The sequence below is a fragment of the Alteromonas sp. AWJ4_197 genome (assembly GCF_056160285.1).
The window spans coordinates 173,015-288,357 of the sequence record NZ_JBSWWW010000007.1 but is presented as its reverse complement, the minus strand read 5'-3'; the positions used below and the strand labels follow the sequence as shown (position 1 = coordinate 288,357).

General features: G+C 49.0%; 94 protein-coding genes, 2 tRNA genes and 1 other RNA gene (2 of these 97 running past the window's edge). 43 read left to right on the top strand and 54 right to left on the bottom strand.

Annotated features, from left to right (window positions below):
- Positions 1-911, bottom strand: partial view of a 4-alpha-glucanotransferase gene (gene malQ, locus ACXAGC_RS17195; RefSeq protein WP_474845744.1) — the start only. Its footprint begins 1,294 nt before the window's first position; only the first 911 of its 2,205 coding nucleotides appear in the window; the start codon lies at positions 909-911; its stop codon lies off the left edge, out of view.
- 240 nt (positions 912-1,151) lie between these two features.
- On the opposite strand from malQ, the gene gap reads away from it, so the two are divergent.
- Together gap and ACXAGC_RS17185 are read left to right on the top strand one after the other, a co-directional pair.
- Complete coding sequence (gene gap, locus ACXAGC_RS17190) at positions 1,152-2,147, top strand: type I glyceraldehyde-3-phosphate dehydrogenase (RefSeq protein WP_119501094.1); 996 nt, start codon at positions 1,152-1,154, stop codon at positions 2,145-2,147.
- A gap of 127 nt (positions 2,148-2,274) precedes the next feature.
- Positions 2,275-3,126 carry a D-hexose-6-phosphate mutarotase gene (locus ACXAGC_RS17185; protein ID WP_474845741.1) on the top strand — a complete coding sequence of 284 codons (852 nt, stop codon included), beginning with the start codon at positions 2,275-2,277 and terminating at the stop codon, positions 3,124-3,126.
- 115 nt (positions 3,127-3,241) lie between these two features.
- Here the strand turns inward: ACXAGC_RS17185 and ACXAGC_RS17180 are convergent, their stop codons facing one another.
- The 5 genes from ACXAGC_RS17180 to zwf are packed head-to-tail and all read right to left on the bottom strand — an operon-like array spanning position 3,242 to position 8,868.
- Positions 3,242-3,886 carry a bifunctional 4-hydroxy-2-oxoglutarate aldolase/2-dehydro-3-deoxy-phosphogluconate aldolase gene (locus ACXAGC_RS17180; RefSeq protein WP_474845739.1) on the bottom strand — a complete coding sequence of 215 codons (645 nt, stop codon included), beginning with the start codon at positions 3,884-3,886 and terminating at the stop codon, positions 3,242-3,244.
- Positions 3,883-4,842, bottom strand: coding sequence for a glucokinase (locus ACXAGC_RS17175; RefSeq protein ID WP_474845737.1), 960 nt, complete (start codon positions 4,840-4,842; stop codon positions 3,883-3,885). Before ACXAGC_RS17175 ends, ACXAGC_RS17180 begins: the two co-directional genes overlap by 4 nt.
- A complete protein-coding gene (gene edd, locus ACXAGC_RS17170) occupies positions 4,839-6,668 on the bottom strand; it encodes a phosphogluconate dehydratase (RefSeq protein WP_474845735.1) in 1,830 nt (609 codons plus the stop codon). The genes ACXAGC_RS17175 and edd overlap by 4 nt, the downstream gene beginning before the upstream one ends.
- 9 nt (positions 6,669-6,677) lie before the next feature.
- Positions 6,678-7,370 (bottom strand): 6-phosphogluconolactonase, encoded by a 693-nt coding sequence (gene pgl / locus ACXAGC_RS17165; RefSeq protein WP_474845733.1) that lies wholly within the window; start codon positions 7,368-7,370, stop codon positions 6,678-6,680.
- A 1-nt stretch (position 7,371) separates the two neighbouring features.
- Positions 7,372-8,868 (bottom strand): glucose-6-phosphate dehydrogenase, encoded by a 1,497-nt coding sequence (gene zwf / locus ACXAGC_RS17160; RefSeq protein WP_474845731.1) that lies wholly within the window; start codon positions 8,866-8,868, stop codon positions 7,372-7,374.
- Between the two features lie 282 nt (positions 8,869-9,150).
- Here zwf and ACXAGC_RS17155 point away from each other — a divergent pair, with 282 nt between their 5' ends.
- Together ACXAGC_RS17155 and pyk are read left to right on the top strand one after the other, a co-directional pair.
- Positions 9,151-10,002, top strand: coding sequence for a MurR/RpiR family transcriptional regulator (locus tag ACXAGC_RS17155; protein WP_119501085.1), 852 nt, complete (start codon positions 9,151-9,153; stop codon positions 10,000-10,002).
- Between the two features lie 285 nt (positions 10,003-10,287).
- The gene (gene pyk / locus ACXAGC_RS17150; protein ID WP_119501084.1) at positions 10,288-11,724 is read left to right on the top strand and encodes a pyruvate kinase; all 1,437 of its coding nucleotides are present in this window, start codon (positions 10,288-10,290) and stop codon (positions 11,722-11,724) included.
- A 112-nt stretch (positions 11,725-11,836) separates the two neighbouring features.
- On the opposite strand, the gene ACXAGC_RS17145 is transcribed toward pyk, so the two are convergent.
- A complete protein-coding gene (locus ACXAGC_RS17145) occupies positions 11,837-12,388 on the bottom strand; it encodes an NAD(P)H nitroreductase (protein WP_474845728.1) in 552 nt (183 codons plus the stop codon).
- A gap of 232 nt (positions 12,389-12,620) precedes the next feature.
- On the opposite strand from ACXAGC_RS17145, the gene sppA reads away from it, so the two are divergent.
- Together sppA and ACXAGC_RS17135 are read left to right on the top strand one after the other, a co-directional pair.
- Positions 12,621-14,480: a signal peptide peptidase SppA gene (sppA, locus tag ACXAGC_RS17140; protein ID WP_474845726.1), complete on the top strand. Its 1,860-nt coding sequence runs from the start codon at positions 12,621-12,623 to the stop codon at positions 14,478-14,480.
- Between the two features lie 6 nt (positions 14,481-14,486).
- Positions 14,487-14,999 (top strand): SprT family zinc-dependent metalloprotease, encoded by a 513-nt coding sequence (locus ACXAGC_RS17135; RefSeq protein WP_474845724.1) that lies wholly within the window; start codon positions 14,487-14,489, stop codon positions 14,997-14,999.
- A gap of 91 nt (positions 15,000-15,090) precedes the next feature.
- Here the strand turns inward: ACXAGC_RS17135 and yfbV are convergent, their stop codons facing one another.
- Positions 15,091-15,540: a terminus macrodomain insulation protein YfbV gene (gene yfbV, locus ACXAGC_RS17130; protein ID WP_119501081.1), complete on the bottom strand. Its 450-nt coding sequence runs from the start codon at positions 15,538-15,540 to the stop codon at positions 15,091-15,093.
- Between the two features lie 273 nt (positions 15,541-15,813).
- Between yfbV and trxB the strand changes: the two genes are divergently transcribed.
- The 4 genes from trxB to infA all read left to right on the top strand — a co-directional run bounded on the left by trxB (position 15,814) and on the right by infA (position 18,571).
- The gene (gene trxB, locus ACXAGC_RS17125) at positions 15,814-16,779 is read left to right on the top strand and encodes a thioredoxin-disulfide reductase (protein WP_303574283.1); all 966 of its coding nucleotides are present in this window, start codon (positions 15,814-15,816) and stop codon (positions 16,777-16,779) included.
- 39 nt (positions 16,780-16,818) lie between these two features.
- Entirely contained in the window at positions 16,819-17,568 is a 750-nt protein-coding gene (aat, locus tag ACXAGC_RS17120) for a leucyl/phenylalanyl-tRNA--protein transferase (RefSeq protein ID WP_474845721.1), read from the top strand.
- A complete protein-coding gene (locus ACXAGC_RS17115; RefSeq protein WP_474845719.1) occupies positions 17,565-18,278 on the top strand; it encodes an arginyltransferase in 714 nt (237 codons plus the stop codon). Before aat ends, ACXAGC_RS17115 begins: the two co-directional genes overlap by 4 nt.
- A gap of 74 nt (positions 18,279-18,352) precedes the next feature.
- Positions 18,353-18,571: a translation initiation factor IF-1 gene (infA, locus tag ACXAGC_RS17110; protein ID WP_070124261.1), complete on the top strand. Its 219-nt coding sequence runs from the start codon at positions 18,353-18,355 to the stop codon at positions 18,569-18,571.
- Between the two features lie 84 nt (positions 18,572-18,655).
- Here the strand turns inward: infA and clpA are convergent, their stop codons facing one another.
- Positions 18,656-20,932 carry an ATP-dependent Clp protease ATP-binding subunit ClpA gene (gene clpA / locus ACXAGC_RS17105; RefSeq protein WP_119501078.1) on the bottom strand — a complete coding sequence of 759 codons (2,277 nt, stop codon included), beginning with the start codon at positions 20,930-20,932 and terminating at the stop codon, positions 18,656-18,658.
- Between the two features lie 24 nt (positions 20,933-20,956).
- On the bottom strand, positions 20,957-21,277 hold the full coding sequence (gene clpS / locus ACXAGC_RS17100) for an ATP-dependent Clp protease adapter ClpS (protein ID WP_119501077.1): 321 nt from the start codon (positions 21,275-21,277) through the stop codon (positions 20,957-20,959).
- A 202-nt stretch (positions 21,278-21,479) separates the two neighbouring features.
- Here clpS and cspD point away from each other — a divergent pair, with 202 nt between their 5' ends.
- Positions 21,480-21,698, top strand: a complete 219-nt coding sequence (cspD, locus tag ACXAGC_RS17095; RefSeq protein ID WP_119501076.1) for a cold shock domain-containing protein CspD — start codon at positions 21,480-21,482, stop codon at positions 21,696-21,698.
- A gap of 153 nt (positions 21,699-21,851) precedes the next feature.
- Here the strand turns inward: cspD and ACXAGC_RS17090 are convergent, their stop codons facing one another.
- The gene (locus tag ACXAGC_RS17090; protein WP_474845716.1) at positions 21,852-24,077 is read right to left on the bottom strand and encodes an NADP-dependent isocitrate dehydrogenase; all 2,226 of its coding nucleotides are present in this window, start codon (positions 24,075-24,077) and stop codon (positions 21,852-21,854) included.
- A 459-nt stretch (positions 24,078-24,536) separates the two neighbouring features.
- Between ACXAGC_RS17090 and ACXAGC_RS17085 the strand changes: the two genes are divergently transcribed.
- The 7 genes from ACXAGC_RS17085 (at position 24,537) to ACXAGC_RS17055 (ending at position 31,368) form a co-directional block, all read left to right on the top strand.
- Entirely contained in the window at positions 24,537-25,079 is a 543-nt protein-coding gene (locus tag ACXAGC_RS17085) for an rRNA large subunit pseudouridine synthase E (RefSeq protein WP_119501074.1), read from the top strand.
- Positions 25,080-25,271: 192 nt separating this feature from the next.
- Positions 25,272-26,387, top strand: coding sequence for a tRNA 2-thiouridine(34) synthase MnmA (mnmA, locus tag ACXAGC_RS17080; RefSeq protein WP_303574287.1), 1,116 nt, complete (start codon positions 25,272-25,274; stop codon positions 26,385-26,387).
- A complete protein-coding gene (gene hflD / locus ACXAGC_RS17075) occupies positions 26,387-27,013 on the top strand; it encodes a high frequency lysogenization protein HflD (RefSeq protein WP_119501072.1) in 627 nt (208 codons plus the stop codon). The genes mnmA and hflD overlap by 1 nt, the downstream gene beginning before the upstream one ends.
- A 14-nt stretch (positions 27,014-27,027) precedes the next feature.
- A complete protein-coding gene (purB, locus tag ACXAGC_RS17070) occupies positions 27,028-28,401 on the top strand; it encodes an adenylosuccinate lyase (RefSeq protein ID WP_474845713.1) in 1,374 nt (457 codons plus the stop codon).
- Positions 28,402-28,477: 76 nt separating this feature from the next.
- Positions 28,478-29,683, top strand: coding sequence for an adenylate/guanylate cyclase domain-containing protein (locus tag ACXAGC_RS17065; protein WP_474845711.1), 1,206 nt, complete (start codon positions 28,478-28,480; stop codon positions 29,681-29,683).
- Positions 29,684-29,689: 6 nt separating this feature from the next.
- Positions 29,690-30,841, top strand: a complete 1,152-nt coding sequence (locus ACXAGC_RS17060; RefSeq protein WP_474845709.1) for a JmjC domain-containing protein — start codon at positions 29,690-29,692, stop codon at positions 30,839-30,841.
- 68 nt (positions 30,842-30,909) lie between these two features.
- Positions 30,910-31,368 (top strand): GNAT family N-acetyltransferase, encoded by a 459-nt coding sequence (locus ACXAGC_RS17055; RefSeq protein WP_119501068.1) that lies wholly within the window; start codon positions 30,910-30,912, stop codon positions 31,366-31,368.
- A gap of 50 nt (positions 31,369-31,418) precedes the next feature.
- Here ACXAGC_RS17055 and ACXAGC_RS17050 read toward each other — a convergent pair whose 3' ends face one another.
- On the bottom strand, positions 31,419-31,838 hold the full coding sequence (locus ACXAGC_RS17050; RefSeq protein ID WP_474845707.1) for a DUF4826 family protein: 420 nt from the start codon (positions 31,836-31,838) through the stop codon (positions 31,419-31,421).
- Between the two features lie 198 nt (positions 31,839-32,036).
- On the opposite strand from ACXAGC_RS17050, the gene ACXAGC_RS17045 reads away from it, so the two are divergent.
- Positions 32,037-32,270 carry a PGPGW domain-containing protein gene (locus ACXAGC_RS17045; protein ID WP_442858445.1) on the top strand — a complete coding sequence of 78 codons (234 nt, stop codon included), beginning with the start codon at positions 32,037-32,039 and terminating at the stop codon, positions 32,268-32,270.
- A 97-nt stretch (positions 32,271-32,367) separates the two neighbouring features.
- Here the strand turns inward: ACXAGC_RS17045 and ppsA are convergent, their stop codons facing one another.
- Positions 32,368-34,740 (bottom strand): phosphoenolpyruvate synthase, encoded by a 2,373-nt coding sequence (gene ppsA / locus ACXAGC_RS17040; protein ID WP_474845705.1) that lies wholly within the window; start codon positions 34,738-34,740, stop codon positions 32,368-32,370.
- Positions 34,741-34,961: 221 nt separating this feature from the next.
- Here ppsA and ppsR point away from each other — a divergent pair, with 221 nt between their 5' ends.
- Positions 34,962-35,774, top strand: coding sequence for a posphoenolpyruvate synthetase regulatory kinase/phosphorylase PpsR (gene ppsR / locus ACXAGC_RS17035; RefSeq protein ID WP_119501065.1), 813 nt, complete (start codon positions 34,962-34,964; stop codon positions 35,772-35,774).
- Here ppsR and ACXAGC_RS17030 read toward each other — a convergent pair.
- The gene (locus ACXAGC_RS17030) at positions 35,771-37,738 is read right to left on the bottom strand and encodes a tetratricopeptide repeat-containing sulfotransferase family protein (protein WP_474845703.1); all 1,968 of its coding nucleotides are present in this window, start codon (positions 37,736-37,738) and stop codon (positions 35,771-35,773) included. The genes ppsR and ACXAGC_RS17030 overlap by 4 nt on opposite strands.
- Positions 37,739-37,827: 89 nt before the next feature.
- Positions 37,828-40,515, bottom strand: coding sequence for a TonB-dependent receptor (locus ACXAGC_RS17025; protein WP_474845701.1), 2,688 nt, complete (start codon positions 40,513-40,515; stop codon positions 37,828-37,830).
- A gap of 351 nt (positions 40,516-40,866) precedes the next feature.
- Between ACXAGC_RS17025 and ACXAGC_RS17020 the strand changes: the two genes are divergently transcribed.
- Both ACXAGC_RS17020 and ACXAGC_RS17015 read left to right on the top strand, forming a co-directional pair.
- On the top strand, positions 40,867-42,801 hold the full coding sequence (locus ACXAGC_RS17020; protein WP_474845969.1) for a BCCT family transporter: 1,935 nt from the start codon (positions 40,867-40,869) through the stop codon (positions 42,799-42,801).
- A gap of 29 nt (positions 42,802-42,830) precedes the next feature.
- Positions 42,831-43,304 (top strand): MarR family winged helix-turn-helix transcriptional regulator, encoded by a 474-nt coding sequence (locus ACXAGC_RS17015; protein ID WP_119501061.1) that lies wholly within the window; start codon positions 42,831-42,833, stop codon positions 43,302-43,304.
- Between the two features lie 85 nt (positions 43,305-43,389).
- Here the strand turns inward: ACXAGC_RS17015 and ACXAGC_RS17010 are convergent, their stop codons facing one another.
- Positions 43,390-43,734 carry an RnfH family protein gene (locus ACXAGC_RS17010; protein WP_119501060.1) on the bottom strand — a complete coding sequence of 115 codons (345 nt, stop codon included), beginning with the start codon at positions 43,732-43,734 and terminating at the stop codon, positions 43,390-43,392.
- Positions 43,734-44,162 (bottom strand): type II toxin-antitoxin system RatA family toxin, encoded by a 429-nt coding sequence (locus ACXAGC_RS17005; protein WP_119501059.1) that lies wholly within the window; start codon positions 44,160-44,162, stop codon positions 43,734-43,736. Before ACXAGC_RS17005 ends, ACXAGC_RS17010 begins: the two co-directional genes overlap by 1 nt.
- A 139-nt stretch (positions 44,163-44,301) precedes the next feature.
- On the opposite strand from ACXAGC_RS17005, the gene smpB reads away from it, so the two are divergent.
- Complete coding sequence (gene smpB, locus ACXAGC_RS17000; protein ID WP_303574297.1) at positions 44,302-44,781, top strand: SsrA-binding protein SmpB; 480 nt, start codon at positions 44,302-44,304, stop codon at positions 44,779-44,781.
- Here smpB and ACXAGC_RS16995 read toward each other — a convergent pair.
- Positions 44,726-46,057 (bottom strand): NADH:flavin oxidoreductase/NADH oxidase family protein, encoded by a 1,332-nt coding sequence (locus ACXAGC_RS16995; protein WP_474845697.1) that lies wholly within the window; start codon positions 46,055-46,057, stop codon positions 44,726-44,728. The two genes, smpB and ACXAGC_RS16995, sit on opposite strands and share 56 nt — an antisense overlap.
- Before the next feature lie 181 nt (positions 46,058-46,238).
- On the opposite strand from ACXAGC_RS16995, the gene ACXAGC_RS16990 reads away from it, so the two are divergent.
- From ACXAGC_RS16990 to ssrA, 5 genes are all read left to right on the top strand, one after another.
- Positions 46,239-46,460 (top strand): VF530 family protein, encoded by a 222-nt coding sequence (locus tag ACXAGC_RS16990; RefSeq protein ID WP_474845695.1) that lies wholly within the window; start codon positions 46,239-46,241, stop codon positions 46,458-46,460.
- A gap of 334 nt (positions 46,461-46,794) precedes the next feature.
- Positions 46,795-47,328, top strand: a complete 534-nt coding sequence (locus ACXAGC_RS16985; protein ID WP_119501056.1) for an RNA polymerase sigma factor — start codon at positions 46,795-46,797, stop codon at positions 47,326-47,328.
- A complete protein-coding gene (locus tag ACXAGC_RS16980) occupies positions 47,325-48,026 on the top strand; it encodes an anti-sigma factor (protein ID WP_474845693.1) in 702 nt (233 codons plus the stop codon). Before ACXAGC_RS16985 ends, ACXAGC_RS16980 begins: the two co-directional genes overlap by 4 nt.
- A 215-nt stretch (positions 48,027-48,241) precedes the next feature.
- The gene (locus tag ACXAGC_RS16975) at positions 48,242-50,302 is read left to right on the top strand and encodes a hypothetical protein (RefSeq protein ID WP_474845691.1); all 2,061 of its coding nucleotides are present in this window, start codon (positions 48,242-48,244) and stop codon (positions 50,300-50,302) included.
- A 195-nt stretch (positions 50,303-50,497) separates the two neighbouring features.
- Positions 50,498-50,855: a transfer-messenger RNA gene (gene ssrA, locus ACXAGC_RS16970) on the top strand.
- 66 nt (positions 50,856-50,921) lie between these two features.
- Here the strand turns inward: ssrA and rluF are convergent.
- The 3 genes from rluF to ACXAGC_RS16955 all read right to left on the bottom strand — a co-directional run bounded on the left by rluF (position 50,922) and on the right by ACXAGC_RS16955 (position 53,289).
- Positions 50,922-51,677, bottom strand: a complete 756-nt coding sequence (gene rluF / locus ACXAGC_RS16965) for a 23S rRNA pseudouridine(2604) synthase RluF (RefSeq protein ID WP_474845689.1) — start codon at positions 51,675-51,677, stop codon at positions 50,922-50,924.
- 146 nt (positions 51,678-51,823) lie between these two features.
- Positions 51,824-52,045, bottom strand: a complete 222-nt coding sequence (locus ACXAGC_RS16960; RefSeq protein ID WP_474845687.1) for a hypothetical protein — start codon at positions 52,043-52,045, stop codon at positions 51,824-51,826.
- A 98-nt stretch (positions 52,046-52,143) separates the two neighbouring features.
- The gene (locus ACXAGC_RS16955; RefSeq protein ID WP_474845685.1) at positions 52,144-53,289 is read right to left on the bottom strand and encodes a sensor domain-containing diguanylate cyclase; all 1,146 of its coding nucleotides are present in this window, start codon (positions 53,287-53,289) and stop codon (positions 52,144-52,146) included.
- Between the two features lie 218 nt (positions 53,290-53,507).
- On the opposite strand from ACXAGC_RS16955, the gene ACXAGC_RS16950 reads away from it, so the two are divergent.
- On the top strand, positions 53,508-55,256 hold the full coding sequence (locus ACXAGC_RS16950; RefSeq protein WP_474845683.1) for an amidohydrolase family protein: 1,749 nt from the start codon (positions 53,508-53,510) through the stop codon (positions 55,254-55,256).
- Positions 55,257-55,325: 69 nt separating this feature from the next.
- Here the strand turns inward: ACXAGC_RS16950 and ACXAGC_RS16945 are convergent, their stop codons facing one another.
- On the bottom strand, positions 55,326-55,799 hold the full coding sequence (locus ACXAGC_RS16945) for an EVE domain-containing protein (protein WP_474845681.1): 474 nt from the start codon (positions 55,797-55,799) through the stop codon (positions 55,326-55,328).
- Positions 55,800-55,964: 165 nt separating this feature from the next.
- On the opposite strand from ACXAGC_RS16945, the gene ACXAGC_RS16940 reads away from it, so the two are divergent.
- Positions 55,965-56,426: a hypothetical protein gene (locus tag ACXAGC_RS16940; RefSeq protein ID WP_474845679.1), complete on the top strand. Its 462-nt coding sequence runs from the start codon at positions 55,965-55,967 to the stop codon at positions 56,424-56,426.
- 160 nt (positions 56,427-56,586) lie between these two features.
- Entirely contained in the window at positions 56,587-58,788 is a 2,202-nt protein-coding gene (locus ACXAGC_RS16935; RefSeq protein ID WP_474845677.1) for a YgiQ family radical SAM protein, read from the top strand.
- 35 nt (positions 58,789-58,823) lie between these two features.
- Here the strand turns inward: ACXAGC_RS16935 and ACXAGC_RS16930 are convergent, their stop codons facing one another.
- From ACXAGC_RS16930 to ACXAGC_RS16910, 5 genes are all read right to left on the bottom strand, one after another.
- Entirely contained in the window at positions 58,824-60,233 is a 1,410-nt protein-coding gene (locus ACXAGC_RS16930) for a PepSY-associated TM helix domain-containing protein (protein ID WP_474845675.1), read from the bottom strand.
- Positions 60,230-60,787: a hypothetical protein gene (locus ACXAGC_RS16925; protein WP_474845673.1), complete on the bottom strand. Its 558-nt coding sequence runs from the start codon at positions 60,785-60,787 to the stop codon at positions 60,230-60,232. Before ACXAGC_RS16925 ends, ACXAGC_RS16930 begins: the two co-directional genes overlap by 4 nt.
- A 227-nt stretch (positions 60,788-61,014) precedes the next feature.
- Complete coding sequence (locus ACXAGC_RS16920) at positions 61,015-64,059, bottom strand: efflux RND transporter permease subunit (protein ID WP_474845671.1); 3,045 nt, start codon at positions 64,057-64,059, stop codon at positions 61,015-61,017.
- Complete coding sequence (locus ACXAGC_RS16915; RefSeq protein WP_474845669.1) at positions 64,056-65,156, bottom strand: efflux RND transporter periplasmic adaptor subunit; 1,101 nt, start codon at positions 65,154-65,156, stop codon at positions 64,056-64,058. The genes ACXAGC_RS16920 and ACXAGC_RS16915 overlap by 4 nt, the downstream gene beginning before the upstream one ends.
- The gene (locus ACXAGC_RS16910) at positions 65,140-65,709 is read right to left on the bottom strand and encodes a TetR/AcrR family transcriptional regulator (protein ID WP_474845667.1); all 570 of its coding nucleotides are present in this window, start codon (positions 65,707-65,709) and stop codon (positions 65,140-65,142) included. The genes ACXAGC_RS16915 and ACXAGC_RS16910 overlap by 17 nt, the downstream gene beginning before the upstream one ends.
- Before the next feature lie 169 nt (positions 65,710-65,878).
- Here ACXAGC_RS16910 and ACXAGC_RS16905 point away from each other — a divergent pair, with 169 nt between their 5' ends.
- Positions 65,879-66,352, top strand: coding sequence for a hypothetical protein (locus tag ACXAGC_RS16905; RefSeq protein WP_474845665.1), 474 nt, complete (start codon positions 65,879-65,881; stop codon positions 66,350-66,352).
- 69 nt (positions 66,353-66,421) lie between these two features.
- Here ACXAGC_RS16905 and ahpF read toward each other — a convergent pair whose 3' ends face one another.
- The 4 genes from ahpF to ACXAGC_RS16885 all read right to left on the bottom strand — a co-directional run bounded on the left by ahpF (position 66,422) and on the right by ACXAGC_RS16885 (position 71,856).
- Positions 66,422-68,005 carry an alkyl hydroperoxide reductase subunit F gene (gene ahpF, locus ACXAGC_RS16900; protein ID WP_474845663.1) on the bottom strand — a complete coding sequence of 528 codons (1,584 nt, stop codon included), beginning with the start codon at positions 68,003-68,005 and terminating at the stop codon, positions 66,422-66,424.
- Between the two features lie 82 nt (positions 68,006-68,087).
- Complete coding sequence (gene ahpC, locus ACXAGC_RS16895) at positions 68,088-68,651, bottom strand: alkyl hydroperoxide reductase subunit C (RefSeq protein ID WP_119501027.1); 564 nt, start codon at positions 68,649-68,651, stop codon at positions 68,088-68,090.
- 382 nt (positions 68,652-69,033) lie between these two features.
- On the bottom strand, positions 69,034-70,710 hold the full coding sequence (locus ACXAGC_RS16890; protein WP_474845661.1) for a response regulator: 1,677 nt from the start codon (positions 70,708-70,710) through the stop codon (positions 69,034-69,036).
- A gap of 198 nt (positions 70,711-70,908) precedes the next feature.
- Positions 70,909-71,856, bottom strand: coding sequence for a diguanylate cyclase domain-containing protein (locus tag ACXAGC_RS16885; RefSeq protein ID WP_474845659.1), 948 nt, complete (start codon positions 71,854-71,856; stop codon positions 70,909-70,911).
- A 92-nt stretch (positions 71,857-71,948) separates the two neighbouring features.
- On the opposite strand from ACXAGC_RS16885, the gene ACXAGC_RS16880 reads away from it, so the two are divergent.
- Positions 71,949-75,695 (top strand): ATP-binding protein, encoded by a 3,747-nt coding sequence (locus ACXAGC_RS16880; protein ID WP_474845657.1) that lies wholly within the window; start codon positions 71,949-71,951, stop codon positions 75,693-75,695.
- Here the strand turns inward: ACXAGC_RS16880 and ACXAGC_RS16875 are convergent.
- Positions 75,676-76,335, bottom strand: coding sequence for a 2OG-Fe(II) oxygenase (locus ACXAGC_RS16875; RefSeq protein WP_474845655.1), 660 nt, complete (start codon positions 76,333-76,335; stop codon positions 75,676-75,678). The two genes, ACXAGC_RS16880 and ACXAGC_RS16875, sit on opposite strands and share 20 nt — an antisense overlap.
- 162 nt (positions 76,336-76,497) lie before the next feature.
- Between ACXAGC_RS16875 and ACXAGC_RS16870 the strand changes: the two genes are divergently transcribed.
- Both ACXAGC_RS16870 and ACXAGC_RS16865 read left to right on the top strand, forming a co-directional pair.
- Positions 76,498-78,051 (top strand): bifunctional GNAT family N-acetyltransferase/carbon-nitrogen hydrolase family protein, encoded by a 1,554-nt coding sequence (locus ACXAGC_RS16870; RefSeq protein ID WP_303574325.1) that lies wholly within the window; start codon positions 76,498-76,500, stop codon positions 78,049-78,051.
- Between the two features lie 196 nt (positions 78,052-78,247).
- On the top strand, positions 78,248-79,039 hold the full coding sequence (locus tag ACXAGC_RS16865; RefSeq protein WP_474845653.1) for a hypothetical protein: 792 nt from the start codon (positions 78,248-78,250) through the stop codon (positions 79,037-79,039).
- Between the two features lie 159 nt (positions 79,040-79,198).
- Here ACXAGC_RS16865 and rpsO read toward each other — a convergent pair whose 3' ends face one another.
- The 11 genes from rpsO to ACXAGC_RS16810 all read right to left on the bottom strand — a co-directional run bounded on the left by rpsO (position 79,199) and on the right by ACXAGC_RS16810 (position 91,121).
- A complete protein-coding gene (rpsO, locus tag ACXAGC_RS16860; protein ID WP_070125244.1) occupies positions 79,199-79,468 on the bottom strand; it encodes a 30S ribosomal protein S15 in 270 nt (89 codons plus the stop codon).
- A gap of 97 nt (positions 79,469-79,565) precedes the next feature.
- A complete protein-coding gene (truB, locus tag ACXAGC_RS16855; RefSeq protein WP_474845651.1) occupies positions 79,566-80,543 on the bottom strand; it encodes a tRNA pseudouridine(55) synthase TruB in 978 nt (325 codons plus the stop codon).
- The gene (rbfA, locus tag ACXAGC_RS16850; RefSeq protein ID WP_303574328.1) at positions 80,543-80,941 is read right to left on the bottom strand and encodes a 30S ribosome-binding factor RbfA; all 399 of its coding nucleotides are present in this window, start codon (positions 80,939-80,941) and stop codon (positions 80,543-80,545) included. The genes truB and rbfA overlap by 1 nt, the downstream gene beginning before the upstream one ends.
- Positions 80,942-81,024: 83 nt before the next feature.
- The gene (gene infB / locus ACXAGC_RS16845; RefSeq protein ID WP_474845649.1) at positions 81,025-83,634 is read right to left on the bottom strand and encodes a translation initiation factor IF-2; all 2,610 of its coding nucleotides are present in this window, start codon (positions 83,632-83,634) and stop codon (positions 81,025-81,027) included.
- Between the two features lie 16 nt (positions 83,635-83,650).
- A complete protein-coding gene (nusA, locus tag ACXAGC_RS16840) occupies positions 83,651-85,153 on the bottom strand; it encodes a transcription termination factor NusA (RefSeq protein ID WP_303574330.1) in 1,503 nt (500 codons plus the stop codon).
- Positions 85,154-85,198: 45 nt separating this feature from the next.
- Positions 85,199-85,657, bottom strand: a complete 459-nt coding sequence (rimP, locus tag ACXAGC_RS16835; protein WP_119501016.1) for a ribosome maturation factor RimP — start codon at positions 85,655-85,657, stop codon at positions 85,199-85,201.
- 285 nt (positions 85,658-85,942) lie between these two features.
- Entirely contained in the window at positions 85,943-86,956 is a 1,014-nt protein-coding gene (locus ACXAGC_RS16830) for a response regulator (RefSeq protein ID WP_474845646.1), read from the bottom strand.
- Positions 86,957-86,958: 2 nt separating this feature from the next.
- Positions 86,959-90,279 (bottom strand): MHYT domain-containing protein, encoded by a 3,321-nt coding sequence (locus ACXAGC_RS16825; protein WP_474845644.1) that lies wholly within the window; start codon positions 90,277-90,279, stop codon positions 86,959-86,961.
- A gap of 184 nt (positions 90,280-90,463) precedes the next feature.
- Positions 90,464-90,540, bottom strand: a tRNA-Met gene (locus tag ACXAGC_RS16820).
- A 37-nt stretch (positions 90,541-90,577) separates the two neighbouring features.
- A tRNA-Met gene (locus tag ACXAGC_RS16815) sits at positions 90,578-90,654 on the bottom strand.
- A 161-nt stretch (positions 90,655-90,815) separates the two neighbouring features.
- Positions 90,816-91,121: a 4a-hydroxytetrahydrobiopterin dehydratase gene (locus ACXAGC_RS16810; protein ID WP_474845642.1), complete on the bottom strand. Its 306-nt coding sequence runs from the start codon at positions 91,119-91,121 to the stop codon at positions 90,816-90,818.
- Between the two features lie 270 nt (positions 91,122-91,391).
- On the opposite strand from ACXAGC_RS16810, the gene ACXAGC_RS16805 reads away from it, so the two are divergent.
- The 5 genes from ACXAGC_RS16805 (at position 91,392) to hemN (ending at position 97,528) form a co-directional block, all read left to right on the top strand.
- The gene (locus ACXAGC_RS16805) at positions 91,392-91,787 is read left to right on the top strand and encodes a DUF3718 domain-containing protein (RefSeq protein ID WP_119501013.1); all 396 of its coding nucleotides are present in this window, start codon (positions 91,392-91,394) and stop codon (positions 91,785-91,787) included.
- Positions 91,788-92,116: 329 nt separating this feature from the next.
- Entirely contained in the window at positions 92,117-92,512 is a 396-nt protein-coding gene (locus tag ACXAGC_RS16800) for a DUF3718 domain-containing protein (protein WP_474845640.1), read from the top strand.
- 390 nt (positions 92,513-92,902) lie between these two features.
- On the top strand, positions 92,903-93,202 hold the full coding sequence (locus ACXAGC_RS16795) for a hypothetical protein (RefSeq protein WP_474845638.1): 300 nt from the start codon (positions 92,903-92,905) through the stop codon (positions 93,200-93,202).
- Positions 93,203-93,465: 263 nt separating this feature from the next.
- The gene (locus ACXAGC_RS16790) at positions 93,466-96,021 is read left to right on the top strand and encodes a TonB-dependent receptor (RefSeq protein WP_474845636.1); all 2,556 of its coding nucleotides are present in this window, start codon (positions 93,466-93,468) and stop codon (positions 96,019-96,021) included.
- Between the two features lie 133 nt (positions 96,022-96,154).
- On the top strand, positions 96,155-97,528 hold the full coding sequence (gene hemN / locus ACXAGC_RS16785; RefSeq protein ID WP_474845634.1) for an oxygen-independent coproporphyrinogen III oxidase: 1,374 nt from the start codon (positions 96,155-96,157) through the stop codon (positions 97,526-97,528).
- On the opposite strand, the gene ACXAGC_RS16780 is transcribed toward hemN, so the two are convergent.
- Genes ACXAGC_RS16780 through moaB form a run of 7 tightly spaced genes read right to left on the bottom strand, consistent with a single transcriptional unit; the run spans position 97,521 to position 101,696 of the window.
- The gene (locus ACXAGC_RS16780) at positions 97,521-98,534 is read right to left on the bottom strand and encodes an ATP-binding cassette domain-containing protein (RefSeq protein ID WP_474845632.1); all 1,014 of its coding nucleotides are present in this window, start codon (positions 98,532-98,534) and stop codon (positions 97,521-97,523) included. The two genes, hemN and ACXAGC_RS16780, sit on opposite strands and share 8 nt — an antisense overlap.
- A complete protein-coding gene (modB, locus tag ACXAGC_RS16775; protein ID WP_119503374.1) occupies positions 98,522-99,187 on the bottom strand; it encodes a molybdate ABC transporter permease subunit in 666 nt (221 codons plus the stop codon). The genes ACXAGC_RS16780 and modB overlap by 13 nt, the downstream gene beginning before the upstream one ends.
- A 1-nt stretch (position 99,188) precedes the next feature.
- Positions 99,189-99,941 carry a molybdate ABC transporter substrate-binding protein gene (modA, locus tag ACXAGC_RS16770; protein WP_474845630.1) on the bottom strand — a complete coding sequence of 251 codons (753 nt, stop codon included), beginning with the start codon at positions 99,939-99,941 and terminating at the stop codon, positions 99,189-99,191.
- A 41-nt stretch (positions 99,942-99,982) separates the two neighbouring features.
- Entirely contained in the window at positions 99,983-100,459 is a 477-nt protein-coding gene (locus ACXAGC_RS16765; protein WP_474845628.1) for a molybdenum cofactor biosynthesis protein MoaE, read from the bottom strand.
- A complete protein-coding gene (gene moaD, locus ACXAGC_RS16760; RefSeq protein ID WP_474845626.1) occupies positions 100,460-100,708 on the bottom strand; it encodes a molybdopterin converting factor subunit 1 in 249 nt (82 codons plus the stop codon).
- Positions 100,705-101,190, bottom strand: a complete 486-nt coding sequence (moaC, locus tag ACXAGC_RS16755) for a cyclic pyranopterin monophosphate synthase MoaC (protein WP_474845624.1) — start codon at positions 101,188-101,190, stop codon at positions 100,705-100,707. The genes moaD and moaC overlap by 4 nt, the downstream gene beginning before the upstream one ends.
- On the bottom strand, positions 101,190-101,696 hold the full coding sequence (moaB, locus tag ACXAGC_RS16750) for a molybdenum cofactor biosynthesis protein B (protein WP_119501003.1): 507 nt from the start codon (positions 101,694-101,696) through the stop codon (positions 101,190-101,192). Before moaB ends, moaC begins: the two co-directional genes overlap by 1 nt.
- Positions 101,697-101,778: 82 nt before the next feature.
- Here moaB and ACXAGC_RS16745 point away from each other — a divergent pair, with 82 nt between their 5' ends.
- On the top strand, positions 101,779-102,534 hold the full coding sequence (locus ACXAGC_RS16745) for a HesA/MoeB/ThiF family protein (protein WP_474845621.1): 756 nt from the start codon (positions 101,779-101,781) through the stop codon (positions 102,532-102,534).
- 10 nt (positions 102,535-102,544) lie between these two features.
- Positions 102,545-103,669 carry a M14 family metallopeptidase gene (locus ACXAGC_RS16740; RefSeq protein ID WP_474845619.1) on the top strand — a complete coding sequence of 375 codons (1,125 nt, stop codon included), beginning with the start codon at positions 102,545-102,547 and terminating at the stop codon, positions 103,667-103,669.
- A 98-nt stretch (positions 103,670-103,767) separates the two neighbouring features.
- On the opposite strand, the gene ACXAGC_RS16735 is transcribed toward ACXAGC_RS16740, so the two are convergent.
- Entirely contained in the window at positions 103,768-106,131 is a 2,364-nt protein-coding gene (locus tag ACXAGC_RS16735; RefSeq protein WP_474845967.1) for a zinc-dependent metalloprotease, read from the bottom strand.
- A gap of 357 nt (positions 106,132-106,488) precedes the next feature.
- Between ACXAGC_RS16735 and ACXAGC_RS16730 the strand changes: the two genes are divergently transcribed.
- Positions 106,489-107,529, top strand: coding sequence for a M14 family metallopeptidase (locus ACXAGC_RS16730; protein ID WP_474845617.1), 1,041 nt, complete (start codon positions 106,489-106,491; stop codon positions 107,527-107,529).
- A gap of 3 nt (positions 107,530-107,532) precedes the next feature.
- On the opposite strand, the gene recD is transcribed toward ACXAGC_RS16730, so the two are convergent.
- The 3 genes in view from recD to recC are tightly spaced (each overlapping or abutting the next) and all read right to left on the bottom strand, a layout consistent with a single transcriptional unit that may run on beyond the window.
- The gene (gene recD, locus ACXAGC_RS16725) at positions 107,533-109,386 is read right to left on the bottom strand and encodes an exodeoxyribonuclease V subunit alpha (RefSeq protein ID WP_474845615.1); all 1,854 of its coding nucleotides are present in this window, start codon (positions 109,384-109,386) and stop codon (positions 107,533-107,535) included.
- Entirely contained in the window at positions 109,383-112,979 is a 3,597-nt protein-coding gene (gene recB, locus ACXAGC_RS16720) for an exodeoxyribonuclease V subunit beta (RefSeq protein ID WP_474845613.1), read from the bottom strand. Before recB ends, recD begins: the two co-directional genes overlap by 4 nt.
- Positions 112,976-115,343 carry the 3' portion of an exodeoxyribonuclease V subunit gamma gene (gene recC / locus ACXAGC_RS16715; RefSeq protein ID WP_474845611.1) on the bottom strand. The gene runs 968 nt beyond the window's last position, so only the last 2,368 of its 3,336 coding nucleotides appear in the window; its start codon lies beyond the right edge, outside the window; the stop codon is at positions 112,976-112,978. The genes recB and recC overlap by 4 nt, the downstream gene beginning before the upstream one ends.

Here is a 115,343-nt window from a genome sequence, read left to right as displayed (position 1 = left end):
AACAATGCGGAGAGTGCAGGCAGTTTAAGTGACGCAACGGCAGCATAGTCAACCAGGTCAGCCGCTCTTGCTGCTGCAAGTTTTTCCTGAAAAGCCGCATCATTCACAATGGTCTGCACACTGGCGTCGTCAAAACAGGGCATGGCTGTCACATCGAGGTATAAATAATTCAGCCAGCGACGTGAAGACGGTCCGTAAGGGCTGCAGGCATCAGGGTTCGCCGGATACAGCGCATGAATAGGGTTCAACCCGATAAACTCTGCTCCGGTGGCAGCGGCCTTTTCGGTTAATAAAGCCAGATCTGAGAAGTCGCCCATACCCCAGTTTTTCTGACTGCGTACACAGTAAAGTTGCACACTCAGGCCCCAAATCTTTTTACCGGCAGCAATGGATTCAGGGATGAAGCAGGCTGAAGGTGCAATAATAACCCGCATACTGCAAAGCGGTTCATCGTCCCCTTCCACCGATAAGCTCAGTGTATGATACCCCGTGGGCGCCTGAACCGGCAGTGTGACAGCGTATTCGTGATATTCCACGTCTTCCAGCTGGGCGACATTTACCAGTGTTTCGTCAACCGGTGCAAAAGTGTGGACGAATGTCTGTCCATCTTCAAAAGAGAGCGCTACAGTATACTCATCGGTTACCAGCTCTATCGGTAACCGTACAGAAAACGGAACGGTGTCTGATTGGCGTAAAACCTGTACCGGGTTGAGCGGAGTCTGCCAGATTTTTCTGGCTTCTTCTGAAAGCTGTTGTTCTATAGCAGCTTCATTGCTGGTGTCGTAACCCAGTGCATTAAGTAATTTGGTCTGGCTTGATTCTGAAATCGTGGCAGGTTTGCCCCACGCATCAACATAGTGGGTCTCTATGCCGCGCATCTCAACCAGCTGTTGTAAAACGGGATTTGTCATTTTATCTATTCCTGTTTCCCGTGTTGATAATGTTAAGGCAACGGCCGCGCATTCTCATCAACACATAATTTTGAGCATTATCAGTTAAAGACCCGATACGACGAAACTGAATACGTTTGCATAGCTCATAGTTGTAATTTTGCAACATTTTTTGCTTTTTACTTTGCCAATTATGCCATTTTGATCCATACTTTACGTAATTTTTTTTCACTTGTACCAAAATACAATTAGAGGTATGACATGACTATTCGCATCGGTATCAATGGTTTTGGACGCATTGGTCGTTTGGTAATGCGCGCTGCACAAAAGCGTGACGACATCGAAGTTGTTGCTATCAACGATCTGCTGGACACAGATTACATCGCTTACATGCTGAAATATGATTCAACCCATGGCGTTTTTGATGGTGAAATAAAGGTAGACAATAACCAGCTGATAGTAAATGGTAAAACTATCCGTGTTACATCAGAAAGAAACCCTGCTGACCTGGCATGGAACGATGTAAACGTTGACGTTGTTGTTGAATCTACAGGTTTGTTCCTGACAAAAGATACTGCTTCAGCTCACCTTGAAGCCGGCGCAAAGAAAGTGGTGATGTCTGCACCATCTAAAGACGACACGCCTATGTTCGTTATGGGTGTTAACCACGGTGAATACGATGGCCAGACTATCGTTTCTAATGCGTCGTGCACCACAAACTGTCTTGCGCCTCTGGCGAAAGTACTGAACGACAAATTCGGTATTGTTGACGGTCTGATGACGACTGTTCACGCGACGACAGCAACACAGAAAACTGTTGACGGTCCTTCTCACAAAGACTGGCGCGGTGGTCGTGGTGCGAGCCAGAACATCATTCCATCTTCTACCGGTGCTGCGAAAGCCGTTGGTAAAGTTATCCCTGCACTGAACGGTAAATTAACCGGCATGGCATTCCGTGTGCCTACTCCGAATGTTTCAGTTGTTGACCTGACAGTAAATCTGGCAAAGCCAACCACTTATGAAGCTATCTGTGAAGCAATGAAGGAAGCGTCTGAAGGTGAACTGAAAGGCATTCTGGGTTACACCGAAGATGCTGTTGTGTCTAATGACTTCCTGGGTGACGCACGCACTTCAATCTTCGATGCAGATGCAGGTATCGCTCTGACTGACACGTTCGTTAAAGTTGTATCCTGGTACGACAACGAATGGGGTTACTCAAATAAAGTACTTGATTTGGTTCAGCATATTTCAAAATAATGCGAACACGCCCTAACCGGGTGATAAGCAAGATAAAAATGTAAAAAAAGGTGCGATTTGCTATCGCACCTTTTTGTTTTTGGATGCACAATAATAACCGGACTTTATTTTGGCAAGGAGATGTCACATGAGTATTCCCGACTCTGTAACTGTTGAAGAATCTTCAGGGATTACCTTTTTAAACGTAGACAATCAGTTTGCCAGCAGCCGTATCAGCTTATTTGGCGCGCATGTACTGTCATTCATTCCAAAATCTGATGATCGTGACCGTTTATGGCTCAGTCCACATGCGTTCTTAAACGGTGAGCGCCCGATCCGTGGTGGAATTCCTCTTTGCTGGCCCTGGTTCAGTGATGATCATGGCCGTGAGAAAGGTGAACTTCCTTCTCATGGTTTTTTGCGCACCCAAAGCTGGCAGATTCAGTCTTCTGAAGACACCGGAGACGGCACGCGCATTGTTCTTACCCCCACATTCAGTCGTGGTGAAGGCTTTGAATATGATTGCAAAGTCAGCTACGAAATTCTGGTGGGTAAAACCCTGTCGATTACACTGAAAACAGAAAACACCGGTATCGTGTCGTTTTCATTCAATGTAGCAATGCACACCTATTTTTCAGTGGCAGATATCGCGCATACCAAAATTACAGGTATTGAAGGCGAGTATAAAGACAAACTGGAAAACTGGGCATTAAAGCCTGCCCCGTCTCCGTATACTTTCAGTGGTGAAACAGACCGCATTCATCAGCATGCTGCTCCTGACGTAACCGTTTATGTAGAAGAGAAGCCATTTACCCGCGTAACGTCTATGGGACACGATTCTCTGGTGGTCTGGAATCCCTGGCAAGGGGCTGCTTCTATCGCTGACATGGACGCGTTTGGTTTCAGACATATGTTATGTATTGAGACAGCCGTGACCAATGGATGCACGCTAGCACCCGGTGAAAGCCGCAGCGTCACGCAAATTGTTTCCCCCCTTTAGTCAGCTATTGTCACAAGCGGGAAAAACACACCATCAGGCATAAGCATTTAAACAGACATAAAAAACCGGATGTTATACAACATCCGGTTTATGAGCAAAATCAGAGAATTTGTACTCAGGATTTGGCACCGTCACAGGCTTCTTTTGCCAGTTGGGTGATCTTGTCCCAGTCGCCGCTTTCAATGGCATCATCAGGTGCAACCCATGAACCGCCAACACAACGAACGTTAGACAGAGCCAGGTAGTCGTTGTAGTTAGCCGGACCGATACCGCCTGTAGGACAGAATGTCACATCAGGGAAAGGACCGCCGATAGATTTAAGCGCCTTCACGCCACCTGATGCTTCAGCAGGGAAGAATTTCAGGTGGTCATAACCCGCATCCTTCGCTGTCATCAGATCAGAAATTGAAGAAATACCCGGAATTAACGGAATATCGTAGCCTTTACCGGCTTCCAGCAGTGCTTCTGTAAGACCCGGGCTGATAGCGAATTTCGCACCTGCTTCAACAACCTGTTTAAGCTGCTGTGCATTGGTAACAGTACCCGCACCGATAATCGCTTCAGGTACTTCGTCTGCGATTTTCTTAATCACATCCAGAGCAACAGGTGTACGCAGTGTGACTTCCAGCACCTTAATGCCACCTGCAATCAGTGCTTTTGCCAGTGGCACAGCTTTGTCCAGGTCCTTAATTACCAGTACCGGGACTACCGGGCCAGCAGCAAAAATGTCTGCCGGTGTATAGTTAGCGTTCGTTGTCATAGTTCACTCGCTGTATGTTGTTTCAGGTATGCAGATGCACCTAATAATCCGTGGTCGGGCTCTGCAATCAGATAAGTTGGAATGTCTTTCACGTAATGCTTCATCTGACCTTTGGCCTCGAAGCGGGCACGGAAGTCACTCTCTTTTAAGAATTCTGCAAAACGGTTCGCAATGCCGCCGCCGATGAAAATACCACCGGTGGTAGCCATGTTCAGTGCCAGGTTACCGGCAAAACTGCCCATGATACGGCAGAACTGAGTCAGAGTTTGTACGCACACATCGCATTCGCCGGACAACGCACGTTCAGTAACCTGAGACGGTTCTGTGTGTGTTACCGGTACGTTATTGTGTAATGCCAGCGCCTTATAGATGTTCATCAGTCCGCGACCAGACATCACCTCTTCGGCAGATGCGCGACCGTGTTCATTTTGCAGGTAGCGCCAGATCACCACATCTGTTTCATCAACAGGGGCGAAATCAACATGACCACCCTCGCCGTCCAGAGTTTGCCAGCCTGAAGACGTCATGGTGATGTGTTCTACACCTAACCCGGTGCCCGGACCAAATACAGCGATATTGCCGTTGGTTTTCGCCGTGCCGGTTCCGATTTGCACCACCTGATCATCACCTAATACCGGTAATGAATGCGCCACGGCTGTGAAATCATTGATCACGAACAGATTGTCCAGCTTCAACTGACTACGTAATGCAGTTTGTGAGAATGCCCAGCTGTGGTTCGTCATCTCTACCTGGTCACCCAGTACCGGACAGGCAATAGCAATACAACCTGACGTAAAGGTGAACTGAGGTAAATCTGCGAAATACTGACCAATAGCCAAATCAATACTGGCAAAATCTCTGCACTGGTATTTGATGATATTGTCTACACCGGTATCAGTTACACGGGCAAGACGAATGTTCGTCCCGCCGACATCTGCAACAAAAAGTGCCGTCATAGCGCCTGCTCCTGAGTTACAAACAATGAACACGCGCCTTCTTCAGCACCGGACAGAATATTTCTGTAACCGGAGAACAGTTCACGTCCCATACCTTCCTGATGATGCGCCAGGTCCGCTTCTTTTGCGGTACGTGCAGCCAGAGTTTCGTCATCCACCAGCAGTGTCAGTTCACCGGTTTCTGTATTCAGTTCGATGAGGTCGCCGGATTCCACTTTCGCCAGCATGCCGCCTTTATAGGCTTCCGGGGTAACATGGATAGCAGCGGGTACTTTACCTGACGCACCGGACATACGTCCGTCTGTTACCAGCGCGACTTTGAATCCGCGGTCCTGTAACACACCCAGAGGTGGTGTTAAGCGGTGCAGTTCAGGCATACCAATCGCTGACGGGCCCTGGAAACGCACAACGATAATGCAGTCTTTGTCCAGCTCACCGGACTTAAACGCCGCATCCAGTTCGAACTGATCTTCGAACACCACAGCAGGTGCTTTAATGTGGCAAACCGGCGACTTAAGCGCAGACGTTTTGATAACGCCACGACCCAGGTTACCGCGAAGTACGCAAACACCACCGTCAGGCTTAAAGGGTTTCTCAATAGTGGCCAGTACCTCTTTATCAAGAGATTCAACCGGACCGTCACGCCATTCAAGTTCACCGTCTTTCAGAACCGGCTCTTTGGTGTATAAATCCAGACCGTCACCACAAATTGTCTTAACGTCATTGTGCAGCAGACCTGCATCCAGCAGCTGTTTGAACAACAGCGACATACCACCGGCAGCGACAAAATGGTTAATGTCAGCGTGACCATTCGGATAGATACGGGTAATTAACGGTGTGGCATCAGACAGATCTGAGAAGTCGTCCCAGTTAACCAGAATACCGGCTGCACGGGCAATCGCCACAAGGTGCATGGTGTGGTTAGTTGAACCACCGGTCGCCAGTAATGCAACGATACCGTTAACAATGGCTTTCTCGTCAACAATATGACCAATCGGCGTGTAGTTGTCGCCCAGGTCAGTGATACGGGTTGCCTGAACGGATGCTGCTTTTGTCAGTGCATCACGTAGTGGCGTGCCCGGATTAACAAACGATGAACCCGGCAGATGCAGACCCATAGTCTCAACAACCAGCTGGTTAGAGTTCGCTGTACCATAGAAAGTACAGGTACCGGCAGAGTGGTAAGACTGAGATTCTGCTTCAAGTAATTTGTCGCGCCCGACTTTACCCTGTGCAAATTCCTGACGGACACGGGCTTTTTCTTTGTTTGGCAGACCTGAAGGCATTGGTCCGGCAGGAATGAAAACAGTCGGTAAGTGACCAAAGGCCAGTGACCCCATCAGTAATCCTGGGACAATTTTGTCACAGATCCCCAGCATCAGAGCGCCGTCGAACATGTTGTGAGACAGACCCACTGCCGTCGCCTGGGCAATAATGTCACGGCTCATCAGGCTCAGATCCATGCCCGGGTTACCCTGAGTAACACCATCACACATGGCCGGTACACCACCGGCGAACTGCGCTACGCTGCCCACCTGACGGATGGCTTCTTTAATGATTGCCGGATACGCTTCGTACGGCTGGTGAGCCGACAGCATATCGTTGTAAGAAGAGATGATTGCGATATTGGCTTTCGTCATTGAACGCAAATCGGCTTTGTCATCACTGCCACAAGCGGCGAAGCCGTGAGCCAGGTTACCACAGGACAGCACACCACGGTGCGGCCCCTGGCGGCGGGCCTTTTCTATTTTTTCCAGATAGGCCTTACGGGTTGCTTTACTGCGTTCAATAATTCGCTGTGTTACTTCAGCAATTTGAGAATTCATGATCTGCTCCTAGGGTGCCCACATCAGCGTGACATCAGCACGGTTGACAACTGCGGTAACGGGTTTTTCCAGCTCAGTTGCATTAGCAATGGCGTCTTCTAAAACCGCTTTTTTCTTTTCACCGGTGAGGTGAATAAAGATATTGCGACTGTTTAACAGCGCAGGCAGTGTCAGTGAAATACGTTGGTGAGGGGCCGTGGTGGGTTGGGTAGCGATACAAATTTTACCACTCGCCAGATCCAGACCATCCGCAACCTGCTCCGAACACGGAAACAGTGATGCTGTGTGGCCATCTTCGCCCATACCGAGAATAAGCGCGTCGAAAGGCTGGCTGAAACTGGACAGGCGGTTTTCCGCCTCGGCGATACCATCATTGGCATCTGCATCATTCGTTTTCAAAGTGACAAAATTAGCGGCTGCTGCTTTGTTCTGAATCAGGTTTTCACGCACCAGCTTTGTATTGCTGGCGTCGTCATTTTCACCAACCCAACGCTCATCAGCCAGCGTAATGTCAACTTTATCCCAGGCAAGGTCAGTCTGGCTAAGCTGTTTGAACAGAGCCAGAGGTGTTCTGCCCCCGCTCACTACCAGACTGGCGCGGCCACGTTCTGCAATGCCTTTTTCCAGCAGTGAAATAAGCGTGTCTGCAAATGCACTGGTCAGTGCATCTGCATTGTCAAAAGCATTAATTGTCAAAGCCATCTTATTTCTTCTTCCGTATTGTTTTGCTTTCATACCAACTACGGTTAGCGCGGGCTAATAACCCGATAGAATCTACCGGTCCCCACGTACCAGCCTGATAAGGCTCCGGTGGCTCATTAGTTTGCTTCCACGCTTCAAGAATTGAATCAACCCAGTTCCACGCCTGTTCAATTTCATCACGGCGAACGAACAGAGCCTGGTTGCCCAACATCACTTCAAGTAACAGCTTTTCATAAGCATCAGGAATGCGGTCGTCGCCGAATGCATCCGAGAAACTCAAGTCGAGTTTTGACTTTTGCAGGTCCATTGAACCTGAGCTGGTCAGACCCGGTACCTTATTCATTACGGTGATTTCAACACCTTCGTCAGGCTGCAGACGGATAACCAGTTTATTAGGCGGCAGATTCTGGAAGCTGTCACCGAACAGGTTGTGTGGCTGGCGTTTGAAGTAAATCACAACTTCAGACACTTTGGTCGGCAAACGCTTACCTGTTCTTAAATAAAACGGCACGCCGGCCCAGCGCCAGTTGTCGATGTCGGCCTTGATGGCAACGAAGCTTTCAGTACGGCTGCGGGTGTTGGCACCCTCTTCTTCCAGATAGCCAGGTACTTCTTCACCCTTAACGAAACCAGACGTGTACTGACCTCGAACTGTTGATTCGTTGATATTACTCAGGTTAATCGGACGTAAGGCTTTCAGCACTTTCAGTTTTTCATCACGGATACTGTCGGCATTCAGGTTTGCCGGCGGTTCCATGGCAATCAGACTGAGAATTTGCAACAGGTGGTTCTGCACCATGTCACGCATTTGACCAGCGTCATCAAAATAGCCCCAACGGCCTTCAATCCCTACCGACTCAGCAACAGTGATCTGTACGTGGTCAATGGAGTTGTGGTCCCAGTTGGTAGCAAATATGGAGTTAGCAAAACGCAGGGCAATCAGGTTAAGAACGGTTTCTTTACCCAGATAGTGGTCAATGCGGTAGATTTGCGATTCTTTAAAGTATTCTGAAACTTGGTCATTAATGACTTTAGAAGATTCAAGATCGTGACCGATTGGTTTTTCCAGCACTACACGTACGGAGCTGTCGATAATATCGCAGCTGTGCAGACCACGGCAGATGTCACCGTAGATAGCCGGCGGAGTCGCCAGATAGCAAACCATAATGCGGTCTGCATCTACTACTGAATCAAAAACGCGGTAGCTTTCAGTATTCTTCATATCCACACAAGCATATTGCAGACGGGCTTCGAGGCGGGCCCAGGTATCTTCGCAAACTTGTTTGGAACCAAATTTTTCGATGTTGTTACGGACTTCTTTCTTGTAGTCCTCAGTGCTCAGGTCCTGACGCGCTACACCAATAATTTTGGTATCAGGGTGAATGAGCTCAGCTTTTTCCAGCTGATATAAGGACGGCAATAGTTTCCGTCGTGAGAGATCCCCTAACGTGCCAAACAGCACAAAATCACAGGGTTCAAAGGAATTATCCATTACCATATTTCGTCGACCTTCTTAATGATAATCCAGATAACAGTTCGATACTGTCAGGCAACGCAGATGAACTGTCTCGTCGTTGTTAGCACATAGTTAACACCAAATGTAGTAAAATTACAACTTGAGTCATCTATGACACGTTAAAGAGGTATTTATTCGCTGAATACCCGCCATTCTGTTGCTTCGATTGTCAAAAAATTACATTTTTCTTGTCACCCGAGTCACTTTGGGTAGTATAGAAAGCTGGAATGATTATAACTTTACCTTACTTTTCGCTATATCCGTATGAATATTCTTGAGAAAATTACGCAAAATAAAGCCGCTTTCAGCAAGTCTGAGCGCAAAGTTGCCGAAATAATATTGGCCAACCCGCAAACGGCAATTCATTCGAGTATAGCAACGCTCGCTAAAATGTCTGATGTCAGTGAGCCGACAGTAAACCGTTTTTGCCGCCGCCTGGACACCAAAGGCTTCCCGGATTTTAAATTGCATCTGGCACAAAGCTTAGCGAATGGCACGCCGTATGTTAACCGTCATGTAGATGAAAGTGACGGCCCGGGTGAATACACCAACAAAATTTTCGAAAGCACCATGGCTTCCCTCGAAGTTGCGCGGCAATCCATTGACGTCAATGTAGTTAACCGTGTTGTTGATCTGTTGACGCAGGCACAAAAAATTTCATTTTTTGGCCTCGGCGCCTCGGCCTCTGTGGCCCACGACGCGCTGAATAAGTTTTTCCGCTTCAATGTGCCCGTGGTTTACTTTGAAGATATTCTGATGCAACGCATGAGTTGCATGAACTGCACAGACGGCGATGTGGTTGTATTGATTTCCCACACCGGCAGAACCAAAAGCCTGGTCGAGATTGCCCAGATTGCCCGCAGTAACGATGCCACTGTTGTTGGTATCACCTCTGCAGACAGCCCGCTGTCACGTGAATGCAGTTACGTGTTGTCTCTGGAAGTCCCGGAAGACACTGACATGTACATGCCCATGGCGAGCCGTATAGCCCAGCTTACGTTAATTGATGTACTGGCCACCGGCTTCACCCTGCGTCGTGGCAATAAATTCAGAGAAAATCTCAAGCGGGTCAAAGACACCCTTCGTGGCTCCCGTTTTGACAAGCGTGATTTATAACAGTTCATTCCATCTGTTTTACTGAAGACCGCTTTTACCAGCGGTCTTTTTTTAACCATTTTTCTTCTTTCTGCGTTCAGATTAGTTCACACCTCACTGGTAAGGCCAGTGAGGAAAAAAGTTCTTTGCATTCACATTTTTGTCAGATTGCTCTACTATTCTGTAATAAAATTACGTAAAAGCATTACAGCAACATAAATCGAACATTTTTTCGACATTATTGTCAATGTAAGTAACGTGTGTAGAAGCCTCCCTGTTAACGACGAAGAACAAGCGACGAATCATATGACCAGAAGAACAAAGATACTTGCCACATTAGGACCAGCAACAGACACCATCGAACGCATTGAAGCCATCATCGCAGCAGGTGCAAACACAGTGCGGATGAACTTCTCTCACGGTCAGGCTGAAGATCACATTGAGCGTGCGAAGAAAGTACGTCAGGCAGCAAAGAACTTAAATAAATATGTCGCCATTCTCGGTGATTTGCAGGGCCCTAAAATTCGTGTAGCCCGGTTTAAAGAAGGCGCAGTAAATCTTGATGTAGGCGCACCTTTTACCCTTGATGCTGAAATGGCAAAAGATGACGGTGACGTGAATGCAGTAGGCATCGACTATAAAGCGCTGCCTGACGACGTAAACACCGGCGACATTCTGCTACTCGACGATGGCCGTATTCAACTGGAAGTTACTGAAGTAGCCGGTCGTAAAGTGCATACAAAAGTAACCGTAGGCGGAAAACTGTCTAACAATAAAGGCATCAACCGTCAGGGCGGTGGTCTGTCTGCCGAAGCTCTGACTGCGAAAGACAAAGAAGATATTAAAACTGCCGCCAAAATCGGCGTTGATTATCTGGCAGTGTCCTTCCCCCGTTCAGGTGCAGACCTGAACTACGCCCGCGAGCTGGCCCGCGAAGCCGGTTGTGAAGCACTAATCTGTGCCAAAGTAGAACGTGCTGAAGCCGTTGCTACCGATGAAGCCATTGACGATATTATCAGTGCATCTGACGCCGTTATGGTTGCCCGTGGTGACCTGGGTGTGGAGATCGGTGATGCAGAGCTGGTAGGTGTTCAGAAGAAACTGATTGCCCGCTCTCGTCAACTGAATAAAGTTGTCATTACTGCCACGCAGATGATGGAATCAATGATCACCAGCCCGATGCCAACCCGTGCAGAAGTGATGGACGTGGCGAACGCCGTACTGGACGGTACGGATGCAGTGATGTTATCGGCGGAAACTGCTGCCGGTAATTACCCTGTTGAAACAGTGAGAGCCATGGCACGGGTTTGTGAAGGTGCAGAAACACACCCCAGCGTTAAACTGTCCAAGCACAGAATGGATACAGTGTTCTCTACGGTCAGTGAAACAGTGGCGTTGTCTGCAGTTTATGCTGCTAACCACCTGCCAAGCATCAAAGCTATTGTTGCATTAACTGAAAGTGGTAATACGCCTAAGCTGATGTCACGTATTACCACCGGTTTACCTATCATAGCTATGTCACGTCACGAAGCCACGCTTAATGCAATGGCACTTTACCGTGGTGTGAAGCCGGTATTCTTTGATTCCCGCGACAGTGAACCGGGTCAGCTGAAACACGATACCATGGCAGCACTGAAAGCCATCGGTCTGGTGAAAGAAGGTGACAGTGTGATCATGACTTACGGCGATGAAATGGAAAAAATCGGTGCGACCAACGCGCTGAAAATTGTTCAGGTAGATTAATACTGACTCAATTTAATGTCCGTTCAACGGATACAGGAAGGCCGGCAATGTTGCCGGCCTTTTGCTTTGTGCTTATCACTGATGCGGTCAACGCCGGTCAGGATTGAAACGATCAGCGCCAGTAAGTGAAAAACGGCGTGCTGTCCGGACGTATTACCGGCGGCGTATCGATTGCCGGTGTGCCTAAATATAAAAATCCGGCTATTTCATCTTCTTCATTTAACGACAATGCCTTTCTCACCAGCTCACAATGGGCGTAGGCGCCGGTCCGCCATATTCCGTTAAATCCTTGCGCCTGAGCAGCCATTTGCATGGCCATTACCGCACAGGCTGTCGACGCGACCTGCTCTACACGGGGCACTTTTTCATGCTCTTTATACGTTGTGATGGCCACAATCACCATAGGAGCTCGAAGTGGCAACTGCGGGGCACGTTCTATTTCTTTGGCGGATTTGTCGTTTTCAATAGCAGACTGCTCAAACACAGAACCGAGTTTTACCAGCCCCTGCCCTTCACACACAATAAAACGCCATGGCGTAAGCGCCGCATGGTCCGGCGCACGTAAAGCGGCCTGAAAAATATTTTCCAGGGCATCGCCCTCCGGCGCAGGGGCTTTGAGTCTGGGTTGGGAACGACGGTTTAACAGCAGGTCAAGAGCTTCCAATTGCGGTTCTCCTTATACACATCGGGAAATACATTGATGAAAGCACAATGTATCAGCGGCGTGGTGCAGATGAAACAGCTTTTACCAAACTTATCCCTCAATGATGTATATTCACAGTAAATCAGGCCTGTAGCGCTTGTTTACCGCTATCACAATTCATTACAATTTAAGTTAGCTATCCTTCGTGGTTCCGTTACCATGAACTAAACATCCGTCTGAGGTACAAAGCAATATGGCAGCAAAAGGAAGCTGGACGAAAGCATTATTCACAGGACTATGGACAGTACTGAATTTCGCCAGAAAACTCGTATTTAATCTTATTTTTCTGGTTCTTGTTATTGGCGTCATTATTGCCATCAGTAGCAGTGAAGATCCCATCTCGGTAAAACCTGACAGTGCATTATTGTTGCAGTTGAACGGTAACCTGGTCATTGAAAAAGAACAGGTCGACCCGTTTTCACAATTCATGCAGGAAGCGTTTGGTGAAGAACCGGAAAACCCGGAAGTGCTGGTACGTGATGTGGTTAAGGTACTGGATAACGCCAAACAGGACTCCCGCATAAAAGCGCTCATTCTGGATTTGTCCGGGTTACAGGGCGGCGGACTGGATAAACTCCGCACCGTAGCCGCTGCCATCGATGACTTTAAGACCGAAAAACCGGTCTACGCTATCGGCGACTACTACAGCCAGAATCAATATTACCTTGCAGCACGTGCTGATCATATTTACCTGAATCCAATGGGCGGTGTGATGTTTGAAGGTTACGGCCGCTTTGGCATGTACTTTAAAGACATGCTGGAGAAATTGCGCATTACGACACATATCTTCCGTGTTGGTACGTACAAATCTGCCGTAGAGCCGTTTATCCGTAATGACATGTCTGACGCGGCAAAAGAAGCAAACAAGTTGTGGCTCGACACTTACTGGTCACAATACAAAGCTGATGTGGCTGCTGCCCGTGGTATTGATGTCAGTAACTTCGATGAAGAACTGGACGTTCTGCTGAACAAGTTTGAAGAAGCCGGTGCAGATTTCGCTAAATATGCACTGAACAACGGCTGGGTGGATGCCCTTAAAACCCGGGAAGAAGTCCGTCAGGAACTGGTTGCTTTAGTCGGAACGGATGAAAACAAACTGGGTGTCAACGTTACCCCTTTTAATACTTACCTGAAAGCCGTTAATCCGCCGTTACCCAAAATTGGTAACACGAAGGATAAAGTCGCAATTGTGGTAGCCAAAGGCGAAATCCTCGACGGTAATCAGCCCGCCGGCACAATCGGTGGGGACAGCACAGCACGCTTATTACGACAGGCCCGTCTGGATGATACGGTGAAAGCTGTCGTTCTGCAGGTCGATTCACCGGGAGGCAGTTCATTTGCATCCGAAATTATCCGTCAGGAAGTGCTGGAACTGCAAAGCGCCGGTAAACCTGTCGTTGTGTCTATGAGCACCTATGCAGCGTCCGGCGGTTACTGGATTTCTGCACCGGCAGATAAAATCATTGCTTCTCCCAGCACTATCACTGGCTCCATCGGTGTGTTTGGTATGTTTCTTACCTTCGAGGATTCACTGGAATACCTTGGCATTAACACCGACGGTGTTGCATCTACCGAAATTGCCGGTATGTCAGCACTGCGCAAGCTGGATCCCCGCTTTGGTGAAATCCTCCAGCGCAATGTGGAAAGCGCTTATCGCCAGTTCATCACCATGGTGGGTGAATCCCGCGGTATGAGCCCTGAAGCGGTTGATAAAATTGCCCAGGGCCGTGTATGGATTGGTAGTCAGGCACTGGAACTGGGTTTGGTAGACGAGCTGGGCGACCTTGATGATGCTGTCGCATCCGCTGCTGAAATTGCCGGTCTGGAAAGCTGGGACACCCAGTACGTTGAGCGTATCCTGTCTCCTCAGGAACAATTCTGGAAAGAGTTTTTCGGCCAGGCGCTGGTGTGGGGTGCAAAAATGCAATTCGCTGATAACGACAGTCACCTGATGAAAATGGTGAAGAACCTGTTAGCAGAAACCGGCACGGTAACCAACCTGAATGATCCACGCGGTGTATACACCCTGTGCCTTCAGTGTAAGGTGGACTAAGACCCGGTGACACTTAATCACTCTGAAAAAGAGGCGGTGATCCGTGAGGTTCACCGCCTCTTTGCTGTTGCAGAACGTTATTTTAACCGCTCTTTCCCTTTGCCGGATGTATCTTTCAGGCGCAGCGGTAAAAACGCCGGCACCGCCTTTTTACAGCAGAACAGGGTTAACTTTCATCCTGTATTACTGGCTGCAAACAAAGCGGCATTTTTCAGTGATGTGATCCCACATGAAGTCAGTCATCTGATAACGTGGCATACAGCAGGCAAACGACGCAGAGTGAAACCTCACGGTCCGGAATGGCAGACTGTCATGCAACATGTTTACGGCGTATCCCCTTCAACGACACATGACTTCGACTTATCCGTACTGGGCCTGACAACCTTTAACTACCGCTGTGGCTGCCAGACTATAGAATTGTCGGTGAGAAGGCATAATAATGTGAAAAAGGGCATGACTTATCGCTGCAGACGATGCGGGGAAAATCTGGTATTCGTTAAGAACAGCGAAGCAACGTAAGCTGACTGAAAATATAAGAAGGCTTAAAAAAGGTTTAAAAACCTGGCAGTCAGGTGACGCAGTAACACGTCACCGGTAGCAGAAACGGGTTTCAGTTAAACCATTTTTGCGTGAAAACGCGGTCGAGTTCACTGAATGCTGTTTTCAGCGTAGCCGCCAGTTCACGATATTTAGGCTGAGAACGCATTGCCTGCAATTCACAACCTTCTGCTGCCATTTTACGGTGAACTTCCTGATACCAGCTTTTAATTTGCGGCGGCAGAGTCTGATTCGAGCGGTGCCCCAACCAGAGTAAGCCCTGTAATGGCAGGCTGATAAAGAACAACCCAATTGCCATCGCCTGCGGCAGGTATGCACTTCCCAGCACATTTAACATCATTCCCGCGGCCACAATGGCCAGAGGCGGCATGGCTTTGATAGCCAGCTTTGTAGCACTGACGACACGGCACTCCGGAAAGAAAGCATAAAGCTCCCGTTTTACCGGCCAGGTATTCATATAGTCTTGTCCGTCACGCAGAAGCGTAATTACTGATTGTGACATGCCTGCTCTCCTGCCGGTGCTGACCCCGGTCAACGTCTGGATTTTGTTTTATTAAACTACAAATAATCCCGGATGTATTCAGCATTCTATACTAAATATACTGCGGTTTGGTTTATTATAGCCCGGTTAACGGCTCAGGTTACATTACTGACATATATTGTAATGAAAAGTCATACTCAATTCAGGTTGAATATGCGATATTGACCCACATAAAGATACCATCATTTAAAGGCTCGTTGTCAGCGGCGATGAGTGAAAGCATTGGAGATAGAAATGGCAGAAAGCAGACACGTCCGTCTACTTATTCTGGGCTCTGGCCCGGCAGGATATTCCGCAGCAGTCTATGCGGCCAGAGCAAACCTTGAACCTGTACTGTTAACAGGTATTCAGCAGGGTGGACAGTTAACAACAACCACAGAAGTTGAAAACTGGCCGGGCGACCCTGAAGGACTGACAGGTCCTGATCTGATGGTACGCATGCAAAAACACGCAGAGAAATTCAATACAGAAATCATTTTTGACCACATCAACAAAACTGATTTCAGTAAGCGCCCGTTCACCCTTTACGGTGATTCAGGCACTTATACCTGTGATGCACTGATCATCGCAACCGGTGCTTCTGCGAAATACCTGGGTCTGGAATCTGAAGAAGCGTTCAAAGGTAAAGGGGTCTCTGCCTGCGCAACCTGTGACGGATTCTTCTACCGTAACCAGAAAGTAGCGGTTGTGGGCGGCGGTAATACTGCCGTGGAAGAAGCACTGTATCTGTCGAACATCGCGTCTGAAGTTCACGTTATTCACCGTCGTGACACTTTCCGCAGTGAAAAAATTCTTGAGCAGCGTCTGCTGGACAAAGCAGAAAACGGTAACGTGGTTCTGCACCTGAATAAAACGCTGGACGAAGTGCTGGGCGATGAAATGGGCGTAACTAAAGTCCGTATCGCTGACACGCAGTCTGATGCCAAAGAAGAAATCGATGTAATGGGCCTGTTTATTGCCATTGGCCACAAGCCGAACACGGATATTTTCGAAGGTCAGCTTGAAATGAAAGACGGCTATATTGTTGTTCAGAGCGGTCTGCAGGGTAATGCCACACAAACCTCGGTGGAAGGTATTTTTGCTGCCGGTGATGTGAGCGATCATATTTATCGTCAGGCAATTACCTCAGCCGGCACCGGTTGTATGGCTGCACTGGATGCAGAAAAATTCCTCGACGGTTTCCGCCCGGAACAAGGCTGATAACTGAGGTACGGGGCAGCTTCCCTGCCCCGTGATTCCATGATTGAACTTCCTTACCTGAATGTTGATACGCCTTTTCCGCCTGTTTCAACTGCACTGAAAGAACCTGACGGCCTGCTGGCTTACGGCGCAACACTGGACGCTCCCCGGTTATTTCAGGCTTACTCCAACGGCATTTTCCCCTGGTTCAGCGATGATGAGCCGGTACTCTGGTGGTCGCCGGATCCAAGAGCAATCATTGAGCTGGATGGCTTTCACGTATCTAAAAGTCTGAAAAAACTGGCAAAACGAAAACAGTACCGCGTCACGCTGAATGAAGATTTCTACGCGGTTATCCGTGCCTGCTCATCCATTCCCCGCTACCGGCCTGACAGTAATGAACTGTCGTCGGATACCTGGATCACCGGTGACATGATTACCGCATACGAAAGACTACACCGAGCCGGCATTGCCCACTCTGTTGAAGTATGGAATGAAGACAATCAACTGGCCGGCGGCTTGTACGGTGTGGCAGTAGGTGGTGTTTTTTGTGGTGAATCCATGTTCCACAAAGAACCGAATACATCCAAGCTGGCCATGCTGGCGCTGGTAAAACACATGCAAAACCAAAATCTTGCATTTATTGACTGCCAGTTACCTACGGAACATTTGCAGTCCCTCGGGGCGCAAACCATTCCCAGAAGCACATTTATTGACCGCTTACGTCAACATAATGCTACAATAGACGAAGACGGCAGAATAACTGCCTCATACCGTAGTAGTTGGCAAGGTGGAAATATAACGCCATGAAGTTTGGGCTTACGCAGTCTTTCGCCTGCAGTTATTTACCGGATAAGAATGAACAGTTACTGGTATTTGCAGAAACTGAACAGGATCTCCGCTATCGTTACGGACAGCTGATTCAGGCTGGATTCCGTCGCAGCGGCGATCAAATTTACCGGCCCCACTGCCCCACCTGCGAAGCTTGCCAGTCGGTACGTATTCCTGTGGCACAGTTTTCGCCCTCAAGAAGTCAGCGACGTGTGCTGAAGCGCAACAGTCACCTCACCACTACGCTGTCATTAACACCGAAAGACGAATACTACCCTCTATACGAACGATACATTAATGAGCGCCATACCGACGGCAGCATGTATCCGGCTAACAGAGACCAGTATAACAGTTTCATTTTCTGCAACTGGAATCCCCCCGTATTTATTGAAGCGCGGGACGGAGATGAGCTGGTTGCAGTGGCCGTTACCGATGACATCCGTCATTGTGACGGTACAGCTTCTTTCTCAGCGCTGTATACGTTTTTTGCGCCTGAGTTATCGTCCTCGTCAATGGGCACGTGGATGATATTACAGCAAATCGCCCATGCTAAATCCGATGCCCGCAATTTTTTGTATCTCGGTTATCAGATAGACGAGTGCAATAAAATGAATTACAAAACGAAATTTTTGCCCCATGAACGTTTATTTGACATGAATTGGCAAAAATTCAGCTCAAATAAAGCCTGAACCCTTTACACACGGGCGTTTATTGGTTAATGTCTGCGCGGCAAAATTTTGACTTACTGAGGTAACTGCTTTTCATGGCAAAAGAAGATTCTATCGAAATGGAAGGAACCGTGGTTGACACACTTCCAAGCACACAATTCCGCGTTGAACTTGAGAACGGTCACGTTGTGACTGCACACATCTCCGGCAAAATGCGTAAGAACTATATCCGCATTCTTACTGGTGACAAGGTAACCGTAGAGATGACGCCGTACGATCTGACTAAAGGTCGCATCGTTTATCGTGCAAGATAATACTCAGTAGTCTGTAGAATCTTAAAAAAAGCCCGGTGATGTCACCGGGCTTTTTGTTTTTAAGTTGGGTTGAGTGCGAAATCCTTAGTTGGATTCCGCCTCTTCATTCCGGGTTTCCGCACCGGAGAAAGAGAACTCCAGTTTGTTTTCACCCAAATCGACTTTCACACTGCCACCTTTGCTCAACTCTCCGAACAACAGTTCGTTAGCCAGCTCTTTCTTCACTTCCTCTTTTATAAGGCGTGACATAGGCCGTGCGCCCATAGATTTATCGTAACCTTTCTCAGCAAGATACGCCCTTGCAGCCGGCGTGACTTCAAAGGTAACACCTTTGGTATCCAGCTGCGCTTCCAGTTCCACCAGGAACTTATCGACCACTTGCAGAATAACGTCGGTGCCAAGGTGATTGAACCAGATAATACCGTCAAGACGGTTACGGAACTCAGGGGTAAACACCTTGTTGATTTCCGACATGGCATCATGACTGTGATCCTGTTGCTGGAAGCCGATAGATTTACGTACGGTTTCCTGCACACCGGCATTGGTGGTCATGACCAGTACCACATTACGGAAATCAACCTTACGGCCGTTGTTATCCGTCAGCGTACCGTGATCCATGACCTGCAGCAGAATATTGTAAATATCACTGTGGGCTTTTTCGATTTCATCCAGCAGTACTACCGAATACGGGTTTTTAATGACTGCATCGGTAAGCAGACCGCCCTGATCGAAACCGACATATCCCGGAGGCGCACCGATTAAACGGCTTACCGCGTGGCGCTCCATATATTCCGACATATCGAAACGAATAAGCTCCACACCCATGATTTTTGCCAGCTGCTGTGTGACTTCCGTCTTACCTACACCGGTAGGACCGGCGAACAGGAAACTGCCGATAGGCTTCTCTTCACTGCCCAGACCGGCACGGGATAAGTGAATCGCGTCTGTCAGCGTCTCAATGGCTTTGTCCTGACCAAATACCACCATTTTCAGGTCACGGCCAAGATGTTTCAGCGCCTGACGGTCGGAGGCAGACACGGACTTCTCAGGGATCCGGGCCATCTTTGCGATGATTTGCTCGATATCAGCCACATTGATGGTTTTCTTACGGCGGGACACCGGCAACAAACGCTGGCTGGCGCCTGCTTCGTCCATGACGTCAATGGCTTTGTCCGGCAAATGGCGTTCGTTGATGTACTTGGCAGACAGCTCTGCAGCAGCCTGAAGTGCTTTCTGGGTAAAACGAACGCTATGGTGCTCTTCGTAGCGGGACTTCAGACCCAGCAGGATCTTGGTCGTATCGCTCACTGAAGGCTCCACCACGTCGACTTTCTGGAAGCGACGTGCAAGTGCCCTGTCTTTTTCAAAAATGCCCTGGTATTCCTGATAGGTGGTAGAACCGATGCAACGCAATTCACCGGAACTCAGTTTTGGCTTCAGCAAATTAGATGCATCCATCACACCACCGGATGCCGCACCGGCACCGATGATCGTATGAATTTCATCAATAAATAAAATGGCGTTTTCGTCTTTGCTGAGTTCTTTAAGAATGGCTTTTAACCGTTTCTCAAAGTCACCGCGATACTTGGTACCGGCCAGCAAGCCGCCTAAGTCCAGAGAATACACCGTACTGTCAGCAATCACGTCCGGCACGTCATCGTTAACGATGCGGTAAGCTAAACCTTCCGCAATAGCCGTTTTACCTACGCCGGCTTCACCCACCAGCAGCGGGTTGTTTTTACGGCGACGACACAGAATTTGAATTGTACGCTCAACTTCCGCATCACGTCCGATTAACGGGTCAATTTTTCCGTCCTTCGCCTGACGGTTCAGATCAGTAGAATATTTGCTCAGTGCAGAACCGGACTCTTCGCCCTCTGCTGTCTCTTCCTGACTTTCAGCACCGGCAGGACTTTCATCTTCATTTTTACTGACACCGTGACTGATGTAATTCACCACATCAAGACGGGTGACGTCAGCACGTTTGAGAATATAAACCGCCTGAGATTCCTGCTCGGAGAAAATAGCCACCAGCACGTTCGCGCCGGTGACTTCGTCTTTGCCTGATGACTGCACATGAAAAACCGCGCGCTGAAGTACACGCTGGAAACCTAAAGTTGGCTGCGTCTCACGGTCATTTGCCTGCTCATCCATGATGAGTGGCGTGGTATCTTTAACAAACTCGATAAGCTCGCTTTTGATTTGCTCGATATTGGCACCACACGCTTTAAGTGCGTCCCGGGCGGCAGAATTATCCATCAGCGCCAGCAACAGATGCTCTACCGTCATGAATTCGTGACGATGTTCTCTGGCAAACACGAAAGCTTCGTTCAGCGTTTGCTCTAACTCTTTATTCAACATATCGCTCGCCCTCTGTTAATAGACCTATGCCTGTTCCATGGTGCACATAAGCGGGTGTTGATGCTTACGCGCATACTGATTGACCTGCATCACTTTGGTTTCTGCAATCTCTGCAGTAAATATGCCACACACAGCACGTCCCTGATAATGTACGGTGAGCATAGTCTGATTGGCCTTCTCAGCATCCATATTAAAAAAATGCATGAGTACTTCGACCACGAAGTCCATCGGCGTGTAATCGTCGTTGTTCAACAACACTTTATACATTGGCGGCGGCTGCGTCTTCTGTCGCTCCGCAAGCCTCTCTTTTTCTCTGTCTATACTGATCGCGTTGTCTTTACTCATAGTACAATAATAGTGCCTTAGCGCAGATTAGCCGATTTTTTTGTAAATAAATAATCTTTAATTTACGCTTGACATTCAATGGTTAAAATATCTACAGTTTTAACTATGGCCATGCGAGTGACGCGCATAGCCATCGTGCTCCTCATATTTATATTGTGGGGGCATAGTATTATGAGTTCAAGGATTAAGAGGAAGTCGATGTATGGCGGTTGGTAAAGTTAAATGGTTTAACAATGCTAAAGGATTTGGATTTATCGTTCCTGAAGACGGCGGAGAGGACATTTTTGCCCACTACTCCACCATTCAGATGGATGGATATCGTTCTCTCAAGGCAGGCCAGGAAGTAACGTTTGATGTACAGCAGGGTCCTAAGGGCCTTCACGCAGAAAACATTGGTGTTGTCGAAGAACCTGAACGTTAAAATTCAAAAAAGCATCTCAAAGGGCTTTTTACTGCGATTCGGCAGTCGGTAGAAGGCCTTTTTTATGCGCCATTTTCAGCGGTGTCTTCAAATTTACCGCTACCAAATAAAAAACCCGGCGAAAGCCGGGTTTTTTGGTTCTTGCTTAAACGCTTACTTAGACAGGGACTCCTGCAGCGTTTTGCTTGGAGACATCGCTGCATACAGCTTGTCTTCGTCAGGGAAGTAGTAACCGCCGATATCCTGTGGCTGACCCTGAGACGCATCGATTTCTTCGATGATTTTGTCGATGTTCGCAGTCATCGCTTCCAGAGTTGGCTTGAACAGTTCAGCCAGCTCTTTATCTTCAGTCTGCTCAGTCAGTGCTTCAGCCCAGTACAGCGCCAGCCATACATGGCTGCCACGGTTATCCAGCTGACCCACTTTACGCTCAGGTGACTTACCGGTGTTCAGCAACTTCTCAGTCGCTTTATCAAGGGCAACCGCCAGTGCTTTCGCTTTAGAGTTGCTGTGCTTGATAGCCAGCTCTTCAAGAGACACTGCCAGTGCAAGGAACTCACCCAGTGAATCCCAGCGTAAGTGACCTTCTTCAACGAACTGCTGAATGTGCTTAGGTGCAGAACCACCCGCACCGGTCTCGTACAGACCACCACCAGCCATCAGAGGCACGATAGACAGCATCTTCGCACTGGTACCCAGTTCCAGAATCGGGAACAGGTCAGTCAGGTAGTCACGCAGAACGTTACCTGTTACAGAGATGGTGTCCAGGCCGCGGATTGCACGTTCCATTGAGAAACGAATCGCGCGTACAGGTGACATGATGTGGATTTCCAGACCATTCGTGTCATGGTCTTTCAGGTACTTCTCAACTTTCTTGATCAGCTGTGCATCGTGGGCACGCTCATCGTCCAGCCAGAATACTGCCGGCATGCCAGAGTTACGTGCACGGGTAACGGCCAGTTTAACCCAATCCTGAATCGGCGCGTCTTTCGCCTGACACATACGCCAGATATCGCCTTCTTCAACATTGTGCTCAATCAGCACATTTCCGTCCTGATCGATGATTTGCACAGTACCGTCAGCTTCCAGTTCAAAGGTCTTATCGTGTGAACCGTACTCTTCCGCTTTTTGCGCCATCAGACCAACGTTAGGCACTGTACCCATGGTAGTAGGATCAAATGCACCGTGGGTCTTACAGAAGTTAATCACTTCCTGATAGATAGTCGCGTAAGTAGACTCAGGAATAACCGCTTTAGTGTCGTGCGCCTTACCATCTGGTCCCCACATCTGACCGCTGTTACGGATCATTGCAGGCATAGACGCGTCAACGATAACGTCTGAAGGCACGTGCAGGTTAGAAATACCTTTGTCTGAGTTAACCATTGCCATAGGCGGACGGTCAGCGTAACAGGCGTTGATGTCTTTTTCGATTTCAGAACGCTGTGATTCCGGCAGAGAAGCGATTTTGTCATAAACGCTGCCTAAACCATTGTTAGGGTTAACACCCAGTTCTTTAAACAGTTCGCCGTGCTTATCGAACAGTTCTTTATAAAACACTTTTACACAGTGACCGAATACGATGGGGTGAGACACCTTCATCATGGTCGCTTTCACGTGCAGTGAAAACAGAATGCCGGTTTGCTTCGCATCTTCGATTTGTTCTTCGAAGAATTTGCACAGGGCTTTCTTGCTCATGAACATACCGTCGATAACTTCACCCGCCAGCAGATCTACACGTGGCTTCAGGGTTTTCTTGCTACCGTCTTTACCGGTAAATTCGATGCTTACGTAGCCGTCTTTCTCAACAGTAGTAGATTTCTCACTTGAGTAGAAATCACCGCCGCGCATGTGCGCAACGTGAGAGCGTGAAGCCTGGCTCCACTCACCCATTGAATGCGGGTGTTTCTTCGCGAAGTTTTTAACCGCTGTAGGTGCACGGCGGTCTGAGTTACCTTCACGCAGAACCGGGTTAACAGCAGAACCCAGTACTTTTCCGTAACGCTCACGAATGTCTTTTTCTTCGTCCGTTTTAGGATCTTCAGGGAACGGAGGAACGTTATAGCCTTTGGCGTTTAATTCTTTGATTGCTGCACGCAATTGGGGAATAGATGCACTGATGTTAGGCAGTTTAATGATGTTTGCTTCTGGATCCTGCGTTTTTTCACCCAGGTCAGTCAGTGCATCAGGCACTTTTTGATCGTCGTTCAGGTAATCCGGGAAGTTGGCGAGAATACGCGCAGCCAGTGAAATATCGCTTAACTCGATGTCGATGTCAGCAGATTTAGCAAATTTCTCAATGATTGGCAGTAAAGAGTAAGTCGCCAGCATTGGCGCTTCATCTGTTTTTGTGTAGATGATAGTCGACTTAGCTTTGGTCATTATATACCTCAAAGTTGTCGGTAAAGAGCTACCTGATTTATTCCATTAACCCCGCGTGGAATCGCTATAATATGCAGGGCATTCCGGTAATATCGTAAGATTCTGATCACGATTACTGAAATAACCTTTCAGTCTGGTCTATATCTGTAGTTTACAGATCACTGTGTAATGTCCTCTCGCCCACGAACACTACACCCAATTCGTCATTTTTGCGGGCCCGCCTTGCAGACGCACCCTGTCCTGCCGAAATTACCGCGCTCAATAGTATAGGGTCGAACGTAGGAGTTACAAGTCATACCATTGTCTTAAGCGTGAAGATCAATCTAATTTTTGTCAATTTCCTGATCTTTTTTTGCAATTTCGTTTTTTTTCTTCAAAAAAGTGACACTGACAGTCCGCCCCGCCGGCATTTTTGCGGTAGCATGCGCACCGGTTCTGACTATTTTCCGGGAGTGACAAATGCCGGCGGGCAAAATTCTGCTGTTCAATAAGCCATTCAACGTACTGACACAGTTTACCGATCAGGAAGGCAGACAAACCCTGAAAGACTTCATTCCCGTTCCCGGCGTGTATGCAGCCGGCAGGCTCGACAGAGATTCCGAAGGGTTACTGGTACTCACTGACGATGGCAAACTGCAGCACCGTCTGGCAAATCCTAAAGCCAAAACCAGTAAAACCTACTGGGTGCAGGTTGAGGGAGAGCCCACAGATGAGGCCATACAACAGCTGTGTGATGGTGTGGAACTGAAAGACGGCCTTACGCGGCCGGCAAAAGTACACCGCATGGATGAACCGGCACTGTGGCCGCGCAATCCGCCAGTGAGGTTCCGGCAGCACATTCCCACCAGCTGGTTATCGGTGACCCTTACCGAAGGCAAAAACCGTCAGGTCAGACGGATGACAGCCCACGTGGGATTCCCGACGCTCAGACTGATCCGGTACCGCATCGGCAACTGGACCATTGATGGCATTGCTAACGGCGAATACCTGCAAATCCAGTAATTTGTCATTGACAGAGCCTGAGGAAAATCCGTACCGGCAATTGTGCAATAGCAGCAGGCTTCTATACTTTTTACAAAAAGGCACAAGTTATAGCTGAATTGCCGGGTTACTGCCGTGCCATAGCCAGATAATTCTGGTAGAATCCGCGACCCTGAGTCAGCCAGATAAATTGGAAATCCACTAAGAGTTAATATGTCATCAAATTCAACACCTTCACCTGCATCTCAAAAAGTCATTGTCGGTATGTCCGGCGGTGTAGATTCTTCTGTTTCTGCGTATCTCTTGCAGCAGCAGGGTTATCAGGTAGAGGGACTTTTCATGAAAAACTGGGAAGAAGATGACAACGACGAATATTGTGCAGCTGCAGAAGATTTAGCTGATGCACAGGCCGTGGCTGATAAACTGGGCATTGAATTACACACGATCAATTTCGCCGCTGAGTACTGGGATAATGTATTTGAGTACTTTCTGGAAGAGTACAAAGCCGGCAGAACGCCCAACCCGGACATTATGTGTAATAAAGAAATTAAATTTAAAGCCTTCCTGGAATTTGCAGCTGAAGACTTAGGTGCAGATTACATTGCTACCGGCCACTATGTTCGCCGCCGTGAGAAAGACGGTCACTGGCAAATGTTACGTGGCCTGGATGGTAATAAAGATCAGAGTTATTTCCTTTATACGCTGGGCGAAGAACATGTCGCTAAAACGTTGTTCCCTGTTGGCGAACTGGAAAAGCCCCGTGTCCGTGAAATCGCTGAAGAGCAGGGACTGGTAACGGCTGACAAAAAAGACTCCACCGGCATATGTTTTATCGGTGAGCGTAAATTTAAAGACTTCCTGTCTAAATATCTTCCTGCACAGCCGGGTGTTATCGAAACCGCTGAAGGCGAAGTTATCGGCGAACACGAAGGCCTGATGTATCACACACTGGGTCAGAGAAAAGGTTTACACATTGGTGGTCTGGCGGCTCATGGTGACGATCCGTGGTACGTGGTAGACAAAGACGTTGAACGTAATGTGCTCATCGTCGGTCAGGGTGCTGATCATCCCCGGCTGTATTCCAAAGGACTGATCGCCCGGCAACTGCACTGGGTAGACAGAACCCCTGTAACTGAAACGGTGCGTGCCGTCGTTAAAACCCGTTACCGTCAGACAGACATCCCCTGCACTATCCGTCCGCTAAATGATGATTTGATAGAAGTGCTCTTCGATGAGCCGCAAAAAGCCGTGACGCCCGGCCAGTCTGCGGTGTTTTATCAGGAAGAAGTCTGTCTGGGTGGCGGAATCATTGAGAGTTACATACGGTGATGCTGGATCCTAAAATAGAGCAACATATTGCGCTGGCAGGCGTTTGTCAGGCCGCAGCACTGGTGCAAAAAGTCGCACGCGCAGGCACAGTGGATACCGAAGCCTGTGAGGCCAGCCTGTCGAGTATCCTGGTAACCGACCCCGAATCACCACAACATGTTTTCGGGCAGTTAAGCAATTTGAAGATGGGTTATCAGAGCATTGTCTCCCAGCTCTCCGGCCGCAGCAGTCATAAAGATGCCGAACTCACCCGTTATGTTGCCAGCCTGCTTGGTCTGGAAAGAAAACTCAGCGCCAAACCGGCAGCCCTGAATGAATTGAGCCAGCGTATTTCCCACGTTCAGCGACAGCTGGCACATGTAGATTTTGACAACAGTCAGATCATTGCCTCCCTGGCCAGTATTTACAGTGATATTATCAGCCCGCTGGCACCGAAAATTCAGGTAGCCGGCAATACAGAACATTTAAGCCGCCCCCTTAACCAGCAGCGGGTCCGTGCCCTGCTGTTAGCGGGTGTGCGTGCTGCCGTCATGTGGCGGCAAATGGGCGGCCGGCGCCGCCAGATACTCTTTAACCGCAAACAAATTTTACACAGTGCAACCCTTGCACTGAGATTAATCAATTAGTTTAGGAGCTAAAGGTGGAACTGACTCAGTTAACCGCAATTTCCCCTGTCGATGGCCGCTATGCAAGTAAAAGTGCAGAGCTGCGCAGCATTTTCAGTGAATACGGCTTATTGAAATACCGTGTTCAGGTAGAAGTAAGATGGTTACAAATGCTGTCTGAACAGGCATCAATTTCTGAAGTTCCTGCTTTTAGCGATGAATCCCACGCACTGCTGAACGACATTGTTGCTTCTTTTTCTGTTGATGATGCAATACGCATTAAAGAGATTGAGCGCACAACGAATCACGATGTGAAGGCAGTTGAGTACTTCTTAAAAGAAAAAGTAGAAGGCAACAGCGAACTAAACGCTATCAGTGAATTCATTCACTTTGCGTGTACCTCAGAAGACATCAACAACCTGTCTCACGGCCTGATGTTGACTGAAGCCCGTGACACCGTGCTTCTGCCTTATTGCGATAAGCTGATCAGTGAACTTACCCGTCTGGCGAAGGAATACAAAACCATTCCGATGATGGCCCGTACTCACGGCCAGCCTGCATCGCCTACGACTATGGGTAAAGAAATGGCGAACGTTGCCATGCGTTTACACCGTCAGCGCGACCAGATTGCTGCGGTCACTCTGCTGGGTAAAATCAACGGTGCAGTGGGCAACTATAATGCTCACCTGTCTGCGTATGCAGATACTGACTGGCACGCCTTGTCAGAAAAATTTGTTACCAGCCTGGGCCTGACATGGAACCCGTACACCACACAAATCGAACCTCACGATTACATTGCTGAGCTGTTTGATGCCGTGGCCCGTTTCAACACCATCGTGCTGGATTTTGACCGTGACGTCTGGGGCTATATTGCGCTCGGTCACTTCAAGCAAAAAACCATTGCCGGTGAGATCGGTTCTTCTACCATGCCACACAAAGTCAATCCAATCGACTTTGAAAACTCAGAAGGTAATCTGGGTCTGGCAAACGCAATTTTCGACCACCTGGCTGCCAAACTGCCTGTATCACGCTGGCAGCGCGACCTGACTGACTCTACAGTTCTGCGTAATCTGGGTGTTGGTGTGGGTTATGCGGTTATTGCTTATCAGGCGACCCTGAAGGGGATCAGCAAACTGGAAGTTAACGAAGCCAGCCTGCTTGCTGAACTGGACAACAACTGGGAACTGCTGGCTGAGCCGGTACAAACCGTTATGCGTCGTTACGGCATTGAAAAGCCTTACGAGAAGCTCAAAGAGCTGACCCGTGGTAAGAAAGTCAATGCAGAAGTCATGGCTGAATTCATCGACGGGCTGGCTCTGCCTGACGCAGTGAAAGCAGAACTGAAAAACTTGTCTCCTGCTAACTACATCGGTGATGCAATTCGCCTTGTTGATCAGTTGCCGGAATAAATGTCACGGTATACTATTTAGTCACCGGTATGAATATTAGGGCTGCTGTGCAGCCCTTCTTCTTTTCAGGATACTTGTGAATTCACATGCTAGCAAAACCAGTGTTTCAATGCTTTCACTGGTACGGACATTATCACTTGCGGTTTTAGCCGGTCTGGCTGCCTATACACTGATTGTTGTTTTTATTCTTGAAGACTATTCAGTGTCGATTCTGTTGCTTATCGCCACTCATGCACTCCTGTTCAGCAGCACCCTCGCACTGACTTACCGTAATCAACCGGATGCCGCAGATCGCGCGCGGTTTATTTTTGTCACCAGTTGTATGACCCTCATCACGCTACTATCACTGATGTGGGAAAAAGACACGGGATTACAACAGCTCCTGCTGGTCGGTATGATCACCAGCGGCTTTATTTTTCCCCGCAGCGAACAGCAACAACGCCGCTTTGCTGAATATACCTACGGCCTGTTGTACATCATCGTGGAAGGCGTAATTGTATTCAGTGAAACCCATACCTGGGCCACATTGCGCCTGTCTAATGCCATCATTCTGGTTTCCGGCGGTCTGGTCATGCTCAGGCTGGTCAGGGATAAAATTGAAAAGCAGGCAGAAGCCTTGTTGTTGTCTGAACGCCGCAACACAACCTTGCTGAAAAGCATGTTGCCCGCAGCGCCGGACGATAAGAGCAAACACTGGCCCTTAGGGCACACAGAAAAAATCACCAATGTTTCAGTACTTTTCGCAGACCTTCAGGGTTATACCAAGCTCAGCGAAAAATACGATGACATTGGCATTGTTGCTATTCTGGACGATCTCTACCGCCTTTTCGATGCCCACGCCCTGCGCCTGGGTATTGAAAAGGTAAAAACCAACGGCGATGAATACATGGCCGCTACCGGTATCCCCTCCACCATTACTGTACCTGAATATATTCAGGAGAATACTGCGGTGACACTGTGTACCTTTGCCAGCGCAATTTTAGAAAGCTTTCATGAACTGGCAAAAGAAAAAGACCTTGGCTGTAATATCCGGATAGGAATCGCAACCGGCTCTGTCACAGGCGGGATAATCGGTGCCCATAAACCCCATTTTGATATCTGGGGAAAAACGGTGAACCGCGCTGCAAGGCTTGAACAGGCCAGTCAGCCCGGCTCAATCACCGTGTGCGCCAGAACCCGGGGACAACTTGTCGATGCCGGTGCCTCTCAATTTGAATTCTCTAACAGCTTTGTCGTCGGCGACAACCTGGTTGCCCATTCATTGCGATTACAAAAAGATTAACTATTTATGTACACCTTAAATACTGATTTTAAAACTGATCAGTTTCTCGCCACTTACTGGCAAAAAGCCCCGTTAGTTATCCGCAGCGGCATTATTGATTTCGATGATCCCCTTGATGAACATGACCTCGCCGGCATGGCGATGGAAGCTGACATCGACAGCCGCATCGTCAGCCGGACCGGTGACAAGTGGGACGTTGCCCACGGCCCGTTTGAAGATTTCGACCAGGTATGCAACGGCAAATGGTCGTTGCTCGTACAGGCGACAGACCGTTACAGTGATGACGTGGACGAATTAATGTCGCTGTTCAGCTTTATTCCCTACTGGCGAATGGATGACGTAATGATAAGTTTCGCTGTAGAAGGGGCCGGCGTGGGTGCACATACCGATCAGTACGATGTTTTTCTTATTCAGGGTAAAGGTTCCCGCCGCTGGCGCGTTGCGCCTCCAGACAATGCTGAAGTGTGCCGCCCGCACAAAGATTTACAACAGGTTGCCTCTTTTAACCCCGACATCGATGTGGTACTAAAGCCCGGTGATATTCTTTATATCCCTCCGGGCTGGGCCCACGAAGGTACTGCACTGGAAGACTGCCTCACTTATTCCATTGGCTTCCGTGCCCCTGATCAGAACGATTTACTGCAACAACTGGCAGACCATCTTGCGGCAGCGCCGTCAGTAGCCGGTGTTACACCACGACGATACAGCGACCCGCACCTGTTGCCGCAGGAACATCCCTCCATGGTAAGCAATGATGCGTTATCAGGTTTACAACAGCTAATGATTGATTACCTGCAATCTGACCAGGGTCAGGATGGATTGCTCAGTATTTTGAGCGCTCAGCACCTGCCGGAAAACGTGCCGGGAGAGCCCTATACCCTTGCTGAAATCACTGAAGCGGTTGAAACAGGATGTGCTGTTTTCCGTGCGCCCGGCTGCAAGCCGGTATACAGTGAAAATCAGGCAGATGAAGAGTTTGCGTTTTATGTTAATGGTGAAAGATTCAGTGCTCCGTCCTCATTAAAACCGTTATTACTGCCCGTTCTCGCAGGCCAGCCGTATCCGCCGGAACACCATGTTGCTGACGCAGATGACATTGCGATGATTCAACTTTTGTCTATACTGATCAATAAAGGTTACTGGGAACTAAGGAACTAGTCCTTTTGGCTCGCTGCGTATTTCATGAAGAAAGTCCCGCAGCGTACAGGCAACTCAGAGCTTGAATCATGCGTTTTCAAATCGAAAATGTTGATTGGATGAGCGGTAAAAATCGACTTACAGAACTTCGCGAACAGGTATTTGTTGTGGAGTGGCGTATTCCGCGACAGGCAGAATTCGACGACAGGGATCCTGACGCCCTGCACATCCTTGTTTCAGACGAAAATCATCAGCCGGTTGCCACCGGCAGAATTACCAGAGACGGTGAAATTGGCCGGATCGCCGTGCTGCATGCTTACCGCACGCTGGATGTGTATAAAATTCTGTTCCGTTCTTTAATCAAACTGGGCAAAACAGCCAGAGTGGATCAGGTGAAAGTGGTTTGTAATCTGGCTAGTGTGGATGAGCATAAAGCCCGGGGTTACACACCGGAAGGCCCGGTATTCATGGAAGCGGGCATTCCCCGTCAGCGTATGTTTTGCCCTATCAACCGTTTCAGGCTACCGGACGTGCAGGAATGCCATTGAGCGGAGACTTTAAGACTTAAAAGTCTCCGTCTTACTCAAGACCCGGCAGCTCAGACAGAACCCCAAATTTCATCTTTCTCAACAAACTTATACAGTTGCTCTGCACGGTTTTGCATAATGGCTGCAAACTGCAGCTGAGTCTGATCAGTGATCCCCGAGCGCTGAATGTTTTCAGCTTTTAGCTGCCAGCTCATAACAAAGTGGCGTAATGCATCACGACCGTTCGCTGCATTACCTGCGGAGATAAAATCTACCGGTAAGTCACCACTCAGTACCCAGAATGCTGCACCGTCCATCGCTTTCACTTTCAGAACTGCCCATAACGGATAAAGATACCGGCTGGCTGCATCATCAACGGTGGATACCACAACTCCGTTTTCTGCCAGATATTTCGTTGCTTTTTTAAATTGCTCATTCAGCCACTGCTGACGTTGTTGTTCTGAGATTTGCGGCGTTGTTTGCTCTGTCATACTTCACTTCTTTTTTAATGGTGTTTTTAATGCTTTCCTGTTTCGTAAACTACCACAAACGCCATTTTTCGTCATTATTCCCGGCTTGATAGTTATCACTATCGCTATCAGCAGGGGCGTTTACACTTACTTACATCAATTCTCTTGGTTTTTGCTGTAAATAAAGTAGTCTGTCAGCATTGGAGAAAAACCGGACTTATGATGATAAAAGCAATCCGAATTACACTTGGTGCCCTGCTCGCCGTTGCCGGCGTTGTACTGACCATTATTCCCGGTTCAACACTGCTGATCCTGGCCGGTCTGGTTGTACTCAGTTACGACATACCAAAAGCCCGTGTGTGGCTTAAGGTGGTACAGGGCAGCATGCAGCGGGGTGCCCGCAAGCTCGATACTTTCCTACTTTCCCGCAAGCTGGCCCGTAAATCACGCTGAAGAACAGCCAATAAAAAAGCCGCTTTAAGCGGCTTTTGTGTCTGAGCGGGCTGGTTGGGATGGGCCCGCTTTCCTTAAACTACAAGCTAACTATAGCTTATCCGTGATTTTCTGCCAGGTATAACCAGGTTTCTACCACAGTATCCGGGTTCAGTGACACAGAATCGATACCTTCTTCCACCAGCCATGCAGCGAAATCATCATGATCCGATGGTCCCTGACCACAAATACCTACGTATTTGCCACGGGCTTTTGCCGAACGGATTGCCATAGAGAGCAACGCCTTCACGGCAGGGTCACGCTCGTCGAACAGATGAGCAATCAAGCCTGAGTCGCGGTCAAGACCCAGCGCAAGCTGTGTCATATCGTTTGAACCGATGGAGAAACCATCGAAGATATCCAGGAACTGGTCAGCCAGCAATGCGTTGGACGGCAGTTCACACATCATGATAACCCGCAGACCGTTGTCGCCCTGCTTAAGACCATTTTCAGCCAGGATTTCGATAACCTGACGACCTTCTTCCAGTGTACGGACGAAAGGGATCATAATTTCAACGTTGGTCAGTCCCATTACATTACGAACGCGCTTGATGGCTTCACACTCCAGCGCAAAGCAATCGCGGAAATCGTCTGAGATGTAACGGCTGGCACCACGGAAGCCCAGCATCGGGTTTTCTTCATCCGGCTCGTACTGGTAACCACCGACCAGGTTGAAGTATTCGTTCGACTTGAAGTCAGACATACGAACAATCACTTTCTTCGGCGAGAATGCAGCACCGATGCTGGCAATGCCTTCTACCAGTTTCTGGATGTAGAATTCACGGGGTGACTCGTAACCGGCAATCATTTCACTGATTTCTTCTTTCAACTCTTCAGGCTGGCTGTCGAAATTCAGCAAGGCTTTAGGGTGAACCCCAATCATGCGGTTAATAATGAATTCAAGGCGGGCCAGACCCACACCGGCACTTGGCAGGCGGGCGAAATCAAATGCACGGTCAGGGTTACCTACGTTCATCATCACTTTCAGTGACAAATCCGGCATGGCATCAATGCGGGAAGTCACCACATCAAATTCCAGCTCAGAACTGTAGATGTAACCTGTATCACCTTCCGCACAAGAAACCGTGATTTTGTCGCCGGTGGCGATAGAATCTGTGGCATTTCCACACCCTACCACTGCCGGAATACCTAATTCACGGGCAATGATTGCGGCGTGACAAGTACGGCCACCACGGTTAGTTACAATGGCAGAGGCTTTTTTCATGATGGGTTCCCAGTCAGGATCCGTCATGTCAGTGACCAGCACATCACCGGGCTGAATCTTGTCCATCTCTTCAATTGAGCCAAGCACTTTCGCTTCGCCGGCACCAATCTTGTGACCGATAGCACGGCCTTCACAAACGATGCTGCTCTTATCTTTGAGGTGGAAACGTTCAATTGTCTGACTGTCTTCGCGGCTGCGTACAGTTTCAGGACGGGCCTGAACAATGTACAACTTACCGTCTGTACCGTCTTTAGCCCATTCGATGTCCATAGGACGCTGATAGTGCTTTTCGATGATTACAGCCTGCTTAGCCAGTTCCTGTACTTCATCGTCAGTCAGCGAGAAGCGCAGACTGTCGGCTTTGTCGATATCAACAATAGATACCTGCTTGCCATGAGACTCATCTGCAGAATAAATCATTTTTGTCAGCTTGCTGCCCAGATTACGGCGCAGGATAGCCGGGTTGCCATTGGCCAGCGTAGGCTTGTGTACATAGAATTCGTCAGGGTTAACGGCGCCCTGCACCACCATTTCACCAAGACCAAATGAACTGGTCACAAATACCACATCATCGAAGCCTGATTCTGTATCAATGGTGAACATAACACCGGAAGACGCGATGTCGCTTCGTACCATGCGTTGTACACCGGCAGACAGTGCAACCCCTTTATGGTCGTAGCCCTGGTGAACACGATAGGAAATGGCACGGTCGTTAAACAGTGAGGCAAATACGTGCTTGATGGCCACCAGCACCGCATCGTAACCTTTCACGTTAAGGAAAGTTTCCTGCTGCCCTGCGAAAGACGCATCTGGCATATCTTCTGCTGTTGCGGAAGAGCGGACTGCAAACGACGCCTCATCACCGGCATCGCCCTGTAACGTTGCAAATGCTTCCTGAATTGCAGTTTCCAGCGCGGGCTGGAACGGCGTGTCGATGATCCACTGACGGATGTTTTTACCTGCTTCAGCCAGTGCTGTTACATCGTCAACATCCAGGGTATCCAGTACATCATGGATCCGTGCTTCAAGACCACTTTGCTCAAGAAACTCGTTAAATGCATCTGCAGTTGTAGCAAAACCGCCCGGCACCTGCACACCTGCATTTGCCAAATTAGAAATCATTTCACCTAAAGATGCATTCTTGCCGCCAACGCGACCTACATCATGCATCCCCAATTCCTGGTACCAAAGTACGTATTCTTGCACGGCCAAAGCCTCCAGCTTTATTAAACTTGTCAGTTCCGCTAATTTACGCAACCTGTGTTACGAAATGTTTATCACGAAACTTTGCGATATTCGCCGAGGTTAGTGCCAACCTGTTCATAGCATGCTGGCTTTTCGACGGTTTCATCTTAGAATGGTGAAAAATCGAAAGTAAAATCTTTCTGTATTCCGTAATAAAATTACAACAATGTTAAGGATTTGTTTTGCGTACCGCATACTACATTTCAGATGGTACAGCCATCACTGCTGAGGTCTTCGGCCACGCCTTACTGTCTCTGTTCCCTATACAGTTTAATCACACCACGATTCCCTTCGTTGAAACCGAGGAACAGGCCTACAAGGTCCTGGAGAAAATTTCTGAAAGTTTTCAAGATACGGGAGAAAGGCCGCTCGTTTTTTATACAATTGTGAATGTCGATGTGCGCAAAATTATCTCCCGTTCAGTGGGTATTAATTATAATTTTCTCGATCAATTCGTTGCGCCTGTCGAAAAAGTGCTCGGTGTACCGTCAAAACCGGAAAAACACCGTACCCACAGTATTCACGAAAAAACCTATGATATTCGCATTGAAGCGGTGAACTATGCACTGGCCAATGATGATGGTTCCAACATCAAAAACTACGAAGAAGCAGACATTATATTAGTGGGTGTTTCCCGCTCCGGTAAAACACCCACCAGCCTGTATCTGGCGCTTCAATACGGCATCAAAGCGGCCAATTATCCCTTCACTGAGGAAGACATGGGGGACATGCTGAAAATGCCCCCCGCACTGCGCCGTTATAAACAGAAGCTGTTCGGCCTTACTATCCACCCGGAAAGGCTCAGTCAGATCCGTTCTGAGCGCAGGGCCAACAGCCGCTACGCGTCACTGCAGCAGTGTCGTATGGAACTTCGGGAAGTAGAAAACCTTTATCGTCGCGAGCGCATTCCGTTTTTGAATTCAACCCGCTATTCCGTAGAAGAAATTTCCGCGAAAATTCTTGCTGAAACCGGCCTGCAACGGAAGAAATACTAAGCTTCAGACTCCCCGTCCAGTACCGAAAACAGTGGCGCAAGGTAAGGTTCAAAGCCTTTCCATTGCGTCATGCCGGAACGGTAAATCGGTTGTCTTACCTGCTCTGAGCTGGGGGTTTTAATCACCCGCTTCGTCTGATGGAAGTTCAGGCAGGCCTCTTCAAAAGGTAATCCGCAAAAGTCCAGCATGCGTCTGACCTGCCCTTCAAGATCGTCAATCACATCTTCGTGCTGCACCGTAAGAATTTGTCCAGGCAACACTTCATGCCAGTGGTCCATCAGCTTCCGGTAAGCATTGTAATAACGTCCGATGTCATTCAGTGAATAACTGAACTCCTGTCCTTCGCCGAAAAGCTGCTTAAACCCGCTGAAACAGCAAGCCACAGCATCCCGTCTGGCATCAATGATTTTGGCATTGGGCAGAATGCGTTTGATAAGTCCGGTATGAATAAAATTGTTGGGCATCTTATCAATAAAAAATGGGGCACCACGGCGGTATGCACGGGTTTGAGCAATATACTGCTCTCCCAGCTTTTTGCATTGCTCATCTGTGAGGGATGACAAGTTTTGCGGATAAGGCACCGCCTGATGGCTGAGCCCTGATGCGATCCCCAGAATATCATGCAGTTCCATCGTACCGTCGACCATAGAGTGAGAGGCCAGAATTTGTTCCAGTAGTGTAGAACCGGCGCGGGGTAAACCCACGATGAAAATCGGATCAGGAGCATCACAGCCTTTTGCGTGCTCAAACAAAGGCGCATTGCAGGCGGACTGCTGTGACGCCATCGCCTGTTCAGTACGGGAAATATCGAAACGGAGTGTCTGGCGCTTCAACTGATTACCGTTATCGTAATAACGGAAAGCATCATCAAACGCTTTATCGTCTTCACTGGCTTTACCCAGCGCAAAATACAGATGAATTTTATCTTCCAGCGCAGTATTTTCATTCTCTGCTGCCGCTTTCATCCTGTCTGTCAGCGAAGCTGAAAAGCTATACGTTTTAGTATTCGCCAGGCTCCAGTAAGCATCACCAAAATCAGGCGCTATCTCTGCTGCTTTTTCGTAGGCGGCCACAGCGGCAGCGGCGTCGCCTGAGGCCTTCAGCGCATGGCCATACTGTACCCATAACGCCGGTCGCCTGCTGTTTTTATCAAGCAGTGTGCGGTATAAAGTCAGTGCCTCATCTACCTCCCCGGTGCCGGTGAGAGCATGGGCAAGGGCGACGGCTGCCTGAAAATTATCCGGCTGACGTGCCAGACGCCCGCGGGCAAATTCAACGGCACGGGGAAACTTACCCAGCTTACCCAGTACACTTTGATACGCAGTTGCTGCAGCTTCATTATCCGGATACAGTTCTGCACAACTTTCCAGCAGGAATTCTGCATCATGATAGACCTTCAGTTGCATGCCGGCTTCCGCAAGTAACATCATGGCATCGGGATGATGTTTATGTTGTTTCAGAAAGTCCCTGCAAATTTGTTCTGCTTTTTGTAACTGCCCTTCATGGAGTAAATCCATGGCCCCCAACAGTGGTTTTGGCAGTGACGATAAAGACTGAATATGTTGTCCTGCCAGTGCCAGTGCGTCGGTGTTACCGGTCTGGCGGTATACCTGTTCCAGCTCCCGCCAGGCAGTCAGCAGAGCCGGATTAAATCGTGTAGCACGGTAAAACGCAGCGGCCATCTCCCGGCCTTTCTGCAGCGCTTTAAAACAATACCCCTGCTCCTGATATCCCCGGCCATAATCCGGAAAAGCTGTCAGTAATCTGTCCAGTACGGGAAGGGCCTGCGCCGGCTCTTTTGCCATTCGTAAAGCCACAGCCATCAGATACAGGCATTCACGGTCTGTCAGGGTATTGTCATTTCCCGACAAACATTCTTTGCATAACGACACTGCCTGCGCGAACTGAGACTGCATCAGGGCTTTTTTGGCTTCATTTAGACGAGACTGAACGGAACGGGTCATGTTAATCCTGCATTAAACAACGAAAAAACGGCAAGCCCGCAAAGGCTTGCCGTTTCAATATTAACGTAATTAATTACGCAACGGATAACTTAATAGTAATCGTATGACAAACGCACGCCAATGGTACGCGGACGGTTAGTTACCACTTTCGGCGTGAATTGCTGCGTATCGATGTTCAAAATAGCATTCTCATCAAATACATTGTCTATATACAATTCAGCTTTCCACTCATCATTGGTCACACCCACCGCAAGATTTGTCAGTACATAGGCTTCCTGTACATAACGGCCGCCACGGAACGTCCCGCCGTTGCTGTCTGCATAGGTTACGCCTTCATACACTGCGGCTTCATCTTCGATTTTAAGACCTGAGCCTGTGCCGTAGATAAGTTGCGTGGCATCTTCCATTACGTAGGCATCCATCACCATACCGGCAAGTCTGTCACCGGTGTAGCTCACAGAAGCATTCACGTAACCGCGCTTGTCACCCTGTAATTCAAAGAAATAACGGGCGTTCACGTTTCCTGAGAACTTCGCAGAGTAAGGCAGTTCAGAACCGACACCGGCAGAAATACCTACAAGTTCAGAGTTTACGCGGGTCAGCTCAGTATCCAGTAAGCTGAATGCACTGCTGATGATCAGATCATCACCGGCAAGCCAGGTAATATCGGCATCAAGACCACGGATCTCAGCATCACCCACGTTGTCGGTGAATACCAGGAACGAGATATTGGTCGGATCAAAACGTGAAGTTTGCAGATCGGTGATTTCAGAATAGTACGCAGTTGCATTCACACGTACCAGTCCGTCAAAGAAATCCCCTTTCAGACCAAGTTCATAGTTGTCCAGCGTATCCGTTGTAGAGTAAACAGGAATACGGAAGTTCTCGAACTTACCGGACTGGTTAGATGCCAGACCACCACCAACACGGTTAGTTACCGGCGGGCGGAAACCTTCTGAATAGTTAGCAAACAGTAAGATGCCGTCTGTCATCTTCCAGTCCAGTGAGAATTTCCAGATAGTATCATCAACGGTAAGTACGCCGTCAGAATCCAGCAGATCCACTTCCAGCTGACCGCTTTGAATAGCTTCATTAACCAAAGCAGGATCCAGTCCCACTGCGGCTAATTCAGCATCATCCATTGTGCCGAATGCACGGATACGTCTTGAAACATCTACGGTGGTTGTAGAGCCTTTATACTCGTCGTCAATCTGGTACCAGCGGGCACCGACACTGGCGGTCAGGGTATCAGTAATATCGTATTCAAACTGACCGAACACTGCTACCTGCTCAATGGTATGAGTGATGTCGTTAACGAAGCTGATATCAGCCGGGAACGGGCCGCCATCACTGTTAATGCCTTCATTACCTACCAGATTCCTTGCCATATCCGGGAATAACTCAGTACTGGCAATGTTAAACTGACCAACAGTCGCCACTTCCTGATCGTCATAGAACAGACCGGCAGTAACACGCCATGGCTCATCCATGGTGGTATTGAAACGCAGCTCATGGGTCATACGGGTTGAAGTGGTGTCTTCACGGTAGAACTTGGTAGGGTCAAGACAACGGTCTTCGCTGTTTGCATCAGAGCTATCATAACTGCATACATAGTACGCTGAGAATAAACCGCCGTTGGTGTAACCGGTGTAGTCTGCAAGGGTATCGATTTCACGGTCGAGGTAACCACCGGTATACACCACATCCAGCTTTTGCAGACGGCCTTCCAGTGTCCACGTCGTCAGGCCGAATTCATCCTGGTTCTCTTCAGGCTGGAAACGGTTAGTGGAACTTTCACCTTCCAGATTCGGATCGTATGCAAACACACCTTCTGTTTCTAACGTTTGCTGTGTGTGCTGTACCAGCAGATCCCAGTCATCATTGATGTGGTAAGACAGACCAAAACGGGCACCGGCATAAACTGCATCGTTGAAATCGTCTTCAACCAGCGAGTCGTTTCGCGGTGACACTACGTCAGCATCCACCGGAGACGTGATCTCAGGATTAGTAATACGGTTTGCATCCATGCCTGCGGGGTTAGTTAATACACCACCGGAAATACGGCTGATCACCTGTGCACTGCCGATGTAGCCACCGTTACCCGGCTCATTCAGCACGTTGTCAATCCAACCGCCCTGTCTGTCGTTATATGCAGCAACACGAACAGCCAGGTCATCAGTCAGAGGCATGTTGAAGTAAGCTTCAACCGCATTGCTCATCTCACCGCCCTTGGTGAAACCGATATTCGTATCAACACCGGCAGAAAAACCTGAGTGATCAGGTTTCGCGGTGATCATTCTCACCGTACCTGCCTGCGAGCTTGCGCCGAACAGTGTCCCCTGAGGACCGGGCAGTACTTCTACGCGCTGGATGTCAGTTGCGTAAATGTCGAGGTTACGGCCGGCCATAGATACCGGCTGTTCGTCCAGGTAAAAAGCAACTGAAGGTTGCAGTGCCTGAACAGATGACAACATGATATTTGATTGTGTGGTTGCAGCACCACGGATATAAATTTCATTCTGACCCGGGCCTGTACCCTGGAATACCACGTTAGGTAAGAATTCAACGTAATCCTGGAAGCTGTCAATGCCAAGGTTTTCCAATGCTTTTCCATCAAGCGCGCTGACCGCGACCGGTACATCCTGTATAGATTCACTACGTTTGGTTGCCGTTACCTCAATGGTTTCGATCTTCGCTTTGCTTTGTGCTTCCTGGGCGTGCACCGGAGATGCTGCCAGCGCTGCAACGATGGCACAGCTTAGACGTGTTTTATGCATGTGTGTTCCTCTGGTTCTTTGTTTTACTTAGATGAGTAAATATTTTATGTCGTGCTATTTGCTTATCATTTATTTAGCAATCGCAAGCAGATATACTTGCTCGCTAACAATTTGGTTCATACGTAATCGCGGTGATAGCGTTACAAAACCCTTTGATTATAGCAGATAAGTCAAAAAACTTGTCTATGATCCCTTTCGGAGACAATAAAATCAAGTTGAACACTAATTATTATACTTATGGCAAATATGAATGAGCCTTAAACGAAACGCCAAAATTGTCGTATTCATTCATAATCAATATCTATTAAGACAAAGGAAGCCGTAGTGACAGAAACCAGTAAACCGGGTGCAATGTTAAATAAACCGGTATTTTTTACCTCTTCTCTGGCCATTCTTGTTTTGCTGATTTATGCAGCCAGCAACCCTGACCAGGCCAATACATTCTTCCAGTCAATGCAGGACACAGTGGCGCAAAATGGCGGGTGGTTTTACATCCTCACGGTAGCCATTATTCTACTTACCGTGGTGATCCTCGGATTTTCCCGGTATGGCGATATCCGTCTCGGGCCTGATCACGCCACGCCTGAGTTCAGCAAGCTGACATGGTTATCTATGTTATTTGCCGCCGGTATGGGGATAGGATTGATGTTCTTCGGTGTTGCCGAGCCGGTCATGCACTTTCTGGCGCCACCCACTGCCGACCCGAACAGTATTGCCGCAGTGAAAGAAGCGATGAAAACCACCTTTTTCCACTGGGGCGTACATCCGTGGGCAATTTATGCCGCGGTTGCGCTGGTGCTGGGTTACTTTGCCTACCGTCATCAGTTGCCGCTGACATTACGTTCGGCACTCTACCCTTTAATTGGTGAGCGCATTTACGGCTGGCCCGGCCACCTGGTGGATATATTTGCTGTTACGTCCACTATCTTCGGTGTGTCCACGTCACTGGGTTTCGGTGCAGCACAAATTAATGCCGGTTTGTCTTATGTGTTCGGCATTCCGAGCACAACAGGTGTACAAATTGGCCTGATGGCCGGTGTTGTGGGTATTGCCATCATTTCTGTAACTACCGGTCTTGATAAGGGGATCCGCCGGTTATCCGAAGCAAATATGTTACTTGCAGTGGCATTACTGGTTTTCGTACTGGTGCTTGGCCCCACGGTATTCCTACTGCAGGCTTACCTGCAAAACATGGGAGCGTATGCTTCCGACATCGTGCGGAATACCCTCAACCTGTTTGCCTACGCCAAAACAGACTGGATTGGCGGCTGGACAATTTTCTACTGGGGATGGTGGTTAGCCTGGGCTCCCTTTGTTGGTTTGTTCATTGCTCGTATCTCTTATGGCCGCACCATCCGTGAATTCGTCATGGGTGTACTGCTTATCCCGACTGCATTTACCTTGTTGTGGATGACCGTGTTCGGCAATACCGCTATCGATATGGTACTGGTACAGGGCAAAGACGCGCTGGCTTCAATGGTAAACGAAGATACCTCTGTCGCCCTGTTTGTCTTTTTAGAAAACTTCCCGTTCAGCAGTGTACTGACATTACTGGCAGTACTAATGGTAGTGATTTTCTTTGTGACCTCTTGTGACTCAGGCGCCATGGTTGTCGACATGCTGTGCTCTAACGGTCGTAACGATACGCCGTTATGGCAACGCATTTACTGGGCTGTCAGCGTGGGTGTGGTGGCTGCCATCCTGCTCTACGCCGGCGGGCTGGGCGCGTTGCAAACCATGACCATAGTCGCAGCACTGCCTTTTTCGGTGATATTGCTTGTTGCACTCTTCGGCCTGATGAAGGCCCTGCGGGTAGAAGATTACAAGCGGGAAAGTATGCAAATAAGTGGTTTTCAGACCAGTACCGGTGACAGTGACAAAAACTGGCGTTCGAGGCTGGAAAACATCGTGTCTTTCCCGAACAAAAAAGCCGTAAATCGCTTTCTGGATAAAACGGTACTGCCGGCATTTAATGATGTAAAAGAGGAATTTGGTAAACTGAATTTTGATGTGGAAATTGAGCAGACAGATAAGTTCATGATGCTGACGGTGAAACTCAACGAGCAGCCTGATTTTATCTATGCGGTTTATCCTACATCCACAGTACAACCGGATTTAAACGGTACGCTGGACATAGATAGTGATGACACGTACTATCGCGCCGAAGTTCACCTGAGTGAGGGTGGACAGGGATACGACATCATGGGCTGGTCGACACTTGCTGTTATCAACGATGTCATCGATCAGTACCACAAACACCAGCACTTTTTACACCGGTTAGTGTGAAATCAGCAGTTCACAGGACGGGCTTATTTATGAGAAAAGAAGAAGAATTATTGGTTGCCCTGCGTAAGGTCATCCGCGCGGTTGATTTACGCAGTAAGCAACTGAGTAAAGATGTGGGTCTGACCGGCCCGCAGTTGCTGGTAATGCAAAATATTCAGGAACGCCCCGGCATCATGGTGCGGGAAATTGCGGAAAGCATTAATCTGAGTCCTGCTACCATTACCAATATTCTTGATCGCATTGAAGCCCGTGAACTGGTTACCCGCATCCGCAGTACCACCGATAAGCGAAAGGTAGGCGTGTATCTGACGGACAAAGGTGAAGCATCGCTGGAAAACGCGCCCCGCCCTTTACAGGAACACTTCATCGACCGGTTCAATAATATGAAGGACTGGGAACAAAGCCAGATGGTTGCAACGATGCAACGTATAGCTTCCATGATGGACGCTGAAGATATTGATGCCTCCCCGTTTCTGGAAGTGGGTTCCCTGCGGGATAAATAAAAAAAGCCACGGCGTTTGCCGTGGCTTCTCTTTATGGGGTCTGTTTCCGGTATTAACCCGCCGGATGTCACTTAACCTTCACTTATCATTCTTTTGCTTTCAGCGGATTCGGGCGGCCACCGGTCACTTTATCTGCCCGACCTTCTTCAACGGCTTTTTCAGCACGACGTTTACGGATTTCTTTCGGATCGGCAATCAACGGACGGTAGATTTCAATCCGGTCACCATCATTAACTGTATCGCGCATTTTGGCCACACGGCTCCATACGCCCACTTTCGTTTTCTTTAAATCGATTTCAGGATGAAGTTCACATAAACCGGAAGCAACAATAATGCTTTCGATAGTGCTGTCTGCCGGCACCGAAATTTCCACCAGCGATTGCTTTTGTGGCAGTGCGTAGGCAACTTCTACCGTTATTTCGTCACTCATCAGTACACGCTCCGTGCCCGCTCCGTAAATGCATTCACCATGCTGGTGGCCAGCCCGCTGAATACCTTACCAAAGGCCATTTCAGTTAAACGGTTACTGAATTCAAAATCCAGATTAAGCGCAATTTTACAGGCGTCATCAGATAACGGAGAAAACGTCCACCCGCCTGATAATTGCTTAAACGGACCATCAACCAGACGCATGTCTATACGCCTTGCCGGCTCCAGAGTATTGAGTGTTGTGAACCATTGCTTAATACCGGCTTTCGATACCAGTAACGACGCCTTCATGTGGCTCTCACTGTGGTCCAGAACCTGACTGTCGGCACAGCCCGGTAAAAATTGTGGATAGGCAGCTACATCATTGACCAAATCAAACATGGCCCCGGCACTGTATGCCACTAACGCACTGCGTTGGATACTTGGCATAAACTCACTTTTTATTTCTGATAATCTGGTAAGTCTACCACGACTGTTTATTGTCACCTACCCTTTAAGCGCGCGCTATCGCCCCCATATACCATGGAAATGAAAAGACATTCTATTTGCAATCGGTATAATGGCGTGCATGAAAAAGAACAAATCCAATCAAAACTCAACCGGCACCATCGCGCTGAACAAGAAGGCGCGTCACGACTATCATCTGCAGGACAAATTCGAAGCAGGAGTGTCGCTGCAAGGCTGGGAATTAAAGAGCATCCGTGAAGGTAAAGTGAACATTACTGACACGTACGTTATTTTGCAAAACGGCGAAGCCTGGCTGGTAGGAGCGCGCATTACGCCGCTGAATCAGGCTTCCACCCACGTGATTTGCGAACCTGAGCGGGCCCGCAAATTACTGCTGAATAAAAAAGAAATCGACCGGCTTATCGGCGGCCGAGAGCGTCAGGGCTACTCCATTGTTGCCACTGCCATGTACTGGAAAAAGTGCTGGGTGAAGCTCGAGATTTATCTGGCGAAAGGTAAACAGGAACATGATAAACGTGATGCCGTTAAAGATCGCGACTGGGAACGTCAGAAACAACGGGTGATGAAACACAGCGTGTAACCTCAGGTTGCATCGGCGCAATGGTCTCTTTGATCTTTGCGCTGATATACGCTTTGTATACCATCGTCATCTTTCTGCGGTGGAGAATATCCAGAAACAAGCTCCAGAAACCCGTCGGGTTATGCATTGTGGTCAGATCGTTGCCTAAACGTCTCAGCTGCCGGCGTACTTTTGCCATTTTCACCAGCGATGCCAGTGTTTTATCCTGCCAGTCACACTCCGGTTTTATCCCCGCATAATCCGGCTTTTGCTGCCATTTTTTCATCAGATCCGGCGTAAATGCCAGAGCGCTTGCCATACCCGCGAACGTACATCCGTTGTCCAAAACTTGTTGCACAGTTTCCTGCCGGGCAATACCGCCTGTGGTCATCAGCGGTATGTCAGCCTGTTCAGAAATCTGCTTTGCCACATCTGCGAAGTAAGCGTCTGTACGGGATACGGCAAAACCCTCCTGCGCGGTTCCCTGCATAGCCGGAGATTCATAATTTCCGCCGGACAGTTCCACCACATCCACATTCAATCCTGCCAGCCACTGTGCTACTTCAGTTGCCTCCTGCACAGTAAAACCACCACGCTGAAAATCTGCTGTATTCAGTTTCACCATCACAATAAAATGATTGCCGCAATATGCCCTTACCTGACAAACAATGTTCAGCAACAGACGGGCACGGTTCTTCAGAGAACCGCCCCACTCGTCTTCCCGTCGGTTTGCCAGCGGTGACAAAAACTGACTTAACAGGTAGCCATGAGCAGCATGAATTTGCACACCGTCGAAACCGGCTTCTTTTGCACGTCTCGCCGCCTGGGCAAACTGATGGGTGATTTGATGGATTTGTTCACAGGACATCGGCTGTGGTTTAGCAAAACGTTTGGTGTATCGTCCCAGAGAAAGGGGAACATCTGAGGGTGCCCATGCCACTTCACCAATCTCACGGGGCATCTGTCTGCCCGGATGGTTAAGTTGCATGATGGCTTTTGCGCCACCGGATTTGATCACTGCCGCCCACTTTTCAAAGGCTTTTAAGTCGCCTTCCAGCGGCATAACCACACCGCCAGGGCCGGTCATAGCAGTTGCATCAATCATCACATTACCGGTAATGATCATTCCGGCACCGCCATGTGCCCAGTACCGGTAAAGTGCATAAAGCGCATGATCCGGCTGAAGTTGCTTATCCGCCATGTTTTCTTCCATCGCGGCTTTAACAATCCTGTTTTTAACAACCTGCCCGCATGGCAACGTTACCGGTGTCGCCATTGATATTTGATTTTGCTGCATGATTCCGTGTCTGAAGCTTAAGCGCGACTACTTTATAGGAAATGCCCGGCGCTTTCATGCTTCATGTGCGTTATTTTTTATTTTGCCGTTACGTAAATGATACAGATCAACAGACAGGAACTGACCCACCGGACTGGTTATCTGTTACACTACGGCGGTTTGTATTACCGGAAGCCCTGCCATGAGCCAGCAACAGCCAAATAATCCCTTACATGGTCTGACGTTAGAAAAGATAATCGTGCAGCTGCATGATCATTATGGCTGGGACGGACTGGATGAACGCATTCATCTGAACTGTTTTTATAACGAACCGTCTGTGAAGTCGTCCCTGAAATTCCTGCGCCGTACTCCCTGGGCCAGAGCCAAAGTGGAAGCGCTGTATGTTGAGACTTTTTGTCGTTAATCCATTAACCCGTACCTTTTCCGTTTTCTTTCCGGCGCACTGTCACTGCCCGTAAACCGGCTGAACACGTTTTACTATCAACAATCACATGCCACACTATCAAGCGTGTCTTTGCCGGCTTTAAATCATTGATATGACTAAAAACATGACTCCGGGGCGTGATGTGGCTTCGTCAACATTGACAAGCCACTATTACCTTTTCACTAATATGCATTTCTTTGCATCCGATCTGAGCGTTCAGTCGTTTGGTTCAGGTAGGTTCAACTTGATAGTAAACGGAATAAACGTTAATAATGTGTAAATAGTGACAGCAGACAGCGGAAACTGAGATTTCATGGAACACGAAACATTGTTTCCACTCTTGTGTGAAACGGCAAACGGCAACAAAGAAGCGTTTTCAGAATTGTATAAACTGACCAGCGGTCAAATGTATGCAGTCGCACTGAAGATGTTGAAAAGGCCTGAACTGGCGGATGAAGCCATTCAGGATGCTTATGTCAAAATCTGGCACAATGCCGGTCAATATCAGCGTGGCAAAGGCACTGTGTTTACCTGGATGCTCAGTATAGCCCGCTACCGTGCACTGGATTTGATGCGCTATCATAAAGTGCGCAATGAAGTGGACTTGTCTGAAGATACACATTTACCTGTTTCCCCGGACGAATCCAATTTGTCTGATGCAGAGCAGAAAAAGCTTGAAGCCTGTATGGATGAACTTGAACCTGCCCAGCGGCAGGCAATCCATCTCGCTTACATTAACGGTTTATCTCATCACGAAGTGGAAAGCCACATGGCGTCTCCGCTGGGCACTATCAAAAGTTGGATCCGTCGCGGATTACAAAGTTTGCAGAGGTGTCTGTCACTATGAATTATCTTACTGAAGCACGGAGAAACGCCCTCGCTGCTGAATATGTGCTGGGTACGTTGCGGGGAAAAGCCAGAGTGCGTTATCAGAAGCTGATGATGCAATATCAGGTTATTGCTGAAACGACCGCCTTATGGGAACAATATCTCGACGGACTGAACCACAGGTTGCCGCCGGTCACTCCGCCTCCGCGCGTATGGCAGGCCATCCAGAAACGCATTAATCCTGAAGAACGGACAGATGCGTCCGGTGACATTGTCGCATTCGAACGTAAACGACGAAAGCAGTGGCGTCTGTTTTCCGGCGTGGCCGCCGCTGCCGCGCTGATGATGGCCGTGTTACTCGTTTCCATGACGGAACCTGTCACCGCCCCTGTTGAGCGGGTCGCTATATTTAATGACTCCGATAATCAGCCTTTATGGATCATCGAAATTTCCGGTGACTCCCTGAATGTAAGAGTTACCGGAGCACTTGCCGCCAGACCTGACAAGGACTATCAATTGTGGATGGCGCCGGCCGGTGGCGGAGCACCAGTCTCCCTGGGACTGCTTCCCAAAAGCGGAGATATCACCCGTATTCCGCCCTCCATGTTGCTGGACAAAAACGTTACGGTACTGGCCGTCAGCATGGAGCCACCCGGGGGCTCGCCAAACGGTTCACCCACTGACGTGCTTTACCACACCAACATATTTTCTGTTTGAAGCCCTCATAAAACGGGCGCGGCGCAGCACGACAACGCACTGCGCCGCGCCCGTTTTATCCCTTTCCATTTATCCTGTTAAATATCAAAAAATAAAAAATTTAAAAAAATTTATATTTTTTGCATCCGGTTGCATCTTTCAGTCGTTTGGCTTGTTGTACAGACGCAGAAAAGCAGGCGCGTCTTTGAAAATGCATGTCACATACGGAGGCAACAATGCTGAATACTCAGACGAAAAACGCACCATTCAAATATTCTCTTCTCGCAACGTTACTGGCCGTTTCACTTGCGGGCTGCAGCGGCAGCGATGGCGATGATGGAATGGACGGCATGGATGGTGCTGACGGCCAGGATGGTACGCCGGCCCTGACCACAGGAACGTTCCTGCGGGCGAACAACGGTGACGAAAACCGGGGCACGGTGGACTGGATTGATCAGGACGGCGACATGCTGAGCAGTTTCGAAACCGGTGCCAATGAAGGCATTGCGTTGTCCTCTTCAGGCACACTTTATCAGGCAGGAGACAGCGGTGAACCCATGCTTGGCGCATTTTGCCGTATTGCAGGCCGGGAAGACGGAATGATGATGTCGTCTGTCGATTCTCAGATTCTGGGAGCAAACACCGGTCTCACCAATCCTAAAGGTATAGCGCTGGCTGATGACAGCGGTATGATTTATGTGGCTGACTTTAACGCAATGCGAATTGCTGTTTTCGGCAGTGCTGCAGCAGGTGATGTAGCGCCGGTTGCTGAGATCATGTTGCCGGCACAGCCCTGGGATGTGGCCGTAGATGAAAACGCTGACCGGATGTACGTGGCACTTACCGACGGCACCATCGCGGTGTATGACAATGTCATGGGTTCAGATTTCGCGCCGTCAGTGATGCGTATTATTGTACCGTCAGATGCCAGTGGCACACAGATTTCCGTAAACAGTCACGGCATTGTCTACGACGCAGACTCGGACCGTCTGGTGGTTTCCGATGTGGGTGATGCCAGTGTTGCCGATGACGGGCAGATCTTTGTGATCGACAATGCTTCCACCGCTGACGGTGCCGTGGAACCGGCGCGCACCATCGCAGGCCCGTCAACGATGCTGGGTAACCCTGTAGACATTATTCTGTCGGGCACCACACTGCGTGTCGCAGAAAAATCCAACGACGCGATTCTTGTTTATACAAATATATTTAGTGGTGACAGTGGCGATATTGCCCCGACCCTTTCCTCGTCTTCAGTAAAACCCGAATCCCTCGCAGAAATGACAGATATGCCTGAAATGGCAGATTTTTCTGACCAGGCCCTTGCAGATGTGACCATCGGCGGTGTCAGTGCCAGCAGTAACCCTGCTACTGCCGGCGATACAACAGGCATGGTAGTGCAGTTTGATGCCTCTCTCGGTAGTCAGACTGCTATGTTCGATACTAGCATGAGTATCGAAAGCGTTGCTTACTCAGTCAATGGTGACGGCTTCGTTACGTATGATGACCCGGAAACAGCCATGGGCGGATTACTGGTAGTGAACCGGATGGCATCCATGCGCGATGACGGCATGTTCAGCCTGTCTCAGGACCGCGAAATCATGGGGGACATGACAGGTCTGGTTGCGCCAAAAGGACTGGACGTAAACAGTGAGCACGCTCTGGTGTTCGTAGCAGATGTCAATGAAGCTACACCCGCCGTCCGCGTGTTTTCGGGCTGCGCCGCAGGCAATGTAATGCCTGTGATGACACTGACAGCTTCTGACGGTGCGCGCCCGTGGGATGTGGATTACGACGCTGAAACTGACCGCGCTTTCCTCGCCCTGACCAATGGCACTGTTGCAGTGTTTGATGAAGTTACCCGCAAGATGATGAGCGGCACCAGCGAAATTACGGGTGAAGACCGCCTGCTCATACCGGCCATGAATGGTGAGGCGATTGCTGCACCCACCAATATTCACGGCATTGACTATGATGCTGAAAGCGATGCGCTAGTGATTTCAGATGTGGGCAGTGCTGCCAGTGCGACAGACGGAAAACTTTACGTTATCCCTGATGCCGGCATGGCAGATGGCCTCACAAATATGACTGTTAACATTGCCGGCCCCTCAAGCATGCTGGGTAATCCGGTAGATATTATGCTCAGCAACGGCAATGTCTACGTGGCAGAAAAATCCAACGGTATGATCCTGCGATTTGATAACATTATGAATGCCGCAAGCGGTGACATGGCACCGGATTACAGCGTTGCATTCACAGCCCCTGAATCAGTAGCCGTACTACCAGAATATTTGTGGTAAGTACTGACAGGTAATACTCAGGATTTGGCCGGCAGCATGCCGGCCGTTTTCTGCTATATCGTAAACTTTTTGAGCAAACAGACGTACTAATGTTGAATTAATTTGTGGCGTACACTTGAATAAGTTAGACTCCACCCAATATTCAGTAACATGTTGTTTTAAGGTTATTGAATGACCTGGAAACAGGCGATCGCCGGGGCTGATTAGGATTCGACAGGATCTAGGAAGCTGGAGGTGCATGCAGAGGAGCGGTTTGCCTCTTAAAAAGCCGCATTTAAATAGTCGCAAACGACGAAAACTACGCACTAGCCGCTTAATAACCGGCATAGGCCCTTCCCCCTAAGCTTTGTCTGCTAGCCAGGATTTTGGAAGGTCATTAAAGCAAACTAGCGAGGGAAACTCTCCTGAGGTTGAACCGCGAAATAGTATCAGGACAGCTACCAGGAACCCTGTTTGTCGGGGTCCAAAGTAGTTAAATAAAAGACAAACTAAGCATGTAGTACCAAAGGTAGACATTTTCTGGACGCGGGTTCAAATCCCGCCAGCTCCACCAACATCGAAGGGATGTAGCTCAATATCTATGAGTTACGTCCCTTTTTCATATCCATTGCAAGCAGCTTTACTTCTCTGTTTTTTCCGGCGCTGTCTTCTTAGAACCTTGTACAGCTTTATTCAGCAAATCCAGTTCCTTTTCAGTGAGGTTACGCCACTGGCCGGGACGCAGATTGCCTAAAGTCAGGTGCATGATGCGGGTGCGTTTCAGTTTGGTGACTTCATAGCCGAGGAATTCGCACATTCTGCGGATTTGGCGGTTTAATCCCTGAGTCAGGATAATGGTGAAGCGATCCCGGCCACGGGATTCCAGCTGGCAGGGTTTGGTGACTGTGCCGAGGATGGGTACGCCACGGGACATCTTTTGTAAAAAGCGTCCGCTGATGGGCTGATTCACGGTCACATCATATTCTTTATCGTGGGCATTTTCTGCCCGCAGAATTTTATTCACAATGTCGCCGTCACTGGTGAGCAGGATCAGTCCTTCGGAAGGTTTGTCGAGACGACCGATGGGAAATATCCGCTCTTTATGGCCTATCGCGTCGATGATATTGCCTCTGACGTGACGTTCCGTTGTACAGGTAATACCAACCGGTTTGTTATACATAATGTAAATCCGGTCTGATTTATCCGCAGCCACCGCACCGATAAGCTTACCGTCAACTTTGACTTTATCCCCCGGCGCCACTTTGGTGCCCAGTTCAGGGAGCTCATCATTAATGGTTACCCGTTTTTGTTCGATGAGTTTATCTGCTTCTCGCCGGGAACAGTGACCGGTATCACTGATGTATTTATTAAGACGTTTTGCCTGATCTGAACTCATAACGGGGAATAACCTTTAACTGACAACTTTTTATGAAGTTGCCAAGGATACATGATTCACGGCTTTTTCACTTAGTAAACTTCACCTGAGAATACTTTGCGGACCAGAAAATAGCCAAATTAGTGCTAGTACGCTGAATCAGCGGATTAACGCTCTTTTTTACTGTGCTCTTCCGCCGGGGCAGCAGCCTGCTCACTGTCATTGTTGTCTTTGTTTTTGCTGCCGGCTTCGGTTACCACGAGGAAATAAAGGACCAGCATAATAGTGACAAAAACCACAACGATGATCATGCCTATGAAGGTGGTGCCGGTTGCTGCATAAGAGGGGGCAGCGAATAAAAATAACGGTAAAAGCGGAAGGTATTTCACCAGAAAACTCCGGAAGATGAACTGAGTGACGTATTATTCCTTTTCGGCGTCGTGGATCAAGGTGTAAGGGCTGCTTTTTTCTTAAAAACCGATCTGAATCAACCGGGCGTGTTATTCACTTCTCCGAGGACAATTCCTTTTCTGCCGTTTTGCTTTGCACGGTAAAGGGCCTTGTCTGCCAGCAGTATAAGCTCTACCGGCCTGGTGTTTTTGTCGCAACGCAAAGACGCAATGCCGGCGCTGACAGTGATAAAGTTACTCACTGCAGATTCCGGAAAAGGTACTGCCAGCGCAGAAATTTCATCCAGCAACGTTTGCGTAATACTGTGCGCCTCTTCAGCGGGAATACAGGGCAACAGTACAGCAAACTCTTCTCCACCATACCGTGCAGCCACATCATCCGGTCTGCGGGCAACCCTGCTCAATACTTCACTGATATTTTTCAGTACTTCGTCACCGGCCACATGGCCGTATGTGTCGTTGTACTGTTTGAAAAAATCCACATCCAGCATAACCAGATTCAATGTGTTACAGCTTCTGGCACAACGGCGGATGGCCTTTAGCAAACTGTTGTCGAAAAAGCGCCGGTTGGCAATACCGGTCAGTCCGTCTGAATTTGCCAGTACATCCAGCTTTTGATTCGCGGCCAGCAGTTCGTTACTTACCCGCTCGAGGGCGATGCGGTTTGCCTGACTTTCAAGAGTATTACTCAGAATTTCGCCGATGAGCTTAAGATAACGTACGTCGTTGTCCTGCCACTCATAGGGTGACCCCACCACATCACATCCGACAAATCCGGTAAGTTCATCGTTTATCCGAATGGCAACACACAAAATAGAACTGATATTTTCACGCTGAAACTCCGCCTTTTCTCCGGCGGCTTCCTCCGGCAGATCATTAACATCATTAATTCTGAACAGCTGCTCAGACAAAATGGCGCGGGTAAAGTAAGGGAGTTCTGTTGTTACCACGCCCTGCAATTGCTGCTTATAGGGCTGCACACCATTTGCTACCCATTCATGGGTATTGTCCATAGTGGTTTTGTCTGCAGAAAAACGGAACAGGTAGCACCGCTGAACACCACGGAACTTTCCGTATGCGCCAAGGCTCTGCTCTATCAGAGGATCCAGCTCAGCATGTTTTACATTGATTAATCTTGAGGTCAGTGTTGAAAGCAATTCGGTGAAGGCCAGCTGATTGTTCAGTAATGGCTGAGCTGACATAGGTGTACTGTGATTATTCAAGGTGTTTCCCTGCTACCTGAGAAAAAACAGCGGCTACTTTTTGCAACCACAATCTCTACAACAAAAGTATAGCCTATATGTCACAGAACGCATTTTATTAGCGATTTATCTTTAGCCTGTAGGTTATCCGGCAGCCATCTGCAAATATCGGATTTGTCAGGACACCCTACCCGCTTCACGCGCTGCCAACGCTTGAGCAAACAATACGGATTGTTATTATGCGTTTACGCCCAACTGGCTCATCTCTTGTTCTGGCCGGTTCTTTTTGTTTTTCGCTTTTCAACGCTGCCTGTGCAGATACCCTTTTTAAACAGGCTACGCTGTTCGACGGCACGGGTAAAAAACCTTTCGTTGCAGATGTGCTGGTAAAAGACGGCCGCATCAGTCAGATAGCCGCTTCCATCAGTGACGCGGGAAATGCTGAGGTTATAGATGCCAGCGGCAAAGCAATGTTACCCGGTTTTTTTGATATCCACGTGCACTGGACACCGGGTGGTGAACCTCCTTCTATTCCGGCCATTGCTGAGCAATACGTTATTCATGGTGTTACCACGGTCACCGATTTTCATTCTGCGCCGGAGTCTTATGCTCCCAAGCGCGCCTGGCTGGCGAACCTCAGTGCCCCGCATGTGGCTTTCGCTGCAAGAATGAGCACACCGGGTGGTCACGGAGCAATGTGGGCAGATAACCACACCACGTATAAAATTTCCACTCCGGAAGATGCCGCTGTTGCCATGAAAACGCTGGCGCCCTATAAGCCCGATCTCATCAAATTATTTGCTGATGGCTGGCGCTATGGCCGTAAGGAAGAAAATACCAGCATGGATGAACTCACCATGAAGGGCATGGCTGACGCTGCTCACCCTCTGGGTCTGCCTGTTGTGGCTCACGTGGTAACTGTGGATCGTGCGAAGAAAGCTGCCGGTGCTGGTGTGGATGTGCTGGTACATGCTGTTCAGGACGGCGACGCAGATGAAGAACTGGTGCAGGCCATGCTGTCAGCTAACATGACCTATTCGCCCAGCCTGGCAGTGTATGAAGTCACAGAAGCGAAAAAGGCTTACTACGACGAAGAAGCACTGGCCATGGCAGACAACCGTCAGAAACACTCCATGTACAACTTAAAGTTGTTCAGTGAAGCTGGCATTCCTGTGGCTACAGGGACTGACGCCGGTATGCCTAAAACACCACACGGCAGTTCCACTCACCGTGAGATGGAGCTTTTAGTTGCCGGAGGACTGACGCCGGAGCAGGCACTGGTTGCTGCAACCAGAAACAGTGCTGCCGCCCTGAACTTACTGGAAGACAGAGGGACTCTGGAAGCCGGCAAACGGGCTGATCTTGTGATCATTGACGGTATGCCCTGGGAATCCATCTCAGATACCCGCAAGGTTGAGCAGGTCTGGATTGACGGCGAACTGAAGGCGCGTAACAACACTCTTGTTACGCCGCAGCCCGAAGGCTTACCGCCAGCGGTAAAAGCCACTGCATTGATTGATGATTTTGAGTCTTCATCGGGCAGAACGGCATTAAATACGGTGTATATCAATCACCGGGATACCGGCGTAGGACATAGCCGGTCATTGTCTCAGCGGGTACCGAAAGAAGATGGCAGTGGCTATGCCTATTTCATGCAGGCTGATTTGTCTAATAAGGAAGAACCGGAAGCTTCAGTACGGATGCACTTTACTCCGGGTGCTGTAGTTCCGGTAGACGCTTCCGCTTATAAAGGCATCACGCTTTCAGTACGTGGCGAGGGAGAATATTTTGTCAGTCTGACCACGGGCAGCGGCGAATGTGAAACCTCATTCTCAGCCACCCCGGCCTGGCAAACGGTGCAGTTACCCTTCAGTGCATTCTGTGACGGAAAACTGGACAGTGCACAGTTGCTGATGCTGGAGACCGGAAAGCACGGTAAAGCCGGTGATTCAGTATGGATGTCAATGGACGACATCAGTTTCTATTAACGTAAGGCAGGCCCGTTTTTTGATGCCGGGCCTGAGCTTGTTCTGCGCCTGGTTTAGCAGCGCAGGGGTTTATTTACGGGAGGCTTTTGCCTTTGCATACAGTGCATCCCATTCATCTGGTGTAACGGGCATCACCGACAAACGGTGCCCTTTTTTAACCACACCCAGTTGCTCTATTTCCGGCATGGCTTTGATTGTCGCCAGCGGAAGCACCGAAGCAAACTTCTCTTTAAACGTCACATCCACGCAAAACCAGCGGGGATTATCGCGGTCTGATTTAGGATCGTAATATTTGCTTTCGGGATCGAACTGACTCGCATCGGGATAGGCATCACGGGAAATTTCTGCAACACCGGCAATGCCAACGTCCTTGCAGCTTGAGTGATAGAAAAACAGTAAATCCCCGGCTTTCACCTCATCGCGCATGAAATTTCTTGCCTGATAGTTTCTGACTCCGTCCCAGGGCTCAGTTTTATCCGGACGGGCAGCAAGATCGTCGATACCAAATGCATCCGGTTCTGATTTAAACAGCCAGTAAGCCACAATGTCTCCTGAAAACCTTTTTTTTAAAAATGCAGTCTATCACAGCATCCGATTTCGTGGACAACGTCCGCTTTACCCACCTTTACACAATACTGACACACACCGGAATACAGGTTGCTATTTTAACATCATGCCAATTCGGGCATCGACCACAGGAGCAACCTAATGGAAATCTCTCAACTAAACAGTGCCATGCAAACCGGCGCACTGACCGGCACCAGTAACGTTAACAGTATTAAAAACCAGAGCCCGCCACCACCGCCACCTCAGCAGGATGCATTATCAGAATACATGGCGGAATCCGGCAGTGATGAAGATGTAAAAGCCTTTATGCAGAGCATAATGGACATGGAAACATCAGGCGAATTTGATGCGCAAAGCCTTGCCGCCAACGCGCCGGCCACCATGCAGGCTTTTGCAGAAGAGAACGGGATCAATCTGGAGAGCTTCTTTCAACAGAAGCACGATCAGCAGTCTGCCAGACAGTCAGCAGCTACTGATATGCCACCACCGCCGCCGGGTAACAGCCAGACACAAACCTATGCCAGCAATGAACAACTGGGTTCTGCGTCCGCATCTCTGATGGACAGACTCACTTCCAGCATTGGCATTAATACCACCGCCTGAGCCGCCTGCAGGCAACGATGTGGTCTGCCGTGTGGCAACCGGGGGTTGAAACACGGCAAAAGCGTGCCGGACCGGGCACGCTTTTTTGTATTTAACTATCGTCACCCCGCGGGTAGCTGATATAATTACGCCTTTACGTCGTTCTTTCCGGTTTATTGTCATGCAAGCTACCATCAAGGCTGACCGCGGCCTGTTTTCCTATCCGAAGTACTGGGCTCATTGCTACGGTACTGCGCCATTTTTACCCATGTCAAAGGAAGAGATGGACGAGCTCGGCTGGGACAGCTGTGATGTGATTCTGGTCACCGGTGATGCGTATGTGGACCACCCCAGTTTTGGTATGGCGGTGATCGGACGGGTACTGGAAGCCCACGGTTTCCGTGTGGGCATTATTGCCCAGCCTGACTGGACCAGTAAAGACGACTTCATGAAACTGGGGAAACCCAATCTGTATTTCGGCGTGACTGCCGGAAATATGGATTCCATGATCAACCGTTACACAGCGGATAAGAAAATTCGCCATGACGATGCCTATACCCCGGGCAATGTGGGCGGCAAACGGCCTGATCGTGCGGTAACCGTGTATTCCCAGCGCTGCCGTGAAGCCTTCAAAGGCGTGCCGGTTATTGTTGGCGGCATTGAAGCCAGCCTTCGCCGGATTGCACACTACGATTACTGGTCAGAAAAAGTCAGACGTTCCGTGCTGTTTGACAGTAAAGCTGACATGTTATTTTTCGGTAATGCCGAGCGCCCGCTGGTTGAAGTGACCCACAGACTGGCCTCCGGTGAAGACATTGCAGATATCCGTGATGTGCGCGGTACAGCGATTATCGTAAAAGAGGCACTGCCGGAATGGCAGGGTGTCGACTCCACTTCTTTGGATCGCCCGGGGAAAATAGACCCGATCCCCTCGCCTTATCAGGAATTGCCGGAATGTGATAAAGAAGACGCAACGTCCTCTGAAGCACCGGAAGCGAAAGGGGTTGTTATCCAGCCGGTTGAACGCCGCAAGCCCTGGGAACACGTGTATGTAAAACTACCTGCTTATGAAGTGGTAAAAGACAACAAAGCGCTTTATGCCCATACATCCCGTATTCTGCATCAGGAAGTCAACCCCGGCTGTGCCCGTGCGTTAATGCAACGCCATGGCGACCGTCATATCTGGATCAATCCGCCGGCCATGCCGCTGGAAACCGATGAAATGGACGCGGTATTTGATTTGTCGTACCAGCGTATCCCCCACCCGGTTTACGGTGATGCAAAAATACCGGCTTACGACATGATTCGTTTTTCCATTAATATCATGCGTGGCTGTTACGGCGGTTGTACATTCTGTTCTATTACAGAACACGAAGGCCGCATCATTCAGAGCCGTTCTGAAGATTCAATCATTCGTGAAATAGAAGAGATCCGCGATAAGGTGCCGGGCTTTACCGGTGTCATTTCCGACTTGGGCGGACCTACTGCAAACATGTACCGCCTGCGGTGTAAAAGTGCCAAAGCGGAAGCTACCTGTCGCCGTCCATCCTGTGTGTACCCGTCTATCTGTGCACATATGGATACCGACCATAAGCCGACTATCGATTTGTATCGCCGTGCACGGGAATTACCCGGCATCAAAAAGGTATTGATTGCGTCTGGCGTACGTTACGACCTGGCGGTTGAAGATCCTGAGTACGTGAAAGAACTGGCACTTCATCACACCGGTGGCTATCTGAAAATTGCGCCGGAGCATACCGAGGAAGGGCCGCTTAGCAAGATGATGAAACCCGGTATGGGCAGTTACTACCGGTTTAAGGAATTATTTGATAAGTATTCTGCCGAAGCCGGTAAAAAACAGTATCTCATTCCTTATTTTATCGCCTCTCACCCGGGCACAACGGATGAAGATATGCTGAACCTGGCAATCTGGCTGAAAGAAAACCGCTTTAAGCTGGATCAGGTACAGAATTTCTATCCGTCACCTATGGCGACAGCCACCACGATGTATCACACCGGGGTGAATTCGCTGCGTAAGGTCAATAAAGAAAGTGAACAGGTACCCTCAGCAAAAGGTGAAATTCACCGCCGTCTGCACAAGGCCATGCTGCGTTACCATGATCCGAAGAACTTTGCGCAAATCCGCGAAGCACTGAAGAAAATGGGACGTGAAGATCTGATTGGTCGTGGCCCTCAGCATCTGGTTCCGCCGGAAACCGCAGACGAAAAACGCCAGAAGGTGCAAAAAGGCAAACGGGGTGAACGGGCTTTAACGAAGCACACCGGTTTACCGCCAAAAGGCTTCCGCGAAAAAAATGCCTCTGGTAAAGGCAGAAACGGCGCAAAAGGGAAACCCGGTCAGCGCCAGCAAAGAGCCCGCTAAAAGCATAAAAAAACAGGAGGCATCAGCCTCCTGTTTCAGTTCGTTCCCGCCCTTAACTGTTTACACCTGAGTAATGCCCAGCCAACATAAGCGAGCATAGGTATGTTCAGTTGCAATGCCGGCAATGACATGGCATCCCCGCCGTGACAGATGACATAAGCGAACAGCATCACTAACACCGACAGCGCCGATAATCCAAGCCAGGCGGATTTATCCAGCGACTTAACCGCTACCGTAAGAGTGAGGTTGAGGGCCATCATTATCCAGAAAACAGGGATGAGCGGAATGGCAGCAAACATATCAACCAGCGCAGTAAGCGCCAGGGCCGATACGCTTCCCCATACTACACAATGCCATAAGCGTGTAGCCAGCGGCGGATTGGCCTTCTTCGCCAACCAGATTTCCATACCGGAAATACACAACACGGTAAGCATAAGGCCAAGAACGAAATACAACAGCTTAGAGGGAATACCGGCAAAATCACCGAAGTGTAAACGATACATGGCGTAAACCACCTGCTTGCCCCAGTGCCCGTCTGCATAGCCGGCTGTACCGAGATAATTCCCCGCACTGTCAAACCGGTAATTCTCTGAGTAAATCATTTTACCCGGCACTCTGGCATAAATTTCGATGAATTGCTCCGGTGTATTCACCTCATGCACGGTGAGGAAAATCAGCTGATTATCAGGGGCAATAGTGGCCATCTGTTCTACGGCTTTACCGATTTGCGGAGTCGAAACAGGCTGCGACAATTCAGGGTCCGGTGTGAAAATCTTTTCTATCACCGCATCACGGTCACCACCAAAATACAATTGAGCGACCAGCACCAGCACAAGACCCGCCAGACCAAAGTACGCACCGGTGATACCAATGATCAGATGAAACGGTGATGCCCACAAACCGAAACGGTTATGTAAATCAATTTGATACTGCTGACCGTTTCCGCCCTGTCGTAAACGGAAGGCATCTTTTTTGATGCGTTTATGCGCCACAATACCGCTTATCACTAACGTGACGATAATGGCACCCAGCGCGCTCACCAGAATCATGCCCCAGCTTGCCGGCAAATTGAGATACAGGTGCAAATCCACCAGCATTTTAGTGAAGGACACAGATTCCTCTTCCAGCAGTTCACCGGATGCACCGGCAAACCAGGCGGTGTGATCGTTTTCAACCACAAGCCTGGGAATATTCGCGGTTGGCAAAACGACGAAGAGATGATGAGTTTCTTCTTTATGTTCAGCAAGGAAATTAGCCATGGCGGTATCAATTACGTCTCCTGATACCGTTTCCAGTTCCGTAACACCCGGTTGCTCCCAGCGTTCAAATTCCTGATGAAACACAGCCAGCGTACCGGACCAGCACACAAGAAACAGCAATACACTTAAAAACACACCCACCCAGCTGTGGGCATTTAATGCAGCTTGTTTTGTTGTTTTATTCATACTGATACTGCCTGAAATGCCGGAATGAAAAGAAGATACGCTGCGCTGAGAGCACCCAGTACTGTGTATAGCGCAAGGGCTTTTGGTTTTGATGCAACGGCAAAGTAGTGATATCCCAGCAGGCCCCAGGTAACCGGCAACAACACAATACAGGTTGCCAGTTGTCCTGTTTCTTTCATGGGCAGCGCCAGACTGACAGCGAGACTGGACAGTAAACTGACGACTAACAGCACGATCAGGATCACCAAATAATGACCGGCATGTTGCAACACCTCCCGTCTGACAAAACTCAACGGTTTGGGTGCCGGCTGATTTTTAGGTGACGGCAGCGTTTGCCGGTTTGCTAAAATCAACGGCCACACTCCGATAGCAGGCAGACAAAGGGCGAACACACTGCCTGTCTCCCAGCCGGTTGCCCTGCTCCACATGAAAAAAGATCCCGCGAAAGCGAGCAAAGAAAACCACAGCCAGACACGATGTTGCTTCTGCCAGCTTACATAAAGCAGAACCAGTGATAAGGCACTGATCCCGCAGGAAAGAATGATATTTGTCATAACGTCCGGATTGACCTGAAGGCAGGTTTGTGCACTTGTCCTGTGCGCTAGTCATTTAAACGCTAATAGTACAAACACCCTTAAGAAATGTAAAAGATATTCATTATCATTAATATCACGAAAACTGCAGCGCAGTATACGCCGTGATTAACGGAGCAGAAAAAGCACCGGCGCAAAATATGCGCCGGTACGAAGGGATATGACACTCACACACAAATAAGTCGCAATCAGTGACCCATGTCCTTCTCACTGAAAAACAGCGAATACAATACCGGTACCGCCACCAGCGTGAGTAACGTGGCAAAGGTCAGGCCGGACATGATAGTCACAGCCATACTTGCAAAGAATGCATCCCACAGCAGCGGGATCATACCGAGAACAGTGGTTAACACGGCAAGCACTACCGGTCTTACACGACTGAGGCTGGCACCGACAATCGCGTCTCTCAGAGCTCCGCCCTCTTTGCGGCGCAGATCGGTTTCATCCACCAGAACGATGGCGTTTTTAATCAGCATGCCCGACAGACTTAACAACCCGAGTAATGCCGTGAAGCTGAATGGCATGCCGGTAAACACCAGGCCTGCTGTAACACCGCAAATCGCCATCGGCACAATAAACCAGATGAGCAATGCCTGCCTGACCGCATTAAACAGCAATACGGTGATCAGAATCATACTGAGAAAACTCAGCGGCAACTGCTGTCCCAGCGCTTTTTGCGCGTCGCGGGAGCTTTCAAACTCACCGCCCCACTCAAAACTGTAGCCGTCCGGCAGAGACATGTTTTCAATCACGGCTGCCACGTTCCGGCGGGCTTCCTCCGCGGTGTAATCGCCGGCGGGTTCTGCCTGAACGGTCAGCGTGCGTACACGGTTACGGCGTTTGATAATGCCGTCGTGTGCCTGCACATCAAACTCTTTAATTACCTGTGTGATAGGGATAAAGTCCTGTTGCACTTCACTCCATATCAAACGATCTCTGAGCCAGTCCATGTTCTGACGCTCTGATACAGGCGGGCGGATCACCACCGGGATTTGACGTTCGTCTTCACGATAAATACCTACGGTTTTACCTACCGTGGCAAATTCCGTTGCGTCAGCAATATCAGTACGCGACAGGCCGGCAATTTTCGCTTTCTGCTCATCCACTACCGGATAGATGGTGAATTCGCGCTGACGCCAGTCCTGACGCACATCGGTAATGGTAGGCTCCTGACGCATTAATGCTTCAGCTTTTGCTCCCAGTTCCCGTAGCACGGCAGAATCATTACCTTTAAACCGTGCCTCTATTTTCGCACCGGTAGCCGGACCGAAGAACAAACGCTGGGTAAATACATCAGCCTGAGGGTGCCGTTCACGAATTTGCGCCCGCAATTCGTTCATCACCAGCGGTATTTCTTCACGGTTATGCGTGCGAACAATTAACTGACCAAATGACGGGTTTGGCAGGTCCGGTGAATACGTCAGCATAAACCGGCTGGCGCCCATACCGATGAAACTGGTCACGTTGACTACCTCGTCACGGGCTTTCACCAGCGCTTCTATATCAGCAATGTCAGCTTCAGTAGCACGGATGTCGCTGCCCTGAGGCAAGGTATAGTTAATATAGAAAATGGGCGTATTGGACGGCGGGAAAAAGGACTGTTTCACCAGCGCAAAACCCATTACGCTTACCGCCGTCGTGGCAACCAGCACAAGTACGGTAATGCGCGGAAAGCGCAGCGCTGCACCTAGTAACCCCTTGTAAAAACGGTAGCCTCCGCCGTCATAGTGACCGGCATCTTCACCAGCTTCTTTTTGGGTAAACAGGTAGTGCCCCAGCAGAGGCGTTACCGTAACAGCCAGAATCCAGCTGAGCAGCAGTGATATACAGATCACCGCGAACAGCGAGAACATGAAGTCGCCGGTGGTATCCTGTGAAAGTCCGATGCCGGCAAAGGCAAGAATGCCGATGACGGTGGCAGCCAGCAGCGGGTACTGGGTTTGTTGTGCCGCATCTTCGGCAGCGGATACCGAGTCCTGACCTTTATGCATGCCTAACAGCATAGACTCGGCAATAACAATAGCGTTATCCACCAGCATCCCCATGGCGATAATAAGTGCGCCCAGGGAAATCCGCTCCATCTGGATTTCAAATATCCACATGGTAAGCACGGTACCAAGTACAGTAAGCAGCAATGTACCGCCAACCACAACGCCGACGCGCCAGCCCATGACCAGCAAAAGTACAGCAACAACAATGGCAACAGAAGCCGCCAGGTTCACCAGAAAGTCGCTGATAGCTGTATCTACCACAATATGCTGTTCATAAATCGGCAGAATATCCACGCCAAGAGGTAAGTGGGTACGCAGTTCGTCGAGGTGCGCTTCGACCGCGTGACCTATATCTACAATATTCCGGTCACTGCGACCGGCAATGGCCAGAGTAAACGCTTCGTGACCGTTATGTCTGACAACCTGTGACGGCGATTCAGATTCCACACGGTACACACGGGCAATGTCGCCGATGTGCAGTTGTTCGGTGGTGCCGGGCACACCGAATTTCAAACCTTTAATGGTTTCTTCGGAATCATCACCGGCAGGCAAAACCAGCCGGATCCGGCGCTCGCCCAGACGCATGCTGCCCGCATTGGCAATATCACTTTCGGTCTGAAATACGCTGGCAATACTGGACATAGAAATCCCCAGACTGGCCAGCTTTTCCTGCGTCACTTCCACATAAATAGTTTCTTCCGGCACGCCGGCCAGTTGTGCCTGTGTTACGCCCGGCACAGTGAGCACTTCACGTCTTAACCGTGTTGCCAGCTCCTGGCGCTGACGGTCTGAAAAACCTTCAGCCACCACAGCGTAAAACATGCCATATACATCGCCGAAGTCATCATTCACCACCGGACTGTTTGCTCCTGACGGCAATTTCATGGCTGCCGCAGACACCTTGCGGCGCAATTCATCCCAGGCCTGTTGCAAATTGTCACTGTTGAAGTCGTCACGGATCTCCACCGTGATCTGAGACTGCCCTGGCAGAGAACGGGAGGTAATATCACCCAGTTGCGCCAGCTGCTGAATAGTAGATTCAAGCGGTTCGGTAATTTCCAGCTCCACTTCCTCGGCAGTGGCGCCGGGATACGTGGTAGTAACGATAGCGGTTTTCACCGCGAAAGCCGGATCTTCCAGCTTGCCGATGGCAACGACACCGGTGACACCGCCAATCAGGCAGATCAGCATGAGCAGCCATACTGTCAGCGGATTCTTAATTGAATAAGTGGCGATTCTCATAGTACAGGCTTCTCCTTGTTAAATTCCCGTACTGTCATACCATCCTGCAGGCTGTCTGTGCCCGCAGCCACCAGCCGCATACCGGCCTCCAGTCCTGCTGTTACCTGCGCTTTATCATCACGGATAAGACCTACTGTCACCGGGTGATAAACCACTTTATCCCCTTCCAGCCGCCATACCGCAAAGTCTTCACTGCCAGAAGTATCAACAGCACTCACCGGCACCCACAGACCGACCGGCCCGATGGGGTTTGCCACGACAATACGCGCTGTCAGCACCATACCCGGCAGCAAGTCCAGATGCTCAAGGCGGGGCAATTTAAATGTCACCTGATAAGTTTGCGTTGATGTATTAATTTCAGTTTTATGCTCCAGATAACTTAAAGTTACCGGTTTGCCGTCGTCACCCGAAATCAGATTGCCGTTTTCATCTTCAAGATAAGCCTGGTACACCGGGTTTTCTTCCACGGCGTAGCGCATTAGCTGCTCAGGAACATTCACGTGAACCCGCAGATAATTAATGTTCTGTACCCGCAGCACAGACTGATTCGGTTGCACATACGAGAACTTTTCAACCAGACGGTTAGTGATCAGCGCATCGAAAGGCGCGTGCAGTTCGGTATATTCAATATTGATACCGGCATTCTCCACAGCCAGTTCCGCATTTTCATAAGCAGTTTCCAGCGCATCGAATTCACTCTGACTGATGTAATTATCGTTCTGAAGCTGTTTTCCACGTTCAAAATCAGACTTTGCCTTGCGGAAACTGGCTTCAGATTGTTTCAGGGCCAGCTCGTAATCCTGCGGATCCAGGGCGGCCAGCAATTCACCTTCCGGTACCACAACCCCCTGACGGTCTGCCAGCTGGTTTATGCGTCCGGCTACCTGAAAAGATAAATCCACCGTACTCAGAGCATCCACTCTGGCAACAAAGTGTCTGACGACTGTTTGATCGTCTGCGCCGACCTCATAAACCTGAACCAACGGTGGCGGCGGCGCTTTCTGTTCCTGCGCTTCACCGCTGCATCCTGCGAGCAGAAAAGCCGCAGATGCTGCTGCGATTGCCATAATTGACGGTAATTTAATCCTGATTTTCATTTCGTGCTTCCTCTAAGGCAATCGCTTTATTAATTAATTTCCCGCGCAGGGCAATGCGCTCTTCTGCTGTGAAAGGACTGATGTCCATCAGCTCCTGAAAGCTTAGTCCATCAGCCGCCAGCCACAACAGGGTGCTTTCATCCACCGCGTCGCGCTGTTCAATTTCTTCACGTTTGCTTTGCATCATTTCGAGCATGGGTGCCAATAACGACGAATTTTCCACCGCCGCGACCAGCAAAATTTTGGCCTGATGCACAGCAAGCTTTTCGTGTGCCCGCTGGCGGGTACGCAACAAATTTGTCACCGGTAACGCATCAGCATGGGCTTTCTCAACTTCATACAGTTCAGTTTTCATCATGCCAATCATGCTTTCCACCATACCGGCCAGTAATGCATCTTTGTTTTTAAAGTGATGCATAACACCACCTTTGCTCATTCCGCACTGCTTTGCCACATTGTCCAGGGTTAGCACCTTGGGCCCCTGTTCAATAGCAATTTCTGTGGCAGCATCCAAAATACGCTTTCGCGACGTATCCGCTTTTGATTCTGTCATCACTCTTCCAAAACAAACCAACTGGTCGGTTTTTAAATCAAATAAGCGCTTTTGTCAAGCAATATGCAGATCCGTTTATGGATCAGAGAGGTTTCATCAGGCTCTCCCTACCCTTTACGTGGGAAATTCGTGTATGCTCACTGATTATTTTCTTTATTCTGATGTTGTAATGATCGCCACGACACAGCGGCACCTGGTGAATATAGATATCCTTCTCAGTGATATCGAAATGCAGGAAAGCGGTTTTTACGCCGGTGCTGAACATCAAAAATACCTGAATGATTTACTCAGAGAACTGTCAGCACTGGAAGGCATGCTTGAGCATGAAACGGTACACTCTTTTCAACAGGCAGTGAGCAGTGCCGGACTTGAAAACGTATTTAAGGACAAAAGACTGGTAAGCATTTACCAGAAGCTTATCAGCAACGTTCTGGCGTATTGGCATACCGTAAATAAAATAGACGACATCCTCGCCAGCCGCTTCGACAGCCATTCAGAGAAACGCCTTGAACTGCTTCAGGCAAAAGCTTCACGGGCAAAGTCGGTATTTAAAACCGTTGCCATGGCGATGGGCAAAAACGATTACTCCCAGTTTATTACCCTGCTGGGTTTGCAGCATACAGACTGGGCGTGGCGGGAATAACTATCACAGTACGGCGGACATAAAAAAACCGGCATCACAGGATGCCGGTCAGTTCTTTATTGCGATGCGTTATGCATCAGCCTGTTCGTTTGCAGGGACTTCGTGAGTCAACAGGTATTCAAAGGCAGACAATGATGCTTTTGCGCCCTCACCCATTGAGATGACAATCTGCTTGTACGGCACGGTGGTGACGTCGCCGGCTGCAAAAATGCCTTTCTCGGAAGTAATACACTTATTATCAACGATGATTTCACCGTGTTTGGTCATATCCACGACACCTTGCATGAACTGACTGTTCGGTACCAGACCAATCTGGACAAACACACCTGCCAGCGGTAACGTAGTCACTTCCTGCGTTTCGCGATTTGTGTACTCAATGGCCGTTACTTTGCCATTATCTGCCACAATCTGATTCGTTGCTACATTGCGCAGAATGGTAATGTTGTCACGTTTTTCAGCCTGCTTAACCAGCACATCATCGGCTTTCAGCGTTGGCATAAACTCGAACACGGTGACAGACTTCACGATACCCGCCAGGTCAAGAGCAGCCTCGATGCCTGAGTTACCCCCGCCGATAACAGCTACGTCTTTTCCTTTAAAGAAAGGACCATCACAGTGCGGACAGTATGCCACGCCATTACCTACGTTTTCTTTCTCACCCGGTACACCCAGTTCTCTCCAGCGGGCACCTGTGGCCACTATGATAGAGCGGGTACGAATTTCTTCGCCGGATGACAACGCCACGATTTTAATGTCGCCACGTTCAATGTTTTCGACTTTCACGTGCTCTTTCAACGTGATGTCATAATCTTTCATGTGCTCCATCAGGTTGCCCACCAGTTCGGGTCCTGTGGTTTTCGGCACTGAGATTAAGTTTTCGATACCCATGGTATCTTTTACCTGACCACCAAAACGGTCGGCCACGATGGTCACGTTTAAGCCTTTACGTGCACTGTAGATTGCGGCACTCACACCTGCCGGACCACCACCAATCACGGTTACGTCCTGCAGCGGCATGCTCTTACCCTTGTTCGCTTCTTTCAGCGACGGGTCGCGCTCTAAAAGTTTATCAAGCAGAGTAGACGCATCTACCTTGCCGTTAGCGAATAATTCGCCGTTTAAGTAAACACTCGGTACACCCTGAATATCTCTTTCTTCAATCAGTTTCGGATAAACACCGCCATCAATCATTTCAGATGTGATGTTAGGGTTTAATAATGCAAACTGATTCAGCGCCTGCACAACATCAGGACAGTTATGGCAACTTAAGCTGATAAACACTTCAAAGTGCAGCGGCTCGTTGACACCTTTAACGATGTTTTGCAGATTGTCGTCTACTTTCAGCGCTGTGCCTGACGCATGTAAGATTGCCAGGATTAACGAGTTAAACTCGTGTCCGCCCGGGATGCCGGAGAAACGAATACCGGTATCTTCACCGTCAGCTTCAAGCAGGAAGCTTGTCGCGCTGCGTAAAACGCCATTTGTATCACGTTCTTCCAACTTAATGTTGTCGCTTACACTTGCTACGCCAGACAGAAATTCAACCAATTCGCCACGCTTGCTGTGCTCGCCAGTCTGGACAACGAATGTTACTTCTTTCTGCATTGACGCGGTGTAGCCTTTCAATGCTTGTAAAATTTCTTTAGTTAACACGGTAATTCTGCCTTTTGCTTAGTGTTAAGGAGGTGCAGGCAGTTGCCTGCACCGTCACAAAGAGTTGGTAAACAACGTTACCTTAGATTTTGCCTACCAGGTCTAATGAAGGCGCTAATGTCGCTTCACCTTCTTTCCATTTAGCAGGACAAACTTCACCGGGGTGAGAAGCAACGTATTGTGCTGCTTTAACTTTACGTACTACGTCGTCTGCTTCACGGCCGATACCTTCAGCAGTGATTTCCATTGCCTGTACGATACCGTCAGGGTCAACTACGAACGTACCACGGTCAGCCAGACCCATGTTTTCACGCATACAATCGAAGTTGCGTGTGATCTCACCGGTAGGGTCGCCGATCATTGCAAATTTGATTTTGCCGATGGTCTCAGAGGACGCGTGCCATGCAGCGTGAGTGAAGTGTGTATCAGTTGATACTGAGAATACTTCTACGCCACGGGCTTGCAGCTCTTCGTACTTGTCAGCAATGTCGCCAAGTTCAGTCGGGCAAACAAAAGTGAAGTCTGCAGGATAGAATACGAATACCGCCCATTTACCCTTGATGTCTTCACTACTTACTTCAACAAATTCACCGTCTTTAAATGCATTTGCTTTAAAAGGTTTGATAGCAGTGTTGATAATTGCCATTGGTTAATCTCCATTAAGTTAGTTTGTTGTGTGTCGTTCGCACCGGGCAACCGGTTGACTAATGGACACGGTATCTACGAATTAATCAGAAACATGGTTCGAACTTTATGGTTTGTTGAACCCGTCCCCGTTGACTTGTGATTAGAATAGTCGTGCAGGGTTCAAAAAGATAATTGGTAATATTGAAAGGCTTAATCAGTTTTTTTGATTATTGGATTTGAATTTGAGCGAAAAATGCAATTTATAGTCTGGCAAAGTATGTTGCCGGGATCAAGTGACAATACAATGAAGATTTCGCAACACAGCACAGCGGCGCGGGATGCCGGCAGCTAAAACGCAGGCGCCGGCAGCTAACCCGTAGCTGCCGGCATCGGGCGATGTGTCAGGTCAGTAGAGAAGAGGCTGGTTCATCAACCCCGCTCAGTTGCTCTTCGATATTCAGCAAATGCACGTATTCGTTGCGCTTTTCTGCCTGGGTAGTGCCCAGACCGTCGCCGGATAACGTAGTAGCAGCTTTTACAGCCTGCTCCAGCTGTTCGTCGCTCAAAGGTTCTTTCTTATTCAGTTGCACCAGTACCTTAAGCAGGCTCAGCGCAATTTGCTTATTGCCGGGAGATAACGTGAGTGCCTGTCGCAGGTTATTGTACGCCGGCACAAAGCGATTCTCTTTGTAATTTACCGCAGCCATGTCTTTTAGCTCACGGGTGGTAAAATTAATCTCTTTGCGCTCGATAGATTCCTGTTTCAGGTATTCATCAACAACCTGACTGGTAAAGGTATCCCCGGCAATCTGTTTATGCAGTTTTTCCAGTAACGCCAGGCAATGCTCCCGCATACCCAGTTCATGGAACGCTTTCATTTTATCCAGGTTGTCTTCCATAGACAGACCGTCCGTATCCGGCTTTTTGGTCTTCATGAGCGCTTCGGCGGATTTTTTCTGATTACGCAAACACAATACTCTGGCATTGAGTACAGAAAATTGCTCGGTCAGTACTTTATCCAGTCCCTGCTGTTTACTCAGTTCCGCCAGTTCTGCTTCAACTTTTCTCACCAGCTTTTCAGCGTCACCGGCAGAAGCGGTGGTAGCCATATCGAGCGTTGCACGCATAACATTGAGGGTCAGTTCCGGCGAATCGTGAATTGAATTTTTGGCGTACTTTGCCATATTTTGCACAGCCATTAACTGACCGGGCTTGTCATGGTTTAACCTGGCAAGATCCCATAAGCGTTTGTTACGTTCGATATTCCGCGGCGCCAGCTTACTGGCCTCACGCATCTGTTCATACGCCTTATCAAATTCTTCCTTTTCAATGTAATACTGTGCAAGTAAATCGTATGTGAGGAAGCGGGTATCATCACGTTGCAGCAAATCTTCCACCAGGGTTTCAGTTTCTTCCAGTTTATTCTGACGAAGTAACGATCTGGCCAGTCCCATATGCACCCAGGCATGATCGTATTGCTGCAGCAGTTTCCTGAAATACACTTCTGCAGTGGTGTAGTCACGCAATGCAAGATAGCTTTCGCCGATTATACGCTTCAGGCGGGGATGGTATTCGCTGACGGACTTATCCATCAGTTGACGCTCTGCGTAATAAACAGCGGTAGAATAATCCTGTTGATTAAGACAACATTGCAGCTTATGCAGCTTACTTCTGATGTTAATCAGATAGCGCAACCGTTGCTCAATACGGTTGCGATCCAGCGGTTTGACCCAGAAATCTGCAGGTTGCAACTCAACAATGCAGTTCACCAGCGCCTGACTGGTTTCGGCACTGAGAAAGATAACCGTGGTCTTATCTGTGATATGACTGTGGTGCTTGAGCTCTTCAAACAAATGAAAGCCGTCTTTATCCACACTCACATTAAAAGCGATCATGACAAAGTCATAAGTGTTCTGCTCACAAAGGCGAACAGCGTGAAAGGCATTAAATGCACTGTCCACACGGCGGATGCCGACTTCTTTTAAGGCGTTGCTGATAACATCATGAACCAGACCCTGATTATCGATAATCAGGACTTTTAACTCTTCTGCGGGGACAAGTGGAGGAAACTTTTCCAATTTGTGTATCCAATCTTACTGCTAATCCGAATGCCTTTGCGTTTCTTCCCTGTTCAGTGGCAGCACAAACTCACCATGTTAATTCCGTCTCACCGGAATAAAATGCGGCCTGCCATCTGTGTAAAGTTCGCAATATTTACCGTTTACAATAAACTGTTACGACTTTAGTAGCAATATGAAGCAGACCGGCTACGGGTTTTATCCTATTTTTTTTACCATAGGAAATGCAAGAGGCATAAATTCGGCGCGGTTCCTGCCCAGAGATTTAGCCCGGTATAACGCTTCATCCGCTTTGTCTACCAGGTCACGGCCATATACGCGGTTTTTCAGGGCACTGCGCATATCCATAACTGACACCCCAATACTTACAGTCAAAAAAGGGAAGGCTGAGGCCGTTTCATGAGGCAGCTTTAACTCGTTGAACACAGAAATGATGTACTCAGCCAGCGTCATTGCGCCGGCTCTGTCGGTCTCACCCAGTATAATACCGAATTCTTCCCCGCCCAGACGACAGCATAAATCTGTTCCCCTGCGGGCATTGTCTTTAAGTAATTTAGCTACGGTGATCAGGCAATCGTCACCTTTACCGTGGCCGTATTTATCATTATAGGCTTTGAAATCATCTATATCGATCATCAACAATGCCAGTTCGCTCTGACTACGCTGACAACGCTCGATTTCATGGGCAAGACTCTCATCGAACTTACGCCGGTTAGAAAGCCCGGTGAGAGGATCTGTGGCGGCCAGCGACTCCAGTTGCATAGTTTGCCGGTAAAGGCGCACATGGGTTTTTACCCGCGCCCGCAACAACGGCACTTCGATAGGCTTAGTAATGTAGTCAACCGCACCAATTTCGAAACCTTTAGCCTGGTCACTGACTTCGGTTAAACCGGTAACAAACACTACGGGAATACGGCGGGTACGCTCGTCAGACTTTAATTTCCGACATAAAGAAAAGCCGTTAATTTCCGGCATCAATACATCAAGAAGAATAAGCTCAGGCTCAGTTGAAATAGCCTGTTCGAGGCCGTCCTCTGCATCCGTTGCAATAATCACTTCGTAATCTGTCGCCAGTGCTTCGGCGATCAGCCTGATTGTCGTAATGTCATCATCGACAATTAGCACGCGGGATCGTGATATGGGCATTTTTTGAAATCCTGTTTCTTAAACCAATAACAACTCGCAGTAATACAAAAACCTTTCTATTATGAAATACATGGCGAACAAAACGACTTTTTATGTCCAACGTATTAGATAACTTATTGCGTACTAACTTCATGCCGCACGGACACTGCTACCTGTGGAACCCGGAAATTTTGTGGCTAAATGTCATCTCTGACCTGCTCATTGCCACGGCATACTTCTCAATTCCCATTGCCATTTTTTACTTTGTCAGGCAGCGAAGCGATCTAAAGTTTAAAGGTATTTTTATCCTTTTCTCTCTTTTCATCGCTTTATGTGGTGTGACGCATCTCATCAGTATCTTCGTTATCTGGCATGGCGCTTACGGCCTCCATGGTATCGCCAAACTCGTCACCGCCATTGTTTCGTGTATTACCGCCTATAAAGTATATAGTTCCATTCCTGCCGCTCTGCAATTGCCAAACGTTAATCAGTTAAAAAAAGCGATGGAAGACGCCAGCAATGCCAAGCTGGAAAATTTACGCCTGGAAAATGAGCACCAGCAGGATTTAATATTGCGTGAAAGTACAGACAGTGCCCATGTGGGCATCATGGTGCTGGCTTCCGATGGTATAATTACTGTCGCTAACAAAGCGACCTGCTCTATTTTTGGATATGAAAAAGATGAACTTGAAAATCGCCATATCAATCTGTTGGTGGCCACTGAGTTCACGGAAAAACATGATCAACTCATGCAACAATTCATCGACGACAGCGCCATTGATGCAGCACTGAGCATGAACCGGATAGTGACCGGTTATAAAAAAGATAGCAGCCCTGTACCTTTGGAGATCCGTCTTAACCGTGCTCAACACGATGCGCACACTATTTATGTGTCTGTGCAGGATATCAGCGAACGGTTAAACAACGAGCAGGCATTAGCGGCCAGCCGCTCCATCACCGACAGCCTCATTAAACATATGCCAATGGGTGTCCATTTTTATAAATATCATCAGGAAGAGTTTGTATTACTGAAATCAAATACTATTGCTGACGGACTGCTTTCAGAATGCGAGCCTGATGTATTTATTTCACAGCCTGCGCTAACAGCAAAGATGCAATCTGTCGCAGAAGGCCATGAAAAAGCGATTAAAACCGAAATTACTCTCCCCGTTCCCGGTTTACAGAGCCTTCAATTGTATTTGTTTCATACTTCCCCGGGTAAGCTGGTCGTGATGTTTGAAGATGTCACTGAAGCAAAACAGTTTCAGGGGCAGTTGATTGAAAGTGAAAGCATCACGCGAAGAGCAATTAACGCTTCCATTGCCGGCGTCTACATTTTCGATGTAAAAAACAGAAAAAATCAGTTTGTTAACGACCGCTATACTGCAATTACAGGATACTCTCTTGAACAGCTCAATAATCTGAACGGAGGTATCAGTTCGCTGATCCACTCCGAAGACCTGGGCAAGGTAAAACATCATTTCCATCATCTGCTCAGTGATCCTACCGACGGTAATGTATTCACCCTCCAGTACCGTGTAAAACACGCCAATGGAAACTGGTTATGGTTAATGGCGCAGGATGTGGTCTTCGACAGAAACGACAAAGGCCGGCCACTCAAAATCATGGGATCTTTTCTGGATATCACACCACTGAAAAAGATGCAGGACAATCTGTTATCACTGAAAGACCGTGCTGAAGATGCCAATCAGTCTAAAAGTGAATTTCTGGCCAACATGAGCCATGAAATCCGCACCCCCATGAATGCTGTTATCGCATTAACAGACATGGTGCTGAAAATGGAAATGGGTAATAAGCAGCGGGAATATCTGAAAAAAGTGCAGGCTTCATCCCGCTCTTTACTGCAAATCCTCAACGATATTCTTGATTACTCTAAGCTGGAAGCCGGCAAACTGGAAATCGATAACACCCCTTTTGATCTCTACAAAATGTTATCAAACAGCCTGCACCTGTTCTCTACCACGGCGACACAAAAGAACCTGTTTATCGATTCAGACGTCGGAAAGAGCGTTCCCAGATTTGTTATCGGTGATGCCACACGCATTGCTCAAATCATCAACAACCTGTTGGGTAATGCGATTAAGTTTACTGAAAAAGGGGAAGTTACCCTGTCTGTAACAGCTGAACTCAGCCCCGTATCCGGCACGTATATGGTGAAGTTTGCGGTATCTGACACCGGCATCGGCATTGATAAGGAGAAGCTTGAAAGTCTGTTCAGGTCTTTCTCTCAGGCTGACAGTTCTATTGGCCGCAGGTTTGGCGGCACCGGTCTGGGCCTGTCAATTTGTAAACACCTTGCCACACTGTTAAACGGCTCATTGACCGTAAGAAGTACGCCGGGTGAAGGCAGCACCTTTACTCTCACCCTGCCACTTGTCGCTGACGCGCACCATGCCACCACGCTGGAAGGGAAATTGCTGAATGCCAGAACACTGATTATCGGGAATTCTTCAAGGCATATTCCTGTTATAGAACAGTATTTTACCTCTGTGGGCTGTGAGGTCAGCATTGTCGATAATTACGACTACCTGCATCAGAAATGGGACACAGATTTCGACGTTGTTATGATTGATATGACAACACTGAATAATGCAGAAAAAGGCTCAGTTATGGAAGCACTGCTCAGCAATCAGCACGATAATATGATAACGAAAGGCGTTATCTTTTTGAGTTCTGAAAGCCATTTTCATGAAAAAGCCAGTGATATTATTTTAAGCACGGCATCGGCCTGGCTTGTCACGCCTTTTGTGATGTCCGACCTTGAAGAATCCGTCACCGCTATTTTAAATCGTAATCACACGTTAAAAGACAGGACAAAAGAAAAACCGCCACTGATGTTCAGCGGCGCATCTGTGCTGCTTGTGGAAGACCATCCAACAAACCAGTTTGTCGCTACAGAGTTGTTGAATGCTGTAGGGCTGGAAGTAGTCGTGGCTGAAGATGGCGTTGAGGCCATCAGTAAGTTTCAGAAGAAACCTTTTGATATTGTGTTGATGGATTTGCAGATGCCGAATATGGACGGATTTACCGCTGCCCGCAAAATTCGCGACTTGCCGGTGGGTAAAACCATTCCCATTTATGCTATGTCTGCTGCGGTGATGGAGTCGGATAAAGAAAAAGTGGTGTCGACCGGTATGGACGGACATATCGCCAAACCTGTAGTCAGAGAAGACTTATACAAACTGCTGGAAAGAGTACTGGTCAAAAAAATCGCCAAAGCAGATTCAGTCGTCAGGTTGCCCCGGGACCAACAGGATCAGGATGATGCAGCTATCCGTAAAGCTCTGGCGACCACGCTGATTGGCTTCGACATTGATGCCGCCACAGGCAGACTGGGAAATGATGTATTGACGTATCTGGGTTTGCTGGAAAACTTCCATCTTCATTTTGCCAAATTTGATGAAGAACTCAGTGAGCATGGCGACGATGAAAAGATTGGCCGGCGCCTGCACACGATGAAAGGCTTATCCATGTCCATCGGGGCCACCCGGCTGGAAACCCTGGTTAAAGAAGCAGAGCACTTACACAAATCAGGTAAACTGCAGTCAACGCGGGATTTGAGAAAAGAATTTAATATCGTTTACAACAATACCGGTAAGGCGCTGAAGGCTTGCAAGCCTTTTATTGAACCGGAGGGCGGTGAAACGAAAGCCGGACTGGATGAATTAATTCTGGCCGTTAAAAACCATCATTATCTGCGCAAGAGCGACGTTGAACCTTACCGGAATACACTGGAAGACAAGTACGGTGAGGATGGCAGTGAAGCTATTATCACTGCCATCATAAACCTTGATTACAAAGAAGCGATGCATCTGCTGGTTACTGAGGAGGGTCAATGACGTCACCGATGGTGCCGTTAACCCTGTACCAGCCAGCGATAGACGACCGGCTGCGGGTAGCCGGCAATACTTCATGAGGAAATTCCTCACTCAGAAACACCACAACCGTACCGAACTTAGGTAAAACGCGAATGCCGGTTTTGTCTTCTTCACTGGTATAAATGACCAGATGACCGCCTTCAGCCTCCTGCCAGTCCGGATTAAGGTAAGTGACCAGAGACAAAACCCGGTTCGTCTGACCTTTGAAGGCATCGAGATGACGTTTATAAAATGCCCCGGGTTGATACACGGCAAAATGGCTTTCAAAGGAATACAAACCCAGCATCAGATTACGGTTCAGGAACTGTTTAAGCTGTGCAGTCCACGACAGCCAGTCAGCGCCCGCCGCTGACGAGCCGTCTATCCAGCAAATTTCATCCCGCCGTACGAAGCTGTTTTCCTGAAAGTCAGTACTGCGGCCTATGCCGGCAGCCTGAAACTCAGCTTCATTCATCGCATTGTTTTGCAAAAATAAAGCATTCGCCAATGCTTCGGGTAGAGCATATTCTTGTACGCTGTATCCCTGCGAATAAATGTCATCCGCGATACGGGTAAAAAGCGACGTGTCGACAGGAATGTCATCAGCCAGAAGTGCAGTCATTATTGTGTGTGAGTAAGTAAAAAAACTGGCGGACTTATACGACGGAAAAGTGGTTTTGGCAATCAATTTTTAACCACTGTGACAAGGTGATGGAAAGGATCTTTTCTTTCTGTCATGGTGTATACATCCGGTGTAGTAAAATCAAAGAGTAAGGCGAATTTAATGAGTCAGGATATTCATCATAACGAAGAAACAGAGCATCATTTGGAACTGCGTAACTTAACGCTGGATGACTATGATGATGTAAAAGAACTGATGGACAAGGTTTACGCCAACGTGGGAGGCGCCTGGCCATTCAAAAATTACAAAGCTCAGGTTACCACCTTTCCTGAAGGCCAGATTTGTATTGAAGATAAAGGCAAAGTGGTTGCGTTTGCCATTTCAGTTATTGTGGATTACGACCAGTTTGACGACAAACATACCTATGATGAGATTACCGGTGACGCATACCTCACCACCCACGATCCTAACGGTGATGTGCTCTACGGAGTAGAAGTCATTGTATGTCCGGATTACCGCGGACTTCGACTTGGCCGGCGCTTATATGAAGCGCGGAAAGAGTTATGCCGGAATCTGAATCTGCAGTCTATTATGGCTGGCGGCCGCATTCCGAATTACGGCAAACACAGTCACGAAATGACGCCGTATGAATACATTGAAGCGGTGAAGTCGAAAGACATTTATGACCCTATCTTAACCTTTCAGTTATCCAACGGTTTCGAGGTAAAACAAATTCTGAAGGCCTATTTGCCGGAAGATGAAGCCTCCCGGGGTTATGCCACACTGCTTCAGTGGCACAATATCTATTATGAACCGGGTAATCCACGTTTATTCGGCGGCAAGAAATCGAATGCCCGCATCGGCTGTATTCAGTGGCAAATGCGTTACTTTGAGAACGTTGAAGAGTTACTGCAACAGGTAGAGTATTTTGTGGATGCTTTATCAGACTATGGCTGCGACGTTGCGCTGTTTCCCGAGTTCTTTAATGCACCGTTGATGGGACTTAGTGAGTCACAGGAGTCCATTGATGCCATCTGGCATCTGGCAAGCTATACGGATGAAATTCTTACCGCCGTTTCTCATCTCGCGGTGAGTTACAACATTACTATCATTGCCGGTTCAATGCCGGTTGTGGAAGACGAAGAATTATATAATGTCAGTTACATGTGCCGCCGCGACGGTACCATAGACAGCCAGTATAAAATTCACCCTACCCCACATGAGAAGAAAGACTGGATCATGAAAGGCGGTAACGCCCTGAATGTCTTTGACACAGACTTTGGTAAAATTGGCATTTTGATTTGTTATGACGTGGAGTTCCCTGAACTCGCCCGCATCCAGTCAGAACAGGAAATGCAGATCCTGTTTGTTCCTTTCTGGACAGATACCAAGAATGGTTATCTGCGGGTACGTCGTTGTGCACAGGCCCGTGCCATTGAAAACGAATGTTATGTGGCCATCGCCGGCAGTGTGGGCAACCTGCCGAAAGTAGATAACGTAGATATTCAGTACGGACAAACTGCCGTGTTCTCACCTTCTGATTTCTCGTTCCCTCACGATGCCATTGTGTCTGAGACAACACCAAACACCGAGATGACGCTGATTGTTGATCTTGATCTCGACAAGCTCACCAAATTGCAAAACGAAGGGTCCGTCCGCAACTATTTGGACAGACGTCGCGATCTCTACCGTGTTCAGTGGATTGGTGATAAATAAGTTGTTAACCGGCCAGTTAGCAGCCATAAACAGCAAACTGGCCTGCCCTTTGCTGTAACTTGTGGGAATTTAATAACAATGCACCCTGCGTGCATTGTTATTTCCCGCGGAGAATGGTATTGGTATGGGATTAAGGATACCATCTTCCTTATTAGCAAGATTAATCACCTGAAGTTGAGTTTTCAAAAGAGTAAGTATGTCTAACGATTCAAGAAACGATGATTTTCCTACCATCAGACTGGATGATGAAGATCGCCGCGACTACCAGCAAAAAAAGCACACCGCTGCACACACCATTAAAGCGGACACGAGTTCACAGTCAGGTACCAAAAAACCGGCGTCACCTGTTTCTGAAAAAAGTAGCGGTGGCGGTAACGGATTGTGGATTGCCCTTGTCGCCGTGGTCGCTCTGGCCGGCTGTGGCGGATGCTATTACTTGTATGATCAACTGCAGAAACAACAAATCGCTGCTGAAGATGCTGATTCACGCATTGCCCAGCTGGAAAGAAAACTCTCTGCAACAGGCGAAGAAATGGGTGAGTCCACTGTCGCGCTGCAGGTGAAAGTGAGTGAGCTGACTGATAAAAGCAATGAATTGTGGGATCAGATGGATAAGCTCTGGGCCTCAGCCTGGCGCCGTAATCAGAAAGAAATCACGGATTTGGGTGATAAGCTTAACGCCACAGAAAACGGACTGAAGAAGTCAGTTACTGCGGTCGCTGAAGATTTAAAAGCCCAGCAAAGTAAGGTGGTTTCGTTAAACAACCAGTTAAGTGGTCTGGCTGATGAAATTCTGGCGCTGAACGTTCAACTTGAACAGGCGGCCGGTGATAAAGCCTCACAGGCGCAAACGGTTAAGAGCCTGTCTGACAAGATTTCAGTTCTGGAAAACCGTAACAACAGCCTGGCAGGCCGTATCAGCGGCATGGAAAACGAAATCCGTGAAATAGCGACAAAAGTCGTCGTCAGTCAGCCTCAACCTCAGTAATCTGTTGCCGGCAGGCGACAGTCTGCCGCAAGCCAGAGTATTTTAGAGACTGTTTTCTGCCATCTACCGGTCTGCTCAGCAGATACTAACCCCGGCTAGAAAAATCTGCAGACACAAAAAAAAGCGCCTTTCGGCGCTTTTTTCGTTCAGAACTGTGTCTTAGCGACGCAGACCTAAACGCTTGATCAGATCAAGATAACGTTCTGCGTTTTTACCTTTCAGGTAGTCAAGCAGTTTACGACGCTGGCTAACCATGCGCAGCAGACCACGACGTGAGTGGTGATCTTTCTTGTGGCCAGAGAAGTGACCTTGCAGTTTGTTGATGTTGTGAGTCAACAGTGCAACTTGTACTTCAGGTGAACCAGTATCACCTTCTTTAACGCCATAATCAGCTACGATTTGTGCTGTTTCTTCTTTAGTTAGTGACATAATTTTCTCCTGATTGGATTAAATTCCGCCGATCACTAATTCAGCGAAATTATGAGAGCGCGTATTATAACGATGACGTTACCATACGCAAGTAAAATCAATCTGTGTAGACGACTCTGCGTTTCGGCGAAACAAATACCTCACCGGCATCTGCCCGGGGCTGGTCTTTCGGCGATACCACGCCTTCTCCTACCCCCAGAAACAGCACTTCATCATCTTGTCTGGTATACACCCGGTATTGTTCACCGGCAACAAGTGATGCCGGGCGGTCAGGCCGTACACTCTGACCATGTTCAAAACGGGCATATTGCTGTGAGTCCAGCATGATTTCCGGTAATGATAAGACAGCCGTGTCCATGGGTAACAGCAGTTGATCAAGGGTGTCAAACTCCCCCTCATCCAGTGCTTCCTGCATAGCAATCACGTCATCCAGAGATACCATCTTATCTGCAGGATAATCAGCCACTTCCGTACGGTGGAGGCGGGTAACGTAACCGCCGCAACCCAATTGCTGACCGATGTCATCCACCAGTGAACGGATATAAGTCCCTTTGCTGCAACGCACACGCATGTCTACATCAGGTAACGCCATGCGGGTAATTTCCAGTTCGAAAATGGTGATATCCCGGGCTTCTCTTTCTACTGTAATGCCCTGACGCGCATAATAGTAAAGCGGCTTTCCCTGGTGCTTCAATGCTGAAAACATGGAAGGGATTTGCTTGCTCTGACCAAGAAACGCCATGCAGGCACTGCGGACTTCATCCTCAGAAACATTTACCGGCTTTTCTTCCACGACTTCGCCGTCAGCATCGGACGTGGTCGTTCTGACGCCCAGGTGCATGGTGACTTCGTAAGTTTTATCAGCATCTAACAGAAACTGGGAAAACTTTGTCGCTTCGCCCAGGCATATGGGTAACATGCCGCTGGCCAGCGGATCCAGCGCGCCGGTGTGACCGGCTTTCGCCGCTTTATAGCACCAGCGTACTCTTTGTAAAATCTGGTTAGATGAACCGCCTGTTGGCTTATTCAACAGCAATACACCGTTGATACTACGGCCCTTACGACGTCTGCCCATTAATCCTGCTCTTCGTCCCGCTGTTTACTTTTCGCTTCATCTTTTGCAATGGTTTCAGAAACCAGATTTGAGATGCGAATACCTTCGGTGAGCGATTCATCGCGGAAGAAATGCAAATGCGGCACACTGCGCATGCGCAAGCGTTTAGCCAGCAACGAACGAACGAAGCCCTTTGACTCTTCCAGTTGTTTTGTATGCGCTTTGGCCTCTTCTTCTTCGGCACCATAAATTGAAATGAAGATTTTCGCGTGTGCCAAATCTCTGGAGACTTCCACGTCTGCCACCGTGATCATAGGGATATTACCCACCCGGTGCTTGTATTCATTTTGCAGAATGCTGGCAACTTCTTTATGAACTTGCTGTGCCACTCTGTCTGTACGAGAAAATTCCCGTGCCATAGTCAACTCCTCATACCTGCATCAGGCTATAAGGACAAAAACGGGGGCTAACGCCCCCGCTTTGTCATTCAGCCATTTCAGGACTAAATTTGACGTGCAACTTCGATGACTTCAAATACTTCGATTTGGTCGCCAACTTTTACGTCATTGTAGTTCTTAACGCCGATACCACATTCCATACCGTTACGTACTTCCTGCACGTCGTCTTTAAAGCGACGCAGTGATTCCAGCTCACCTTCGTAGATAACTACGTTGTCGCGAAGAACACGGATTGGATTGCTGCGCTTCACGATACCTTCAGTAACCATACAACCTGCGATGGCACCCAGTTTCGGTGATTTAAACACATCACGCACTTCAGCAAGACCGATGATTTCCTGACGGAATTCAGGGGCAAGCATACCGCTCATTGCCGCTTTCACTTCGTCAATCAGGTTATAGATAACGCTGTAATAACGCAGATCGATTTCTTCAGCTTCTATGACGCGGCGTGCAGTTGCATCGGCACGTACGTTGAAGCCAAGAATGATAGCGCCGGAGGCCGCTGCAAGTGTCGCGTCAGTTTCAGTAATACCACCTACACCACTACCAACAATGTTAACTTTAACTTCGCTGGTAGACAGTTTCAGCAGTGATTCAGAAATCGCTTCCACAGAACCTTGTACGTCAGCCTTCAGTACGATGTTCAGTTCACTGATATCACCGGCTTCCATGTTTGCAAACATGTTTTCCAGTTTCGCTTTCTGCTGGCGGGCAAGTTTCAGTTCACGTTTCTTCTGATGACGCTTAGCTGCGACTTCACGGGCTTTTCGCTCGTCCTGTACAACGACTGCATCTTCACCGGCTACCGGTACACCGGATAAACCCAGTACCTCAACAGGTGTAGAAGGACCAGCTACTTTCAGCTCGATACCGTTTTCGTCGCGCATAGCACGAACGCGGCCGTACTCTTCACCACACAGTAAGATATCGCCGGCGCGTACTTCACCTTCCTGAACGAGAACCGATGCAATGGGACCACGGCCTTTATCAAGACGCGACTCAATCACCAGACCACGACCCGGACCATTCGGTACGGCTTTCAGATCAAGCAGTTCAGCTTGCAGCGTGATGGCTTCAAGCAGCTCATCAACACCCATACCTGTTTTCGCAGATACGTTTACAAACTGGTGTTCACCGCCCCACTCTTCTGAAATAACTTCCAGTTGAGACAGTTCAGTTTTAACACGATCCGGATCCGCTGTTTCTTTATCCATTTTGTTTACAGCAACAATCAGAGGTACACCAGCCGCTTTCGCGTGCTGTACCGCTTCTTTAGTTTGCGGCATTACACCGTCATCTGCTGCAACAACCAGGATTACGATATCAGTTGCGGTTGCACCACGTGCACGCATTGCGGTAAACGCGGCGTGTCCCGGTGTATCCAGGAAAGCAATTTCGCCGTTATCCGTTTCAACTTTATATGCACCGATGTGCTGAGTAATACCACCGGCTTCGCCTGCAGCTACTTTAGCGCGGCGAATGTAGTCAAGTAACGACGTTTTACCGTGGTCAACGTGACCCATGATGGTAACAACCGGTGCACGGGTAATTTTCTCACCCTGACCGGATTCTGACATCAGTTCATCTTCCAGCGCATTGTCATTAACCAGCTCATACTTGTGACCCATTTCGTCAATAACAAGTGTGGCAGTATCCTGATCCAATACCTGGTTGATGGTAGCCATCTCGCCCATTTTCATCATGGTCTTGATAACTTCGTTAGACTTGACCGCCAGACGGTTAGCCAGTTCACCAACGGTGATAGTCGCACCCAGTTTAACAACACGTTCAACTGGCTGAGCCGGCTTATTAAAGCCTTGCTTCAGATGCTCACCGGCATTTCTCTTCGATTTCTTACGGCGACGTGAAGATCGCTCAACTTGCATGTCTTCTTCGTCTTCCGCTTCCTGCGCGTAACGGTTTGAGTGCATATGAACTTCAGCAGCCTCATCACGTTTACGACGCTCTTCTTCTTCTTTCCAGCGACGCTCGTTTTCTTCAGCCAGCTTACGGGCTTCTTCAGCCGCACGCTTTGCTTCTTCTTCAAGCTTTTTCTTCGCTTCTTCTTCCTGTTGCTTACGCAGGCGCTCTTCTTCCTGACGTGCAGCTTCCTGCTCAGCCAGTTCTTCAGCACTCAGCTCGGGCGCTTCAGATTCTTTGCGGGCTTTCTCTTCAGCAGCTTTACGGGCACGCTCTTCTTCCGCCTTCTTCTTCGCTTCCGCCTCTACACGCGCTTTTTCTTCAGCCACTTTGCGGGCGGCTTCAGCGGCGGCTTCTTCTGCTGCTTTCTGTTCAGCTTCAAGACGTGCGCGTTCTTCTTCCAGACGGGCCTCTTCTTCAGCCGCTTTCTGTTCATCAACTTCGCTGCGCTTCACGTACGTGCGTTTCTTACGTACTTCAACTTTTACAGACTTAGACTTGCCTACACTTAACGTGCTGGTAGTTTTACGCTGCAGCGTCATTCGTGTCGGTTCGCCAGAACCGGCGCTACCGTGTTGCTTGCTCAGGTGCTCAAGAAGTTGACGTTTCTCATCTTCTGTAACGGAATCATCAACTGCTTTCGTAATACCGGCATCTTTAAACTGAGTTACCAGTCGGTCAACGGTTGTTCCAATGTCGCTGGCGAGCTTTTCTATGGATACTTCTGCCATCTTAGTCTTTTTCCCCTTATTGACCTTCTTCTTCACCAAACCAGACAATATTCCGTGCCGCCATGATGAGTTTTCCGGCGTCTTCTTCGGTCAATCCTTCGATATCACTAATATCGTCTGTTCCCTGCTCAGCCAGCTCTTCAAGGTCAGTAATTCCACGGCTAGCAAGGACATAGGCAATGTGTTTATTCATACCGTCAAGGTTCAGCAGCGCTTCAGTCGGTTCAGCGCCTTCCAGCGTTTCCTCATTCGCCAGAGCACGGGTAGTCAGTGCAGCACGTGCACGATTACGCAGTTCCTCAACAGTGTCTTCATCAAGGCCGTCAATGGCCAGCAGTTCGCTAACAGGGACATAAGCTACTTCTTCAAGTGTGCTAAAGCCTTCGCTAGCCAATAATTCTGCAAAATCTTCGTCAATATCCAGACCTTCAACAAACACCTGAAGTACTTTGGCAGTTTCTTCTTCGTGCTTCTTGTTCAGGTCGGCAACTGTCATGACATTCAGTTCCCAGCCGGTCAGCTGGCTTGCAAGGCGAACGTTCTGACCACTCCGGCCGATGGCCTGTGCCAGGTTGTCCTGCTCCACTGCAACATCCATTGCATGGGCGTCTTCGTCTACTACGATAGAAGCCACTTCAGCAGGTGCCATTGCGTTAATAACGAATTGTGCCGGGTTTTCGTCCCAAAGCACAATATCAACACGCTCACCGCCAAGTTCGCCGGATACAGCCTGCACACGTGAACCACGCATACCTACGCAGGCACCGACAGGGTCAAGACGCTTATCGTTTGTCTTCACAGCGATTTTTGCACGTGAACCCGGATCGCGGGCAGCGGACTTAATTTCCAGCGTCTCTTCGGCAATTTCCGGCACTTCCAGACGGAACAGTTCAACCAGCATGTCAGGATGAGTACGGCTGATAAACAGCTGTGCACCGCGGGCTTCAGGACGGATAACGTAAAGCAGACCACGTACACGGTCGCCCGGACGGAAGGTTTCGCGGGGCAGCATATCGTCACGGTAAATAACACCTTCAGCGTTATTACCCAGGTCGATGATAATGTTGTCACGGTTAACTTTCTTCACCGTACCGGTTACCAGTTCGCCAACCTTGTCTTCGTATTCTGCAACCATTTGCGCGCGTTCAGCTTCACGTACTTTTTGTACGATAACCTGCTTGGCGGTTTGCGTAGTAATACGGTCGAAAGCAATAGATTCAATCTGCTCTTCAACATAATCGCCCAGTTGTGCGTCAGGATCGTCAACTTGTGCGGCAGACAGCGACATTTCTGCATACGGGTTTTCCTGTTCGTGATCGTCAGGAACAACCTCCCAGCGGCGGAACGTATCAAAATCACCGGTGGTGCGGTTAATGCTTACGCGTACTTCAATTTCGCCTTCGTTTTTCTTTTTCGTTGCGCTGGCAATCGCGTACTCCAGTGCTTCAAAGATCTTTTCTCTAGGCACTTGTTTTTCATTTGAAACGGCTTCTGCCACTAACAAAATTTCTTTATTCATTTTCGCCTCACTGATGCTTTCTTACGCTGAAAGCGTGCTGTTCCATTAGTCAAATGTGGGAACAATGTTTGCTTTTTCGATATTCGCCACAGCTAACTGGAACTGCTGGCCATCCACTTCAATATTGATCATGCCATTTTCACATGACAATAACTTTCCTTTGAAATTCCGCCGGTTATCCATAGGCACAGTCAAACGCGCCTGAATAACTTCACCCACGGCCTGCTCATAGTGCCTGGCCTTGAACAAAGGTCGATCCATACCCGGAGAAGACACCTCCAGGTTGTATTCCGTAGTAATTGGATCTTCAACATCAAGAATCGCACTTGCCTGGTAACTGACTTCCGCGCAATCATCAACGGTTACACCATTTTCATGGTCGATAAAAACACGCAAAATCGAGTGCTTACCTGCACGTACAAATTCCACGCCTACCAGTTCGTAACCCAGGGCTTCAACACCCGGCTCAAGCATCTCGGTCAGTTTATCTTCAAGCTTTGCCAATCCTTACCTCCAAAAACGAAAAAAGGGCATATAGCCCAACTACTTAATTTACTGCCTGAAAAGGGAATAAATCAGTTTAAATACAACAAAAAGCCCCGTACTAGCGGGGCTTTTTGCAAGAATCTGAACCCTGTCTGCCAGAGGCAGTTGCAAACAATACAGGTTTAACTACGCAAAATACGCAGAAAAGTTTGCAAAATAGTTAGGCGTATACCGTGTAAAATGCTCCAGTAAGCCCGCTAACTAACTAGTTGGAGCGCATTATACTGGTACTCAGACCAGATATCAACTCAGTAACGGGTTTGGATCTTCATCTTTCCAGCGTTCTTTCACTTCTAAAATATCATCCAGACACTGGTCGAGTAATGCGATGAGTGCCGGGTCGAAATGAATACCACTCTGAGAATGCATAAAGTCGAGGGTTTTATCCACCGGCCAGGCTTCTTTATATGGTCGCCGGCTGGTGAGCGCATCAAAAACATCCGCCACTGCCACAATACGTCCTTCAATGGGGATGTCTTCCCCGGCGAGACCTTCAGGATACCCGGTGCCATCCCATTTTTCATGGTGTGTGAGTGCAACGATTCGCGCCAGATTCATGAGGTCAGAGTCTGCATCACCGAGTATTTCTGCACCAATTTTGGGATGGGTCTTCATGACCTCAAATTCTGAATCAGTGAGTCTGCCGGGTTTGAGCATAATACTGTCCGGAATTCCGATTTTACCGATATCGTGCATAGGGGCAGCGTGAAGCAGCATATCTGCCCTCGCCTCTGAAAAACCATACGCCAGCGCGATGATTTTTGAGAAGTGACTCATGCGCAGCACGTGCATGCCTGTTTCGTTATCTTTGTATTCTGCCGCCCGGCCGAGTCGTTGTATGACCTGCATACGGGTGCGGCGTAATTCGTCAGACTGTACCAGGGAAAGGTGGGTCTTAACCCTCGCCAGCACCACCGGTGGCGAAATTGGCTTGGTTATATAATCCACGCCTCCGACAGCAAACCCTTCCGCTTCATCAGTCGCATCGTTAAGAGCTGTAACGAATATAACCGGTATATGCTTAAGACCGGATGTTTTTTTAAGGTGTGTACAGGCCTGAAAACCTGTCATTTCCGGCATCATCACATCCATTAAAATAAGATCAGGACGTTGTTTCTCTGCCAGCTTTAACGCTTCATCACCGCTTTTTGCAAAATAAAGGATGTAGTCTTTACCTAATAATTGTTTCAGTACCCGCAAGTTAACCGGTTCGTCATCTACCAGCAGTAATTTGGGCTTTCCGGGTTCACCAAACACATTTATTCCCCTGTTTGTTCTGTAGATGCAAGTAGTTGCTTAATTCGTTCAACAGCACGCTCAAATTCAAAATCATCCATATCCTGTAAAATGCCCTGCACCTGTACATTGTAGCTTCCAAAATACTGGCCTTCACAATATTGATAAGTAGATTCGTCAAACTGATTCTGCGCCGCTGAAACCAGCAGTGCATTCAGTGTGTTACGCAAGGCAGTAATGTCGACTTCCTCACGGGACTCTTCTGCAGCAGGCTCTTCCGTCTGCCGGTTGAGTTCATTTTCGACTTCCCGCAATGCCGTCTTAAGGGTAGGAATATCTTCGGCGCTTAAATGATCATTTCTTGCGCTGCGCTCGAGCTCACCGCACAAATTCATCAGCTTTGTTAAGCCCAGATTACCGCTGACACCTTTCATGCCGTGCAGATATTTCACAACCTGCTCGTAATCATCATCAGCGAAGAAATTCACCAGTTTAGTCAGAGTTTCATGACTGTTGCGCAGGAACTGTGAGATTTCCTTATTGAGGGTATCCTTATCGCCCCAAAGCTGCACACCGCGGCGATAATCTATTGCACAGGCCTCTCTGGCTGTTTCTGTTTCACGCACACTTTCCTTTGTTTCAAAACCCAGCACTCTGGCAATTTCATTCACCAGTACAGGAAAATCGATGGGCTTGTTCGCAAAACCTTCCATACCGGCATTTATCGCATCCTGTTTATCCTGTACCAGTACACTGGCGGTTAAGGCCACAATAGGCAGTTGTTTCAGATGATGTACCTGCTCATATTCACGGCGTCGTGCCGCCGCTGTCAAACCGTCCATTACCGGCATCTGTAAATCCATCAGCACAATGTCGAAACTGCCTTTATTCATTTTTTCCAGTGCTCTGGCACCGTTCTCTGCAAAATCAACAGTATGACCGGCGCGGTTTAGCAGCAAACTGATAAGATCAATATTCTGGCTGATATCATCCACCACCAGAATGTGCAGTGGCGGTAATTCAACGGTTGCTGCACGGATTTCGCTGACCTGTTTTTCCACCGCAGTGAGAGGCAGCGTGAAAGTGAAATTAGTGCCTCTTCCCGGTTCGCTGGACACCGAGATCGTGCCGCCCATTAACTCAACCAGTTGTTTACTGATTGTCGTACCAAGACCTGTACCGCCATATTTGCGGCTCATGGAAGCATCTGCCTGTGCAAAGGCATCAAAAACCCGGCTCACCTGGTCGCTGGTCATGCCGATACCGCTGTCGCTGACGGAAAATGCGATCATACCGTCGGCGTCCGGGTAGACTTCTACATCAACTTCGCCGTGGGCAGTGAATTTCACGGCATTACTGATAAGGTTATTCAGCACCTGCCGGATACGCTCAGGAGCACCGTAATAGTAATCAGACAAAGATGGCGAAACACTGACCCCCAGCATCAGCCCCTTTCTCTTCGCTTCAAGCCAGTAGGTAGAAATCACCGTGTCAATTTCTTCGGTAATTGAAAAATCACGGTATTCAAGATCAAGCTTGCCTTTATCAAGTTTGGCACTGTCGAGAATATCGTTCAGTAAATGTAGTAACGAGCGCGCAGACCGGTTAATGGTTGTCAGGTGTTTATGCTGGCCGTCTGTGAGTTTTTCATCCAGTAAAATATCACTGAAACCGATAATGGCATTCATGGGTGTACGGATTTCATGACTCATATTAGCAAGGAAGCTGGCTCTGGCCGCAGCGGCCTGCTCGGCATCATTTTTCGCATGACGCAGCTCTTCCTCCATTTCCTTACGGGAAGTGATGTCCATAATAAAGCCGTCGACCCAGCTCACTGACTTGTCGGTGCTGTGTACAACGTTGCCGTACTCGCGCAACCACTTTATTGTTCCGTCTTTATGAACAAGACGGTATTCCACATAAAAGTCAGCGCCGGAACGGCGGGCAGTAAGAAACGACTCCCGGTCGTCCTCATGCACCAGTTGCTCAAGGGTAACCGGTGAGTCTGAACGGATAAATGCTGAAACCGGATATCCGCTGAATTCCTCAACAGCCGCACTGACAAATTCGAAAGGCCAGCCGGGTATATTCATACTGCGATAAGCAATGCCGGGAATATTATGGAAAAAAGACCGGAACTTAGCTTCGTTGTCCCTGATAGTCTTTTCCATTTCGATGCGCTCGCGGTTGTCGCCCACGATGACCACAAACAGATTTTGTTCACCTAATCGGGTGTGGCCCACACCCACCCGAACCGGAACCCGCTGGCCCGTTTTATTAAGTGCTTCCACATCACGGCTAACTCCGATAATTTGTTCATCAACAGGAACCACTTCCTGCCGGAAAAATTGCTCATTGTAGCGGCTGCGCATTTCTTCAGGAATCATACGATGAATAGAGTGACCGGTAAGATCTTCCTCTGTCCAGCCCAGTATGGTTGTCACCGCCTGATTCATATTCAGCACAGTTCCCTGGCCATTGACGGTAAGGATGCCATCAATAGCAGTATCCATCAGCGCAAGCTGGGTACGGCGGCTGTTCTCAGCCTTTTGAGAAATATCCATGTAACGGAACAACAATGTAACGCCCATCACAATGCCAATAATCAATAACGTGAAGAAACTCACATAGCCAGCAAGGATGTACGACAGAGATTGATCCTGAGCAGAGGTTTCCAGTCCGGGAGGGGCAACAAAGCGGGCGGCAGCCATACCGGTATAGTGCATTGCCGTGATCGCACAACCCATCACAACGCTGGCGATAACACGGGTACCTTTAAATCCGCGGGAAATTGCAAATCGCTTCAGACCGAACTTTATCCATAAAGACAACATTGCCAGCAATACCGCCACAACGATGGATAAGGCAAAAACAGGCAGGTTGTACCGTAACAGAGGCGCCATTTCCATAGCCGCCATCCCGGTATAATGCATCGCCCCGATACCCGAGCCGACAAGGACGCCGCCAATAAATATCTGTGAAAATTTCACTTTCCGGTGAGTCAAACTTTGCAATGCAACAAATGCTGCCAGCACGCCGGGAATAAAGGACATAAATGTTGTCCACGGAGCCCAGCTAACGGGAGTACACAATTCAAAAGCCAGCATGCCAATGAAGTGCATAGCCCAAATTCCGCCTCCCAGCGCCAGACTTCCCAGACCAAGCAAAATTAGTCTCCGGTTATTGTCTTCAGATTCTGCGGCCTGACCGGCTACGCGGAACGCCATATAAGAAGAAGCAACCGATATAAAAATGGAAATAGTTACCAGAACAGGTGAATATTCGCCGGTAAGTAACAGAGAGGTGTCAGGAATGACAAAAAAAGACATCAGCCATTCGAGCATCAGTAAGTCCGTGTATAGTTTATTATCAATAGTTAGCGTAACAGCTATTGAGTGAAGTACAAATTAATTGCAGGGCGAAAGTCGTGAAGTTGCCGAAAAAGTACGGTGAAGCGCAACTTAATAAAAAATGATGACTTATTTGTGGAAAAAATACGGGAATAAATTAGAATTTAAACATTCGGAGTGGTTGCGGGAGCTGGATTTGAACCAACGACCTTCGGGTTATGAGCCCGACGAGCTACCAGACTGCTCCATCCCGCGTCCGAATTAAATAGATTGTGCTCTCAAAGAAGTAAAGTGGTTGCGGGAGCTGGATTTGAACCAACGACCTTCGGGTTATGAGCCCGACGAGCTACCAGACTGCTCCATCCCGCGTCCGTTTACTTACCGGCTGTTGGCTGTTTGAAAGCCCCCTGCCGTTGAGTGGTGCGTATTATACATAGGCATTAATCCTTGGCAAGGGATAGAAGTAAGAATATTGCAATTTTTTGACTGTTCGGACAATATTCCGGCAGACCGCTCAATCCGCATACAAATTACTGTAAAAGACTCTCCATTTTGGTAGCTAATTTGAAGTCCAGCTCAGTAATTCCACCTGCCTCATGGGTCGTTAATGCAACATCTACTTTATTGTAAACATTAAACCATTCCGGGTGATGGCGTAGTTTTTCAGCCCATATGGCAGCCTGAGACATCCAACCAAAGGCGCGGATAAAGTTTCTGAAAACAAATTGCTTCGTCAACTTCCCTTCTTTTAATACCCACTGCTTCTCTTCTGCTAAACCTTCATTCAATTCTGTGAGCGCTGCGGCAATCGCCTGGTCATCCAACTTTTCTGTCATGTCACTGCTCCTGCTTTCATTATTAGAAGTGTAAATCTGTCTATATAGTTATTACGCTTACTTTGTCCTCAGCGGATTCAATCTTCAAGTGTTCGTCCGCAGAAAGTGCAGACCAGTCCGGGGGGCAAACTTTACAAGCCCCTTTCAGTTAGGTATCGGTTCAAATACCCATGTTTATCCCCTGGTATTTTTCTTCCTCTTCAACTTTTGTTTAATAGGTCCCGAACAAACAACACAACATAAACTTTTAACTACTTCGAGGATTTAACCATGTTGAAAATTGTTAAGACTTCTATCATCGCTGCAACTCTGGGTTTAACTTTCGCTGGCGCAGCTCAGGCTGATATCAACGACGACTTAGCTAACATCTGCACAATCGTTCAGGCTGACGACAAAGGTGAACTACGTAAGAAAATTCGTCTGGTAGAATCTGACTACCGTTTGAAACTGCGCGATTACTACACTGGCATCAGCTGTGGTGGCAACAGCCTTATCCGTACTGCCATCAGTAGTAATGCAGTAGAAACTGGTACGCTACTGGTTAAGAAAATGCCTAAGAGTGACCTGGGTGCGCCGGAAGCTGATGGCAAAACGTTGCAGGCATGGGTTAACGAAACTGGTAACCAGGGCAGCCCCATCGCTGACGAACTGGCTAAGCGTCTGTAATTTCATTACGACTAAAAATTTACAGTACCATTTCAACATGGTAGCAGGCGAAAGCCTGCACTTAAGAAGCGGCGGAAACGCCGCTTTTTTTCGTCTTAAATCCGGCCTGATATTTTTCGCTGATGTGCTGAGATAAATCATTAAAACGCCAGATCAGGGCAATCAGATTAATACAATAAATACAACAACTTAGATAAAAATAAGTAGGTTAATGTATCTCACAGCATACCTTAGTATTCACCCTGCTATTTTTCATTCTGCATTAATTTAGTTTAATTAAACCCGAACAAACAACACCACTTTTTAATTTTATTTCTGAGGAATTAACCATGTTGAAAATTGTTAAGACTTCTCTCATCGTAGCAACAATGGGTTTAGGTTTTACTGGCGTAGCGCAAGCGGACATCAATGATGATCTGGCTAACATTTGCACTATTGTACAAGCTGACGATAAAGGTGAGCTGCGTAAGAAAATTCGTCTGGTAGAATCTGATTACCGCCTGAAGCTGCGTGATTACTACTCTGGCATCAGCTGTGGTGGCAACAGCCTTATCCGTACTGCCATCAGCAGCAACGCAGTAGAAACCGGCACCTTGCTGGTGAAGAAAATGCCCAAGAGCGACCTGAGTGCACCGGAAGCTGATGGCAAAACCCTTCAGGCCTGGGTAAACGAAACTGGTAACCAGGGCAGCCCTATCGCGGATGTTTTGTCTAAGCGCCTCTAAGGATTTAGACGAAACAGAAGATACCATTTCAACATGGTAGCAGGTTAACGCCTGCACTCTAAAAGCGACGGAAACGTCGCTTTTTTCTTTTATGCAATTGATAAGTAATAAAATTCATCATCACACAAAAGTTATATCTGAAAATACGAAATAGCTGATTAAGGCAGGTCACGGGATAAAAAATTACAATCTGCGGGAGAAAACACCCCCTTCAAATTGACGTAACTAGCTGTAAAATATATAGATACTCAATTTATCGTATTTTATCACATACTCAAGTATCAGCCCGGGCGTATCTAACGGGGTCGTTATCGCCTTTAATAGATAGCGAACAAACAACATCTTTGCGGGCGCTTCCGGCGCCCTGTTTTTTTAAACAGGATAAACAGAATGAAAACTATCAAAACAACACTAATCGGTTTATCTCTGCTGGCTTCCAGCAATGTTGTTCTGGCCGGCACCAGCGAAACAGCCTCCGTAGCAGCAGCTTCCGTAGCAGCAGCTTCCGGTGTTGCAGAGATTTCTGTGAAAAAGAAAGTTCGCGCAGGTAAGTCGTTTGACAAAGCCATTCTGACGGCGGCAGCCGGAGAAGAACAACAAACTGCAGACATCTTCAGCTCCCTGCAGGAAAACAAAAAGACACTTCTTTTAAAAAATTTACCAGACCATCTTGTTGCGGCTAACCCGTAACATGCACCAGGGAAGGTGTTGAACCTTTCAACATGGTAAGCAGAGTAACATCTGCATCTCCGCGGCCCGTTTTACGGGCCGCAATTTTTTGTACTGTCCGTAAATAGTCCCTTCCGCCCTGCTCATACCTGTTTCTGTTTTTATAAAATTGTCATGAAAGTTGCTGATTATTCGGGCAGAATAATGGCCGTTTTTCAAAAGGAGTCTGAAAAACCTATTCATCGCAGCGAAGGACCGGACAAAATAAGAAACAGGAATTGTTCATGTCGCACAGCTCAACAGGCAGGTTGTTTTATTTTTCTCTGATCAGTACCGCCTTAATCACCTCTTTTCAAAGTATTGCCCGGCAAGATCCTTCTCCGACCAAACTTGAACATATTGAAGTTACCGCTCAGAAGCGCCCGCGGGATATGCAGGATGTGCCTGTTGCCATGTCTGCCATCACCGGAAAGATGATTAATGAAACAGCATCAATGGACGTTTTCGACATTCAGGGTTATGTACCCGCTTTTTCTGCCTCTCAAAGTCAAAGTGCGGCCAACGCCAGTTTTTCCATACGGGGAATTGGTACCTCGTCGCAGAATTACGGTTTTGAGTCTTCTACCGGTCTTTATGTAGATGGCGTCTACCGGTCTCGTCAGAATGCGGTGATCAATGATTTAGTCGATATTGATACTGTAGAAATTCTTCGCGGCCCTCAGGGCTCACTTTTCGGTAAAAATACACCGGCTGGTGCAGTGGTTTTCAGAACGCGACAACCTGATTTTGAAACCGGCAATGGTTTTATTACAGTAACCGCCGGCAATGATGATTTGATCCGGCTAAGCGGAGCGACGTCAATCAATGTAATTGATAACAAACTGGCTGCCAGAGTATCAGGCTTCAGTACGCGCAGGGATGGGTGGATAGACGACAAAGGATATGGTGTAAACTCAATTAATGACAGGAACCGTTCCGGTGTGCGCATGCAAACCCTGTATACGCCGTCAGACGACGTATCAGTGCGGATAATTGCCGATTACGCAGAACTCAATGAACATTGTTGCGGCGCATTAACGTTGCAGGATAACCGGCAAGCAAACGGTGTCGAAGGGAAATACGGAACAGACACCTTGCTGATGATGCCACCGTTCAATGCCACCTTATTTACCGGTGATGAGTTTTACCGCTATACCACGGCACTCAGTTCCCTGCCCGAATCCCGCATGCAGGACAAAGGACTTTCTGCAGAAATAAACTGGCAAACATCCCCCGCATTATTGCTCACCTCCATCACAGCCTGGCGTGGCTTTGACAGCTTCGACCAGACAGATACAGATTTTACTGATGCAGACTTGCTTTCCACTACCAATAACGCCCGACAACAGGCGTTTTCCCAGGAGTTGCGGGCAACCTGGTCCGGTGAGCATGTCACTACCATCGCCGGATTGTGGTATTTCAGCCAGAACCTTGACCTGGATTTTGCTATCACTACCGGTGACGCATTTCCGGCATTTTTCGCAGCGTCTGCGGCTGATTTACACCCCCTGACTGACGGCATAAATGCCCTGAGTGCAGCAACATCCGGCCTTGTCCCCGCTGTTGCATCAGCCACGCCCGGCCAGACTCAGTTTGCCCACAATGCTTATCAGCAGCAGGACAGCCTGGCCGTATTCAGCCAGACTGACTGGCAATTTGCTGAAGAATTTACCCTCACCGCCGGATTACGATACACCCGCGAGGATAAAACATTGACCGCCCGCTTTGATGAACAGGGCCCGGGCATTGACGGATTACCAACAGGTACTGAAAACATTCCTGATCCGCTGAGTGCCGCTGTCGCCCTTGGCTCTTTTGCTCAGAGCCTGGCAACCGGCAATCCCCCTGATTACACGCAACTCAGTGCGCTGCTTCCTTTTAGTCAGGCGGGCTGGGGCTATTATTTTCTCGGTACAGCATCGGTACTTCCCCGCAGTGATCTGGAGGAAAAACGTAACGACGGACAACTTACAGGGACGCTGAAACTAAGCTGGCAACCAGATAACAATAGCCTCTTGTATGCCAGTACCAGCACAGGGTTTAAATCGGGAGGCATGAATACAGATCGCATTGCAGAAGGGTTAAGCCCCCAATTTAACGCTGAAAAAGCCACCGCTTACGAACTGGGTGTGAAAAAGCAATTTCCGGGGCAAAACCTGCGTATTAACGGTGCACTGCATTATACCCAAATCAAAGATTTTCAGGCCTCGACTTTTACCGGTCTTGGTTTTAATTTACAAAATGCCGGCGACTTACATACCAAAGGGTATGAACTTGAAATTGTCTGGTTTCCTGTTTCCGATACCCGTGCCGGCCTGACCCTTGCCCGTACCCTTACCGGTTTTGACGATTTTGAAAAAGGCACCTGCCAGGTTGCTTATCCCTGGCATACCGGGACGGATGATCCCGGCCGGCCTTTTGCAGATACACCCTACTGCTCCAGAACCGGTGATCGCCTGGGGTTTGAACCGGAAACCTCTGCCAGCCTGACGTTGCAACACACATTAATGGCAGGCGGGTATCCGGTTGTCATGGCTGCAGATTATCAATATACGGGAGACTTGTTCCTTGATGATACTAACGATCCGTATAAACACAGCAGCAGTTATGCCCTGGTGAACGCACGGGTTGAACTGTCAGTCCCGCAGTGGGATACACGCATCACGTTATGGGGCAGGAACCTGACAAATAAAGAGTACATCGCCAGAAACGGTTTCGATGTACCTGTTCAGGCCGGCAAGCTTATGGCTTATCCCGGCCAGCCGCTCTCCTGGGGTGTGACTGTTACCCGCGAGTTCTGATTGTCATTTCGAAGAGTAAACGCCGGCCGGTTGCGTTATACAAAACTGGCTGGCGAAAACTTGAAGTAGATCAACAACACCTCTTTGTTTGCTGATTATACTTTCCGTGCATTCTACTCAAGCCGGAATAACCATGTCAGCAAACGAATTATTCGATCCCGCACGCCTGAAGAAATACAATATTAACGGGCCGCGCTATACCTCTTACCCAACCGCGTTAACGTTTTCCGGGTTATCTGAACCAGCGCCTCTGGAAAAAGCACTGAGTGTCACTCAGGCCAGCGGCGTTTCACTGTATGTACATATTCCATTCTGCCACAGCCTCTGTTATTACTGCGGCTGCAATAAAATTGTGACCAGACATCAGGAAAAAGCAGATCGTTATCTGGATTATCTGGAAAAAGAAATTCAACGGCGCGCGCCTGCTTTCCGGCACCGTAAAGCGGAGCAAATACACTTAGGAGGCGGCACGCCGGGGTTCCTCACAGAGCAGCAACAAACACGCCTGGCAGGCATGCTTACATCGGCTTTTGATGTGGTCAGCGATGCAGAAATGAGTATTGAAATCGATCCCCGCCGTACCACGCCTGCTTATTTGCGACACCTGTCCTCTTTAGGCTATAACCGCCTGAGTATTGGTGTACAGGATACGGATTACCGTGTGCAGGAAGCGATAAACCGGGTTCAGAGCACATCCCATATCGCCACGCTGGTAGATTGCGCCCGTTCCGCCGGATTTAAATCTGTTAATCTGGATCTGATTTACGGCCTGCCTCACCAGACAGCAGATACCTTTGCTTCTACACTGGCAGCGGTAAAGGCGATGACGCCGGAGCGGATTTCCATGTTCAGCTACGCCCATCTGCCTGAGCGGTTTGCTGCCCAGCGCAAAATAAAAGATGAGTGGCTGCCCTCTGCCCAGGTAAAAACAGGGCTCATGAAACAAGCCATCACCAGCCTTACACAGGCAGGTTATGAAATGATTGGCATGGACCATTTCGCCCTGCCATCTGACGAACTGGCTGAAGCGCAACGTAATAAAAAATTGCACCGGAATTTTCAGGGCTACACCACTCGGGGGGACCTGGATTTACTGGGGCTGGGTGTTTCCTCTATCAGTGCCGCAGGCAATGCTTATCTGCAAAACCCGAAAACCCTGAATGACTATTACGGCAAACTTGATAGCAATGAAGAAATTGCAGAAAAAGGGGTGTTTCTGTCGCCCTCAGATCTGCTCAGACGCTACGTTATCCAACAATTAATGTGCAATCTTTCCGTGGATTTTTCTGCAACAGAGGCGCTTTTCGGTATTCAGTTCCGCCATCATTTTAAGCCGGAACTTGCGGCACTGAGAGAATTTGAAGAAGATGGTTTATTACAGGTAACCGGAACGGGTATCGAGGTATTTCCGTCAGCAAGACTGTTTATCCGCATCATCTGTATGACCTTCGACGCTTACCTTAAAGGCAGCGCCGCAATTCAGCACCGGTATTCCAGAGTTATCTGAGTTTAAACCTGGCGGTAACAGTTTCTCCTTCACGGAACTGTAACCGTTCCTGGGACAACTGGCTGATCAGCGCAAACAATCTGCTGCGGCCACACATCAGATTTATCATCACCTGCCCGGCCCGGCTTTCAGACACGGACTCAATGACACAGGGCAAGGCGTTGACAATGGAAGAGGCATTGGCTTCCTGCCGGTCGATACTGACATCCCTGGCGTCGATGGTCAGCATGGCCTGTTCCTTACTGACCACAGGATGGCGTGCATAGAGCGTATGCCCTTCGCATTCTATGGCATAACAAGCTTGCTCAGGCAGATGTGCTTTTAGTGCGCCTTTAAGCACACTGAACTGCTGTTCGAAATTTGGCATAGACGGAGTTAACTGTGCCAGCACATCATTTGATGCGCCCTGATGGACAATACTGCCCTGCTCCATCCATGCCATGTATTCACTGTACAAAGCCAGTTCACGGAGGTCGTGGGACACCATCAGCATTTTCAGACCGCTGCGGGCCAGCTTTGTTAAATACTTAAGCACATCGTGTTTTAACGTATTATCCAGCGCGCTCACCGGTTCATCCAGTAACAGGATTTGCGGTGAATTTAAAATGGCTCTGGCAATGGCTACCCGCTGCGCTTCGCCTCCCGAGAGTGTATCGGGCATACGTGTCATCAGGTGATTACATTTACACCCCAGAACCACCTCGTCAAAGTGATAGGTCTGCTGTTTTGCAAAATCTGCCGCCAGCAGTAAATTCTGCCCCACTGATAAATGGGGGAATAACAGACTGTCCTGAAACACGAGCCCTGTGCGGACCCTGGCAATGCGACTATTTTCCCACTGCCCGGTGACTTTTGCAGAACCGGTAAGTCCGGCCAGGCAACGCAGTAATGTTGATTTACCGGCGCCGGATGGTCCGCTCAGGCCAATAAATTGTGCCGTTGCCGGTAACTGAATACTGGCATTGAGTTGCAGATTTTCCCATGCTGCCTGCACTACGACTTCCATGACGACACTCCGTTTCGGTTATAGCGGTAAAGCAGCGCCATCAGCAGGAAGGAAAAGACCAGCAAGCCAAGAGCAAGCGCATGAGCCTGACCGTATTCAAGTGCCTCCACATGCTCAAACAACGCAATAGACAGTACCTGAGTTTCACCCGGAATATTGCCGCCTATCATCAGCACCACACCAAATTCACCGATGGTGTGGGCGAAACTTAATCCAAGTGCAACGATAAAGGCGGGTTTACAGATAGGCATAATGATGCGACGGAAACGTGACCATTTGGACATTCCCATGGTGCGGGCTACATCGATATAACGACTGTCCAGCTGAATAAAACTGGCATAAAGAGGCTGTACGGCAAAGGGCAGTGAATAAATCACCGACCCCAGCACCAGTCCGGAAAAAGAAAAGGCCAGCTGCTGACCGGTTACGGCCTGCCATAATTGCCCTGCAAGTGCATCCGGGGAAAACACCACCAGCAGATAAAAACCCAGCACAGTGGGCGGCAACACCAGTGGCAGCGCCACCACAGCAAGAACCAGATTCTTTGCTTTATGCTGCCAGCGGGATAACTTCCATGCCAACGGCGTGGCAATCAGCATCAGCACCAGACTGGTGATCAGTGCCAGTTCCAGAGTGAGCCAGATAGCATCCATGTCACCGTTCACCGGCTTTATCCTTGTTTTTCTTTTGCCGCGCTTTTAGCGGCTGATATCCCCAGTCTGCCAGCGCGTTCTGCACCGCCGGTGACATCATGTATTGCATAAACCGCCGTGCGGCATAAGGGTGCTGGTTATGTTTAACAATCACCATTTTTTGTACGATGGGATCGTGCATGGAGGCAGGGATTAACCAGTAATTTGCTTTCGAATTTTTCACCAGTGACCATGCCACAAACGCATCGTCCACATTACCTGCAGTAAAGTACTGCCACGCTTGTAAAATACTTTTCCCACGTACCAGTTTAAAAGGAAGTGCGGTATTTTCAGGCAGCGTGGAAAACACCTGTTCAGCCGCCAGACCATAAGGCGCGAGTTTGGGATTGGCAATGGCAACAGGTTTGTTGAACTGTCTTGTCAGAAATTCTTCCAGCCCTGACGGCGCTGACTGTCTGGTTACCAGTGCCAGACGCCCTCTGGCGTAACTGCGCAGATTTTGCTTATCTGCTTTGCCTTCGGCCACCAGCGCTTCTGGTCTGGCTGCATCAGCAGAAAGAAATACGTCAAAGGGGGCACCGTGGCCGATTTGCGCAAATAAAGTGCCACTTGAACCGACGGTTATAACCGGACGGATACCGGTTTTTTCTTCAAAGGCACTGGCGAAATGTTTAACCGGCCCGGCAAAATTGGCGGCAACGGCAATATTTACTACCTGCTCTGCGGCAAATCCTTTACCTGCCAGAAGTAGCATGACACACAGACAGACTTTATACGCCCGACACATCCTGTTCTTCATAAATTGTCTGATAAACCTTCATTCCTGAGCCACTTCATGGCGGCTTCTTCATCTGATGCCTTTGCGGCAACCCATGCTGTTCTTCCGTCAGCATGTTCTTTCTTCCAAAGCGGCACCGACTTTTTCAGCATATCCATAACGAATTCTGCGCCGTCGAAGGCGGTCTTACGGTGGCTGGCGCTGCAGCCTACCCACACCACCGGCTCGTAATTTCCGATGTAACCGACGCGGTGTACAATACCGGCACTGAGCAATGCAAACCTGGATGAGGCCTGCTGCAACAACTGTTGCATGGCACTCGCGGTCATCCCCGGGTACTGCTCCAGACTGATACCTTCAATTGCACCGTCAGCGTTATAGTCACGGACCAGACCGGTGAACGTTACTATTGCACCAGCATTGTGCGATGATTGACGGAGCTTTTCAACATAAGCCGCTTCATCCAGTAAGGCTGTGGTTACTTCAGCAAACATTCAGCCTCCTGTCACCGGCGGGAAAAACGCCACCTCGTCACCATCGTTAATCGCACTGGTTTCATCACCCAGCGACTGATTAACCGCGCAGAGCACCCCGGCAGACAAGGCCTGCTCCCAGGCGGATGACCGGGTTGCAAGATGCGCTTTCAGACCGGCAACGGTAGTGCAGTTTTCCGGCAGGGGAAGAGATAGGTCACTGTCGCCACTGATTTCACGGATCTGCGCAAAGGTTTTTATGGTAATCATGTCTTTTGCTCTGCCTCCCAGTCACCGGTTTTACCGCCCCGCTTTTGTAACACTCTGACGCCTTCTATGCGCATGGCCGGATCCAGCGCTTTGCACATGTCGAACAATGTCAGTAAGGCGATATTCACACCGGTAAGTGCTTCCATTTCCACGCCGGTTTTGCCGCTGACTTTGCAAAAGCAGGTCGTGTGAATGCGGTTTTGTTCAGGCTCAGCGGTAAAGCCGATGTCCACTTTGGTCAGCGGTAACGGGTGGCATAACGGAATTAAATCAGCGCAACGTTTCGCGCCCTGTATACCCGCTACTCTGGCTACGGCATACACATCGCCTTTCATCACTGTTTGCTCTGAAATGGCTGTCATAACGGCATCAGACACATACAGGTAGCCTTCTGCCAGCGCTTCACGCTGAGTTTCCTGCTTGCCGGACACGTCGACCATATTGGCTTCGCCACTGGCATTTAAATGACTGAACCCGCTCATTACAGTTCACCGGTAAGGTGTTTTACAAAGTTACACGGACGGTATTCAGAATCCAGCTGACTGCGTACAATACCTTCCCAGGCGGTGCGGCAGGCACCGGTGCTGCCCGGCAAACAGAAAATAGCAGTCCGGTTGGCAAACCCGGCAATAGCACGGGACTGAATGGTAGAGGTGCCGATTTCCTGATAACTCAGATGACGGAACAGCTCGCCAAAACCGTCAACGGTTTTATCAAATAAAACCGACAACGCTTCAGGCGTTGAATCTCTGTGGGTAAAGCCGGTACCACCTGTCACCAGAATCGCATGGATAGCAGGGTCGGCAATCCATGCAGAAACAATCGCACGCTGGGCATAAATATCATCTTTTACCAGATCCCGCGCAGCCAGCTTATGGCCTGCTGTTTCTACTGCTTCAATGAGGTAAGCACCGGACGTGTCTGTGTCTGTTGTCCGGGTGTCAGAGATAGTAAGAACGGCGATATTAAGAGATACTGCTGAAGACATGGGTTTTCCTGATAAAATACGGCGGTAAATACACGTGTACGCTTAGTACCGCACCGTCGCTGAAAAGAGATTTTTTACTACTATGCCAGATACTTTAACGCATACTCAAGCTATGCGATACAACCGGCACATCGTGCTGCCACAGTTTGACCTGGAAGGTCAGGAAAAACTGCTCAACAGCAAAGTATTAATCCTTGGCGCCGGAGGCCTGGGTAATACGGTTGCCCAACTCATGTGCACTGGCGGCGCGGGAACAATCACACTGGCCGACGATGACAGAGTGGAAGCACACAATCTTCCCCGACAAATTCTGTTTACGCCAGAAGATTGCGGTAAATTGAAAACAGAAGCGGCCCGGCAACGTTTACTTGCACTCGTGCCGGAGTGTGTCATTCATTGTGTTTCCGAAAGGCCGGATGACAACGTGCTGAGCTGTCTGGTAGAAAGCCATGACATAGTTATTGACTGCACAGACAATCTTGCCAGCAGAAAGCAAATCAATGCAATCAGTTACCGCCTTGGTAAACCCCTTGTCAGCGGTGCTGCCATCCGTTTTGAAGGTCAGCTTTTTGTCAGCATACCCGGCAGCGATAAAGCCTGCTATCAATGTGTGGAAAAACGCTTCAGTATGACAGAACTGAGTTGTAACGAAGCAGGTATCCTTTCTCCGGTAGTCAGTATCACCGGTGCCTGCCAGGCGCAACTTGCCATGCAGGTACTGACCGGTTTTGGTACATTACCCGCCGGTGAACTTCACCTTTTTGACGGCCTCACTTTTCAATGGCAAAAATTTACTGTACCACCGCTGCCAGACTGCGACATTTGTCAGCCAAAATAAAAGAGATGTTATGACAATAATGACGAAAAACCACATGGTGGTTGCCCAGAATGCTTCAGGCCGCAGCATGAATGTGCCTGTTTACCGTTTCACGGGAGAAAAACCCGGTCCTGTAGTCTATATCCAGAGCTCTATCCATGGCGCTGAAGTTCAGGGCAACGTGGTGATATACCAGTTAATTCAGGCGCTGAAAGATCAACAGATTGCCGGTGAAGTCATCCTCGTCCCGAACTGTAATCCCATTGGCACCAACATCAAAGCCGGTGAATACACCCTGGGGCGCTTTGACCCGGTCAACGGCACAAACTGGAACCGCGGCTATTTTTATGATGAAGAAAAGGTCCTGGCGTTTGCAGAAACGGTGCAGGACAATGACGATATAGCCACTATCCGCAACGACTTCCGTCATTACTGGGCAGAATGTATTGCCGAAAAGCTGGCTTCGCCCTGGGGACTCGGGCTGGCTCAACAACTTAATCTGAAGTTACAGCAACTGGCTGTGAATGCTGATTATGTGCTGGACTTACACAACGGACCGGTATCCACAAGACACATTTATATTCCTGAATATGCCAGAGACGCGGCCAACCAGTTTAACTTTCCTCACTGTATTTTTATTCCTAACAAATTTGCCGGTGCACTGGATGAAGCCACGTTCTGTCCCTGGTGGACACTGCAGGATGCACTGACAACAAGGTTCGGCCGGCCTTTCGCATTCGGTGTGGAAGGGTTCACTCTTGAAATGGGTAGTCAGGAAGTGATTCAGTTCTCTGAAGGAAAAGTGGATGCGCTGAGTATTCTGACTTACCTGACACAAAAAGACGTGTTACCGGCATCCACGCTGGAGCCTGCCGGGATGGACCGGATCGGCGTGGCGCTCAAAGACTACAAAACATTATTCACCCAGTGGGGCGGTATGGTGGAGTACTGCGTTAAACCCGGTCAGAAAGTCACACGGGGCGACACGATGGCGAGGGTCCTCAACATTGATGAACTCGATACAGAGGCCGGCTGTTTTACCCTGGAAGCCCCCTGCGATTTAATTCCTATGCTTCATTTTCCGTCCGCATCGGTGCTCAGCGGCACCCAGTTATTTAAGGTATTTACAAACTATACCTACCTGACTACGGCCTGAGCAGAAAAAGAACACAAATAAAAACGGCGCATGATGCGCCGTTTTTTTATTCCGTATTACACCGGTTATTTAGCAGACAAACTGCCTGCTGACACTGCTTAAATGGGTGAACCGGGTGGCAGAGGTTTAGGTTCGAATGCCCCCGGCCAGCTGCCTGTTTCAAAGTATACGCCGAGTTGTTTATGTAACAGCTCAGAGCCCGGCAATTTACTTTTATCATCCAGCCACTCGTCAAGCTCCATAAGCGCATCATTCAGCGCCAGTTTCGCTTCCGGCGCCAGCTCATCTGCCGTTGCCGCTTTAATGACAGCGTTCAGCGCCACCATGCGTAATCTGGCATTCAGACCATAATCAGCCTGCTTTTTGTCATACCAGTGCATAGCAAAAATACGGCCGGCAATTTCTGCCACGTCAGGGATCCCTTTCGACTGGCTGGCCTGCCAGGAGACACGGTTCAGGCGTTCAGGATGCAGTAACAGGCTGTAACTGAAGTTAGCTGCGGCTTCTGCGGCACTGACAGGGTCGAATGCCAGTCCCATACGGCTTTTGAATTGCTCACGGGTAATATCATCGCCGAATGCCGTTGGCGGGATAAGGGCAAGCACTTCATCCGGTAAGCGCAGGAAAGCCGGTGACGTCGCTTCAAGCAATTGTTTCAGTGCCCGCTTCTGACGCTCTGCAGCAACAAAACTCACACCTTTTGGTTTGCTGTAATCACCTTTGCGCTCATATTCATAATTCAGGCCGCCAATCTGCTTGGAAACAGCTTCCAGCTGATAACGGTGAGACAGATAAACCGGCACAAGTACGTCTTCAAGAGACGACAAACTGGCATTATCAGGAATAGAATTCATTCCAAAGTTTTTCAGCGCCAGACTACGAATACCGGCTATTTCATCAAAGGCATCCAGCGGATCATTGCCGTTGTCCCACATATGACCATTACTTGAAGGGTGATAAGCAGAACGGGTGTCCCAGTCGGTTTTAAATTCGAGACCCTTTTCACGGTCCGATTCAATTAATGCAGCCAGTCCGGCAGCTTCAGCTTCCTCAGAAGCATAGTCCTGGTAGCCGTAAGCAATCGTGTGGAAGTCCCACTTGCCCATACCGGTATCATACGCGTCATCCAGCACGATTTTGTCGTTCTTAACGCTGATAAGGGGATGAGGATAATCCATCACAGACTCCCGGCCGTCTTCACTGGCAGCAAAATTATGCGACAGGCCCAGTGTGTGTCCCACTTCGTGAGCTGACAACTGACGGATACGGGCCAGCGCCATCTCTTTCTGGGCATCTGTTGTCTGCTCACCGTCAAACGGGCTGGTCATACCCAGAGCAATCAGAAAATCCTGACGGACCCGCAACGAACCAAGCGTCACATTGCCTTTAATGATTTCACCGGTACGGGGGTCTTTCACTGAATAACCGTATGACCAGCCACGGGTTGCACGATGAACCCAGTTAATCATGTTGTAACGGATGTCCATAGGATCGGCACCTTCAGGCAATACTTTTACCTGGAAAGCATCTTTATAGCCGATAGCTTCATAAGCCTGATTCCACCAGCTAGCACCTTCTTTAAGCGCACTCATTACCGGTTCCGGAATGCCGGGATCAAGGTAATAAATAATAGGTTCTACCGGCTCACTCATCTTTGCATCAATGTCTTTCTTTTGCAGACGGTGACGGGCTATGTATTTTACTTCAGTAGGTTCAGTAATATCCGTGGCGTAGTCGAAATAATATTGCTTACCGTACCCTGCAAAAGGATGATATGCCCGCGGCGTATAACCCGGTCCAGGTAACTCTACAAACGAGTGATGCAAATGCACAGTGATACTTTCCGCACTGGGGGTAACCTGTTTTACATACTCACCGGGATTAGTACCTGCAAAAGTAACAATAGACTCCAGCTCCGTATTTTTTGGAAAACCTTTGCTGCGTGGAAGAAAAACAGCACTGCGTGACGGGTCAGGTTTATAACTGCCCTGCTTCGCACGGGTAAGACGGTTTGATATACCGTGCACGTCACTGAGCAGATACGACGTATAATCAATCAGGACGTTGTCACCGTTCTCAGCGACTGCGGTAAAACCCGCCAGCACGGAGTCTGCAAAGGCTTCATCAATACTGGCCAGTTCGGCAGCATTATCTGAGACTGAACGGTAACGGGTGTTCAGCTCTTTCATAAGCACTTTGTTACCGTGACGTTCAAACACAATCAGGTGAGCCAGGCCAAGCTGACCACGATCCAGACCAATATCATTAGAACCTACCCCCTGGGGCAGACTGGTCTGCAACAGCATTTGGGTATCAGGTTTATTAACCAGCAGATAAATTTTGTCTGAGCCGGCATCGTAATAGAATGGCAGGTAGCCATCACTGCGGGTCATATCCTTCGTAAAGTCAGATACCGACGGCAGTGCAGCCCACAGATTACTGCTGACAAGCAGCAGCAACATCGAGAGGGATTTGCGCAAAGTGAGTTCTCCAAATTATAAGTTCAACAAGTGTCGTGTCTGAACGTCTGCGACAGGCAGAAAAGCCTGCGCGGATTTATATTTATTATGTTTTAGTGAACGGGAAGTTCCGTTTCCTACCCTACCCTGATTGTTTCACAAGGTGCAAGATCACACGCTGAATAACGCTGGTTTTGCGATTAAACTCTCCCACCTTTACCATGAATGTCGGGTGGAATTTCTTCCGGACGGTGGCCATTTCTGCAGAAATCCTTCCTCTTGATCTGCGTCAACGCATAAAAACCACGGGCAACTATGCTTTCTGTGAATAACGGATCTCATGGCGATACAGGAATAATTATGACGGCGGCATTCCGGAAAACCGATACTGATCAGGACGGCTTCTATCACTTTTATGATGTGGATACCGCACTGCTCCCCGCCTCTGCAACAGATTTCATAACTCAATTGCCCGGCCCGTCAGTACTGCACATCAAAGGGAAGGAAAAAAAGGGGAAAGAAACACCCTGCAGAGTAATTACCAGCCTGCTGCACGGAGACAACAGCAACAGTTTACGAACATTACTGGCTACCATGATCCATGGCGGCGAACCTGCCACGGACATGAAAATTGTGATTATCTCGGTAGAAGCAGCGAAACTGATTCCTCAATTCAGTCATCCGTATTTACCGGGTCAGCGGGATCTCAACCGCTGCTTTCGCGACCCTTTCATCTGCCAGCCCGGACATCCCGCTAATACACTGCTCAACCAGATTGAAAAATGGCAACCCGGTGCGCTGGTCGATATCCACGACTCCTGCGTGCTCACAGAAACCTTTGCCATTTCGGCGACAGAAAACAGAGATACCTGTGCTCTGACGTCTTTTTTCTCCGGCAATCTGCTCTGGTCTCCCCTCAAGACCGGTGCGATTACGGATTTATCTGCAGATTATCCCCTCATTTCTGTCTATGCACCGGCTGAATATACCGGTCTTCAGCGTAGTCAGTTATACAAAGGCCTGATGCATTTCTGGCATACCGAATCAATCCATCCCCGTCAGCTGGTTAACGTACTTAAACAGCCTCGAAGACTTGAACTGAGAAGAAGTGCGGCGCTGACGTATTCAGATAAACCGGTGTTCGGCGTCAATTGCACGTTGCGGCAGGACATATCCGGTCTGAGTTTTACACAGGTCAATCCCGGCGATGTACTCGGATGGGTGGACCATCATAAACTCAGCCATTTCCGCATCGCCGGAAGAAGCCCCAGAGAAGCAGTCAGCACCTGGTTCTGCGCTGACGACCATTGTCTCACAGTGACCATGCCCATGATGCTGATTGTAGTAAACCGGCTGGCAGAAACGGCCAAATCAGATTGCCTGTTTTATTTTCAGGTTTGATGTTCAGCTGTGATGCCAGTTTTCTTCAATGCATGCCTGTAAGCCGGAGAAACGGGTAGCCCGCTGAGCGATAATCTCTTTGATCCGCTGAGTGTGACCTATCATCACACACCCTTTTTTCGCCCGGGTCAGTCCGGTATATAACAATTCGCGGGTAAACAAGCTGGCTGCTTTACCGCTTGCTTCCGGCAACCACATTACCACGCGCTGAAACTCCGAGCCCTGTGATTTGTGTATGGTCATGGCGTACACCGTTTCTACTGCAGGTAACCGGGATAAACTCACCGCCTTTAACGCACCCTGGTCGTCAGTAAACCATGCTTTCAGTTGTTTATTGTCATCCGGCCAGATCACGCCCGTATCACCATTAAACAATCGCTGTGTATAGTCATTTTCCATGACCATCACCGGCCTTCCTGTGTAGTGGATGTCCCGGCCATTCAGCTTGCCGGGCTGCAAAATGCGCTCTATAGACGCATTCAGTTCGCTGACACTTTCTTTGCCGTTGCGCACCGGCGTCAGCCACCGGCATTGCCCCATAGCAGCCAGTGCAGAAGCCGGTGATGTTGCCTGCTGCAATGGTGCGAAGCTGTCTTTTACCAGTTTGGTGAAATCCGTGTTTTCAGGTGGCGGCATGAGCACAACATCTTCCAGGCTCAACAAACCGGTTACCGGCTCACTGACCCGGGTCAGCCGTGCCAGCATGTCATCGCTGTTACCGGTTCTGACCGCCACTGCAATTTCTGCCAGTTTACCGCTGTAACGCTGACTGACTTTCAGAGAAAACACGGTAGTAAGCTGTTCATCGTCGGTGGCAAGACCGGGTAAATGCGGACACAATTTATGTACGTGTGCGGCAAGCTCAGCAGGCACAGTAAGATGACGGTCGTCATCATTGCCAGCCAGCGCTTCAAGCACATTGCCTGACTCAACGGAAGGTAACTGATTGGCATCGCCCACCAGATAGACCCTGGCGTCATCCGGTAAGGCACGGAAAACCCGCGCCATCAGGGCAAGATCCACCATTGAAGCCTCATCGATAATGAGTACGTCACACTGCACCGGATTATCGGAATGATGCCGCGGTCTGACCCGGTTTGGCCGGATCCCCAGTAACCGGTGCAAGGTGCTGGCCTGTGTGACTATACGCGCTTTAAGTGACTCAATATCTGCGCCGGTAATGCCATTGAGGCTGTCACTCACTGACTCTGTTAAACGTTGAGCCGCTTTTCCGGTAGGCGCCGCCAGTTTAATGTTCAGAGCTTTTTCCGACGATGCCTGCAATGCCAGCAGTAAACGGGCTACGGTATAAGTTTTTCCTGTCCCGGGGCCACCGTTAATTACTGCAAATTCCCGTGTCAGTGCACAGGCAACCGCGATCTGCTGCCAGTCCTGTTCCAGAACCGGCGTAACCGGAAACAGATGCCGCCAGAGCTTTTGCAACCGCGTATAGTCTTCATCAGTAAATTGTCTGGCGTGGAGTCGCTGCACGACACCTTTTGAGACAACCTGTTCAAAGTCGTGGTAGCGGGAGGTATAGAGCTTGCCTCTGTGGTAAACCAGCTGTTGAGGATCTTCAAAGGTTTCAGCCAAAGTTCTTGCCAGCCTGATAAGGGGTGTCAGTTCCGCAAACGTTACCCCGTCACATTTCTGTTCCTTATCATCAAACAATTGCTTTCCGGCAATTTCTGCCAGAGGCAGACAGGTATGTCCCTGACGCAAGTGCCATGACAATGCCACCAGCAAATGAAACGCCTCAGTGCGGATTGTGGCATCCACTGCCTGCGCATAATGGCGGGCAAAATAATAATCGATGGATTCGATACCAGCGTAGGTTTTCATTGCAGGTATTGTCATAACGCGACCTCCCGGTTTTCACCTTTGAAGGCCGCATCCAGTGCGAGAATGAGTTCAGCCGCAAGGGGCGTATAGAACACGCCTTCACTACCCTTGTTGTCAGGATGCATGCCGCGTACATAAAGATAAAACACCCCGCCAAGGTGGCGGTGAATGTCATAATCCGGTTTACTGACCGTCAGAAACCGGTGCAATGCCAATGCATACAATAAATATTGCAGGTCGTACAAATGGTGCTGGTTATTGTGCGCCAGCGCATTGAAAGAATAACCGGTGAACGCATCGCCCAGATGGGTGGACTTATAATCCGCCACATAAAAACGGCCGTCATGCTCAAAAATCAAATCGATGAAACCGTGCATCATACCTTCCAGCATGGGACGGGATAGCTTGGGTACTGCCAGCGCGTTATCACCGTTTACTGCGCTGCGGTGCACAGTAAGAATACGGCTGACCGACCACCAGTTAGCTTTCTCTACCGGAAAATAAAATTCTGCCTCCCGCAATGTAACAGGCAGCGACAGGCTGTTGAGGGGAACGCGCAGTCCCGGAGCGCAGAGCGGCGTGGCGAGTACTTCGTCCATCCAGCAGCTGAGCGCGCTAAAATCATCATCACTCAGGCTTAAGCGATTGGCCATACTGCGATGAGACTGCCAGTCTGGCGCAGTAAAATCGGTTACTTCCAGCAAATCGTGCAGCAAGTTCCCGGCCGTTGCCCCTTTTTCAAGGGTAAAACGGATGGGTAATTCGCCTGCAACAGGCTCGTTTCCCGGCACTGCAAGGTCGGTTTCTTCGTCACGGGCCGTCTGTTTAACCGCAATCTGCTGTCTGGTCAGCGCGGTAAAAGAATATAAGCGCCATGCATCTTCAACGGAGCCTCTGAACTGGCTGATTCCCAGTGGTACTTCACTGGCTTGTGCGAAAGCAGTGTGATCAGAATGAGGCTCTGCAGGTAAATCAGCGGCCTGCAAATAGCGGGTATGCCCGCCGTTCTCCTGCTCCACTTTGTTTACCGGTAAGTACCAGCTTTCTCCGGCTTTCACATCAGCGGCTTTACCCAGCGCTGAGCGTTCATTGTTTTTATAGGGGGCTACCCCTAAGTAGCACCGGTGTGCCGCACGGGTAATGGCCACATACAGTAAGCGCATGGCTTCCGCTTCACCTTCATCACGGACCTGTGCCGCCACTTCCTCAGTAGCCCCGAGTTGCAGGGTCTGTTTTCCGGTTTCGCTGTTGTAGTATTTATAAATTGTCAGATCCCGGGTGCCCTGCTTTACCGGGTCACGGTAGCGGCTGGCAAAAGGCACAAAAACCACCGGATATTCCAGCCCTTTAGAACCGTGCTGGGTAATAATTTGAATCAGCCGCGCATCACTTTCGAGACGCTGGATTTGTTCCTCACCATACTGAGGATCATGAACCTGACGGTGCAACCATTGCAGTAGCTGCTCCGGCTGCAATGTGGCCGCCACCTGTTGTTCCAGCACTTCCGCGAGATGCATATAGTTGGTCAGTTGCCGTTCAGTATCCCGGCCGGTGACCCGGAATTTGCGCCGCAGCAAATTCAGTACCACGGCCATACAACCCTGTTTCAGCCATATCTGGCGAAGTGTGCCCACTTCCGCCATGCAGTCTTCCCACAGGTCATCGTCTTCATCATGAAGCATGGCAACGAGCTCTTCGTGGGGATACCCCATCAGCGGACTGGCAAGGGCAGCAGAAAGACGCCGTATTTGCTCACTGTGCCATATGCCGTCGAGTACACGGTATAAATCTGCAGCTTCTGCCGATGCGAACAAAGAGGTACTGGTACTGAGATAAACCGAACCCAGCCCGACCTGCCGCAATGCCTTTTTGACCAGATCGGCTTCCGGCCCGGAGCGGACGAGAATGGCGATATCAGCAGGCTGTAAAGCTGTATCTCCCAACATTGCCTCAGACAGCAAGCGTTGAATCTCGTGACTCATCCAGTTAGCCAATTGCAGGGACAACGTATTGGCATTGGCCGGCGTGTCTTCTTCAGCTTCCAGTACCACATAATTCAGTGCGGCACGCTCAGCAGGATCGCTCAGGGGATGTTTCGCGGCTTTGGCATGCTCAGTCGATTTTACCGGCTCGTACCGGATACCGTAACCAAAGACATCACGGGCTTGCGCTTCGACAGGCGCACCGTAAAAGAGACGGTTATACGCATCAACCATGGGCGCAACAGAGCGCCAGTTTGTATCCATCACCCACCGGTAATCCGCCTGACGGCCAGCTTCCAGATAAGTGAAAATATCCCCGCCTCTGAACCCGTAAATCGCCTGCTTAGGATCGCCAATCATCATCAGGGTCAAATTATCACTGCCGGAAGGATAAACCGCAGATAAAATACTGTACTGGCTGTCGTCGGTATCCTGAAATTCATCAATCAGTGCCACCGGATATAACGCCCGCAGCGCTTTTTTCAGCGTGTCATCGCCACCCCTCACCTTCTGCGCCAGCAGACGGATCAGGTCGTCAAAATCGACAATGCCCAACCTGCGTTTTGCAGTAGCTACATGCTGCCGTATCCATACAAAGCCTTCACAGACCAGTTTATACAGCGGTTGTTGCTGTTCATTTTTTTGTTTTGCCGCGTCCAGCTGCGCCAGCTCTTTTTCCAGGGTATTGATGAAATCTTTAACCGGCTCCAGGACCGCCTTCACCTCTTTCTGTCTGGCATACCTGGTGCCTTTGACAAATTCTTTCGCCGCTTTATCCGGAGCACTAATCCGCTTTGCTTCCAGCCAGTTCAGCAACACTTCCCACTCTGCTGACCGCTCATCCCGCTCACTGTCTTTTCTACTTAAAATCAGTTTCTCGCTGATGAGTGCTTCATGGATTTTCAATTCGCTGTATAAATCATGAAACGTGTGCTGAAAGCGTACTTTCAGGTTGGACAGTCCTTTTTCGTACTGGCGCAGAACAGCTTCATCATCGCAGTATTCCGGTTCCAGCTCACTCTTAATAGCCTGATTAAACTCAGCGATAAACTGCCCGGGCACATGCCAGCCCGCTTCTGCGAGCAGCGCATATTGCTGCGGTTGCAATGCCATAATCCGTATCCAGTCTGCTGCCGCTTCTTCCCAGAGCGCCTGTGTATCCGTTTCAAGCGTCAGAGACATGGGCGAGCCGCTGGCAAACGCCAGTTGGGACAACACGTGATTACAAAAGCCATGAATGGTAAATACCGCAGCTTCATCCAGATCCAGCAATGCCGCTTCCAGCTTTGCCAGCCCCGGCTCACCCGGCGCAACAGCATACAGCGCGTGAAATACCGGATCGGCGCTGTCCGGTAACGATGATTGAGAAGCCGCATGCCGCCACAAATCAACAGCTTCACGAAGAGTTTCAGCTATCCGTCCTTTAATTTCTTCTGTGGCCGCTTTGGTAAACGTCATGACCAGGATCTGTTGCACGGTAAAGTTTTTTTCCAGCAACAGCCGGAGATAAATACGGGTGATATTGAAGGTTTTACCGGTTCCGGCACTGGCTTCAATTAAGTGCCGGCCGCGAAGGGGCATGGCAATAACATCAAGGGGGGAAGATTGCACGGAAGATTCACTCACGAGACTTTTCCATCTTTCTGATTTAACAACAGCGGCACGAAAAACCGCTCTGCGGCTTCACAGGGAAATTGATCCGGTAACAAGCCTTGCGGGAAGAACCAGCGCACATACGGGTCGTCGTTGATGCTCGCCTGCATAAAACCGCTGTCCAGTGCGTTCTCCCAGGTTTTTAAGCCCTCAGGCGACGACAACCATTGTGATAGCGGGATTTGTGGCTTTTCTTTTTTCCGGCCACCGGTATATTTTTTCGTCAGTTCTACTGCCAGCCCGGCAAAACAAGGCACCGGTTCGCTTAATATCTGCCTGTACAATACACCAATTTCTTCAAGACGTTGCTGAGCTTCTTCCATCATGACAGGGTGCCATGTCGCCTGCCTGAGCTCTGCCTGTCCCTTTGCCCATTTCAGATAAAAAACCTGCAGGGGCATATCATTCCCGTTTGCGTTAAAACACAACAACGTCAGGTACTGAGCCATCATCCTTTTAGCGTTCTGCGAACCGTAATGCAGCATTTTAAGGCCGTCGCTGCCAAGCCAGGCACCGGCTTCTAACTGTAATTCCCCAAGATCAGCGCTGACATGGTTCTGCTCTGCCATATGCAAACCCAGGCTTGAAGATAATTGTGCGCCTGCCTGTTCCCAGCTTTCCATCAGTGCAGGTGTCAGCGGGGTATCAGGAAAGTCACCGCTTTTTTGTAACGTTTCTCTCACCAGTGTCTTATCCTGCTGGTGAATACCCGCCTCCGTAAAGGCCCTTAACGCATTAAACCGCAGCAGATTGTTTTCACTGAAGGGCTCCTCATCGGCGAGCAAAGGTTCAGCCTGTTCCAGCCGGACACCCAGCCTCTGACCGGCAAATGCCCGCAGCGGGTTGTCGAAAACACCTGCCATATCGTCTGTGCTGATAACAGCCTGTGGCAACGGGGCAGAAGTAGCAGCAAACTCACCCTGACTTCCGTCAGGTACAGTCGTTACCGCGCCGGCCAGACGGAACCAGCCGCTTTCAAACGATGGCATATCACCGGCAAAGTTGGCCGGACTGAACGGATGTAAAGGTAACTGCCGGACACAGGATGGCTTAAATTCATACCCGCTGCTGAGCACCGCAAGTAATTCTGATAACACCAGGCTCGGCTGACGTTCTGTATTGTCTTTTCCCCGCCGTCCCTGATAACTCAGATACAAATATTCACGGGCAGAGATTAATGCTTCCAGAAACAGGTAGCGATCTTCCAGACGTCTTGAACGGTCACCGGTTTTACGGGGCGTCTTTGCCATTAAGTCGATGCTGAGCGGCGCTGATTGACGGGGAAATTCACCGTCATTAAGGCCAAGAATACACACCACTTTGAAAGGGATGCTGCGCATAGGCAACATGGAACAAAAGGTTACCTGACCAGTGAGGAAGTGGTTAGCCGCATCCGGCGTAGTGAATTTTTTCACCAGCACCGCACGGATTTGACTCAGTGTAAGTTCATCACTGAAACCGGCCTGCTCACAATGGGTTACCAGATCAGCAGTGGCTTTGGATATTGCTTCCCAGCCGGGCATATCTTCCGGTGTAGCTTCAAAACATTCTGCTTTCATTTCATTGAGATAATCATGCCAGTCTTCAGCATTTCGCGGCGCTTTCAATTCTGAGGCGAATAATGAAAGCGCTTCAAGTAAATGGAGCAGCTTACCCAGCAATACTGTACTCTGCCCTTCCACATCAGGAATAGTCAGAATATCGCCGGCTATTGACGGTGAGTCCTTCATAGTCATGCCGGTGAGCAAACGTCGCAATCCCCAGGCCCAGGTAAAGGTCTCAGCCGCTTCCTTATCAAGTAAGGCAGATTTGTGCGCTGCATTTCGACCCCAGTGCACATGTGCCTGGTGCAACCATTCGCTCATCATATCGATGTCTTCAGAGGTAAGCCGGAACTTTCGCTGAACCGGTTCAAGACGCAGATAATCAATGATCTGACTAACCTCAAAGCGACTGTCAGGCAAACTGAGTAACCGTACAAAAGCGGCGATCATAGGTTCGGCATCAAGGGGCGCACGGTCTGCGATGGAGCACGGAATACGGGGGGGGTCAGTATCGCCCGCTTCCGGCGTGCCCACACGGTGAAAAACCGCCTCCACAAACGGAGCATATTCTTCAATTGCAGGACACATCACTACAATATCAGACGGTTTTAATACTGTTTCCCTGTCAGCTGTAGCGGTATTCATTAACGTCAGCAGGTAATCGTGCAATGCCTGAACTTCCCGCAGCGCCGTATGAGCACTGACAACTGTAATGCTGTTGTCTTCGCTGTTAAAACCGGAACGGGCTTCAGGTGCACAGGCATGTAAGATATCCTCCTGCATGGCATGCAGG

What these genes read in the sequence shown, in the direction of transcription:
- ACXAGC_RS17010 (WP_119501060.1), bottom strand. Translation starts at nt 43,734, where the DNA reads ATGAGTGACGAAATAACGGTAGAAGTTGCCTACGCACTGCCACAAAAG.
- rpsO (WP_070125244.1), bottom strand. Translation starts at nt 79,468, where the DNA reads ATGTCACTAACTAAAGAAGAAACAGCACAAATCGTAGCTGATTATGGC.
- nusA (WP_303574330.1), bottom strand. Translation starts at nt 85,153, where the DNA reads ATGAATAAAGAAATTTTGTTAGTGGCAGAAGCCGTTTCAAATGAAAAA.
- moaC (WP_474845624.1), bottom strand. Translation starts at nt 101,190, where the DNA reads ATGAGCGGGTTCAGTCATTTAAATGCCAGTGGCGAAGCCAATATGGTC.
- ACXAGC_RS17085 (WP_119501074.1), top strand. Translation starts at nt 24,537, where the DNA reads ATGCCGGCGGGCAAAATTCTGCTGTTCAATAAGCCATTCAACGTACTG.
- ACXAGC_RS16780 (WP_474845632.1), bottom strand. Translation starts at nt 98,534, where the DNA reads ATGGAAGTCGTAGTGCAGGCAGCATGGGAAAATCTGCAACTCAATGCC.
- cspD (WP_119501076.1), top strand. Translation starts at nt 21,480, where the DNA reads ATGGCGGTTGGTAAAGTTAAATGGTTTAACAATGCTAAAGGATTTGGA.
- ACXAGC_RS16980 (WP_474845693.1), top strand. Translation starts at nt 47,325, where the DNA reads ATGAATTATCTTACTGAAGCACGGAGAAACGCCCTCGCTGCTGAATAT.
- ACXAGC_RS17060 (WP_474845709.1), top strand. Translation starts at nt 29,690, where the DNA reads ATGTACACCTTAAATACTGATTTTAAAACTGATCAGTTTCTCGCCACT.
- moaD (WP_474845626.1), bottom strand. Translation starts at nt 100,708, where the DNA reads ATGATTACCATAAAAACCTTTGCGCAGATCCGTGAAATCAGTGGCGAC.
- yfbV (WP_119501081.1), bottom strand. Translation starts at nt 15,540, where the DNA reads ATGTCACAATCAGTAATTACGCTTCTGCGTGACGGACAAGACTATATG.
- pyk (WP_119501084.1), top strand. Translation starts at nt 10,288, where the DNA reads ATGACCAGAAGAACAAAGATACTTGCCACATTAGGACCAGCAACAGAC.
- ACXAGC_RS16915 (WP_474845669.1), bottom strand. Translation starts at nt 65,156, where the DNA reads ATGAAAATCAGGATTAAATTACCGTCAATTATGGCAATCGCAGCAGCA.
- ACXAGC_RS17115 (WP_474845719.1), top strand. Translation starts at nt 17,565, where the DNA reads ATGAAGTTTGGGCTTACGCAGTCTTTCGCCTGCAGTTATTTACCGGAT.
- recD (WP_474845615.1), bottom strand. Translation starts at nt 109,386, where the DNA reads ATGACAATACCTGCAATGAAAACCTACGCTGGTATCGAATCCATCGAT.
- ACXAGC_RS16995 (WP_474845697.1), bottom strand. Translation starts at nt 46,057, where the DNA reads ATGCAGCAAAATCAAATATCAATGGCGACACCGGTAACGTTGCCATGC.
- truB (WP_474845651.1), bottom strand. Translation starts at nt 80,543, where the DNA reads ATGGGCAGACGTCGTAAGGGCCGTAGTATCAACGGTGTATTGCTGTTG.
- ACXAGC_RS16730 (WP_474845617.1), top strand. Translation starts at nt 106,489, where the DNA reads ATGACGGCGGCATTCCGGAAAACCGATACTGATCAGGACGGCTTCTAT.
- ACXAGC_RS16800 (WP_474845640.1), top strand. Translation starts at nt 92,117, where the DNA reads ATGTTGAAAATTGTTAAGACTTCTCTCATCGTAGCAACAATGGGTTTA.
- rluF (WP_474845689.1), bottom strand. Translation starts at nt 51,677, where the DNA reads ATGAGTTCAGATCAGGCAAAACGTCTTAATAAATACATCAGTGATACC.
- ACXAGC_RS16930 (WP_474845675.1), bottom strand. Translation starts at nt 60,233, where the DNA reads ATGAATAAAACAACAAAACAAGCTGCATTAAATGCCCACAGCTGGGTG.
- gap (WP_119501094.1), top strand. Translation starts at nt 1,152, where the DNA reads ATGACTATTCGCATCGGTATCAATGGTTTTGGACGCATTGGTCGTTTG.
- rbfA (WP_303574328.1), bottom strand. Translation starts at nt 80,941, where the DNA reads ATGGCACGGGAATTTTCTCGTACAGACAGAGTGGCACAGCAAGTTCAT.
- infB (WP_474845649.1), bottom strand. Translation starts at nt 83,634, where the DNA reads ATGGCAGAAGTATCCATAGAAAAGCTCGCCAGCGACATTGGAACAACC.
- ACXAGC_RS17020 (WP_474845969.1), top strand. Translation starts at nt 40,867, where the DNA reads ATGTTAAATAAACCGGTATTTTTTACCTCTTCTCTGGCCATTCTTGTT.
- ACXAGC_RS16975 (WP_474845691.1), top strand. Translation starts at nt 48,242, where the DNA reads ATGCTGAATACTCAGACGAAAAACGCACCATTCAAATATTCTCTTCTC.
- zwf (WP_474845731.1), bottom strand. Translation starts at nt 8,868, where the DNA reads ATGGTAATGGATAATTCCTTTGAACCCTGTGATTTTGTGCTGTTTGGC.
- ACXAGC_RS16875 (WP_474845655.1), bottom strand. Translation starts at nt 76,335, where the DNA reads ATGACTGCACTTCTGGCTGATGACATTCCTGTCGACACGTCGCTTTTT.
- sppA (WP_474845726.1), top strand. Translation starts at nt 12,621, where the DNA reads ATGGCAGCAAAAGGAAGCTGGACGAAAGCATTATTCACAGGACTATGG.
- ACXAGC_RS16735 (WP_474845967.1), bottom strand. Translation starts at nt 106,131, where the DNA reads ATGTTGCTGCTGCTTGTCAGCAGTAATCTGTGGGCTGCACTGCCGTCG.
- clpS (WP_119501077.1), bottom strand. Translation starts at nt 21,277, where the DNA reads ATGAGTAAAGACAACGCGATCAGTATAGACAGAGAAAAAGAGAGGCTT.
- hemN (WP_474845634.1), top strand. Translation starts at nt 96,155, where the DNA reads ATGTCAGCAAACGAATTATTCGATCCCGCACGCCTGAAGAAATACAAT.
- ACXAGC_RS16905 (WP_474845665.1), top strand. Translation starts at nt 65,879, where the DNA reads ATGATCGCCACGACACAGCGGCACCTGGTGAATATAGATATCCTTCTC.
- ACXAGC_RS16870 (WP_303574325.1), top strand. Translation starts at nt 76,498, where the DNA reads ATGAGTCAGGATATTCATCATAACGAAGAAACAGAGCATCATTTGGAA.
- ACXAGC_RS16880 (WP_474845657.1), top strand. Translation starts at nt 71,949, where the DNA reads ATGTCCAACGTATTAGATAACTTATTGCGTACTAACTTCATGCCGCAC.
- ACXAGC_RS16950 (WP_474845683.1), top strand. Translation starts at nt 53,508, where the DNA reads ATGCGTTTACGCCCAACTGGCTCATCTCTTGTTCTGGCCGGTTCTTTT.
- ACXAGC_RS17005 (WP_119501059.1), bottom strand. Translation starts at nt 44,162, where the DNA reads ATGCCAAGTATCCAACGCAGTGCGTTAGTGGCATACAGTGCCGGGGCC.
- smpB (WP_303574297.1), top strand. Translation starts at nt 44,302, where the DNA reads ATGAAAAAGAACAAATCCAATCAAAACTCAACCGGCACCATCGCGCTG.
- hflD (WP_119501072.1), top strand. Translation starts at nt 26,387, where the DNA reads ATGCTGGATCCTAAAATAGAGCAACATATTGCGCTGGCAGGCGTTTGT.
- ACXAGC_RS16765 (WP_474845628.1), bottom strand. Translation starts at nt 100,459, where the DNA reads ATGTTTGCTGAAGTAACCACAGCCTTACTGGATGAAGCGGCTTATGTT.
- edd (WP_474845735.1), bottom strand. Translation starts at nt 6,668, where the DNA reads ATGAATTCTCAAATTGCTGAAGTAACACAGCGAATTATTGAACGCAGT.
- pgl (WP_474845733.1), bottom strand. Translation starts at nt 7,370, where the DNA reads ATGGCTTTGACAATTAATGCTTTTGACAATGCAGATGCACTGACCAGT.
- ACXAGC_RS16920 (WP_474845671.1), bottom strand. Translation starts at nt 64,059, where the DNA reads ATGAGAATCGCCACTTATTCAATTAAGAATCCGCTGACAGTATGGCTG.
- ACXAGC_RS16990 (WP_474845695.1), top strand. Translation starts at nt 46,239, where the DNA reads ATGAGCCAGCAACAGCCAAATAATCCCTTACATGGTCTGACGTTAGAA.
- ACXAGC_RS16925 (WP_474845673.1), bottom strand. Translation starts at nt 60,787, where the DNA reads ATGACAAATATCATTCTTTCCTGCGGGATCAGTGCCTTATCACTGGTT.
- ACXAGC_RS16825 (WP_474845644.1), bottom strand. Translation starts at nt 90,279, where the DNA reads ATGCTCGAATGGCTGATGTCTTTTTTTGTCATTCCTGACACCTCTCTG.
- ACXAGC_RS17050 (WP_474845707.1), bottom strand. Translation starts at nt 31,838, where the DNA reads ATGACAGAGCAAACAACGCCGCAAATCTCAGAACAACAACGTCAGCAG.
- ACXAGC_RS17015 (WP_119501061.1), top strand. Translation starts at nt 42,831, where the DNA reads ATGAGAAAAGAAGAAGAATTATTGGTTGCCCTGCGTAAGGTCATCCGC.
- ACXAGC_RS17155 (WP_119501085.1), top strand. Translation starts at nt 9,151, where the DNA reads ATGAATATTCTTGAGAAAATTACGCAAAATAAAGCCGCTTTCAGCAAG.
- ACXAGC_RS16810 (WP_474845642.1), bottom strand. Translation starts at nt 91,121, where the DNA reads ATGACAGAAAAGTTGGATGACCAGGCGATTGCCGCAGCGCTCACAGAA.
- ahpC (WP_119501027.1), bottom strand. Translation starts at nt 68,651, where the DNA reads ATGGCAATTATCAACACTGCTATCAAACCTTTTAAAGCAAATGCATTT.
- clpA (WP_119501078.1), bottom strand. Translation starts at nt 20,932, where the DNA reads ATGTTGAATAAAGAGTTAGAGCAAACGCTGAACGAAGCTTTCGTGTTT.
- ACXAGC_RS17185 (WP_474845741.1), top strand. Translation starts at nt 2,275, where the DNA reads ATGAGTATTCCCGACTCTGTAACTGTTGAAGAATCTTCAGGGATTACC.
- trxB (WP_303574283.1), top strand. Translation starts at nt 15,814, where the DNA reads ATGGCAGAAAGCAGACACGTCCGTCTACTTATTCTGGGCTCTGGCCCG.
- modA (WP_474845630.1), bottom strand. Translation starts at nt 99,941, where the DNA reads ATGCTACTTCTGGCAGGTAAAGGATTTGCCGCAGAGCAGGTAGTAAAT.
- ACXAGC_RS17090 (WP_474845716.1), bottom strand. Translation starts at nt 24,077, where the DNA reads ATGACCAAAGCTAAGTCGACTATCATCTACACAAAAACAGATGAAGCG.
- aat (WP_474845721.1), top strand. Translation starts at nt 16,819, where the DNA reads ATGATTGAACTTCCTTACCTGAATGTTGATACGCCTTTTCCGCCTGTT.
- ACXAGC_RS16740 (WP_474845619.1), top strand. Translation starts at nt 102,545, where the DNA reads ATGACAATAATGACGAAAAACCACATGGTGGTTGCCCAGAATGCTTCA.
- mnmA (WP_303574287.1), top strand. Translation starts at nt 25,272, where the DNA reads ATGTCATCAAATTCAACACCTTCACCTGCATCTCAAAAAGTCATTGTC.
- ACXAGC_RS16795 (WP_474845638.1), top strand. Translation starts at nt 92,903, where the DNA reads ATGAAAACTATCAAAACAACACTAATCGGTTTATCTCTGCTGGCTTCC.
- ACXAGC_RS17180 (WP_474845739.1), bottom strand. Translation starts at nt 3,886, where the DNA reads ATGACAACGAACGCTAACTATACACCGGCAGACATTTTTGCTGCTGGC.
- infA (WP_070124261.1), top strand. Translation starts at nt 18,353, where the DNA reads ATGGCAAAAGAAGATTCTATCGAAATGGAAGGAACCGTGGTTGACACA.
- ACXAGC_RS16790 (WP_474845636.1), top strand. Translation starts at nt 93,466, where the DNA reads ATGTCGCACAGCTCAACAGGCAGGTTGTTTTATTTTTCTCTGATCAGT.
- ACXAGC_RS17030 (WP_474845703.1), bottom strand. Translation starts at nt 37,738, where the DNA reads ATGACCCGTTCCGTTCAGTCTCGTCTAAATGAAGCCAAAAAAGCCCTG.
- modB (WP_119503374.1), bottom strand. Translation starts at nt 99,187, where the DNA reads ATGGATGCTATCTGGCTCACTCTGGAACTGGCACTGATCACCAGTCTG.
- ACXAGC_RS16910 (WP_474845667.1), bottom strand. Translation starts at nt 65,709, where the DNA reads ATGACAGAATCAAAAGCGGATACGTCGCGAAAGCGTATTTTGGATGCT.
- ACXAGC_RS16865 (WP_474845653.1), top strand. Translation starts at nt 78,248, where the DNA reads ATGTCTAACGATTCAAGAAACGATGATTTTCCTACCATCAGACTGGAT.
- ACXAGC_RS16805 (WP_119501013.1), top strand. Translation starts at nt 91,392, where the DNA reads ATGTTGAAAATTGTTAAGACTTCTATCATCGCTGCAACTCTGGGTTTA.
- ACXAGC_RS16940 (WP_474845679.1), top strand. Translation starts at nt 55,965, where the DNA reads ATGGAAATCTCTCAACTAAACAGTGCCATGCAAACCGGCGCACTGACC.
- ACXAGC_RS17055 (WP_119501068.1), top strand. Translation starts at nt 30,910, where the DNA reads ATGCGTTTTCAAATCGAAAATGTTGATTGGATGAGCGGTAAAAATCGA.
- ACXAGC_RS17025 (WP_474845701.1), bottom strand. Translation starts at nt 40,515, where the DNA reads ATGCATAAAACACGTCTAAGCTGTGCCATCGTTGCAGCGCTGGCAGCA.
- moaB (WP_119501003.1), bottom strand. Translation starts at nt 101,696, where the DNA reads ATGTCTTCAGCAGTATCTCTTAATATCGCCGTTCTTACTATCTCTGAC.
- ACXAGC_RS16885 (WP_474845659.1), bottom strand. Translation starts at nt 71,856, where the DNA reads ATGCCCATATCACGATCCCGCGTGCTAATTGTCGATGATGACATTACG.
- ACXAGC_RS16745 (WP_474845621.1), top strand. Translation starts at nt 101,779, where the DNA reads ATGCCAGATACTTTAACGCATACTCAAGCTATGCGATACAACCGGCAC.
- ACXAGC_RS16935 (WP_474845677.1), top strand. Translation starts at nt 56,587, where the DNA reads ATGCAAGCTACCATCAAGGCTGACCGCGGCCTGTTTTCCTATCCGAAG.
- ACXAGC_RS17175 (WP_474845737.1), bottom strand. Translation starts at nt 4,842, where the DNA reads ATGACGGCACTTTTTGTTGCAGATGTCGGCGGGACGAACATTCGTCTT.
- ACXAGC_RS16985 (WP_119501056.1), top strand. Translation starts at nt 46,795, where the DNA reads ATGGAACACGAAACATTGTTTCCACTCTTGTGTGAAACGGCAAACGGC.
- ACXAGC_RS17045 (WP_442858445.1), top strand. Translation starts at nt 32,037, where the DNA reads ATGATGATAAAAGCAATCCGAATTACACTTGGTGCCCTGCTCGCCGTT.